This window comes from Paenibacillus taichungensis (assembly GCF_050994985.1).
Taxonomy (GTDB): Bacteria; Bacillota; Bacilli; order Paenibacillales; family Paenibacillaceae; genus Paenibacillus; species Paenibacillus taichungensis.
In genome coordinates this window covers 6,343,325-6,458,667 of sequence record NZ_CP194720.1, presented here as the reverse complement: position 1 = coordinate 6,458,667, position 115,343 = coordinate 6,343,325, and the positions used below count along the sequence as shown (strand labels likewise).

Below are 115,343 nucleotides of genomic sequence, written 5' to 3'. Positions count from 1 at the left end.
CGTGGGTACGGGAGTCAAAATATTTCAGCGGCAGACGTCCAACCTTGGCACTGATCTGCTCACGCATGTCGTACACAACTCGCTGAGCTACACCAGCCATCAGGTATTGCTGAATGTACATGAAAGCTGCACTGAACAGATAGAGTCCCCCAAGCAGATACAAAACCTTCATCAAGGCAGGAAAATCAATCCCGGCCCCCTGTACACCCTGAAGGATGGCAATAGCACCTTTACTGAGAATATCCGTCCCTTCTGCCATAACCTTAGGACTGATAATGCTGAACACGGTACTTAGAATTGCAGCAACTAGCACACCCAGCAAACGATAGCTGTGGGGTTGAAGATAACGCATCAAGCGCCGCAGTGTACCTTTAAAGTCTTTCGCTTTCTCCACGGGAGGCCGCATGCCCATTCCGCCTCCGGGATGACCCGGCCCGCCAGGGGGACGAGATGACTTGCGTTCTGTACGTTCACTCATGCGATCTCCTCCTCTGTCAGCTGGGAGGATACAATCTCGCGATATACTTCATTGTGCTCCAGCAGCTCTTTATGCGTTCCCGAACCGACAATCCGTCCCTCATCCATAACCAGAATGCGATCTGCATCCATAACCGTACTTACGCGCTGAGCCACAATAAGCACTGCTGCTTCAGTTGTTTCGGACTTCAGGGCAGCACGAAGTTTGGCATCGGTTTTGAAGTCAAGTGCCGAGAAGCTGTCGTCAAAAATATATACTTCAGGACGGCGAACCAGTGCGCGTGCAATGGACAAACGCTGCTTCTGTCCACCGGATACGTTGTTACCTCCCTGCGCAATGACGCTGTCGTAACCGTCTTTCATCTCCGTAATGAAGTTCTCTGCCTGAGCCGTTTGAGCGGCTCGAACAATTTCCTCCATGGTCGCGTCTTCCTTCCCGTGCCTGATATTCTCCGTAATCGTTCCGGTGAAAAGAACCGCTTTTTGCGGTACAAATCCGATTTTGGCACGCAAATCTTCCTGCCGTAGCTCACGTACATCTATTCCATTTACCCGTACACTACCATCCGTTACATCATAGAAACGTGGAATGAGACTGAGCAATGTGGATTTACCTGAGCCCGTACCCCCAATAATGGCTGTGGTTTCACCCGGGCGTGCCGTAAATGAAATACTTGACAACGCAGCATTTTCTGCACCCGGATAACGGAATGTCACGTTATCGAACTCAATCGTACCTTGCAGAGATTTCATATGACGAGGCTGATCTGGATTGCTAAGATCCGGATGCATATCCAATACCTCGTTGATCCGTTCTGCCGAAGCCGAAGCTCTTGGAATCATGACAAAGATAATGGAGACCATAATGAGGGAGAACATGATCTGCATCGCATACTGAATAAAGGCAATTAATGAACCAATATTCATATTTCCACTGTCAATACGCTGTCCACCGAAATACAAGATGGCAATCATTGAAAAGTTCATAACCAGCATCATGACGGGCATTAGTGTTGCCATGAGCACATTCACTTTAATGGAGACATCTCGCAGATCCGTATTGGCTCCATTGAAGCGAACACGCTCATGTTCCCCACGATTAAAGGAACGCACCACACGAATTCCTGTTAGTTGTTCACGCAGGACCAAGTTGAGTCGGTCGAGTTTTTTCTGAATTTGTTTAAACAAAGGCAGACCTTTGGCACCAATCAGGGCGATAGCCCCAGCCAGTACAGGCAAGACCACCAGGAAAATGGTCGATAATTTGGCATCCTGGGATACCGCCATGAAGATACCACCGATACACATCATCGGTGCCATAACCATCATGCGCAGCATCATCGTTAATACGTTCTGAACCTGCGTAATATCATTTGTGGTACGGGTAATCAGCGAGGCTGTACCCAATTTATCAAATTCCTGCAGCGAAAAGTTCTCCACATGGCGGAACACTCTGCTGCGCAGCTGTTTGGCAAATCCACCCGCTGTACGGGAGGAAAGATAACTGGCCGTTACAGAACAGGCCGTGCCTGCTACAGCAATTAACAGCATCCAGCCACCAATCTGCCAGATGTACGGAACATCTCCTTTTACTATGCCGCCATTAACGATGTCTGCCATCAGGGTTGGCAAATACAGTTCAGCTAGCGACTGTAACAACACCAGACCCAATATGAAGAAAATGGGGATTCGGTAAGGCTTAAGCATGCGAAACAATTTCATCATGGCTTATCATCTCCTTGTGTGGAAGCATCCATCTGTTGGGAAACCTTTGTATCAAAAAAGGTGTACACCTTGGTCAACAACTCCGCTAATTGAAGACTGTCTTCCTCACCCAGATGCTCAACGAGCTTATTGAATATCTCCATACGCTCCTGATGAGCCGCCCGAATAATTTCACGACCTGCTTCGGTAATGGTAATGCGGACTGCGCGACGATCCTCTGGGTCCATCGTTCGTTCGACCAGGCCTTCGTCTTCAAGCCCCCGAATGACAGGAGTAATCGTAGGCGATTTCACACGCAACAAAGCACTAATTTCTGATACTTTCAGTCCTGGATGATTCGATTGTAGCGTGTCATTGAAATTAGGAGGATTATCCTGCCAATTCAATCGTTCCCCCGGATGCATGCCGTGGAGCAAACAACCCAGAACCATAATTTCATTGTGATTACGCCCGTGTGGTTTATGTTGCCTCCATTTGCCTTTATTAAACTGCATAATGGAATACAAAAGCTTCTGGGCAACCGGATCTATGCCAGTCATTATTGTCCCCCCTTTAATTTCATTATCATTCCATAGAGGTCCAACATCATAGGACATCTATTAAATAGCATTCCAATTAAATAGCCAATCAATTAATTAGGTGTACTAAGTATATTCCTGCAAAAGTTGAATGTCAAACAGCAAATGCACAACAAAAAACCGTGACTTTAAAGCCACGGTTTTGAACGGATCAGGACTGCGAAGCAGATACCGTTTTGAGTGCGGAAGCAAAAGGGAAATACTCCTTCGCATTGTTGTAGGCAATGCCCTGTACGATCTGTCCAAGCAGCTCCATATCATGCGGTACCTCGCCCTGTTCGGCCCATTCACCGATGAGGTTGCAGACCAGACGGCGGAAATACTCATGTCTTGTGTACGAGAGGAAACTGCGGGAATCGGTCAGCATGCCGACAAAACGGCTGATTAGACCGACATTCGCCAGCGCCTTCATTTGAGCAAGCATACCGTCCTTCGTATCATTGAACCACCAGGCTGCGCCAAGCTGAATTTTGCCTGGAATGCCGCCGCCCTGGAAACTGCCGATAATCGCTGCAAGCACTTCATTATCCCGAGGGTTTAGGGAATACAGGATTGTTTTAGGTAACGCCTTCTCCTGATCAAGTGCATCTAGCAGGCCGATGACTGCTGAAGAAAGTGGCGTATCATTCACCGCATCATATCCGGTATCCGGGCCAAGCTGTGCGAACATCCGACTATTATTGTTGCGGGCAGCATTAATATGGAATTGCATCACCCAGCCCCGATCTGCGTACAGTTTACCGAGGAAAGTCAACGTTACCGTCTTGTACTTGTCCTCTTCCTCACGATTGACCTTCTGCCCAGAGAGAGCTTTGGCAAATATAGCCGCTGCTTCCTCCCGTGTAGCCGCACCAAAAGGTACATAATCAAGTGCATGGTCAGACACCCGGCCTCCTACGGAGTGGAAGAATTCTACCCGTGATTCCAGAGCGGAGAGGAATGAGTCATAATCGGAAATCTCCGTACCGGCTGCCTGCGACAACTTGCCTACCCATTCCGAGAAGGTTTCACGGTTCAATTCCAATCCTTTATCTGGACGGAATGAAGGCAATACTGCGGCATCGAATCCTTCAATCTCCTGAATCTTCAGGTGATATTCTAAGGAATCACATGGATCATCCGTCGTGCATACCACGGTAACATTGGATTTGGTAATAAGATCACGTGCACCGAATCCGTCACTGTTCAGCTTGGCATTTACTTTTTCCCAGATGGCCGGGGCGCTCGTCTCATTCAACACTTCATAGACACCGAAATAACGCTGTAATTCCAGATGGGACCACGCGTACAGCGGGTTACCAATCATCATCGGTACGGTTTTGGCATACGCCAGAAAACGATCGTAATCGGTTACGCCCTCTCCACCCGTAATGTATTGCTCCTCAATTCCGTTTGCGCGCATCAGCCGCCACTTGTAGTGATCACCGTATAACCAAGCCTCTGTAATATTGCCAAAGGTTTTATTCTCGTAGATTTCCTGTGGACTCAGGTGGCAGTGATAGTCAATAATCGGCATGTCCTTCGCATAGTCCTCATATAACTTGATCGCCGTTTCATTGTGCAGCAAAAATTGTTCATCCAGAAAAGACTTCATTCGCCTCGCACGCTCCCTTTAGGTGAGTTTACGTTCATATGGGTTTACTTCCCAATCTTTACGCTACACTGTTTGCCCGCAAAGTTCAATATAAAATGATAGCGTTATCACAAAAGGTTGATTTAGGCATATTTACTGGAACAAGGTATACTGGTTTTAATCTAATTGATGCTGATCTGAAGATGATAGAAGGAGATGAAATGGATGAAAATAACATTTCTCGGTACAGGAGACATGTTCAGCGTGGAGCAACACCACAACAGTATGCTGGCCGAATTCGGCGATACACATCTGGTGATTGATTTTCCGGAATCCAACGCAAAAGCATTAAAGGAATACGGCTATCCCATGACAGATATTCATAATGTGTTTATCACCCATCTGCATGAAGATCATATTAACGGAGTACAGATGCTCGGATATTATTCACAGATTGTGGGCGACCGCAAGCCACGTCTGTTTATCCACGAAGAACTGGTTGATCCGTTATGGAATATTTTATCCCCAGGCATGCGTTATACAACCGATGGGGAGCGTACGATGAGCGACTATTATGATATTGTACCTTTACCGGATGGAGGCACATTTGAGCTGGGGGGCGTAACATTTGAGACTTTTCGAACACAACACGTGCCGGGCATGGTCAGCAACGGCCTTCTTGCAAAGCCCTACTTCTACTATAGCGCAGACAGCACGCTCGATCAGGAACGGGTAGAGCAGGCCGCCACAGACGTACAGCTCATTTTCCACGAATGTCATATGCATGATCTGGTGATCAAATCACACACCTCGCTGAAGGATCTGCAACAACTGCCTGCCGAAGTGAGACAGAAGACCGTGCTCATGCATTATCATGATGAATACGCGGATGCGGATAAACGGACACATTTCAACCAAGAACATGATCTAAGAATGGTGGGCACGCTGGAATCGTTTAAACTGGATAATGCGTAAATAGAGAGTATTGGATAGGTACCGTAATTGTTCTGTATTCTAATGGAGGTAAGTGCTATGGAGTATCGATTTGAACAAGGTTACTTTTTGATATATTCTTCTGCAAGAAGCACAAGTAGTGGAGACATCATGGTTGTTAAATTATTGGACAGACCCTTTAAAGATAGATTTGAATTCCTTGTCAACAGCAAAAACTATGAATGTACTACACACACTGAATACTTAAACTTTGAGCCTACTTCTCATCATAAACCTGAAAAGCCTGGAGCATTTTCACTGGAACGAAGTGAGTTCAATCGAATGTGGGATACGATGAATCAGTATTTTGAAAGTACATGATTAATGTTTAGTTACCTGAACAGGCAGTACCTGCTCAACTTCCTAACTTGGAACTGGTGGGTGCTGCCTTTTTTTATTCTTCTTTCTACCATGACTTTATATATATATTCTTTTGCCCTCGGAGACGGCTCAGCCTGCATAAAAATAATCTTCTGTTCGCTGATCATTCGGCCCATAGGAGATTTTTTATATACATATCTGTATAACTATGGCTTATATTGTTGTCAATCTCTGCCTTTAGCCTATAACGAACATGAGAAGCCTTATCCGAGTTAATTCGAGGTTTCGATATTCTAACGAATCTCAGACACTCTAGTCTAATGGTGTTGCTCCAATTGGGACTATTTTAATCGTTTTCATGAATAATAAAGTTACTGAGATTCGTTAGAATTCCCGTAACGCTAATTTAGTGGAAATAAGGTGCGCTGAGTTCGTTAGGATGGAGCTTTAGTCGTACTTGAGAAAATGCAAACCACCTGAACATATGAGCCTGTTCAGGTGGTTTAACGATCTGTATACTGTTTTTCATATTTATCTGTACGTTTCTGCAGTTAACTGTCGATATTTCATTCTATTACTCAGCGTCTATACGATCCTCACCCTGATCCGGGAGAACCCACACGGAGACGCCCCCACCACATACATGGAAAGTGGCCCATCCGTCTTTCTCAATAGTAATGCTATCCTCGCAGCTGTGCGTCAGATCGGTCCAGACTTCACCAGCACGGTGTTCACCAACAAACATCCGTTTCTCACCATCATCACCATTCGAGATAACTACTGCACAACCGGAGCCTTCGATTTCGTCCACCCCGCGGCGTACCCACCCAATCGTGTTCGCGTGATCGAAGTAATCTTCCTGCTCTCCATAAGCTTTGTCGTAACGGGCTGACATCAGAATGTCGAGAATGTCCTTCTTACCCTCGACAGGTTCAGGACCACCAATGCCGTAATAATCACCGTAAAAGACAACCGGATAACCGTCACGACGCAGCAGCGTCAGCGCATAGGCGCTTGGCTTGAACCAATCGCCCACCCAGGATTCCAGCGCTTCATGCGGCTGGGAATCATGATTATCAACAAACGTTACGGCATGCGTTGGATGTGTCTGCACCAGAGTGTCATCAAAAATCTTGGAAAGATCGAAATCCCGCCCAGCCAGAGAGGCTTCATGAAGTTTGTAATGCAGGGACACATCGAACAGATCAATCTGATAGTCCACCGTATCCAGAAATTCACGGCATGCATCGAGATTGGAGTTCCAGAACTCGCCCACAATGTAGAAATCCTGCCCCCGTTTGCGGATCATCTCAGCAGCGAATTCCTTGATGAATTCGTGGTTGATATGCTTGATCGCATCCAGTCGAAAACCGCTGCATTGCAGCGTATCGATGAGCCATTTTCCCCATTGGAGCATTTCCTGCCGGACATCCGGGTGATTGTAATCGATATTGGCGAACATCAGGTAATCATAGTTGCCGAACTCATCGTCGACATTTTGATTCCAGTTCTTGTTCTCCCCTGCAATGCGGAACACACCGCTCCGTTCTTCCTTGGCATCAAAGTCTGTACCGTTGAAGTGTTCGGCGTTCCATTTGAAAGAGGAGTATTGATCTCCGCGACCCGGAAATGTGAATTTGGTCCAACCCTCAATCTCGAACGGTTTGGAGATTTCCTTCAATCGATCATTGGGATCGACCTCAATTACCTTGAAGACTTCCGTCTCATCCGCACCCGCTTTATGGTTCATCACCAAATCCACATAGACGGCAACACCATTCTTCTGGCACTCGGCAATCGCATCCACCAGTTCCTGCTTGGTACCGTATTTGGTGCGCACGCTGCCTTTCTGGTCAAATTCGCCCAGATCGTACAGGTCATATACGCCGTAACCGGTATCCTCAGGAGATACGGCTTTGGTCACCGGAGGCACCCACACGGAGTCAATGCCTTTGGCTTTCAGTTCTGGCGCCATTTCGGCCAATCGTTTCCAGTGGTTTCCGTCTGCGGCCAGGTGCCATTCAAAAAACTGCATCATCGTATGATTTCTCTTCATTCCCAACCGACCTCCTTGATTGCTTTCGAAGCGGACCACGGCACGCATCTGTATCGTCCTTGTTCGTTCGTATGCTATCCAAGTAATACCCTTTTCGGCCTATCCTTCAATCATGCACAGAAAAGAAAGCTGAAAAGTCTACGATCGATCTTTTAGCTATAAATCGTTATTGGGGTGAAATTCGTGTGTAGTCCTGCCATTCCTCGGGTAGCAATGATCGATACGGTTCCTCGGTGAAACGATCGTCAACCAGCACCAGTACGCCCTTGTCCTCTTCCGTACGTATCAGCCTTCCACCTGCCTGCAATACCTTGTTCATACCGGGGAAAACATAGGCATAATTGAATCCGTTGCGCCCTGTCCGACTATAATAATCGCGGAGTACGTTGTTCTCCAGACCAATCTGGGGAAGTCCGGCCCCGACCACCACAACTCCATTCAGACGATCACCCGGCAGATCCACACCTTCGGAAAATACACCGCCCATAACGGCAAATACCAATCGTGTTCGTTCAGGATGTGGCTGGAACGCGTTCAGGAACGCCTCCCGTTCCTCTTCACTCATGCCCTGCTCCTGCATCACGACTTCTGCCTCGCCAGGCTGTTCCATATACGTGCCATGTACTTCGCGCATATAAGGATAGGATGGGAAAAAGACGAGCAGGTTGCTATGCGGCCACTCGGCAACCAATTGGCGCAGCATATTGGCAATAGGCTGTCTGGATCTCTCACGATCCCGGTAGCGAATCGATAATGGCAGCAATCTCACATCCAGCTGCTCCCGCTGGAAAGGCGAAGCAATACGCAGGGTATAATCCTCTTCCTCCGCACCTAGCATATCCCGGTAATAACCAAGAGGTGACAATGTCGCAGAGAAATGAATGGTAGAGCGGAACCCTTTGGCAGTCTGGCGCAGCAGCACGGATGGATCCAGGCAAAACAGCTTCACTCGCACTTCACTTCGTACACATTCCGCATAAGTAATGAAGCGTTCATCGTAGAGCTTGGCAATACGCAGGAAATTCTGTGCGGTGAAATAGGCTGCCAGCAGCAATTCATCCGTCTCGGCATTTCCCGAACCGCCTTCAACAAGGCATTGCTCCGCAACCATGACAAAAGGCTCCAGCAGTTCAATCAGTTCCTCCGGCGCCTCCTGTTGCAGCAATTTGCCCTCATCTCCACCGTTTTTGCGGAGCGTAATCAGGTATTTGTCTATGGCGCCCGTTCGATCCGCAATAGCTTTGGCGGCGGTCACACTGCTGCCCAGCGTTTGGAATTCCCTTTTGACATCCAAAAAGACGGCCTTCTCCAGCTCTGCCGAAAACATCATCCGTCCCCGATCGACCAGATTATGTGCCTCATCGACCAATAATACCGTCTTGCGCTTCTGCTCCTCCAGCATGCGTTTGAGCGAGATACGCGGATCGAAAATATAGTTATAGTCGCAGATCACCGCATCGGCTGCATACGCAGCATCCAGTGAAAATTCAAACGGACATACCCGATGCTTACGTGCGTACTGTTCAATAACCGGGCGTGTCATTAACGTCTCATGTTCCAGCATATCCAGCACAGCTCCGTTAATACGGTCATAATATCCTTCACACATGCCACACTGTCCCGTATCACAGGCTTCCTCTTCCTTGAAACAGATCTTGTCCTTCGCGGTCAGACTGATCACATGCATCTTCAAGCCTTCCGCCTGCATCCGGGCAAAAGCCTCTTCTGCCGCCACTCGCGTCGTCGTTCTTGCGGTCAGATAGAACAATCGTTTGGCTTCTCCTTCACCAATGGCCTTGACCGTGGGAAACAGTACGGACATCGTTTTGCCAATACCTGTTGGCGCTTTCGCCATCAGACCCTGTCCCTCGCGAATTGTCTTGTATACGGCACCTGCCAGCTTGCGCTGTCCCTCCCTGTATTTGCGAAAAGGAAAAGGCAGCTCTCGCACGCTTATATCGCGCTTTTCTTCGTACGCCACAATCATCTCTGCATATGGTGCGTAACCAGCGACCAACTCTGCTGCAAACTGTTCTAGCTCCTGCCGTTCCAGCATCCGCCGAAACCGTCTTTCCTCATTATTCACGGTGTGCACGTATGTAAGCTGTACCTGCATACGGGGTTCATCATGCTGAACGGCGTACATATAGGCATACATCATGGCCTGCGCCCAGTGTACGGGGGCCCCATCGCCCAGATCGTTCAGATTGCCGGCAGTTGATTTGATCTCATCCACCGTCAGTTGACCATCCAGACGAATCAGTCCGTCACATCGTCCCTCTACCACGTAGGTCAAGTCTCCATGCTGCAGTTCCACTTCGAGAACCACTTCTTTCAAATCCTCTTCTGTGTAATCCTTCTGCACCCGCTGGTGTATCCGAGTTCCCTCCTGCATCGATGCATTGGTGCGGAACCCTGGACGTATGCTGCCACTGCGGTACACATATTCCACCAAAGGCCTGACTGATATTCGAATTGCGGTTGTCATGCGATCACCCGTTCTGTTTGTAGTGACTATACTTTATCACGAAAAGCAGTGCTCAAACCAGCCAATCAGCGGATTGGACTCGTCCCTTCCCATATGCTATGTTGAAGTGGAATGTACTTAAATGAGGAGGCATCTTCTATGTATATCTATTTGGTTCCTTCACCGATTCCGGATGCACTTGCTGCATATCCACATCTGACGTTGCGCAGTGAGGAACAAGTTCGTTTAGCTATTGAATCGACAGAACGTCTGATGAACATTGAGTCCGATGACAACGTAGCGGCGTATGAAGCCTTCGATGCCGCAGGCTCCTGGACAGGCGGCGGTTATGCCGTTCTCAACAATATACCCGTAACCGAAGATGGACGGAATGACTTTGAGGAACGTTTCAAGAACCGTGCACGCAAAGTGGAAGACGAACCCGGCTTTGTCGGCATTCGTGTGCTTCGTCCTTTAAAGGACGATACGTATGTCGTACTTACACTTTGGCAGTCCGAAGATCATTTCAAAAACTGGCAGCAGTCCCAAGCCTATAACCATGCTCACCGCAACCGCAGCACGAGTGAAGGGCTGACTGCACAGAAGCCCACCATGTTTCCAAGACCTTCATTCGTCACGACCTTCACTATAGAGTAAACGAACGGGAGCAAACCGGATGTTATGCTCCAGAACCTGTATGCAAGTCTACAGTTATACGGTGATTACATTTTGGGTAAGCATCATTTGTACTTAAAATGAAACCCCTTCCGCCTCTTCCTCAATGGAAGGGGCTTTTTGTATATGTGAGGTCATGAATGACCCCAAGCGCCTCTTTCCTTTTTCCAATAATTAAAAGAAATGAGTAACCAAGAAGTTCAGTGCTTTTGACACGACATACCATGAGATAGCATAATACTTGTTAAATGAAACTTCGGAAAGGAAGGAAGGCGGTAACTTGTCACGCAATTCACTCACCCGGTTTCTAAGCGGACCGTTTATAGTGTTCACCGTTATTATGATGATCAAAAGCTCTCTGGCCTGGATTGTGATCTTCGATGACATCCCCGTCTGGAAACCGCTGCTGACAGAGTTGCCGCTGATCTGGATCTGCTTCTGTCTGATTGAGTGGTTTGCAGCCAAACGCCGGATGTGGCTCTATCTCGGACTAAATCTGGTGCTATCGGGCATCTTCTTCGCAGCGATCATGTATTACAAATATTATGGGGTCATTGTTAATTATCACGCGCTCGCACAGGTTAATCAGGTAACCTCGGTCAAGAGCAGCATGTTCTCTTTGCTCGATCCGTATTATTTGTTTATTTTTGCGGATATTCTGGTTATCGCGGGGATTCTGATTCGTCGGCGGATTAAGCTCGGCGGGACTGAACGTCCAGGCAGAGTGCCGCTTGAACGAAGGGTCAGAAGACGGATTGCCTCAGTCATTCTGATTCTATCGATGATGCTGTGCATGCTCAACATATACCCCAATCGGGCGAGTATGAGCGAGATTACACAGGCGGAGCAGATGGGTATTCTTGGTTACGAAGCGTACACCATCCTGGCTGATCGGCCTGACAAACCCGTGCCCCTCGATCAAATCGATCAGAATCATATCGACGAGATTAAACAAACGACAGCACTGCCCGCTGTTGTGAAGGAGGGTGCAGCCAAAGGACGCAACGTCATTGTCCTCCAGCTCGAATCATTCCAGAACTTCCTGATCGGATTGCAGGTGGACGGACAAGAAGTTACCCCAAATTTGAATAAGTTGGCGGGACAAAGCCTGTATTTCCCGAACTTTTATCAGCAAGTCGGACAGGGAAATACGTCGGATGCCGAGTTTGTGGTAAATACATCGTTTTACACGCCGCCCAACGGGGCTGCAACTACCGTCTATGCCAATAAGGAATTGCCAAGTCTGCCCAGGCTAATGTCCGCGAACGGTTATCAGACAGCCACATTCCATACGAATGATGTGCACTTCTGGAATCGGGATCAGTTATACAAGGCGCTTGGATTCGACCAGTATTATGACATCAATTATTTCGGAACAGAGGATTCCATCGCCTTCTCGGCATCGGATGAAGTGCTGTACAGCAAGACACTGGATAAACTCGAGGCCATGCAGGCATCAGGGTCACCTTTCTATGCACAAATCATATCCATGTCTGCACACCATCCTTACCATTTGCCAGAAGATAAAAAAAGTCTGACGTTGCCGGAACGCTACGTTAATACGTTGCCTGGGGATTATCTTGTGTCCCAGCATTATGCCGATCAGGCGGTTGGACAATTTATTGAGGGACTTAAGGAACGTGGACTATGGGAAAATAGCCTGCTGGTCGTTTATGGTGACCATCTGGGTCTGCCTATCTACTCGCTGGATCGGACTGACGAGAAGCTGATGCAGGAAATCTACGGTCGGGAGTACACGTCTGCGGACATGATCAATATTCCACTTATCGTCACGGCTCCTGGCATCACGCCAGGAGCTCAGCTGGAACAGATCGGAGGACAGGTGGATATTCTGCCAACGATCGCCGGGTTGACCGGTTCCTCTCTCCAGAACCAACTGTATTTCGGGCAGGATTTGCTGCGTGAGGGAAATAATCTGCTGCCAGAGCGCTATTATCTGCCCTCCGGTTCCGTACTGAACGATGCTTCACTGTTCGTTCCTGAGACGGGGTACGGTGATGGTACTCATTACTCTCTTGCGGATGCCGGGAGACAGGATGTCGTTTCGGCAGAGCCTGATCAGGAGAAGGGGACGATTCCGGACAGTCTAGAGGATGAACCGGCCGTGCCCGCATCTGCCATACCAACCGAAGAGGGCTCGACCTCTTCCGAATTTATTACGAAAGAACAGTACGAACGGGCTTTGGATCTTCTCCACTTATCCAACAGTTATCTGAGTCAGTTACCGAATCGAAATGCAGTGAAATGATACAACATGCACAATGAAATTATCTTTCACTTTTAATTCATGATGAAAAAGACAAGAGCCCATGATAGGTCTGAAATGACCTGATTCATGGGCTCTTTCCATTCCTTTTAACCTCTATATCTAACACCTTTCTCCCCAACTTTCTAACAAAAAGACACCTATAACCACCCGAATCATCCATTGCCAACAAATTCCCCTCTTTAGCGAAGACACCTGGACGTTCCTGTCCCTTGAGCAGCGGTTTACAATGAAAGCGTATTATTCCTTGTTGAAGGAGGAGAATTATGAAATTCGATCTGAACTTTGTACCCTTCAGCCGCAGAGAGTCGTTCCTTGCCGTCTCTCTTCTGCCTGAAGGCAAGAATAGACAGCAGGGCCTCTACCTACGAACTGTGCGGGGTGGGGATGATAAATTTGGCGAGGCGTTCCGTATCGAACTGTTGGATCAGCAGAATCAGACGATTCCATTCACGACAGAAGCTTCTCCAGAAACTGTCCAGCTGAATTCACCAGAGCCCGCAATCTTTGCGGAAATCTGTATTTCGGATAGTCGCACGGTCCGATTCCGTTCGGAAGGGTGCGGGATCAGATTGACCTTTATCCCGTCAACTTATGATTATGCATATGAGGTGAATAAGAACAGCTGGGAAGTAAATAGCTTCACCCATGAATGCCGCTTCATGCTGACTGGAATTGTAGGTGACATGAAGCTGGAAGTGCCGTGGGATAAAATCAAGAGCTCACGCGTAATCGCAGAGTTCAATCCGGATACAGACACGAATACAGCTGAGTTTGCCGTTGAGGAGTTCCGCACAGTATGGGAGCCTCGCCCACAATGGGAGTCCTTTGATGATGACGTAGAAGCGGTTCGGACTGAATTCAGCCACTGGCTGGACAGCAGTCTTGCGATCCCTGATCGCTGGCAGGATGCGCGGGAGCTTGCGGCTTACATTACTTGGTCCTGCCTCGTTCCGGCGGAGGGTTGTCTGACGCGTCCAGCTATGTATATGTCAAAGAACTGGATGACAAATATATGGAGCTGGGACCACTGTTTCAATGCGATGGCGCTTGTTCGCCATGATCCAAAGCTGGCGTGGGACCAGTTCATGATCTTTTTTGATCGGCAAGATGAGAGTGGATTAATTCCTGACTTTGTGAACGATAAATATGAGCTGTGGAACTGCAACAAACCTCCTATTCACGGATGGACACTGGCTTGGATGATGCAACGTACGGATTATATTCGCGAGGCGCAGCTTCGTGAAGTGTACGGCCCATTGTCCAAGTGGACGAAATGGTGGTTCCGGTATCGTGATGATGATGGTGATGGGATTCCCCAATATAACCACGGTAATGATTCCGGCTGGGATAACAGCACCGCGTTTAATAATGGCATTCCTGTAGAAAGTCCGGATTTAGCTGCCTTTCTGATTATCCAGACAGAGCTTCTGGCTGAAATTGCTGGATTGCTTGGGCTTACCACGGAATCTTCTGAATGGAGAAAACTGGCGGATGATACGCTGGAGAAGATGATCAGCCACTTCTGGAAAGAGGATAGATTTATCTCCTTACGCTCAGGTACACATGAACCTTCAGCTGGAGACAGTCTGCTGTTATTCATTCCGATTCTACTGGGCAAACGCCTGCCTGAACCCATCAGAGATCTTCTTCTGGAAGGGCTCAGGGAGGAGAATCGCTTCCTGACGGAAAATGGTTGGGCAACCGAGAGCATAAGCAGCCCTTACTATATACCAGACGGGTACTGGCGTGGACCGATCTGGGCTCCATCAACCATGCTGCTCGTGGAGGGCGTAGCTGCTGCCGGTGACCTGGAGCTGGCTCGGGAAGTATCCCGCCGCTTCTGCAATATGCTTAGCCGGAGTGGTATGGCGGAGAACTTCGATGCGTTGACCGGTGAGGGCCTACGTGACAGGGCATTCACATGGACATCGAGTGTGTTTCTGGTTCTGGGGCACGAGTACACAATCTAAAACCAATATTGCACGTCCCTGGCTGCTGTTTTAAACAGCTTTCCGGGGAGGTGCTTTTCCCGTTTCCTCGAAAAATTTTATTTGCAATCCGTAATTTGAAAGCGTTACCATGAAATGATTGGATTCTTCTATAGGTTACCTGTCCGTGCTAGAATGCAGGTAGATGTAGTTATAGCGAGAGGGGAAACCGTTTATGAACATCCAATGGATCAGGCAGCTAAATAAACGCATTTTCTCTGGTTCCTACCGCAGTATACGGACCAAGCTGCTCTTCTGTTTTCTCATCGTGACTCTGATTCCGTTGCTCTCGCTTGGTGCGTTGTCCTATTACCAATCCGCCAAAATCATTAATTCCCAGTTTGGCAAATATGGTGAAAATGCTGTAGCGCAGTTGGAACAACAAACGAGCTCATCTTTAGGCCGAATGAAACAAATGAGTGAAACGATCTACTCGTATTTGCTTGATCCCGCCCATACCGATCTAAGGAACCAGGCACCTGTAAGCTATAGCGAAATCATTGAGAAGAATGACTTTGAAGCCCTACTGAAATCGCTGTGGACAGACCAAACCGCAGGAATCTATATCATTACGCCCTCAGGCTATTATTATGGAGAGAACAATTTGGACGTTGCCAAGCTGAGAAATATGCCAGAATGGAAGACAAAACCGGCTTCTTATAAAGGACTATACTGGCTAGGCTTTTATATGCAAAATCACGCAATGAGCAGTTCAGGCGATTCGAATCTTCCCGTTCTTGGGCTCGCTGTTCCGATTCATAATTCCAACGGAACGCAAAACGGCAGCACCATACTCATAGAGGAGAATGCGCAGGAACTGATCCATATGTTCAAGCTGTTTGAGACAGATACGAAGTCGCATCTGACCATTAAAGCTTCGGACGGAAGAATTATATATGAAAGCGCACCCAATTTCACGAAGAAGGATAGTGATATTACATGGATTCGGACGCTTGCCGTGAACCAGTGGACCATAGAAGCGAGATTACCTGCCAAAGCCTTCTACCTGTCCTCGGGCATTATTCGGTCGAATACCATTGTCGTGGCCGTTATTTCATGTCTGCTTGCCTTTGGATTCGCCTATCTGTTCTCGTCGAGGTTTACAGCTCGTATTCGCACGCTAAAGGATTCGATGCAGAAAGTCAGCTTCGGTAAGTTGGATACACGAATGCCGATCGAAGGCAGAGATGAGCTAGGTAGCCTTGATATGAGTTTTAACCGGATGGTAAGTGGCGTTCAATCGCTTGTACAAGAAGTGGAACAGAGCGAAAGACTCAAGAAGGAAGCAGAACTGAAGGCTTTCCATTATCAGATTAACCCCCACCTGCTGTTCAATACGTTGAACTCCATTCAGTGGAAGGCCCGTCTGGAAGGGGCTGATGATATCCGTCAGATGTTATATCACTTAACGATGGTGCTGGAAGGAAATCTGGATATATCGCAGGAACTGATCACGGTGGGCAGAGAACTACGCATGATTGAGCATTTCCTGAAAATTCAGGAGATCAGGTACGGAAATGTGTTCAGCTATGAGCTGAATTGCGAGGACTCACTGAAGCAGTATCTGATCCCGCGTATGACTCTACAGCCGCTGTTTGAAAATATATTTTTCCACGGCTTCACGGATGGAATAGGTGTAATCAAGCTCGATGTCACCGTGGAAAAAAATGAACTTCTGCTGACTCTCCGGGATAATGGAGCAGGTATGACAGAAGAAAAACGGGAGCGTTTGCTTGTTCCAGATCAGAAACGTCGTGGTCGCGGAGGATTAGGCGTCCAGAACGCAGACCAGAAATTCAAACTGCATTTCGGCTCGCAGTACGGACTTACAGTATTTTCGACTAAGGGTGAAGGTACAGCGATTGTCATTCATTGGCCCAAAGAGGAGGAGCGTCCGGATGGATACAGCAAAGAGAATTAAGGTGCTGATTGCAGATGATGAGAGCATTGTACGGAAAGGCCTACGTTCGACCGTAGCTTGGGAGAAATTTGGAATGGAAGTTATAGCTGACGCGCCCAATGGACAAAAAGCCTGGGAAGCCTTTCTGGAGCATCGGCCTGAAATTGTAATAACAGATATTGTAATGCCAGAGATGGATGGCATCGAGCTGTCTCGCAAGATAAAGGAGACGGCGGCGAAGACCAAAATAATTCTGCTCAGTTGTCACCGCGACTTTGAATACGCACAGCAGGGAATTCAACTTGGGGCATCCGGATATCTTTTAAAGACCGCTTTTGAGGACGAAGAACTTGAAGACATGTTAAAGAAGTTCCAGCAGGAACTATCTGTCTCCGCTCCCCCCTCTCTAAAAGATGAAGAACGTATGGAAACACTGCTCTTTGCATGGCTGAACGGACATAGCTGTAAATTTCCAGAGGAGCTGGAGAAGCTGCATGGCGGTCAATCTCATGTTAATGGTCAGCCGTTGTTGATATATCTGATTCGAACGGCAGAATGCGGAGCATCTTGGACCGAGCTGCTACAGGAAGCTGAGAAAAATGACCGCAGCATGCGCGAGGGTACGATCATTCCTTATGGAGAAGAATACTACTATTGGATCGTTCCTGATACGCTGCGAGGGTCTGCAGACAGCCTGCTGGTAGAGAGTAAGAGCAAATGCAGTCAGTTGAAGTGGACTCGTAAAGAATCCTTGGTCCACAGCGATGATCTGAAGCAGGCTTTCCAAAACCTTCATAAAGAAGCTGAGCTAGAGAAGCTGTATGGGATATCCGTAAATCATTGGCCAGATCCGATCTGGAAAGCCGTGAATCTACTGTATGCTAATCCCGCAGCTGACTGGTCAGCCAGCGAACTGGCGGAAGAGGTTGGACTGAGCCGCAGTCATTTCTCTATTCTCTTTAAGAAGGCTGTCGGTGATAGCTTCATTGCCTTCCAATATAAACGGAAACTGCGCCTTGCTTATGGTTTATTGCGGGATACACATCTAACTATGCAGGAAATTGCGGAGCGAACAGGACTAGGAGATAGCAAATATTTTAGCAAATGGTTCAAACGCTGTACGGGTCAGACACCGAGTCATTACCGTTCCCAACAAAAAGACGAAGGGTCCCGAACAGATTGACACCTGCTTCAATAATTCGAACAAAATCACAACAACATTCGAATAGATACACGTTTTGAACCGCTTTCATTCGCGTTACGATGAAAGCGGTTCAATTATTATAAACCTCACTGACAGGGAGCTGACAATATGAAAAAAAGAATTTCACACATTGTCCTTGCAACGACGCTGATGGTATCTATACTGTCTGCATGCAGCGGTAACGCTGGAACAGCCAATCCGGAGAACGGCGGTTCGGATCAGACGAAGACGCTTCGTTTTGCAACCTGGGATACGGGAGACGCGCTCAAAATTGAGCAGGATATCGCAAAGAAGTTTGAAGCAGAACATCCCGGTACAAAGGTGCAGGTTGAGGCCTATGCGGACGGATTTGACCAGAAGCTTGCCGCAGGCTTTGGAGCGGGCAACCCGCCAGACGTCATGTACATGTGGGACTTCCCTACTTACCATCAATCTCTTGAACCACTGGATAGCTTCGCAGAAAAAGATAAAGACCTGAAGATAGATGATTTTTACAAAGGATTGTTCAACTACGGAAAAATTGACGATAAGCTATACGGCATTCCGGCAGGCTTCACGACTCGTGTCGTCTATTATAACAAAAAGCTCTTTGATGCTGCGGGTGTCCCTTATCCTAAAGACGGATGGGAATGGAGCGATTTCCAGGATATCGCTAAAAAGCTGACGGATCCATCTAAGAAGCAGTACGGTTTCGGTGCACGTGCCGAGAATGATACGTATGACTTGCAGGGCTTTGTCTGGAGCAACGGTGGCTCCTTTATTTCCCCGGATGGTAAAACCATCGAAGGCTACATGAACAGTAAAGAAACCGCTGAAGCTATCCAAATGTTTGGTGATATGGTGAAGGACGGCACCGCCGTGCTCACAGGTGGTAAAGGCCAGCAAAGCGGTGATGATATCTTTAAAGGCGGTAAGATCGCCATGTGGGAAAGCGGAATCTGGCCGCTCGAATCATTCAAACAAGCGGGAGTTGATGTAGGCACGGTCGAAATTCCGGCTTTTCCAGGCAAACCGGTTAAAGGTGTACTTGCAGAATCTGCCTTGTCTATTGCCAAAGACTCCAAGAACAAAGATCTGGCATGGGAATTCGTTAAATTTTATGTTTCTAATGAATCGATCAAAATGCGTGTTGCTGACCTGCCAGTACGACAAAGTGTTGTAAACGAACTCAAGAAGGATCAAGACCCGCTCTACAAACCTTATTACACCATGCTTGAGCGTTCGGACAATACACCTGCATTTCTACTCAATCCGAAGTGGAATGAAGTGAACCGACAGCTGTCGGCTGCAGTGGAAGCAGTTATGCACGGCAGCAATGCCCAAGAAGCGCTGAATCAGGCGGTTAAGGACAGCGAACGATATTTGAAATAACACTTGTAGAAAGAAGGTTAGGAGATGGCTCAGACCTACCTGCAGAATACATCAGAACCGACAGCTACCCTTAAGGCCTTGAAAAAACGTAGATGGGGTGGGCTTGCACCCTACCTCTTTATCTTCCCTTGGATATTTGGATTTGTTTTCTTCACTTTAGGCCCCCTGCTGTTCTCATTGGTCATTTCATTTTTTGATTGGCCAATCGTCGGTAAGGTAACTTTTATCGGGCTAGACAACTATGTAGAGATGTTTTCGAATGATCCACTTTTTTGGAAATCTTTATTTGTCACACTGAAATTTGCAGCCCTCTTCGTTCCGCTCAATATTGTAGTTGCACTCGGACTTGCCATGCTGCTCAACCAAAGGGTTAAAGGAAGCGCCATTTTCCGTACGGCATTTTATCTCCCCTCTGTAATTTCAGGTGTTGCGCTTGCTATGATCTGGTCCTGGGTGTACAGCGGAGACTATGGAATTCTGAACTACTTCTTGTCTGTCCTGGGCATTCAGGGACCCGATTGGCTGAATGATACAAACTGGTCGCTTGTTGCAATGGTCGTTGCCAGCCTCTGGGGACAAGGATCGATGATGCTTATTTTCCTAGCTGGACTTAAAGGCATTCCTAAGGACTTGTACGAATCGGCATCAATCGACGGAGCAGGTAAAATCCGAAAGTTCTTGAGTGTAACCATTCCGATGATTACGCCAACAATTCTATTCAATCTCATCACATCAATTATTGCAGCATTTCAGCAGTTAACTCTCGCCCTGCTACTTACGGGAGGCGGGCCAATGAAATCAACCTATTTCTATGCGATGTACATGTATGAGAACGCTTTCAAATACTTTAAGATGGGTTACTCTGCCGCCAACGCCTGGTTTATGTTTCTGATCGTGCTTACCTTGACATTTCTGGTATTCAAATCTTCGGAAGCCTGGGTGTTCTATGAAGGTGAAATGAAAAAGCAGCCGCAGAAGAAACTTAAGGCCAGTACAAGGGGGCGGTCCTGATGAAAAAAATAGTTGCATACACGTTGCTGATTGGGTTCTCACTGCTGTTCATCGCCCCACTGTTCTGGGCGGTAACCACGGCACTGAAATCACCGCAGGAGCTCTATCTGTTTCCTCCCAAATGGATTCCGTCCGTCTGGAAATTCAGTAACTTCGCAGAAGCATGGAATATCCAGCCCTTTAATTTATTTTTGAAAAACACGCTGATCGTTACGGTTTTATCCACCCTGGGTCAGCTGATATCCTGTACGCTCGTCGCTTACGGCTTCGCCAGATTCCAGTTCAAGGGTCGTGATTTCCTGTTTCTTGTCGTTCTGGCTACCATGATGATCCCTTGGGAAGTAACGATGATTCCGCAGTATATGGAGTTTAACTATTTGGGTTGGATTAACACACTCAAACCGCTGATTATTCCATCGTGGTTCGGCTCTGCCTATTATATCTTTTTGTTGCGGCAGTTCATTATGACCCTCCCTCGGGAGCTGGATGAAGCAGCGACAATTGACGGCGCTAGTAAAATGACGATTCTACTGCGAATCATCGTACCGCTAATGGGACCTTCGCTGATCCTGGTCTCCGTATTCCAGTTCATGAGTTGTTGGAATGACTATCTGGGGCCTCTCATTTTCCTAAATGATCAGACGAAATATACGTTAACGCTAGGCCTATCTCAATTTAAGGGCATGTACGGTGTTGATATGCAATCCATCATGGCCATCACCTGCTTAATTTCGATTCCGCCACTTGCGATTTTCTTCTTCGCCCAGCGTTACATTGTCGGCGGAATTGCCACGACAGGTATTAAAGGATAGGACACACAGATAGAGGAAAGGAATGACGATCATGACTGTTATGAACATTGAGCGCGACTGGGATAACCTCAGCGTGCTGGAGAGAAACCGTGCGAAGAGTCGCTCCTATTTTATTCCTCATTCCAATAAAGAAAGTGCTCTGAGCTATGACAGAGGAAGCTCTCCATGGTTCAAATCGCTGAACGGTATTTGGAAGTTCCAATTTGCTGAGGGGCCAGATCTGGCCACCCCGGATTTTTATCAAAATGAATATGACACCTCAGGTTGGGATGATATTCGTGTCCCTGGCCACTGGCAGTTGCAAGGCTACGGAAATCCGCATTACACGGATCTCGAGTACCCAATCCCTGTTGATCCTCCTCATGTACCTAATGATAATCCAACGGGCAGCTATATAAGGGAATTTACGCTGCCAGACCATTGGGACGGAAGAGTTGTTTCACTTAAGTTCGACGGTGTAGATAGCGCCTTTCATGTATGGCTGAATGGTTCATTTGTCGGCTACAGCCAAGGCAGCCGCCTGACATCAGAGTTCGATCTGACCCCTTTCCTTCGGGCGGGAGTTAACCGATTGGCGGTCCGGGTATACCAGTGGTCTGACGGTAGTTATTTGGAGGACCAGGATATGTGGTGGATGAGTGGCATTTTCCGGGATGTCTATCTGGTTTCCGAGCCTTCAGCATCCCGTATTACAGATTATCGAATTGTAACGGAGCTAGATACAGAGTTTACCAATGCGGTACTGTCGGTCCGCTTAGATCTGGATGGAGAAGAAGTTCAGGGCAAGGTACAGTTGCAACTGCTGAATAACGTTGGCGAGCAGATCCTGTCTGCTGAGAAGAATCTAAACCATCCTGCAAGTGTCGAGTTCAATCTGCCTGTGGCGAAGCCTTTTTTATGGAATGCTGAAGTTCCTTATTTATATCATCTGATCATTTCAGTGGTTGATTCGAAGAATCAGGTTATAGAAACGATTGCCCAGCGAGTTGGGTTCCGCCGTGTGGAAGTCAAGGATGGACAGTTCTTGGTGAATGGAGTACCGATCCTTCTCAAAGGAGTAAACCGGCATGACCATCATCCAGATACGGGACGAACCGTCACGGTAACCACCATGTTCGAAGATATTCAAATGATGAAGCAGCACAATATCAATGCGGTGCGGACAGCACATTATCCGAACGACCCGCGGTTCTATGATCTGTGTGATGAGTATGGGTTATACGTTATGGAAGAGACGGACCTGGAGACGCACGGCTTTGAGCCGCTGGGTAATATTTCACGGCTTAGCGATGACCCCGCTTGGAAGGATGCTTATGTTGACCGCATCCGCCGTATGGTGGAGCGCGACAAGAATCACCCTTCCGTGATTTTCTGGTCACTTGGCAATGAATCGGGCTTCGGCTGCAATTTCCGTGCGATGTCTGAGTGGTGCAAAGCCAATGATTCCACACGTCTTATCCATTATGAAGAAGACCGTGAAGCGGAAGTATGTGATGTGGTGAGCACGATGTATTCTTCGGTGGAGAAAATGGAAGGATTCGGCCAGCTAACCGATCATCCGAAACCGCATATTCTATGCGAATTTGCCCATGCGATGGGTAATGGACCCGGAGGGTTACGGACGTATTTTGACACCTTTGATGCTTATCGGCGTCTTCAAGGCGGCTTTGTCTGGGAATGGATCGATCATGGGCTTAGCAGAAAATCAATCGATGGCAAGGCTGACTACGCTTACGGTGGAGATTACGGGGATGTACCGAATAACAGTAATTTTGTTATTGACGGACTGGTTCGCCCAGACCGCACCCCCTCTCCGGGACTCATTGAATATAAGAAAATCATCGAACCTGTACGGGTCGAAATGATAGACGCAGGAAAGATTCGCGTAACGAACCGGTATGACTTTGTGACATTAGATCATCTGCAGATTCACTACAGCGTCACGGCTGATGGAAGAACCATAAACAGTGGTGCACTCGTACTTCCTCAGATTGGTCCGGGTGATAGCGCAAACGTATTGATTCCACATTTGAATTTAACAGATCAACAGTCGATTCATCTTGAGCCGGGTACGGAGATGTGGCTGAATGTCGGATTTACGCTGGCAGCAGACTGCGCTTGGGCGGAACAGGGGCATGAGGTGGCTTGGGCGCAGTTTGCACTGCCGAATCATTCCACCTCAGCCGTATCTCCCTCATCCCTGCTGTCTGTAGAGCAGAATTTGTCAGTTTCCGAAGAAGGGCGAGAGCTAATCCTTACGAATGACAGTTTCCGTATTTCTTTTAATCGTCTACGTGCAGGGGTCACCTCACTTCACCTGAACGGAAAGGAACTCATTCAACATGGACCACGACTGAATTTCTGGCGTGCTCCCATTGATAACGATATGTATGTGCTCCCGGATTGGCGCAAGGCACACCTCGATCGACTGACCGAGCGGATAGACGACTTCCGCTGGGATCGATTGAATGAAACATCTGTGCGTATGACTTGGACTTCACGCATAGCACCTCCTGTCTACGATTGGGGCTTCCGCTGTGAAACGTCCTATACGGTTACTTCAAGCGGACTAATCATTATAGATGTGAAGGGAATGCCGGAAGGAACACCACCTGCTATGCTCCCGAAAATCGGTCTTCAGATGAAAGTTCCCGGTGATATAGATCGTGTGAAATGGTATGGCCGTGGGCCGGGAGAGAGCTATTCGGATAGCCGGGAGGCCGGACGCTTCGGCGTATATCAGAGCAGTGTAGATGGATTGTTCACGTCGTATATTTATCCCCAAGAGAATGGAAATCGGACAGATGTAAGATGGGTTTCGATTGCCGATGGAGCAGGAATCGGTCTGCTGGCGGCAGGAGCGCCAACGCTTGATTTCAGCGCTAGACGTTACACGGATGGTGATCTGGAGAAGGCGCAGCATATGAGCGATTTGGCACCTCGTGATTTCATTACTCTGAATCTGGATTACCGACAGAACGGACTGGGAAGTAACAGCTGCGGCCCAGCACAGTCGCCTGAAAATACAGTTAAACCGGAAGCGTTCCGGTTCCGCATCTTGCTTCAGGCGTATATGGCGGAGGATAGCTCTCCTGAAAGGCTGAGCCGCCGAATGAGTACAGAAGCGATGCAATATGAAATGGAGGAAGATAAAGATGCTTAATACACAGGACGTTTTGAATTTATCTGGCAAGGTAGCCGTCGTTACTGGTGGGGCATCTGGCATTGGGCTGGCCACCGCTGAGCTTCTGGCGAGCTTCGGGGCACATGCTGTCTTGATTGATATTAATGAGGCTGCGGGTAACGAGGCAGTCGCCAGTATCCGTGAACAGGGAGGTCAGGCCAGCTTTTACTGCTGCAACGTGACCTCTGCCGCAGATTGTGAACGCACAGCTTCAGAGATCAAATCGACTCTTGGAGGAATTCATGTCCTGTTCAATAACGCAGGGGTTATTCGCCGCAAAACGGTTACCGAGTTGGATGAAAGAGACTGGGATCTTGTACTAGATGTCTCACTCAAAGGTGTCTTTCTCCTTTCTAAATATGTAATTCCCATTATGGAGTCTAGCGGCGGAGGCAGCATCATTAACACAGGCTCAGGTTGGGGACTGAAAGGTGGAGACCGCGCAGCAGCTTATTGTGCAGCAAAAGCAGGCGTTGTTAATCTGACGCGCGCCATGGCTATCGACCATGGCGCGGCGAACATTCGAGTCAACTGTGTATCACCAGGGGATACGGATACACCTCTCCTGCGTGACGAAGCGAAGCAGCTGCAGCAGGATGAGTCAGCATTTCTGGTTGCCTCTGCAGGAGGCAGACCGCTGGAGCGTCTAGGTACACCGCGTGATATCGCGAATGCCGTATTGTTCCTAGCGAGTGACTTATCCTCATGGGTAACAGGCAGTGTTCTCGTTGTTGACGGAGGCGGAATCGCTTAGGACGATAATAATTACCTTTTTCCCAACATATGAACGGAGGCGTTAATTGTGGCTGACAACAAAACATATGCCCATCCCTATATCCCAAATACCGTTCCGGAGGTCCGGGACGCGATGCTGAAAGAGATTGGTTTAACGTCTATGGAGCAACTCCACGACGCAATCCCTGACAGCCTGAAGCTGAAGCGGGAGATGGACCTTCCGCCAGCCATGAACGAGTATGAACTGCGCCGACATATTGACGGACTACTAGCAAAGAACAAGCACAGTGGAGATTATCTTAATTTTCTGGGTGCAGGATGCTGGCAGCATTTCATCCCGGCTGTATGCGATGAGATCAATCAGCGTTCTGAATTCGTGACGGCCTATGCCGGTGAACCTTACGAAGACCATGGTCGATTCCAAGCCCTATTCGAATATCAGAGCCTGCTTGCCGAGCTCGTGGACATGGATGTCGTGAATGTTCCAACCTTTGACTGGGCTCAGGCAGCTTCCACCGCGATTCGGATGGCGGGGCGTATTACAGGGCGCAAAATCGTGCTGCTCCCGCGTTCCGTAGACCCGGATAAGGCGGCGATTATTCGTAATTACTGTACTCCAGTCATGGATATTCAGTATGTTGACATCGATCAGGTAACAGGACGAATGGATCTGAATGATCTGCGCAGCAAATTAAGTGACGATACGGCAGCAGTATACTTTGAAAATCCAGGTTATCTTGGAATCATTGAGGATCAGGGTGCCGAGATATCTGAACTGGCTCACAAGATAAATGCTGTTTCCATTGTAGGTGTTGATCCCATATCACTTGGAGTTCTGGAGCCTCCGGGCCATTACGGGGCCGATATCATTTGCGGAGATTTACAGCCGCTGGGTATGCATATGAACTTTGGCGGTGGGCAGGCTGGCTTCATTGCAACACGTGATGAGGAAAAATACGTCATGGAATACCCTTCCCGGTTATTTGGCATCGTGCCAACCGAAGTGGAAGGCGAATACGGCTTCGGAGACGTTGCCTATGAACGTACATCATTCGCTCTTCGGGAGAAAGGTAAGGAATCGGTAGGAACCCAGACCGCATTATGGGGCATTACAGCAGGAGTATATCTGGCCCTCCTCGGTCCTGCCGGAATGCAGGAGGTTGGTAGCACTATTATCCAGAAATCGCATTACGCTGCGAAACAGATATCACGAATTCCAGGTGTGTCACTCCGCTTCGAAAATGGCACCTTCTTCAAAGAGTTTGTTGTTGATTTTAATGATACGGGTCTAACCGTTGAGGAGATCAACCAGAGATTAATGGAGTCAGGAATTTTCGGTGGTAAGAATCTGTCATTATCCTACCCATCATGGGGTCAATGTGCACTGTACTGCGTCACGGAAACGCATACCCAGGCCGATTTGGACCGACTCGTCGATACTCTTCGTTCCATTGTCAGCACATCATAACGATCATATAGAGGAGGACTGAATGCCATGAAACGGATTCGCAGAGATCATAAGGTCCGTAATTTTCACCAAGCTAAATGGGATGAGCCCGTTATCTTTGAACTTCACCGGCCCGGAGAGCGGGGTGTCGTCCCACCGGGAACGGAAGCGGCTGTAGCTGCTGAAGTGGGCTCCGCAGAAGACAACATACCGGCATCCATGTGGCGCCGCACTGTTCCCGCTTTGCCTGAAATCGGGCAGGCAAAGGTACTGCGGCATTATCTGAGATTATCCCAGGAAACGTTGGGATCGGATATGAACGTGGAGATTGGTCAGGGAACCTGCACGATGAAATATATTCCACGGATCAACGAAATGCTTATCCGCAATCCACGTATGACCGAGCTTCATCCGCTGCAGGATGTGGATTCTGTTCAGGGGATGCTGGAGATATTCCACAATCTTGATTTGGCAATGCGAGAGATTTCCGGTATGGATGCGTTCTCCTTTCAGCCAAGTAGCGGAACCCAAGCACTTCTGGCTATGGCCTCCATCGTTCGCGCCTATCATGATTCGCGCGGTGAAGGTGAACAACGTGATGAGATCATTACAACGATCTTCTCTCATCCTTCACAAGCTGCTACAGCTGCCGTTAAGGGATATAAGATTATTACGTTGCATCCAGACGAGGATGGATTCCCGGACCTTGAGAAGCTGAAGAACGTTGTCTCCGAGCGGACTGCCGGATTTGTTGTGGCTAACCCAGAGGACACAGGCATCTACAATCATCGTATCCGCGAATTTACGGATGTGGTGCACGAAGCTGGTGGTGTCTGCTACTATGATCAGGCTAACGCCAATGGCCTGCTCGGGATTACACGAGCGAAGGAAGCGGGTTTTGATATGTGCTTTTTCAATCTTCACAAAACCTTTGCTGCGCCCCATATGTGCGGCGGTCCTGCTACGGGCGCTCTCGGTGTGACGGAAGAATTGAAGAATTTCATGCCTGGCCCTTTGGTGGATAAGGAAGATGACGGACGTTATATTTTGAGAGATCAAACGGAAGTCAGCATCGGTAAAGTACGGAGTTTTCACGGTGTAGCCCAAACTGTACTCCGCTCCTACGCCTGGATTATGAGCCTCGGACCGGACGGTCTGAAAGATGTCGCCCAGGTAGCGGTGCTGAATAACAACTATCTATATCATAAAATTGTTCAAATACGCGGAGCGAGTGCCCCGTATGTCCAAGGACGCCGTTTGGAACAGGTACGCTACAGCTGGAAACAGCTCACGGATGAGACCGGAGTGACGACGGAGGATATTACGCGCAGAATGTGTGATTTTGGCTTGCATTACTGGACCTCTCATCACCCATATATTGTTCCACAGCCGTTCACACTGGAGCCAACGGAATCCTATTCCAAGGAAGATCTCGACGAATATATCCATGCGCTGGAGCATATCTCGAATGAAGCCTATACTCAGCCAGATATCGTCAAATCAGCTCCGCATAACAGCACGGTGCATCGCAATGACGAATCCTCTTTGGACGACCCGAAACAATGGTGTATTACCTGGCGTGCATATTTAAAAAAAACACAGCCAGAGCTTCAGTAAATTAGCATGTATGTTGTAGCTACTCTTATTGTTCATATAGAGGAGTATTAATATTACTCGTTTTATAAATAGACAGAAAAAGTAAAGACCCTCAACACGTGTTGAGGGCCTTTTTAATATGATTCTATAGCTTTCAGTGGAGTTAAAATAACGATTTTATCCCGTCCCCTCTTCCCCATTTACACCGATTTCCTATTCACTGAGCATGGACTGTGTGAATCCGATCCACTCCCGGGTTGCAAAGGATAAATATCGATCCTTCCGCCAGATCATGCCGAGCTGCCATGGAATCACAGGTTCTATCACGGGTATAATGCGCACACGCATATGATCCACCTCACGGCAGATCGTTTCTGGCAGCAATGCCACGCCCAGATTGGCCGCTACCATCGCACTGAGCAGGTCCCACTGGGAGCTTTCATACACCACCCGAGGCTGGAACCCCGCATGCTGACAGGCGGCGATAATCCGGTCATGCAGCGCAAAATCTTCCCGAAACAGCACAAATGCATCATGCTCCAGCTCGCGCAGCGCGACAGACTCTTTGCTCGCAAGCGGGTGTGAAGGATGTACGATCAGGTTCAGTTTCTCTTCCACAAAAACAAAGTGGTCCACAAGTTCATCCACAGTAGGCAGAACGGCGACACCAATATCCAGTGCACCACTAATCACATCGGCCTCTACTTTTTTGGCACCGTCCTCGAAGAGCTGAATGGTTACCTGTGGGTAAGCTTTATGAAATTCACCGATAATCATCGGAAAAAAGCTTGAACCTATCATCGGTGGCAAACCAATCCGAAGGTGTCCTTTCTTCAAATTCATCAGGTCGTCCAGCTCGGACGATAAGCTGCGAAATGACTTTTCAATCTCCAGCGCCTGCCGAAAAAAGACATGCCCTGCATCCGTTAACGCTACCTTCTTGCCATAACGATCCAACAGCGTTACGCCCAATTCGTCTTCCAAGCTTTTGACGGTTTTGCTAATCGTCGGTTGTGTAATGAACAGCACTTCGGCCGCTTTGGTGAAGCTTTGCTGGCGAGCAACTTCCAGAAAATATTGCAAATGGCGGATATCCATCGTCTGATCCCCATCTCTCATAGATAAATGGAATGATAAACATTCTTAATATGCATTTTACTCATGAAAGAATGCGATGTAAAATTTGTGATAACAAGTGAATCATTTTCATAAACAACTCAAAATCATCACGTTCATTATACAAGGAGGGATTGAAGTGAAGAAATGGGGCCTTGGAATTTTGCAAGTTGCGCTCTTGATGGCCTTTTCACTGCTCATGGACCAGTTGGCCCGTGCTCTCCATCTACCTGTACCAGGTTCCATACTCGGTATGATCGTGCTGTTCATTTTGCTTCAGACCCGGGTCGTGAAGCTGCGCTGGATCGAAATTGGAGCTGCCTGGCTGCTCGGTGAGTTACTGCTATTTTTCATCCCGTCAGCCGTTGGCATTATGAACTACATGCCCATGCTGGAGCAAGACGGACTGCAAATTCTGTTTATTGTTCTGCTTAGCACGTTTCTGGTCATGGCCTGCACAGGCCTTGTTGCCACCCGAATCGCCAAACGAAAGGAGCGTCACACCGGATGATTGGATTCCTCTGTCTCTTGTTAACCGTCGGTATTTACTTGGTCGCCAAACGCATGTATCGCAACCTGCCCAAAGTTTATCTGTCTCCGCTGCTGATTACGCCGCTTCTTGTCGTTGGTGTGCTGCTCGCAACAGGCACGGATTACGCAGCTTACAGCAGTGGCGGTAAATGGCTAAGTCTGCTGCTTCAACCGGCAACGGTGGCCTTTGCCATACCGCTCTATACGTTTTTCCATGTACTCAAAAAACATATTTCCGAGATCGTCTTCAGCGTTATGACGGGTTCCGTCGTGGCGGTCCTCTCTTCTGCCCTGCTCGCCAAGTGGTTGCGCCTGGACTCCGGACTCATTCATAGTCTGATCCCGAGATCGATCACGACCCCTATTGCCATGAATGTATCGGCGACTATTGGAGGCATTCCGGCGGTTACGGCGGTTTTTGTCATCATGACCGGTCTGCTGGGGGCAATTATGGGACCATCCATTGTGAAAATGCTGCGTATTGATGGCGAGATTGCGCGTGGAACGCTGCTTGGAACCGGTGCCCACGGAACAGGCACATCCAAGGCTTTTGAGCTCAGTTCACTGACAGGAACCATCTCCAGTATCTCCATGGTACTGGCCGCATTGTTCACATTAGCGGTTGCACCCGTGCTATCTAAACTTATTTTCCCATAATAGATGGAATTAACCCTATTTCTTGAAATATTATTGTTGTATTAAAGCCCTTTCTTCCTTACAATAAGGACAGGTTTTAATTGTGAATATTGCGGGGGAGATGCGATGAAAAGAACCGGAATGAAGAGATCTCTGGACCGCCTTGGACGAATTGTCCTTCCCAAAGAAATGCGGGATACGATGGAAATCCATATCGGCGATCCGCTCGAGTTTTTCATTGAAGGGAAAGAGTTGATTTTGAGAAAGTATAAATCAACATTGTGTGTGTTTTGCGGTGATGTGGATACGGAAATGTATTTCAAAGAGCAATTCATCTGCCGGACTTGTGCAATTCAATTAAAACACCCGGATGACACTCCCGATTGGTTCGTTCCTCAGAACAAACAGGCTCCTGCACCCGTGGAGCGTCCTGCTACCGAATCCGCCACAGTCTCGTCTCCCGCTTGGGAAGAAGGGGCTACAGCTGCCAACCAAGAGTATCCGGACCTGCGGCCGAAGACGGCACGCATGCTGCAACAGATGAAGGAAATTGTTGAACAGAATCCCGGTTTGGCTCAACAGCAAATTGCGGAAAAGCTTGGCATTAGCCAAGGACGCGTCTCCCAACTTAAAAAACTACTATAATAGGAATTTATTCGATTATTTATAATCAGGAGACCTTCCGTTTCAAGAAGTCCCGTTGCAAGAGAACCCTTTGAACTCCGTGGGTTCTTCTTTTTTTTGAGATAAACCACAAAAAAGACGACTACCGCTTAATCACAGTGGTCATCTTTTTCAATATTCTTAACTCCAGCGTTTAGACCTGCACGAGATCCATATCCATTTCTTCTGCTTCCAATTTACGCATCCCCATAATAAGAACGATAATGTTGGCAACCAGCAACACCGCCGGGAAAGGAACAGCTGCGTATTGTCCGTAAATTAGATGACTCCCCACAGCCCCAATCAGAATGAACGTCAATACTCCTGAAGCCAGAATACGAGTACGAGGAATCAACAGACCTACCGCACTGAGCAGCTCTACTACCCCAATGAGATACATCGTCCATGTAGGATAGGAGAACCCTTCGAAAGTCTGCACCATCATCTCTGCTCCACTAACCTTGTTAAAGCCTGCCATTACAAACATACCTGCAAGCACAACCAACGCAATATATCCTAAAATTCTTATGCCTTTGTTCATATGTATAATCCTCCTGAAAATGAATGTCCATATTCATCTGTTGTATAAAAAGCAATCTATGTAAAAGTTACAACGTAACTCTATTTTTAAAATGGGCAGTTTGTACTGCAAAATTGGTATGTGCTGATATTATACATATTAATAATTATTAACTTACTTTTATGAAGCGAGTATATAATAATAACATTATTTATTCAAGTAATTTTTTGACGAATAGTGTATAATACATACAAAAGGTATGTTACAGTACATTTTGTAGTAACATGTTTGACTTCATTGTCCCTTACTTTGGTCAGAGCGGCAGAAAGCCACGCACTTTTATATATACGAATATACGAAGAAATCCATCAATACTTGAATCGAGGTGAACACGTTGAAGCTGAGAAAAGTAAAATCACCAAGTCCCTGTCTCATTACTCAGGCCATGGATATCATCGGTAAGAAATGGGTACTGCTCATCATGTACCAACTGTTATCCGGACCCAAACGATTCACAGAGCTGGAAGCAGAAATGGCGATTAGCGGTCGGTTATTGTCCGAACGTCTGAAGGAGATGGAAATGGAAGGTATCGTAACCCGGCATATGTATCCTGAAATTCCTCCCCGCGTTGAGTATGAATTGACGCCCAAAGGCAGAGCCATCGAACCCGTCATCAATCAGATTTACAACTGGTCCTCAGACTGGTTGAAACAGCAGCAGTCTACTAAGTAGCCAGATTCTGATTCATGTACAACATAAAGACGCCTGAATTGAACTGATCTTTGGATCAGTCCAGATTCAGGCGTCTTTTTCACGCGTTTATATTTCTGGTTACGTCATAAAAGGATTAATGCGAGAGGTGTTTGGATGGCTGAAGCTGTACCGGTAATCCCGAATCTGCCGAAACCAACGCCGCCGTTGTAATTTCCTGTGTACGGCAGGCATCCGCATAATCGGACAATATCCGTGAACGATCTCCCGTACGAAGGGCGTGAATGAACGCTTCATTTTCCCGCTCATAAGGGTTATGCCCTGCGGGAATCTCCAGACCTGCCATCGCATGAGGGGCAGCACTTGGCAGAAGAAGACGTTCAGGTGTCCAGTCCCATACTCCGGCATCCGTGTAGAACTGGAGCCCTGCTCCGCCCTCACCATCTGGCAGCAGGCAGGTGTTGGCAATGCTTGCAATCGCTCCACTCTCCAGCTTAAGCGTTACATTTGCCACATCAGCTACCGTGACATGCTCATGCTTTTCATGCATACTGCGTTGGGCCGCTACAGCGTATACCTCTGTCACTTCACCAGCACAATACCGCAGCAAATCCACGATATGGGTCGTCTGTTCCACAAACTGTCCCCCGGAGCCTTCCTGGCGACGCCACCAAGCGACTCCCGGCATTCCGCCCATCCAGCGTCCAAGCGCCATGCCGACGGTCTGCTCTTTCATCGCTTCTTTCAGTACCTGTGTAGCCTCCTGATAACGGAAATGATAACCTACCGATGTCAACAATCCGGATTTCTGTACCTGATCCAACACCTGACGAGGAATATCCATGCCTGTACTCAGCGGTTTTTCCACCAGGAACGGGATACCCCGTCGAATCAATTCAGCTTCAATCGATCCATGAGACATCGGAGGAATACAGATATAGACTGCGTCCAGCTTTTCACCATCCAGCATATGTTCAAGTTCACCGTAGCCAACAGCATCATAGACGGAAGCCATAGCCTCTGCCTTCTCCAACGTTGTTCCGCAGACAGCTGCTACACGAACACCTTCCATTCGTGCCAGAATATCTGCATGTACCTTGCTGAACCAACCTGTTCCAATGATTCCGATCTGTAAAGTCATAGATGTAAACCCCTCTCCTTGTTACACGCTTACATGTTCCATTCGACCCCCAGATGCGAAATCCTGCATTACATTTTGCCCGATGCTTCCAAGAGTAACTGATCCAGTTCATTCGCAAACCGTATCGCTTGTTCCTCCCGCCAATCCAGGTGTTCAGTCATATACTGAATAACCACTGCCTTATACTGGCGGACTTCATCAATGCGGAAAAACAGGTCTCCGGTGCGTCTCACAAAAAAGTCTGCCGGTGTCACAGCCATCTCCTCGTCAATGGCATAACGCAGCATTAGCAGCAGCTCCTGTGACATACCATGCAGGTCGGCCTTTGTCCGCGGATCAGGCATCCGCTCGTACAGTGCGTCCACATTGGAACCATACACTCTGGCTAATCGTTCCGCAGTAGATCTGTCGAGTCCAAGTGCTACTCCATCCTTAATCTTGCGTTCAGCATACGCACCAAATGCGGCGGAACCGCCAACATGGCCTCCAGAAATCGGCATCTTTTTCGTAATACATGGTCCAGCGGATCTCCCCGTCTCCTGCTCCAATTGGCGAGCAGTCAGATCAACAACCATCTCTGCCATCTTGCGGTACCCGGTTAATTTTCCCCCGGCAATCGTGATCAACCCCGAAGGGGCTACCCACACTTCATCCTTGCGCGAAATTTCGGAAGGCCCTTTACCCTCCTCATGGATCAGGGGGCGTACTCCAGCCCAACCGGACTCCACGTCCTCAGCTCGAATCCTAACGGCCGGGAACATGCCGTTGACGGCATCGATGACATAATCCCGGTCTGCCTCAGAGATTAACGGATGTGCGGGATCATCTTCGAAGACGGTATCCGTGGTTCCCACATAGGTTTTCCCATCCCGCGGGACAGCAAAGACCATTCGTCCATCCGGTGTATCAAAATATACAGCCTGCCTTAACGGGAAACGCGTACCGTCGAATACCAAATGAATACCTTTCGTCATCTGCAACGTTTTGCCTTGGCGGGACCCATCTATCTTGCGCAGCTCATCCACCCATGGACCGGAAGCATTAATCACCTTGGTTGCCCGCAAATCATAAGATTGACCGCTGATCTGGTCCACAGCCTGAATTCCGGTAATGACCCCATTCTCCTTCAGGAATGCTGCTGCCTTCACATAGTTCACTGCCTGTGCACCGCGCCGCACCGCTTCCTTCATCACTTCAATGGTAAGCCGGGCATCATCCGTTCGGTATTCCACATAACGTCCACCACCCAGCAGTCCTTCCTTGCGCAGCAAAGGCTCACTGTCTGAGACGGCACCGGCATTTAACATTTGGCGTCGTTCACTACGCTTCACTCCGGCAAGCCGGTCGTACACCATCAGACCAATGGATGTGCTGAAGCGGCCAAAGGTACCCGCCGTATAGATGGGGAGAAGCATCGGTTCGGGTGTCGTCACATGTGGCCCATTCTCGTACACCACCGCTCGCTCCCGTCCCACCTCAGCCACCATTTTCACTTCAAACTGCTTCAGATACCGTAGACCGCCATGCACCAGTTTGGTCGAACGACTGGATGTGCCTGCCGCAAAATCCTGCATTTCCACCAGTGCTGTCTTCAATCCGCGGGAAGCTGCATCCAGCGCAATCCCGGCTCCCGTGATTCCCCCACCAATAATCAATATGTCAAAATGTGCATTCGCCATCCGATCCAGATATTCGGTTCGTTTTTCCGCTGAGAACGATGTTGTCATCCCGATTCCTCCCATTGATTACCTCTGTTTTACCCACAAAAGCACAAAAAAAAGACCACGTCATTCGCTTCAGCAATTGCTGAGCGGTACGTGGTCTCTCCCGATCTCCAGACATCATTTTTTTAACTTGTGACTTAATCCTATCACACATTTAAGGCGGCGTGAAGGCCTGAAATGACACATTATTCAAAAAAATTTCAAAAAGTTGTTCTGCCTGCGGATGGAATTTCAAACTGATCCACTAATCATTTATTTTTCCTTATAGTGGGTATATGTTTTCTCTTCTCCAGGAAAATAAACCCTGTAAGTTATGCATCATTTTCCACCAATAAATATCATTTATTGTAGAACTTTATCGAAAAAGTACAAATGCCCATTTGAAATATAATCCACTCATTTGAACACCATCGCTGCCTTCACTGCACGTTGCCACCCTGCATACAGCTCTGTACGCTCTTCTTCAGCCATAACCGGCTGGAAGACACGTTCCGTATTCTCGTGATTCGCCAATTCATCCGCGCTATTCCAATAGCCTACTGCAAGTCCTGCCAGATAAGCCGCACCTAATGCTGTCGTTTCGTTCACATTGGGGCGCTCCACAGGGATATTCAGAATATCACTCTGGAATTGCATCAGAAAATCATTGGCCGCTGCTCCCCCATCTACGCGCAAGGCATTCACCGGAATACCTGAATCGGATTCCATTGCCTCCAGTACATCCTTGGTCTGATACGCCAGTGCTTCCAGGGTTGCACGGATAAAGTGTTCTTTGGTTGTTCCTCTTGTCAAACCAAACACCGCTCCCTTAACCTCACTGTCCCAGTAAGGGCTTCCCAGACCTACAAATGCAGGCACCATATAAACGCCGTCTGTAGAGGGTACACGCGCCGCATAGTCCTCACTGTCTTTTGAGGAACGAAGCATCCGTAAGCCGTCACGCAGCCACTGTACCGCCGAACCTGCGACAAAAATACTGCCTTCCAGCGCATACTCGATTTTTCCATTAATGCCCCATGCAATAGTTGTAATCAGGCCATGGTTGGATTGTACGGGTTGTTCACCGGTATTCATAAGCATGAAACAGCCGGTGCCGTACGTATTTTTCATGCTTCCCTTTGTATAACAGCCCTGACCGAATAATGCCGACTGCTGATCTCCTGCTGCTCCGGCAATTGGAATCCGATGACCAAAGAAATGGTAGTCAACCGTATGTGCGTACACCTCGGATGAACCGCGCACTTCTGGCAGCATCGCTTTGGGAATGTCCAGAATCTGCAGCAATTCATCATCCCATTGCAGATCATAGATGTTGTACATTAATGTGCGGGAAGCATTAGATACATCAGTGACATGAGTGCCACCGCTCAGCTTCCAGATCAGCCAACTGTCGATCGTACCAAACAGAAGCTCACCCTTCTCTGCACGCTCCCGGGCGCCAGGCACATGATCCAAAACCCATTTCACCTTGGTTCCCGAGAAGTAAGGGTCAATGAGTAAGCCCGTTTTTCGATGAAAAAGGTCACCCAATCCCTTCGCCTTCAACTCATCACAAATATCAGCCGTTTGTCTGGACTGCCAGACTACTGCATTATAGATGGGCCGGCCCGTTTCTTTGTCCCATACCACAACCGTTTCCCGCTGGTTCGTAATGCCGATGCCGGCAATCTGGACCGGCTTGATTCCACTTTCGGCCAGACATGAAGCCATCACTGCCAGAATGGAGCTCCAAATTTCATTGGCGTTCTGCTCCACCCAGCCCGGCTTGGGAAAGTACTGCGGAAATTCCTGCTGTGCAATATGCACAATCTCACCGCTCCGGTTAAACAGAATAGCCCGGGAGCTCGTCGTCCCCTGATCTAGGGCCAGTATATATTTTTCCATACAGACAACCTCCTGTTGTGGGATTACTGCTTATATTCTGTATGCGATTTCTTGTAGTGCCGAATCAGGTCCATGTTGGAAGTGGTTACTGCGGTAGCTCCGGCTTCCAGCGCCAGTTCAACCTCTTCCGTTGAGCGGATCAACCCACCTGCAATAATGGGTATACCTGTCCGTATGGATACTTCTGCAATAATATGCGGGATAACACCGGGCAGTACTTCAATATAGTCCGGTTGGGTCTTGGACAGCAAAAGATAACTTTTCTCCAGCGCATTTGTATCCAGCAGAAAAACACGCTGAATGGCTGTAATCCCTTTCTGTTTCGCCTTCTGAATTACACTGGCTCGCGTCGAAATCAGTCCCGCCGGACGAATATGCTGGCATAAATACTCTGCGGCATATTCATCGTTCTTCAGCCCCTGCACCAGATCGGCATGCAGTACTATTTTTTTGCCACGTCGCCGTGCTTCTTCCAGAAGACTATGAAGCTGCGCAATATGCGTATCCAGCATAACCCCATAGGTGTATGGGCCTTCAATCATTGCTTCAAACTGCTTCATGCTCTTGGCAGCCGGTAACACATACTGTCCCTCAAATGGCACCTTCGTTCCTCCCGCATAAATCAGATGCCTATATTGTATAGTTCGTATGGTATGAACGGCAAGCAAAGTCAGGACTGTCAGATTAATTCTTGGCGTTAGACGACGGGGCCATTCTATTTCCTAAACTCAAAAAAGCTGTTCATGTTTACCCCAGAAGGAGCATACACAAACAGCTTAAATTGTCCTGTCTATTGGACAGTATGGCAAACAGGCGTTATGCCAAAATCATATTGAACGATCGATCGGGATCGGGATCAACCTTTTAGGCTTGGGCGTGTGGAAGCAAGGTCTCTTCACCAGCCCATGCATCATTTTCTGCCAAGTGACCCGAACGGCTCACTTTGGTCTGCAAATATTTTTCGTTAAAGGACGAACGATCTCCCCACAGTGGCACACGTCCACCCACATTCAGTCCCGCTTCCTGCAAAGCAGCGAGCTTGCGTGGATTGTTGGTGATCAATGTTACGGGAGCTGTACGAAGTGCCCGCAATACGGCAATGGCATCATCATAATTACGAGCATCGTCTGTAAATCCAAGCTGCAGGTTAGCATCAACGGTATCCAGACCTTCCTCTTGCAACAGGTATGCCATCGCTTTGCTGAACAGACCGATGCCACGGCCCTCATGGTTTGCCAGATAGAAGAGTGCGCCTGCTCCATGGGCAGCAATCATCTTCATCGATTGCTCCAGTTGGAAGCCGCAGTCACAACGTTTGCTGCCAAAGATATCGCCCGTATGACAGATGCTGTGCATCCGAATCAACGCTTCCTGTGCTTCGGCAAACTCACCGTACACCAATACGCTGGATTGCTGACGTTCAGCCAGTTCGGCGGTAGCGAGAGATTCAATCAGCTCGCGGCTTTCCATAGCTTTCTCCGATTTCATCCAGCTGTACCACTGGAAGGTATGTGTCTCTCCATCAAGATTCACCGGAAGTTTAATCGGTCCAACGAGGTGAATGAATTCTTTTCCACTCGGAAAAGTCTGAATTTTGGGGGCAAGCAGCTGAATAATATGTGAATTAATCATTAGTAATTTCCTCCTGTTAAACCATCTTGGTTATGAATTGATTCGCATCCAGACGTAAAATGGATCACTGGATTGCATATCATACGTATCTATATTATTGTCATCATCATTAGTTACTTTATGTAAGCAAGTTTAAAATAAAAATTATATTGTGTCAAGTAACTTTTGTTTCTAAAGTAACTAATAAATTTATGATACGTAACCGACACAAATTTGTGTTTCATTTCAGGAATATTGGGTATGAGTTTATAAACTGCTCATACACTTATGTTGTAGTCCATCGCACTTCATGCCTCGAACTTAACGATGAGGGGGTTATCACATGATCCGCCGGAAAAGAACATGCTGGACAGCCATTCTGCTAGTCTGTGTCATGCTGGTGAGCGGATGCTCCATATGGCCGGGACAGAACGATTCATCGAGCAACAAAAAGGTAGCGCTTACATTGTGGTACTGGAACCGTTCCATCGATGATAAGCTGATTGCCAAGGCCAAGGAAAAGTTCCCCAATATTGAACTGACCGCCCAGAAAATCGGTGGTGATTTCAAGGCAAAACTCAAAACGACACTCGCTGCGCGCTCAGGTGAGCCCGACATTGTCGCATTGAACGATTGGATCATGGAGCTCTTTCCCAGCGAGGACCGTTTCTATAATCTGTATGATCTCGGCGCAGGTGACGTCGAAGACCAATATCTGGATTGGAAATGGAAGCAAGGCGTTACACCGGGTGGACAAATGATCGGCTTCCCTATGGATACGGGACCGACAGCCCTCTTCTACCGTGCAGATCTATTTAAAGAGGCTGGATTGCCTTCCGAGCCTGAAGAAGTGGCTCGTCAGATCAACAACTGGGATGCCTATTCTGCTGCAGGAGAAAAGATCAAGGAAAAGTTCGGAGGCAAGGTATTTCTAACCGACAATATTGGAACCGTTTACAATCAAGTGTTATCGCAAGGAACCGAACGGTATTTCCGTCCTGACGGCTCGTTTATCGGCATGGATTCTCCACTCGTCAAGCAGAGCTGGGATACCGCCGTATCCTTCAAGCAAAAAGGGCTGCTCGCTAATGCAGACGGCTGGACCCCTGGCTGGAACGCAGCGATGAATAATGGTGAGATCGCTTCCTTTGTGGGAGCCGTCTGGATGAAGCAGGTACTGCAGGAAGCCGCGCCGGATACCTCTGGCAAGTGGCGAGTCACTCGCGCTCCTGGTGGAGACGGCAATAACGGTGGATCATTCCTGTCCATTTTGAAGTCAAGCAAACATCCAAAAGAAGCGTTCGAAGTCATCCAGTGGTTGCAAAGCCCGGATAACCAGCTTGAACAATATAAGACGTTGAACCTGTTTCCTTCGGCACCTGGTGTGTTCGATACACCGGCGATGAAAGAAGAAGAACCCTTCTTCGGCGGACAGGCAACAGGGCCTGTATTTGCCGAATCGGCACAGCATGTGCCCGAGGCTTTCTTTGGTGAACGATACCCTTCGGTGCACAACATTATTACTCGGCGGCTGAATGATATTGCGAAGCAAAATGCCAACCCGGAGCAGGTCTGGCCTGATACGGTTCACCGTGTTGAGCGGGAGTTACAGCGTTAATTCAGACACTCTAATGAGATGGCAATCCGTAAAGGAGGAATTCATATGGCTGTAACCGAACCTCGCCTCACTCCGGATCCGGGGAAGGTAAGTCCGAATTTGGATCGGCAGAAATCACTCTTGTCCCGGATGTGGGAACATCGTGCACTCTATGTGGCGATCTCCCCGTTTTACATTCTGTTTGCCGTGTTTGGACTGTTTCCAATCGGTTTTTCCTTATATCTGGCCTTTCACAAATGGGATGGCATTGGTGTGATGACCTATAACGGACTAAACAACTTTAAATATATGCTGACCGATGCTGAATTCTGGCAAGCGGTGGGTAACACGTTCATGATCTGGATTTATTCCACCATCCCGATGTTGTTCTTTGCCCTAATCATTGCGTTTCTGCTGCATGCACCTTTTGTGAAGTTCCGTACGCTGTTTCGGGTAGGGTATTTCTTGCCGAACGTGACGTCCATCGTGGCCGTCGCCATTATCTTCGGTGCCCTATTTGCCAACAACTACGGGTTTCTCAACTATTTGCTCCAGTCCGTCGGGCTTCCAGTGGTGGAGTGGCTGAACGCGCCATGGGGCATCAAAGTGGCAATCTCCTCCATGGTGGTCTGGCGCTGGACAGGATACAACGCAGTCATCTATCTGGCCGGACTTCAGAGCATCCCGCAGACATTGTACGAGGCTGCCAAGATTGACGGGGCATCCGGGATACAGTCTTTTTTCCGAATTACGATTCCAATGCTGCGTCCCGTCATTCTGTTCACTGTGATCACATCAACAATCGGCGGCATGCAGCTATTCACCGAGCCACAAATTCTCGTGGGTAACGATGGCGGCGCAGGTGCAGCCGGGATGACCATTGTATTGTACCTTTACCGCGAATCTTTCATTAATAACTACTTCGGCTACGGTGCTGCGGTTGGTTGGGGCATGTTCCTCATTATCGCCCTGTTCTCGATTGTGAACTGGAAGCTCGTTCAAGGCAAGTCATCCTGATGTGACAAGGGGGGAGCGCTCATGACGTCCAAATCTCTCAAATCGCTGGTGTTGTATATCGGTCTTATCGGGGGCATGCTCATTTCCATGTTCCCGTTCTATTGGCTGATTGTAATGTCTACCCGGACGACGTCCGACATTTATAAGTTCCCACCTCAGCTCTGGTTCGGGGGCGAACTGTGGAACAATATCAGTCGGGTGCTTCAGCAGATTGATTTCTGGGGCGCATTCATGAATACGTTGTTTGTGTCGGGCTTGGTGACGGTACTGGTACTGTTTTTTGATTCACTGGCAGGGTTTGCGTTTGCGAAGTTTGAATTCCCGGGTAAAAAATGGCTCTTCGTCCTGCTGCTCGCCACCATGATGGTGCCTTCCCAGCTGTCGCTGGTCCCTTCCTTCGTGCTCATGGCGACGTTCGGATGGGTCGGTTCCTTCAAAGCCCTCATTATTCCGGGCATGGTGAACGCCTTCGGCATCTTCTGGATTCGCCAATATGCCACGGAGTCCATACCGAATGACCTGCTGGATGCCGGGCGCATCGATGGCTGTAATTTTTTCCGGCTCTATTGGAATGTAGCGTTGCCCATTCTGCGGCCTGCGTTTGCTTTCCTCGGTGCGTTCACATTTATTGGCGTATGGAATGATTATCTCTGGCCCCTGATCGTCCTGACAGATGCACGAAAGTATACACTGCAGATTGCGTTGTCTCAATTAAACGGACTGTACAATACGGATTACGCGATGGTTATTGCGGGTACATTGCTGGCTGTTATTCCGCTGATCGTAATGTTCCTGTTCATCAGCCGCCAGTTTATCTCTGATATTGCCGCAGGTGCTGTAAAGGATTAGGGATAGCGCATTTTGATCCATCCCTCAAGTCTGATATTCTTATCTATAGATAAATACCAGATGCCATATAAGTTGGATGAATAGCGCCACGTGGGCGGAGGGGACAGAAAAGGCCTGAAGAAATGAAATGTTCGCATTTATAACCAAATTTCTCCTTTTGAAGAGGGATCAAAGAAATTTGGGGATAACGGCGATCGGAAGGCTTTCTGTACCCGGAGTGTTAACGTGTAACTGCATTCATTCACTTATATATTCAAGAAAGAGGGATGACAAAATGGCTTCTTCACCCTATATGATCGGCGTAGATATCGGCACCACCTCCACCAAGGCTGTCCTGTTCGAAGAGAACGGAACCATTGTGGCTCAAGGCGGTGCCGATTACCCGCTGTATACCCCTACTCCTGCGATTGCAGAGCAGGATGCGGAAGATATTTTTAAAGCCGTAGTAGAATCGGTTAAACAAGCGACCTCCAAGGCCGGCATCAAACCGGATGAAATCTTGTTTGTATCGTTCAGTTCAGCCATGCACAGCATTCTGCCTGTTGATGAACACGGCAAACCACTGATGCGGGCAATGACTTGGGCAGACAATCGCAGTGCCGAGTGGACAGAAGCACTCAAAACCGAAATGAACGGTCACGAAATCTATTTGAGAACCGGTACACCGATTCATCCGATGTCACCTCTGACCAAAATCATGTGGCTAACCAGAGATCAACCGGAACTGTTCAAACAGACGCACAAATTTATTTCAATGAAAGAATACGTATTTTATAAATTGTTCTCCGAGTATGTAATTGACCACTCCATGGCCTCTGCTACGGGGATGATGAATCTCGAAAAGCTCGACTGGGACGAGGAAGCTCTCCATGTCGCAGGCATCACTCCGGATCACCTATCCCGCCTCGTGCCGACGACACATGTACTTAAGAAAGGCTTGAATCCTGAGTATGCCAAGGAAATGGGTATTGCGGATTCGACACCATTTGTCATCGGGGCAAGTGACGGCGTGCTCTCTAATCTTGGCGTTAACGCCATTGATCCAGGCGTCGTGGCGGTTACCATCGGGACCAGCGGAGCGATTCGTACCGTCGTGGACAAGCCGGTCACCGATCCGAAAGGGCGTTTCTTCTGTTATGCGCTCACTGAGGATGCGTGGGTGATTGGCGGTCCGGTCAACAATGGCGGGGTTATATTCCGTTGGATTCGGGATGAGTTTGCGGCATCCGAGGTAGAGACAGCGAAACGACTGGGAATTGATCCGTATGAAGTATTAACCCGCGTCGCCGAAAATGTACCTCCAGGCTCGGAAGGCCTGCTGTTCCATCCGTACATGACGGGTGAGCGGGCCCCACTCTGGAATCCGAATGCACGTGGTTCATTCTTCGGCCTGACGCTGCATCATAAGAAGGAGCATATGATTCGCGCTGCTCTTGAAGGTGTCTTGTTTAACCTGTACACCGTCATGCTGGCGATTGAAGAGAAAATCGGGCGTCCCAAAAAGATTCAGGCGACAGGCGGTTTCGCCCGCTCTGAGCTGTGGCGCCAGATGATGGCAGATATCTTTGACCAGGATGTCATCATTCCCGAGAGTATCGAGAGCTCCTGCCTTGGGGCAGCCGTGTTGGGGCTTTATGCTCTTGGCCGCATCGATTCCCTCAGCGCTGTCTCCGGCATGATTGGATCGACCCATCGGCATCAGCCAGACCCAGATAGCGTTCGCATCTATCGTGAACTGCTGCCGATCTTCATCCGCATCTCCCGCAAGTTTGAAGAAGAGTATGCCGATATCGCTGCTTTTCAGAATAAAACGATGCAGAAGTGACTTGCTACGGCAACGAATCGCTGCACGTTAAAGAGGGTCATCCCACTATGTCTATGACATATGGGTGGCCCTTCTTTAATGTACTTTTTTTGTTACAAATACCCCAAGTACCATAGTTGCATTGCCCACCACACCATCAGCAATGGTGACATGATATACAAGATAGATAATGAAGTATCTCATTAAAAAGAACTAGAAAAGAATGTATGCATCCATATGCTAACTATTGCAATCATCCATTATATTTGCTGAATGCATCCTTATCTGCCTGCACATTTTCCAAATATACAATCTTCCCCACCTCATTCACACGAGCGATATCGATGCCTGTTTTGGCATACACCGTTCCGTCCGCAGCTTGTCCGCATACCGCCCAGTTTGTTTGATAGCTACCGTCCGGCTGAAGCTTCCATTGGTCCCACATATGTTTCACATCGCTATTGTATTCATAGAAAGCTTTCATAAAACCATCGAATCCTGTTCTGCTGGTTCCATTAAGCACAATCTCTGCATCCGGTGTAAACAGGGACAATAGATCCTGCATCGCGCGTTCGTCAGTACGGGAAGCGTCAAATAGACGGAAATAGTTGTTTAACAAGGTAGTCATGGGTATTCCTCCTGAGGTATATAAGCCGATTTCGATTTAAGTTCGAAAAATTTCAAACTAACTGAGATGAAATGTAACATACTTTCTGCATCAATAACAACCCTCAGTTCGAAAAAATTCAAACATTGAAAGAGCTTGTCGAATATGCTACCGTCATAGATATGAAAACTCCAACGATACCTATGGCTTCGGAATTGAATCTGACCACGGTCTGCAACGCACTCGGTGATCCGGTACGGATGAAAATTGCACACTGTCTGGCCAGCTCTGGCGAGAAAAACTGTTCCGCCTTCGAAGTAGACCATATTTCCAAATCAACGTTGTCTCATCACATCAAAATCTTACGTGAAGCAGGCCTTATCCGGCCTCGCATTGAAGGTAAGCAGCACTTCTATTCTCTGCGGAAGGAAGACTTGAACTCCCGTTTTCCCGGTCTTGTTGGACTGATTCTGAATACAACCAAGGAATATGTACATTAAGGAAAACGAAGCTTAATCATGCGATCCATCATCTTATCGATTGTATAAAGGAGGTTTATTTCTTGGATAAAAAAGCAGCAAAAATCCTGCTAGGCACCTTTTGGGGAAGCGGCGGCTGGAAAACAATATCTGCTCCCTTCTCAGGGGATGACTTTGAATATGCCAAAAGCAGAGGTGTCATGTTCGATCCACTGACCATTACCCATGATGAGATCGTCGCGCGTTTGCATGAGATTCATCAGGACAACTCCATCAAGCGACGGGTAGTATCAGCATTTTTACACAGTTTATCTACCAAAAAAGGTTATCTGCGCAGCGCCCTTTCCAGCTGGGCTTTAACATCGCAGCTGCCTTTGCATACCTATGAGGAACGCCGAGCACTGCATGCCAACACCAGCTCCTGTGGGGATTGTAACTTCCTGCGCCTGCAATCGGACAAGACGTACACGGACGTCGATCTGAACGTATTGAACTTTGAACGGGTGAAATGGGGCGGGGTCCGCCACAACAACCTGTTATACTGCCTGATGGATCTGGATCTACTGCTGGCTAGCAAGGAAGCCATCTATGAAGTGACTGACGCAGACATCGCTATACTTGTGAGCATGCTTGAAGCAGCGCAAACCTGCGAGCCTCACGACAGCGCACGCGGGTTAGAGAAACGCTGGAAAGGCTTATTTCCTTCGAGCAAACAGGAACGCGACGCCATCCTCGAAATCTGGGGTGCATCCGGTCTGCTTGTGCCGCAGGATACGCCACGAAAAAGCAGAGGCAGTTACAGCGACTTCCACTTTGCTGCAACCTGGCAGGGCGATGACGGTTATAGCGCAGATGCGGCGATTTCTCTCTTTGGCTCCTATCTGCCCCAGAAACTCTAACCCCTTAACCAGCCCAGCTCTAGATCTGTTTAAGCCGGTTATATGAATAACAAACAAATACTTAGGTGGATATAGTAAAAAACACTACAGCTCGAAGGCTTGCAGTGTTTCACCAAAAATTTACCGTTAATTTTCCAATAGGCATCAAGACATATTTGAAGAACGACTTACTATGTGTGAAATCAAATCACACTTGTCGTTTTTTATATAATTGGCAATAATCCACTCTTTACTGCCCGTTTTATTCTAAACTTTTTAACGATTCAATCATGTTAATTCGGGATACCTTTCTCCGAAGCATCAAGTTAGAGAGCCCGGTAAGTAAAAATGCAATCGTGATTGATATCAGCATAACAAACATATTTATTTGATCCGGGATTTGTTGATGCGTACTCGACAGCGCCTCAATTATAATGGCATACATGTAGACGCTAATCGGTAGTGCTATAATGACCGCAAAGGTAGTCAGTATCATGTTCTCGGAAAAGATAAGTCGATTTATTTTATATTTTTGATAACCCAATACCTTAAGAGTAGCCAGCTCGCGATTTCTTTCATAAATGTTGATGGAGGATATGGTGTAAATGGCGCCGAACGAAAGAATAACCGCACTAATGATAAACATAATGAAGATAAAACTATTTTGCTTCATAATAAATTGTGCGGACTTTTTCAAATCATCTTTATCCGCGATTGTATCTACCTGTTTATCTTGTTCAAAAAACTGTCGAACGTTAGGAAGATCTGCGGCATTGTTGGCTTTCACTAGAATCGATGTTGGCTTATAGTCGATGTTAAAACTATTCAGATACGCTATCGAACTAAAGAAAGATGGATTGGAATACTGATTGGATATTTGTGCAACCTTCATATCGACTGTTTTATTTTCAAACGACGGATCGGTAAATCGAATTTGAATCGTATCCCCTACCTTAACTTTATATTGATTTGCATACGATTTGGGTATCAGCACGCCATTGTCCATAAGTGTCATCGGGTTGTCTTTCTCGTCAAAAAATTGGATAAGAGTGTTATCTTTCTCCGTAACGGTCAACGTGGCATTCTCATGTTCATCGCCCTTGGTAAACTCCACAGGAAAGGTCGATTGGACATAGCTGCTTTTAATCCCGGTGGGTAACTCCACCTTTTCTAGCTCTGCCCCTTTCATGTATTCGACCTTCAGATCATAGGTATTCACCTCTTCGATCTGGTCCGCGACCCTTTGTAAGGACGTTTGAGTACCAAATGCAGTGATCAACAGCACCGTGCTCACCACAACACCTACGGAGCTTGCTATCGCCTTTTGTTTGTTTAGAAAGATGTTTCTCAAAATAAGTTTATTGCTATAGGAAATACGTCCCCACATTTTCGGAAGCCGTTCAATAAGCAGTTTTTTCATCTTCTTCGGCGGTTTAGGCCTCATGGCCTGTGCTGCGTGTTCTCGCAGAATCCCTATGCCGCTCAAGTAACAAGCCAACATGCCGAATGCACTCGAGAATAGAACAGGCATAATGATTGAGAAGGGGGATAAGGAGAATGTTATATTCGGTAATGAGTAGGATCTGGCATTTGACGCCTCAATCATTGGAACAAATATGATTGCCGAAACGATACAACCAAGAATGGAGCCTATGATACCGACAAGTATCGGGAATCCCATGTAATGGAGCATGATGCTACTGTTCTTCACTCCTAAAGCCTTCATAATTCCTACCTGGTTCCTTTGCGAATCGATGATCCGAGACATGGTGAGGAAGAGAATGATTGCTTCGATGATAAAGAGAACCAGCGGAATAACCCTACTCATCAATTTATTGTTATAAACTGTTTGTTGAAGCTGCGAGTAATTGAATGTTCGCTCTTTACTTATTTGACTTACATAAGAAAGTTGTTGGGACTGCGCTTCAACGTTTTTGCCTAATCGTTCTATATCGTATCCTTCTTCCGCATCAATCAAAACCTCATTATAATAAAGGCTACCTGCGATTCGAGGAATTCCCGCTTCAGCGACATATGCGAATCCGGAAGTTTTATGGTCCTGAGTTTCGTTCTTTTTGGCATATTCCACATTTTCGCCCAAGCCGCTAATGGTGAATGGCATATTTGCGTTATTAACAATCAAATTTATTTGATCTCCAACACTGTACTGATGTTCTCTGGCGTAATGGGAATCCAGCAAGATTTCATCCATGCTGGATGGAATCTTACCTTCAACTATTGCAGATGTATTAATATTATTAACTGCGGGGATGGAGTGGATTTTTAAAGCCGCTTTAGTATCACCAAATGATTGCATCGCATCAAAGGTATACCGTCCCTCCACCTTTTTTATCCCTTCAATTTCACTCAACTTCGATATATCCTGCTTGGATACTTGGTCGTAGTAAACGTTTAAGTCACTTAAATTATCTGTTTGAAAGTAATTCTTTGAATAAGAACTAAGGTTATCACTTAACGTTACCAGCCCCGTGTAGAAAAAAGCGCCTATGGTGATAACCAATACAAAGGCCAGAAATTGACCGATTGCTTGCTTGATATCCCTTAACAATTTTTTCAGTAATTTCATCACCACTCAATCCCTTCAACGCTTTGTTTATGCTCATTGACCGTTACGCTTTCGATTTTCCCGCTTTTCACCCGAATGATTTTATCCGCCATCGGCACAATCGCAGAGTTATGCGTGACCAGCACAACACATTTTTTCGTTTCCGTATTCAAATCCTGAAGCAGCTTCAAAACCGACTTGCCAGTTACATAATCCAACGCACCAGTCGGCTCATCGCATAGCAATAGCAGAGGGTTCTTTGCAACGGCGCGTGCTATTGCAACTCGCTGCTGCTCTCCTCCGGAGAGCTGGGACGGGAAGTTTTTTATCCGATTCTTCAAGCCGACTTTATTTAATATCTCTTTGGCATCCAAATGGTCTTTGCATACTTCAGTGGCGAATTCAACGTTCTCTAAAGCATTCAAATTGGGGATTAAGTTATAGAATTGAAAGACAAAACCTACCTTCTCGGCGCGATATCCCGTAAGCTTCTTTTCGTTGAAGCTAGTAATATCCTTATCGCCAACAGTCACTTTACCCGAGGTGGCCGTATCCATGCCACCAAGTATATTGAGAATCGTGCTTTTACCTGCTCCGCTTGCACCAAGAACAACAACGAATTCACCCTCGTTAATGGAAAAGTCCACACCGTTCAGCGCTTTGATCGGCACTTCACCAATTTTGTATTCTTTCGTTACGCTTTTAAATTCGATCAATGTTTTCATAAATTTCTCTCTCCCCGTTATCTATTTGTCATACTTCTGGTGCTCCCTTTGGCAAGTATATTTTTATTTATGTAAGTATGTTAGTGTATGAGTATGTCACTCATGTAGCATACTATAATTCCATCGCAAACAATTGTCAATAACTGGACTCCGTGTAAAAAAAATCATCATTCACCCCTAAGAATGATTGTTTATTGACAAATTTTCGCATATAAGTTATGTTTTCCTGCTAGATGTGTAACAAACTACAATGCTGAGTGGTGAGGTAATGAGCGTCACTTTCGACGAAAAGCAGCCAATTTTTCAACAAGTAGCAGATATCATTGAGGACGATATTCTCAACGGAACTTACCGAGAGGACGAGCAGATTCTTTCCGTTGCTCAGTTTTCTCAGCTCTTTCAAATCAATCCAGCGACTGTTGTGAAGGGAATTGGCCTGCTCGTAAATGAAGAAATATTGTATAAAAAAAGAGGGCTTGGCATGTATGTCTCGTCTGATGCCAAACAAAAGATTAAGAATAAGCGAAGAAATCGTTTTTATAAGGAATTGCTGTCCAATCTCATTTGTGAAGCTGACAAACTTGAACTGGCAACCGAGGATATCATTGAGATGATTAAACAATTAAGGAAGGAATGAATTCATTGTGAGCATCTTGGTGAGTTGCGACAAATTAAATAAGAAATATGGTCGAACCTATGCATTACGGGATCTGGATATACAGCTCGAGGAAAACGTTATTTACGGCTTGCTCGGACGAAACGGCGCAGGCAAAACAACCTTGCTAAACATCATAGCAGGTGGACTCTTCGCGAACGACGGCACCATTGAGGTAAGAGGTAAAAAGCTGGGTAAAGGAGCACTTCCAGAAGATTGCTGTTTCGTACGGGAGAATAACAAGCTATTTGGAGGAGCTCGATTGATTGAGATTTTGCAGTTCGCTGCAAATTTCTATCCCAATTGGGACTGGACGTTTGCTCATAAGCTTCTTCAAACATTTGAGCTTGATCCCAACAAAAAAATCAAACAGCTCTCAAGAGGCACAGAATCACTCGTAGGAAACATCATCGGTCTGTCTAGCCGATCATCGTTGACATTATTTGACGAACCGGTGCTTGGACTTGATGTATTGATGCGGGAAAGGTTTTACAAGGAGCTTTTGGAGGATTACGCCAATCATCCCCGTACGATTTTACTTTCTACGCATTTGATTGATGAAATCGCCCCAATCGCAGAAAGAGTCTATATCATTGATGAGGGCTCCCTCCTGCTTCATGACGAGATGAATCAGATACGGATGGCAGCTAATTTGATTCGTGGAAATTCAGATGCCGTAGCTTTGTTCACAAAAGGAAAGCGAGTATTACATACAGAATCTTATGGCCACGGAAAGCTTGCCGCCATCTACGAAAAATTCAACGATGAGGACAGGTTGCAGGCCCGCAAACTAGACATAACTATTGAAAATTTGACGCTTCAGAAGTTTTTTTCGTATTTGATCGAAGGAGGTCGTTAAATTGGGTGCATTGACCGTTCATTTAAAGGCGACTTATTTGCAAATGAGGATATATATATGGATGGTCATTATTTTAATCCTCCTTGGCAGGTTGGCGGAATTTATAGTTGGCCTCTTTATAGACAGCAGTCAAAACACAGGAATCGCGGATGGCAACCTGCTGCTACTTATTTTGCTCATTTTCGCAATCGTACTTCCTCTTAGCTATTACAACCGCATCGTACATTTAGGGGCAAACCGGATACAATATTTTTTCGGGCTTCAGTTCGTTTATACCGTGTGGGCAGTGGCCATCGCTTTATTCAATTCTTTATGGTCTGTGCTTGAAGTGAATGTACTCCACAAAAACACCGTAAATCTTATTGAAGCGTTTCATTGGAATGAATTTGGCATTGTAGGTTCTTTCCTCTATCAAACCATTTTTTATTTGATGACGATGGCGCTCTTAAGCATGCTGATCTCTGGCTACCACCACCTTGTCGGTTGGCTGCTGTGGGTGCTATTCATCGTGGCAATTCCAACTGGAACAGCCATTCCTGCGCTACGCGCTCATGTTGTTTCTTTTTTTGAAGCATTGTTATTCAACGGCTCACTACTCAAGGGTGTTGGATTTAATCTTGTGCTTTTCATCGTTTTCGTGGCCGGTGGTTGGTTTTTCACAAAGGGGAGGACATACTAAACTATCTGGGTAGAAGCTTAGGTTACAATAATGACATCGACAGATTTCCTGTTTAGCTCGTATAATAGGGGGAAATTGGTAGATAGGAGTGAATCAAGCGAATTTATGGTATACATACTGGCTTTTATGCTGTCTTTTGCTGTCGTGGTTCTGCTTATTCCGCCGCTTGGTCGACTGGCACATCGGCTCGATTTTGTGGACAAGCCCCGAGAAGATGTAGAGCGTAAGCTGCACAGGCAGCCCATTCCACTGACGGCGAGTTACGCGATATTTACTGGATTCTTCCTGACATACATTGTTCTTACGAAAGAAATTTCTTGGGAAACGGCGGCCCTGGTCGCCGGTGGAATGCTTCTATTAACGATTGGTACAGTCGATGACTGGTACAAAACGAAAGGCAAAGACTTCCCTGCCCTGCCTAAAATGATCATTCAAGTCTCGGCGGCAGTACTCGTTTTTGCTTCCGGCATTGCGTTCACAGGATTTGTGAATCCCTTCAACTCCGAATACATTATGCTTCCGATCTGGCTGCAATTTATTCTGACGATCCTGTGGATCTTCGGTGTAACGACAGTCATTAACTTCACGGATGGCATGGACGGACTGGCAGGTGGTTTGTCCGCCATCTCAGCCATTACACTGTTTATCGTTGCAATAACCAAAGGCCAAACCGATTCTGCCCTAATGGCCATTACGCTGGTGGGTGTAACCCTTGGTTATCTGAAATATAACAAAGCTCCAGCCAAAGTGTTTATGGGAGATGCAGGGGCTACGTTTCTCGGCTTTATCCTGGCGGTAATCGCCCTGGACGGTGCATTCAAACAAGCGACCATGTTGTCCATCTTCATCCCGATTCTGGCACTCGGCGTACCGATCTTCGACAACATTTTTGTGGTCATCAAACGTTTCATTCAAGGCAAAGCCATCTATCAGGCAGATGCAAGTCAAGCTCACTATCGCTTGCTGCGTGCAGGTCTGAATCACAATCAGGTGGTTGGCGTCCTGTATCTTATCAGTACCTGCCTTTGCCTCTCGTCCATTATTTTGATGCTGGTGGAGATGTAATATTAGTAACAAACGTTTCAACAAAAGGTGTAAAAAAAGAGACGAGCCCACTGATCCTGTGGCTCGTCTCTTTGCTATGTCGCTGATGAATTGAACTAACATTTAAGAGGGTAACAGCTACAATGTCGCGCACAAGCCTCTGCAAACGCCCCATACCCTGCCTGCACCTGCACCTTATATTCGCTCTTATCTTGAGGCAACAGGTGGTAGCGGGACCGCAGGTTGCTGCCCATCTGCCCAACCCGGTCGATCAAGTTCAACGAGACGGCGATAACGCTCTTCCCGGGCTAGCAATTGTTCGTGAGAACCCTGCATGGTGATCTGTCCATTTTCCATAAAAATAAGTTCATCCATCCGTTCCACTCCCATCAGATGATGGGTGACCCAGATCATTGTTTTGCCCTGCATGCTGTCCATAATCGTCCGCATGAGGGCTCGTTCCGTCACAGGATCAAGTCCTACCGTTGGTTCATCGAAAATAACGACAGGTGTTTCGCGAAGAAGCACCCGGGCTAATGCAATCCGTTGTCTTTCTCCACCAGAGAAACGAAGTCCTGTCTCCAGCATCGGGGTATGATAACCCTGTGGCAAAGATTCAATGAGATCGGATAAACCTACTTGCGCAGCCACTCGCTGGATTTCTTCGTCTGTTGCATGCGGACGGCCGATTCGCAGATTGTTGGCTACCGTTGTATCAAATAGATGTGGACTTTGGTTCAGCACCGCAATGACATCCGTTATATTTTCGCCCACCGTTTGTACCGGAAGATCATTGATGAATACGTTCCCGACGGATGGGAGCAATGCTCCCTGAATGAGCTTCAGAAGGGTTGATTTCCCACCGCCACTGCGACCGAGAATAGCCAAACGTTTACCCTGAGGTAGATGAAGGGATACCTCCTGCACCGCACAAGGAGCATCTGGCGTATAACGATAACTCACCTGATCGATCTGAATGTCAGCTCGTAGCCTGGGCGGAATGCGTAAGCGGATGCGTCGATCCGAAGCTCTTTCCGTGCGATTCAGGGAATCCAGCTGCTCTCCAGCTACCAGGTTACTACCTGATACACCTAAAGTCATATCCGCTTTGGCTCCGGCTGCTGCATTCGCCCCTTCGGTTCCACACTGTTCTGGCTTATGCTCTTCACCTTCCAAGTGCTGCAAGCGTTCCAGCGATTCACGATACTGCGGGATATGCTCCACCGCATCTCCTACGGGCAGCAGTGCTTCCGTAAGTGGAAACAACACCAGCACAAATGCAGCAATCATAACCGCAGGCAGCTGTCCAGCAGAAGCCGCACTTCCCGCCCATAAGGTCACGGATACTACCATTAGTCCGATCACACATTGGGCAACCAGATCACGCCAGCGCGTCCATTGCCGCAAGCGGAGGCGAATCATATCTGCCTGGCCTTCAGTCTCTTCCTGCCGACGCACAAATTCTTCTGCTCGTCCACTTGCTATCCAATCTCCGAGGCCAAGCACACCATCGGTCAGACGAGTGTACAACTTGGCGTTTTCCCGCTTCAGCCGCACTCGCAACTTCCAAGTCACTCGGAGGGAAATGGCTGGCAGCACGGCAACCAGAAACAGCATATACAACCCCATCCACATTACAAAACCCAGATCAACGCTGCCAAAGGCCACAACAGCTCCACCGTACATCATGAGCGCCGTAACCGCCGGAAATACTGTACGCAGGTAAATATCCTGCAGTCGTTCTACATCCTCTGCAAGAGCAGCAAGTACGTCTCCCGTCTGCATACGAGAGCGCAGGAACAGTGCCTGCGGCTCCAAAATCCGATACAGCTTCACGCGCTGATCCGCGAGTATACGCAAAACCGCATCATGACCCGCCAGACGTTCGACATACCGGAATACGGCACGGAAAATCCCAAATGCACGAACACCCACGATAGGTACATATACCATCAAAATATTTTCAGGACGGAGCGCTGACTTGGAGATCAGAAACCCGGAGGTGAAGAGCAGCAGCACAGCACACAATGTAGCACATATCCCCAGCGCAATGACTGCAAAGAGTCTCCAGCGGTACTGTGCCACGTACGGAGTGATCCAGCTATTCTTTTTGCCCCCGCTCCGAGCTGTTTCTGTCAGCTCATAACCGGCTTTCATCTTACACCGCCTCCATCTGGGCCTGAATCATCTGGTAATATACGCCTTGTCGGGCCAATAATTCCTCATGTGTTCCTGTCTCTGCAACCGTGCCGCCATCCATCACGATAATGCGATCCATATGCGGCATCCAATGCAGTCGATGTGTTGCCAGAAACACCAGCTTACCCTCAAACAGCGGTAACATGGTCTGTTTCAGTTCATACTCGGTCTCCACATCCAGATGCGCAGTCGGCTCATCCAGCAGTAGGATCGGGCGCGCACTAAGCAGAGCTCTCGCCAAGGCCACCCGCTGTTCCTGCCCGCCGCTGAGCTGCCTTCCCCCAGCCCCAATCGGTTCCTGCAACCCATTCGCCAAGGAGGAGGCAAGCTTATGCAGACCTGCTGTGTGAATGGCGTCAGCCACCTCCGCATCCGAAGCTTCAGGCATATAGAACCGAACATTATCCGCCAAGCTGCCACTGAAAATAGTTGGATGTTGCGGAATCGCCGCCGTTTGTTTTCTCCAATCTTCCATCATCTCTGGAGATAGGGGCTGGCCGTTATATAAGATCTGACCTGAAGTAAGCTGCTGGAAACCTGCCAGCACATCAATGAGGGTTGATTTCCCTGCTCCGCTCGCTCCGATAATCCCTACTTTACCAAGACCAGAAACCTGAAACGTCACATCATTCAGCGAACATGGCCCGTCTTCCTGATGCCGTACCTGTACGTTAGTGAGCGCCAGTCTGCTTGTCGCCTCCCAAGAGGGTTTGGATGAGAAAGCAGCCACGCCACTTCGGGCATCCACCTCACGTAAAACCACCCGTATGGTGGATGGAGCCACACCGCTTAGGCCAGAAGAAAGCTCACAAGAAGAGGATTCTCCGTTCTTTTCTGACACACCATGCAGAACAGCACTTGTGTATGCTTCCTTTTGCTTACGTTCGGCCATTTTCCCTCGTTCAATCATCTGGCTGATCGCTTCCCCGGCCTCTTTGCCGTCCAGTGTAGCGTGGTAATCTGCGCCTACCATTCGTACAGGCAGGAAGTATTCCGGTGCGAGAATGAGTACGGTCAGCGCTGGTCCAAGCAGCATATGTCCTTCCGTCAGGCGCAGCCCCAATTCAACCGCTACCGAAGCCACCGACAGCATGGTGAAGAAATCAAGTGCGAAGGAGGACAGAAAAGCCATACGCAGCGTAGACATCGTAGCCTTGCGATAACGTTGACTGACCCGAATGATCGTTTCCCCATGCTTACCGCTTTGTCCCAGTGTTTTGAGTGTTTCCAGCCCACGGAGCGTATCTACAAAATGGTTGGCCAGCGCTTTGTACGACTTGAACTGTCCATCGATCTTGCGTTGTGCAGCCAACCCCACCAAAATCATAAACACAATCAGGATCGGCAGCGTCAGTGTCAAAATAACCCCGGACATCATATCCAGCTTGAAGACATAGAACAGAATAACGATTGGCGTGAACCCCATCCCCAGCATTCGGGGAATAAACAGTTCAAGATACGTCTTATACTGGGCTGTTCCTTCGCGTGCCAAGGTTACTAGGTGCCCTGTTCCTTCCGTTTTGGCAAAACGCGGCCCCAGCCGGAACCACTGCTGCACCATCTGTCTACGCAGATCGTTTCCTGTCTTCTCCGCGTACCGCGAAGCGATGAGCTGCAACCAGAATGACAGGGCATAGCGGGCGGCAAAAGCGGCCAGGAACAACAGCAGTACCGGGTACTGCTCCGTTACGGGTGAACCTTGAAACAATGCCGTAATCGCCTGTGCCAGCCATTTCGCCTGCATGATAATCGTCATCGCCTGTAACAGTACTAGCGCTGAGGCCAGCGCCAGTACTGGCCGGATGCCCGGCAGCTTCAGCAGCCCCCGTCCCATATCAGTACTCCAGGTGATGCTGATCGTTCAGACGTTTGCGGAAAATGTAATAACTCCAGATCTGATAGCCGAGTACAAACGGAAGCAGCGTACAAGCCACAATCGTCATCACTTTCAGCGAATATGCACCGGATGAAGCATTATAGACTGTCAGGTCAAACGCCGAACCCATTGAACTCACCATGACCCTTGGGAACAGACCGATAAATACAGAGGCAAACGCGATTGCAATCACGGCTCCCGTCATACCGAAGGCCCAGGCTTCACGTTTCTGACGCACAAAGTAAGCGGCCAGCCCCAATGAAGCAGCGCCGAGGACAACCATAATCCAGAGAGCCCAGCCGCGTACGGCAAACACATCGGTCATGAAGTATGTCATCACAGCGTAGATCGCGAGGATCGCGGCCAGCGGCAGCATCAGTTTTTTGGCCATATTCAGGGCACGTTCTCTAAGATCTCCGACGGTCCGCAAGGAAGCAAACAGCAGACCATGCACCAGACACAACAACGTTACGCTCAACCCACCTACCACCGTATACGGATTGACGATGTCCAGGAAGCTGGGACGAAGCTGCATCTGCGCATCAATAGGCAGGCCTTTCATCAAGGTAGCGAAAACAACGCCGAACAAGAATGGTAGTAACGCACTGGAGACTACAATGATGATGTCCCATGTTTTGCGCCAGCGTTCATGTCTCATTTTGCTGCGGAATTCAAAGGCAACTCCGCGTCCGATCAAGGCCAGCAGCACGACGACCAGCGGTAGATAAAACCCGCTAAACAGCGTGGCATACCAGTGCGGGAAGGCTGCAAACATTGCACCCCCTGCCGTAATCAGCCATACTTCATTGCCATCCCAGAACGGACCGATCGAGTTGATCAGGGTACGACGTTCACGATCCGTTTTTCCAATCATTGCAGTAGACATGCCCACACCAAAATCAAAACCTTCCAGAAAGAAAAAACCAACAAACAAGACGGCAATCAGCAAAAACCACAACTCACTTAGTGACAACAGAATAACCCCCATCCACGCCGAACGGATCGGCCGATTCATCATGCTCCTCCGGCTTTTCGACTGCATATGGCCCTGCCTTGATTTCACGAACGAACAGGTAGACCATCACAATGCCGAGAACCGTATACGCTGCTGTAAAAGCAATGGTGGAGAACAAAATCTGGCCTGCGCTTACGTTCGGAGATACCCCGGCTGCGGTTGTCATATAACCAAATACTGTCCACGGCTGCCTTCCCACCTCAGTCATAATCCAACCCGACGTATTGGCGATAAACGGAAGGGAAATGGCAAACACCATCAAGCGCATAAACCATTTTCCTGCCCCCTCCAACTTGCGGCGCATCGCCAGATAGGTACCGTATAAAGCAAGCAGAATCATCAAGCCACCCGCAGCAATCATGATGCGGAAGCTCCAGAACGTCGTCCGTACCGGAGGAATGTAGTCTCCTGGACCATACGTCTGCTCATACTCCGCCTGCAATTCCTTCATGCCTTTGACACTGCCAGAGAACTTGCTATAGGACAGATAACTGAGCAATCCAGGGATTTTGATTTCGCCGGAATTCTCCTGTTTGTTCGGGTCGATAAAGGCTACCACGGTCCATGGTGCAGGGTCTTCCGTCGTCGTCCATGTTCCTTCACTGGCTGCCATTTTCATTGGCTGCGTCTCCACTAGATATTGCGCCTGGAAGTGACCCGAGAAGGCAACCCCCAGTGAGGAAACCAGGCCAATAATGATGGCAATGTTGAACGATTTGCGGAATATTTCCACATCCTGCTTCTTCATTAACTTGTAGGCACTAATCCCGGTTACGACGAATGCACCTGTCATCAGGGCACCAAAAATCGTGTGCGGGAACTCTACCAGCAGTTGACCATTCGTAATCAGTGCAAAGAAGTCATTCATCTCGGCGCGGCCATTATTAATCTCAAAGCCAACCGGATGCTGCATGAATGAATTGGCTGCCAGAATCCAGAGCGCAGACAGGAATGTGCCGACAAATACCAGCCAGATACAAGCTAGGTGCACTTTTTTGGACAAACGATCCCATCCGAAAATCCAGAGTCCAATAAAGGTAGACTCCATAAAAAACGCCAATAAGGCTTCTACAGCCAGTGGCGCACCAAATACATCCCCGACAAAACGGGAGTACTCCGACCAGTTCATGCCGAACTGGAATTCTTGCAGAATGCCTGTGACTACACCAACGGCGAAGTTAATCAGGAACAGCTTGCCCCAGAATTTGGCCATCGTTTTGTAAACTTCCTTACCCTTCACTACGTACAACGTCTCCATAATGGCTACCAGCAGCACAAGACCGATGGACAGCGGTACAAAAAAGAAATGGAAAATCGTTGTGAGCGCATATTGGATACGCGATAACATGATCGGATCCATACCGTTACCCCTTCTTTCTGTTCATATCGCAGTTTTCGTATTTGACATTGAAGCCCCTTCTTCCGTTTCTGTCAGCCAAACACGTATTGATGAACGTATTGTGCCAGATAGACTATTTTATACATGTGACAATTATCACAAACCCTGCCATGACAGCAAAAAAAAGTGACGATGGTCACACAATAGAAAAAAATAAACCTAATCTTTGAGCTTGCCAGCTTCGTCTATTCACGGAAGATGCTCATGTTTGGGACGGAACGCCCATATGTTAGTGTCAGGCATAAAATACGCTGGGCAAAATGGGCATTACATATTGAATTATTGGATTCATTGATATCATTCAAAGCAGCGCCAATCTGATGTTTATCAGGTGGTGATGCTTCAATCCGTGAACGGACAAAATGTAAATCAAGTGAGGTGATTCATCGATGGAAGAGCTGTCTCCGATCCCGGACCCGGAGCCTCATCAAGGGGTAGATGCAGAAGAGCCAAGTACGGACCTGTCTGCCTTTCGTTATATTCTTTTCCCCCGGAAGGGAGGATGGTCTGCTTTTCCCTATCCAGACATCGCTGCTCTGATGGTTGCGGAAGGGCCTGTCTACTATGTCAGCAGTCTGGAGCGCTCCGAGGAAATGCCTGCGAATATCACCGTCATCACGCTTCCCGAAGCAGAACAATTGCTGCAGGAGCCCCGTACGGTTGCTGTGGTTGCTCATCCCTACTGGCTTACCGCCACAGCCTCGCTCCATCCGGAGCTCTGTATTGTACTTCTTCCCGAGCCGGTTGGTGAAGAAGCCGAGTCCCCCTTATGGGAGAGCTGTATTTCAAGACTGGTCGGTATCGCCGATCTGGTGGGCACCACTTCAGAAACACGCTACATGAAGCTGGTATTCCAGGGTGTACGCGCCATCTGGCTGAATGGAGAGGATACCTCTCCTGCTGGTGTCATGCAAAAGGATGACCTCGAGGTCCCTCTCCGGGACTATGAACTGCTATTCCTGCATGCGCTGCGACAGACCCTCTCGGGTGTTCAGGATACGGTCACCCAGCTGCAATGTAGTGTGCGGGCCGACTTCTATCGTCAGCTTCGGTCCAAAGCTGGAGCGCATGAGACGATTTCCTTTTTGCTGGCAGCCTATGAATATGTGCTAGAGGATTCCAGAGCGGCTGCTTCACTCAAGGAGGCCTTCTCCCACGCGGTATTAAACGGGCGCAATGATTGTGTAAGCTCCCACTATCGATTCCTCTCCGCCATTCATGCAAGGGCCGGGGAAATCGAGAATGCGTTGCAGGTGTATGGAATCAGCGCAGGCAACGAGCAGGAACGGCACCATTATGAACAACTCTGTCGCTGGCTGGAGGCCGGAGAGGAACAGCTTGTCCGGGCAGAACTGCTGCGTCTGAATGATGATTATGGAAACGCATTGCACATTTTGGATGAACTCGGAGGCGAAACGGCACGGCATTGGAAATTTCGTATCTATCAGGAGACTGGACGTGTGGAAGATGCATTAGATTTGGTGCATGCAGTGGATATTCAGGATAGCCCCAGCCGACAGGATTATCGGCAATTATCGGGTCTAGCTCTGGCTTTGCGCGGAGAACGTCACGGGGCGGTGAGACAATTTCTGGAGACGGCACTGGAGGATGAAGATGCACTTGCACGAATCGTCGAGATGGATTTGTTGGATCAAGCCGTCCAGCAATTGCTGGGGGAGGTGCCATGATGCTGGACCCAAAGAAGCGTAGACAACATGTGAATGGACCGATGGTGCATAAGGATATACGATCCGAAACAACTCATACTCCTACGGAAACGCTGGAATCGCTGCATGTTGAAACAGAGGGGCAAGGGGATCAGCAGCATGCTGCAAAACACCAGGATACAGACCTATTCAGAGAGCCGTTTTCCGTTCGTCGGGTTCGTAAAAGTCAGGGCAATAAACTGACCGCCATGCTTCAGGTACGTAACGAGCGAGGGCGATATCTGGAGGAAGTGCTGGACGATTTAAGTGAATTTGTGGATGAGATCGTCATTGTGGACGATGCCAGCACAGATGGAACACCCGATATATGCAGAGCCTATCCCAAGGTCGTTCGTCTGGAAGTGCTGGAAAAGCCGTTATTTGCGGAGGAATGGCGATTACGCAATGCACTATGGCAAGCAGCAGCAGGTACCTCGCCGGATTGGTTGCTCTCGGTTGATGCCGATGAGCTATACAGCACGGAAGCGAAGAAAGCGATACGCGCTCTGATTAACCAGGACCATGCGGACTGGATCGCTTTCCGCTTCTACGATATGTGGGGCGGACGAACTCACTATCGGGAAGATGAGCTTTGGGGACTTCACCGACGGCATACCGCTTCTCTGGTTCGATATATGCCGGGTTATCCTTACTTTTATCCTCAGCAAAATCATCATGTGCCTCGCCTCCCTTTACCCTGCACTGTACTGCCCGGAATCACAACAGAATTGAAAGTCCAGCATCTTGGCTGGGCAGGAAGTCTGGAGGATCGGGTTCGGAAATATTTGCGTTATAAACGAATTGATCCACACGGCGAGTGGGGCAGCCTGGAACACTATGAATCAATTCTTGATCCGGAGCCCCGACTGATTCTGTGGAAGGAGGAGCAGTGAGATGGGCGTGGTCAGCATATTGACACACAGCTTCACCGATGGATATAACCGGGAATTCAGCCGGGTGTTCGGGGGCGGTCTGGAGCGTTACGTTCTTGATTTGTGCAGTGTAATCCGCGGATTGGGACATATCCCCGAGGTTCATCAGTTGTCCTATTTTGAAGCTTTTCATACCCGCACGGAACAGATCGATGTATATGGGTATGCCTACGATATGAATGATGTACCCGAAGCTTTTGCCCGAATGGCTGCCGCAGCGCGAGGGCCTGTGATCTATGCAAGCTGCCTGTGGCAGCCCATTGCCTACAAGCCGGGCAGCCTCGGTATCTGCCATGGCATTAACTGGGATCGTCCCGCGCTGCCACTCGAAACCAAGCAGCAAGTTGCTGAGCATATTCAGCTGGCACTGGATGGACTTGTACGCATCGTGTCGGTCGATTCCCATTTTCAGACCTTTTGCCGTGCTGCTTGTACGTTTGCGGATGCCAGTCAGGTCGTGCTTATTCCCAATGCGGTGGATACCTCCTACTTCACACCTGCTCCGCCAAGGCGTACGTTTGAGCCTGAACAGGAAGAAGAATGGCTGGCGGCATGGAAGAAAGATCTTGCAGGCCATGAAGAGCATGCTGAAGCTGCCATCTCGGGGTTGAATGCTGCGTCATCCGTGGGGGAAAGAAACGTTGGAAACGGCATAGTGCGGGCGGACAGATCCGAGGTGACAGTAATCGCTGAAGAACTGGACTCGAGGGATATCCGACAGGGCCACACTGGTCGGCAGCCAAATGAGCTGATGGATGAACATTTGAAGGATCAGGGCGACGACACACCGGCTGCAACTAATGTGAACCCCTCACGTCCACTGCGCATTTTATATCCACGCCGCATCAGCATGGAACGGGGCATTATTCCGATGATGCTGGCAGCAGACCGACTGCTCGGTGCCTTTCCCGATCTGGAGGTCGAATTTGCGGGAGAGCTGGTTGAAGGCAGTACGGTGGGTCGATCCTTCCGATATTGGCATCGCACGCACCCCCATGCGGATCGAATTATACAGCGCACGTATGATTTTCGGGATATTCGCGAGGCCTACCATCAGGCAGATATCGCGGTGATCCCGACAGTCTTCTCGGAAGGAACATCCTACGCTTGTCTGGAGGCGATGAGCTGTGGGCTTCCGGTTGTTGCTTCCAATGTTGGCGGATTGAATGATCTGATTCAGGATGGCTTCAACGGACTGCTGGTACCTCCAGGGGAAGAAGCGCTGACCGCCGCGCTGGTGCGTCTAGTTCAGGATAAGGCCGAGCGGGAGCGGCTGGGTATCTATGCCCGCGAGACGACGTTATCCTACGACATCTCCCACTGGCGGCGCAGATGGAGTACGGTATTGGAATCTTTTCTGGCAGAAGCAGGATTAAAGGAGGGAATTCGGGGATGATGGATACGCCAAATGCAACGGATTTCACGGAATCAAGATACATTCGGGAGGGCGACCCCAAAACGGATACATTGGTTTTTCCACTGCATCCTGCGTGGTGGAGCCGTCCGTACGAGTACGAATGGGCACGCCAGTTTGCACGTCAAGAAGACGTCGTACTCGACGCCGCCTGTGGTATATCCCATCCATTCAAATTTTGGCTGGCAGAGCACTGCCGGGAAGTTCATGCCTGTGATTGGGATGAGCGTATTTTGTCCAGAGAAGCGATCCGGCTGGATATCGCTTCTGATTTTGGTGAGCAGGCCGCACGTAACCTGCCGGAATCGAGCCTAGACCGACTGCATCTTGCGCAGGCCAATCTGGCTCAGCTTCCGTATGAATCGGAGATGTTTGACAGCGTATTCTGCATCTCCGTGTTGGAGCATCTGGATACAGGCACGATGCTGCGCGCCTTTCGCGAATTCGCCAGGGTGCTGAAGCCGGACGGACGGTTGATAGCCACGTTTGATGTACCCGAGATGCGCCCTGATCTGCTGGAGACCATTATGGCTGTCACTGGACTGACGATCGAAGGTAAGCTGAGCGTGAAAGAACCGGAGGATGCCATCTGGTCTGACATGTATGGCCCGGCAATCCGTTGTTTTCGTGCTGTTATTCGTAAGGAGTAATTGGGATGGATAAATGGGATCATTGATGAGGGCATAGATTGAGATTAACTCCAAATCCTTAAACCTTTTGGATACCGAAGTCGTTAGAGATGAACCAGCAGCATACTGCACTGGTTAGCGTATGCTTCGGTGGATGCTGCGCCGGGTGATGTCAGGCGCAGCAGGGTGTGCAGGCCCGGCGGGATGGTGGTCGCCGGGCTGCCAGAGGCGGCGGGTTGCCGTGCAGTGACTTGGGCCCATTCGGCCCAATCACGCGCAGTGCGCTGCCGCCCAGCGAGCAAAGCGAGCGTGCCCGCCAGTACCATGGCGGGCACTTCGTGCGTGAAGGGCTGCTGCGCGCCATGCGGCGTGCCGAACAGCGCATGCAGCCCTTCACGCACGCTCGCGGGAGCGCGCAGCAGCCCGCAGCGGGCCGCAGGCGGAAGCGCCGCGAGCAGCGCCGGCGCCTGGCCGGGCGGCAGGGCCTGCAGCAGGCGCAGCCATGCGGCCCAGGCGCCTACGCGCGCGAGCGCCAGCGCCGCGGCGTGCACGGCCTGCGGCGCTGGCAGGGCGCAGCGAGCCGGGGCGCCGCCGCGCAGCAGCGCCTCCGCTGCGCGGGCTGCGTCTGGCGCGGCCTCCTGCTGGCGGGCCTTACGCCGCGCTGGCGACGACGCTGCGACGCCTCGCGCTAAGCCCGCCGCAGCCCGGGTGCGGTGCTCGCCGGGCTGCTTGTGGCCGAGCGCCCACAGCGCTAGCGCCGCCTCCGGCCCGTGCTGCGCATGCGTTGCCCAGGGCTGCAAAGCCGCCCGGGCAGCGGCGTCCTCGCCGAGCTGGGCCAGCGCCAGCCCAGCGGCGAGGGGCTGCGCCCGCAGCGCGGCGGCCAGCGATGCCGCGTGGCGCGACAGCCATTCCGGCCGATGCGCATCCAGCGCGGCCGGGATCAGCGCCTGCCAGGCCGCAGGCGGCAGGCTTATCCGCTGGGCTGCGCTTGCGATGGCGTTCGGCCGCCCGCTAGCTGCGGCCAGCAGCAGCAGCCGCTGCCATGCTGACAAGCTGCCGGGCTGTAAGGCGAGCGCAGCGGTATAGGCCTTAGCTGCCTCCTGCCAGCAGCCCAGCCGTTCATGGGCCATGCCCTCCAGAGTCAGGCTGCGATACGTTCCGGCACCAGAAACAGACGTATATCGACTGGCTGTGGATGCTGCCGCTTTGGCCTGCTTCAGCCAGTCGAGCGCCGCAGCATCCCGTCCCTGATCGAGCTCCAACACAGCACCAAGCTCCAGCAAGTCAGGGAAGTCAGCATACACTGGCCTCCATTCCTCAACGATAGCGAGTGCTCTCTCTGGGCGGCTACGTTCCCGCCAGGCATAAGCCGTTTTGAGTACCAGATCCGAATGATATCCGCATTCCGGCGTAAGCTTTGCCAGCAAAGGCTGTAACAACTTGAGCGCTTCATCGTATCTCGCTTGCTGAAACCACTCGGCAGCCATCGCATATAACAGTTCCGGTTGATCCGGTGACTCTTGAAGAGCGGAGCGAATTAGCCGCATATTGCGCTCGGGTTTATTTTTGCCAACAATAACGTGCTCCAGATAGCCATAATGAATAATCTCAAGCCCGGAATCGACCACACCCCACGGAGCGAAGGACAGAATCGAAGATGCCACTTCTTCATGAATCATGCCTTGAAAAGCAATCCGGGGATCATTCCGAAATAAACGACACACCACATCCGTCACACGCTCTTCTCCAGACATTCCGAGCAAACTCGTCACCTGTATCCAGTATCCCCATACGTCGTCCTGACTTGAGGTCAGCAGCCGCTTCATCTCGGCCAGATTGTGCTCGGTCTGCATCCAGACTTCATCCGCATCCAGTACCAGAATCCAAGGATGAGTGGCAGCAGCAAGGGACAGGTTGCGGGCAGCACTAAAATCTCCGGTCCATGCTGCACTGATAACAACCGCACCATAACGACGGGCAATGTGGATCGTCTCATCCGTTGATCCCGTATCCACAACGATGATCTCATCCACAACATCCTGAATAGCATCCAAGCATCGCTGAAGCGACCGGGCCTCATCCTTCACGATCATGCACAGGCTGATTCCTGTCTGCATGTTCATCCTCCCTCCTTCCTATTCGGGGTTCTGCTCTCTTTCATTCAATCTTCAAAACTCAAAACCATCCGGCCCCGGTAAATCCAACCTAATCTGTTGAACCACAGGCCAACAGCGATCTCGCTGTCCTTCTGTCCCTTGAGCATATGCCTCCAAATGATGATCGGCAGCACTGACAAGCCCTTTCACCAGCCAGCTCGTTCCGACACGTGAATCGGAGGCTCCGAAAAAGGGTTCTCCCGCTTCCTGCCGGGCTCCTTCCACCAATGGATACACTCCTTCTGCCAACTGCCCCTGACCAAGCTGGACCAGCGTATGCAGCACATCCCATTTCCCGGATTGCACACATCCTTCCATCATCAGTCCAAGTGCCTGCCAGCCATTATATGCTGTTCCAGCAGCCACGTTTGAGTCTTCATTTTGGGCAACGGCTTGTGAATTACTGATTCGTTCTGCCTGTTGATATCGCTCCGACTCCGTATCCGGTTGCGAATGACGGTACAGCCAAGAAGTCAGTTGATCTTTCCCCTCGATCGGTCTACCTTCAATCCAGTCTAGTCGCTCTATCCAATGGGTAGCTGATACAGAAAGCTCTCCTTTTTTTCGCCGTACCGTGTCCAGCTTAAGGCGTGCCTTGTTCCATTTCCCCTGTTGAATCTGAAGCAAAGCCTCAGCCATGGATAACCTCCCCCTCATCTCCGCTGAAAGGTCTGAAGATATGTCTGGCAACAACTGCACAGCTGTATCATAGCAACGACACTGCTCCAGAATGCCCAATACTTTCTGAATTGCCTCTTCTGAAGTCATTGCAAATCGCTCCCTAATCAGCTCCACCAAGTGTTGCTCTTGACCCGAAACCCGCATGATCCGAAAAATCCGGTACAACGGCGGCAGCAGGCTCGATTTGGCACGAACTGCTTCCACATAAGCATCCACTGCGCCTTCAAGGTCCGCCCGCCCCTCCAGCAGCCTCCCCAGGGTATACCAGGTCTGATAGGTTCCGATGCCTTCTTCTGTATGAAATATGGGGGGCGGCGGTCCCATACGAACTGCTTCACGCAGCGATAGCTCTGCCTTTACGGTTTCGCCCAACGCCTCCTCACATACTCCGCGATGATGCAGCAGGTCCGTGTATTCTGGGAAGAGTTCAAGAGCAGCATGGATGTGATCCAATGCTTCCTGCCAGCGACTCAAATGCTGGAAACAGCGAATCTCATATTTGAACAACAGATGTGCATAACTTGTCAGGGTGGGGTCAATTCCCGCTTTTGCTACCCCAAACGTCTTCAGCGCCTGTTCCGTTTCCCCCATCCGTAAATACTCAACACCCAGGTTATAGTGATGGAACGGCTGATCTGGCTCTTCCTCCACCGCCTGTTGAAGCAAACGCAAATTCCGGTTCACCTTATCTTTGCGCTCCACAATGGCCGTCTGATACCCGTAATGGTGGATGATCATGTCTGTCACGTGAAAAGCAGCCTGTGGATTTTTCCGACAAATTGCCACCGCGATCTGCTCATGAATCCGACCCTCGAACCGATGCTCCGGCTCGTTCCTAAAGAGGCGCAATACCGGATTTACCGTCACCCCTTGCTGACCCGAACCTGTATAGTTATGGATATTTAAAAACAATCCGTCACATCCGCTGGCTACCGTCCAGCTTCTGATCTGCTCCCGTGCAGTCTTATCCAGCGCCTCGTCCGCATCGAGAAAAAGAATCCATTCGCCCGAAGCCTTCTCCAGCCCAGCATTTCGTGCCGCGGCAAAATCATCGCTCCACTTAAACGGCACAACCACTGCCCCATATTCCCTGGCAATGGCTGCACTTCGGTCCGACGAACCGGTATCCACAACAATGATCTCGTCCACCGCCCCGCGGACACTTTCGAGACAATGAGGCAATAGTTCTTCTTCATCCTTCACGATCATGCATAATGAAATGTGTTTGGTCGGCAAGCTGGTTCCTCCTCTCCTTCGCATGGAACACCGTACGCCAAGGAATGCCTTCGGCGGTTCGTAGCTGCGTTTCCAGCACAGTCTGTTGTGCCATAAGTACTTTGTCAGCGGGAGAACGAGTTTGTTCGTGTCTGATAACCCCTAGCGCCTGCCGCATATAACAGACAGCAGCTCCAGCCCTCGCCTGCCGCTGTTCTGAGTCCTTCTCCAATGCCTGCTGGAAAAGAATCAATGCCTGATCATAATGCCCTTTAGCATACACGGCTTCCCCAAGGTAAAAGAGGCTTGCCGCATCCAAATCGCCTTGTGACATACATTGAATCAGCAGCTCTGCGGCTGCCATGGTGTATCCCTGGCGGTAAAGAACAGCGGCCAGCCAACGGCTATGAACACCATTTCCGTCGTGTTCAGGGTTAATTACAGCCATCTTCTCGTACAGGTTCCTGGCAAACGCCAGTTGTCCCATCTGTACTGCCCGAATCAATATGTTCTTACTCAGCTCCGTTGCAGCCTGAAGCGTCTGGTGAACTATTTCCCCATCTCTGTCATCCTCGGCATGCACCCGTTTTCCCGTATCCAGCAGGCCATTCAGCAACCTCCAGCCTTCCCTCTCCTGAGGTTCTGCTGCTGCCATAAATGATTCGGATACAGACAATTCATTTGCCCAAAAGGTCAATGCCAAGTCTAGTCGTTGCTCAGGTTGGAGGTTTACGCCCGCACGTTGCTCGTCACTCCACTGTTTCTGCACGAACTGCAACGCATCTGATACCCTGTTGTCACATAACATCCAATACAGGTACTCTTCATGTTTTATATGCGTATTTCGGGCATCACCATGTAGCAAGTCTAATGCTTGCCCATACGCTCCGCTGGAAGCAAGTGCATACACCACATATGCCTGACCATCATCGTATGTGACTCCGCTCAGATCTGGATCCTCTTTCTTTGAATGCTCTTTCCAGCGTGCGCATAGTGTCTCTGTTATGCTTTCATCCGTCTCTCCGGATTGCTGCAATACATCGGCTAACCCTGTCCATGCAGGAGCATACGTGATCTCACTCCCCAGAGCCAGGCTGTACAGATGAGCAGACTCCTGCAGAAAGCCTCTTTTCTGTGCAAGCCTTCCCATGGCTGTATAGGCCTTGTAGCTATCGCTACCTATATCCGTTACGTAATGTCTTTCCAATCGGGCTGGCTCTCTGTGAACATCATCAGAGGACTTGCCCTCACGTAATTCATCGCTTCCCGGTTTATCTGTTTGCTCGATTGCTTGCTGATGTATGCCTCGAATCTCTGCCTTGTTATTGTCCTTGAGATCAGCTCCATTGAAGCCCTCCCGGCAATCTGTTGCTCTTGCATAGGACTTGTAGGCCCTCTCCTCTAGACCCTGTTGCTCCAAAATCTCTCCATATATCAGATGCAGGTCGGCATAACCCGCATAACGCTGTCTTTCTACCGCCAATAATCCATGAGCCTCGTCATAACGCCCCATTGCCAGAAGAACCTTGGCATAGTCCCGAACCAGGGTGGAGCGATACGGAGCGTGCAGCGGTGTATGAAGAAAGGATTCAGTAAAGGCTCCTGCTGCCTGTTCGATATCCCCTAACTGGCAGTATGTCACCCCCACATTATAGAGGTGAAAAGGTTGCCCCGGACGATCAGCTAATTCCTGCTGCAAAAGCTTTAGATTACGCAAAGGTTTATGTCCTTGAGCAATCGTGGACGGCAAATAACCATCATGTACCAAACGCAGTGGAGCCAAGGGTTCATGCTCAGCGATCCCATCTTCCTCACGGGTAGAGGAGTCGCTTATTTCCAGAGCGCCTTCTTCTTGTTTTCCATCATCCTTTGCTCCTCCACGAACCAATTGCTCATGTATACGCCCCGCATACCGATATCCTTGGTTGGCGCGAAAAAGACGCACAGGTTGGAAGATCACACGCTCTCCCGCTCCCTCGCCAATTCGGTTCTCTATCGTAATCCGCAGTCTCGAAACGCTCTTATGGACCTTCGGTAGATAATCCAAAAGCTCTTCCAATCCCTGTATGACATACTCATCCGCGTCCAGACACAGAATCCATTCTGTGCTCGCGAGAGGCAAACTTATATTTCTGGCATGTGCAAAATCATCTTCCCAACGGGCGTGAAGCACCGTTGCTCCATAATGTCTGGCGATCTCCGGTGTACGATCTGTTGACCCGGTATCTGTAATGAAGCATTCGCTGCCCATCGGCTTGAAGCTGTCGAGACAGCGGGCCAGATGATGTTCTTCATTTTGCACAATCATATGAATTCCGAGTAACCTGTTCTGCATATGCAGCCACCTCCAATGCAAAAAAAGTACATGAAGCCCACCAAAGGGACTCCATGTACCTATATGACAACCAACCAGGTTATGTGCCTTGTCCATTGAAGAACACATCAATCGTGCTGGGTGCTCCCAGTAGACTGGAGCGGTAGGAAAGACGTGTATATTTGAGAAAACGCTGCGGCACCAGAACATCCACCGAGCCTGGCAAAATCCCGGTCACCGTGTCCACATCATCGTACCAGTTGGTACCGTTAGCACTGATTTCAACGCGGGCATCAACCCGGTTAAGCCCCGGACCCCTGTTATATACAAAGAAAGAATAAGTGCCGAACACACTCGTCGTGACCGCCGGAAGCGGTGTAAACGTGTTTGCCGTCGGCGTACTAAGAAGCTGTGATTCCTGAAAGCTCTTTTGCGAAATGGACGTCACGCTGCTGAGTGTACCCGCTGTAATGGTGGCTCCCAATACGCTGGTAATGGTACCATTTAACAAGTTCGTCAATGTTCCGGCTGTAATGGTGGCACCCAGTACACTGGTAATCGTACCGTTCAGCAAATTCGTTAACGTTCCGGCTGTCACGGTAGCTCCCAATACGCTGGTGATGGTACCATTTAACAAGTTCGTCAGTGTTCCTGCGGTAATCGTAGCTCCAAGGACACTGGTGATTGTACCCGCAGTGATTGTTGCTCCAAGCACACTGGTGATCGTTCCTGCGGTGATCGTCGCTCCGAGGACACTCGTGATTGTACCGTTTAGCAAGTTCGTCAGCGTTCCCGCCGTCACTGTGGCTCCAAGCACGCTGGTGATTGTTCCGGCTGTAATTGTCGCCCCAAGTACACTCGTGATTGTACCGTTCAGCAAGTTTGTCAGCGTCCCCGCTGTCACCGTGGCTCCAAGCACGCTGGTGATCGTTCCTGCTGTAATTGTCGCTCCGAGGACACTCGTGATTGTACCGTTTAGCAAGTTGGTTAGTGTTCCCGCTGTCACTGTGGCTCCAAGCACGCTGGTGATCGTTCCTGCTGTAATCGTCGCTCCGAGGACACTCGTGATTGTACCATTCAACAAGTTGGTCAACGTTCCTGCGGTGATTGTAGCTCCAAGCACGCTGGTGATGGTACCATTGAGCAGGTTTGTTAATGTCCCCGCAGTAACGGTTGCCCCGAGCACACTTGTGATCGTTCCGGCAGTAATGGTAGCTCCCAGAACACTGGTGATCGTACCATTCAGCAGGTTTGTTAATGTTCCGGCTGTGATGGTTGCGCCAAGCACGCTGTTAATGGTACCCGCCGTGATCGTTGCTCCGAGGACGCTGGTAATCGTTCCGTTCAGAATATTTGTGATGGTTCCGGCATTAATGGTAACGGTAGTGAGACCTGATATATTACTAATCGTACCATCCAAAATAATTCCGAGTACGTTCCCGCTTGTATCGGTGTGAACCGGCTGGGCAGCACCTGTACTATCATGACCAAAAATCAAAGTCCTGAGATTATCCGGATTCGTATTAAACGTTGTAAAGTTAGGCATATGCCTCGTCCTCCTCCCTGGTCAAATCGGTTGTATTCCACGTTCTTACGGCATACGCTGCGCCTGAAAATATACATCGAGCCGGGTTGGCTGATCCGGTTCAACCGATTGGATAACCAGCCGGGTATAACGCAGAAATCGCAGCGGCACCAGCGCTTTGGTTTGACCTCCGGCAATCACTTCCTGGCTGTCCACAGCATAGTCTCTGGCATTAGGGCTGATCTGGATCTGCACAAGAGCCGGATGTTCGCCCCGATTTACAATGCCATATGTGTACATGCTGAGCGATGAGGTGTCTTGAGCCGGAAGAGAATTCATACTACCGTTTGTCTCGGCTCCGACATACGTATGCTCTGTAAAACAGTGAGTAGCACCAGGGAGTGTCGTACGTGAGGAACTACCCTGCTTGAACCGGGGACGAGTAATCCGGGAACAAGGAGGTTTCAGCAATTTAGCGCGGCAGGAACGACGGGATTGGCGGCGGCTGACATATTTAGTTGTTTGGTTCGTTTTCTTCTTGCTACGCTTCGCTGTTCGACTCATATCGATTTCCCCTTAAAAAATGTGCTTCCGCATCGTATGCCTGCATGTAAAATACGGGCACGGCATGCGCCGTTATTTGAGGATTTACTATGCATATCCCAAACCCTTCCCTTGTTTCCCACATACACTGCAAGTACAACCTCTTCACGGCTCTCTTTCAAACTTTCATAGAAACAGTTCATTCCAAAAATTTCGCTTTGATTACTTATTCAAGCAGATTGGAGGTGGATTATATGACCAATTCCAATGTATTTAATCAATCCAACGGCCCCTTATATACTCAACTGACTAATACATTCTCTGCCCCCGGCATTGAGTCCACTCCAGAGGGCGGTGCGGCAGCCGCAGGCAGTTCATTTGCACTGACTACCAATAATGTCAGTGTAGGTGCTGGACTAAATCTGTTGCTGCAGGTCGTTAATGCAGCGGGCAGTGGGCGTACCTTGTACGTCTCTAGGATCAGCGGAGGTACAACCGCAGCTGCTACACTCATTGTCTATTCCGGCGGAACCATTACAGGTGGAACCACACCTGCGCCAGTCAATACATTGTTGGGCAATACCAATACGAGTGTGATGACAACAAGGCAAAATACCGGCACATTAACGGGAACATTAACAAGCTTGTTAAGCATTCCTCTTACAGCGGGCATGTATATGTTAAACCTGAACGGTTCTATCATCGTCCCTCCAGGGCAGACACTATCCATCAGTGCGGGAACGGGTTCCCAAACCGCCTCCATTAATCTTTCCTGGTGGGAATTCTGACATATCATTTAGAAAAGGAGTGTGCACAATGCCGAATGATCACGTGTTCAACCCGCTAAACCGTCCCGTTTATACGTCCATTACGAATACGTTTACTTCTCCCGGCATTGTGGCTCCACCTGAGAATAATGCAGGTAGTACTGGCAATCTGTACAATGCAGGCTCAACCAACTCCACAACACTAGGATTGCTGGGGGGCAGTGTTATTGCTACTGTCCAACTGACCAACCCAGTCGGGAGCGGTAAAAATGTATATATATCACGGCTTTCCGGTGGAATCACGGTCGCGCTCAACTTGCTTTCTTCCTTCAGTGGTACCATGACTCTGTCTGCAAATGGAACATTGACATCACCGAGCACACTCACACCGGTAAACAATAATTTATCAAGCAGTAATACGAGCATTGCAACGGTACGATTCTCCGCTGCCGCTCCCACGGGTACCACAACCTTATTGGCTATGCCCTTGCAGGTAGGGCCCTTTCTATCCAACGAGTTAGGACGTTACGTGGTTCCTCCCGGTCAGTCCATTAACCTGTCGGTGAGCGGATCCCTGTCTGTTGGTGGGCTGATGGCCTCCACTTCCTATTTCTCTTGGTGGGAAGCATGATGTACTGCCCTATTAAATAGAAATAGCCGCTTACGGATAAGTAACCGTAGCGGCTGTTCATCGTTCGATCTTCTTTTTACCGTAACAATGGCAATTATGGCTGTCTGACTGAATTCTGTCCAAGTTCTCCAGTCGACTCTACCGGAAGCGCTTGTTTCCCCACCCATAAGATTCGTTGCAGCAGCATGCCGGCCAAACCAATGGCCAGTGTCGCCATGCCGATATATTGAAATGTGGGACTGGGTCCTACACTTCGAATCAAGGCGCCGCCAGCAAGTGGAGCAACGACCAGCACGACACTGGAAAGTGAGTTTTGAATACCGAATACACGGCCTACATAGGCAGGCGGAGTTTCTTTTTGCAGCAAGTAATTCAACGTCACCATGAACAGACCATTGCCCACTCCGATGCATAAGCCCCAGATGATGATCCAGAACTCGGAAGTTTGAGAACTGACCCATCCAAGCGCAGCAATTCCCGCACCAATCAGCAAATATCCTCCACCCAGCCCCCAGCCATACCCAATTCGCGGAAGCCGATTCAACAGGAGAATGATCACAACCGCACCTGCCCCAGCGGATGATCCCAGCCAGCCAATCAGGGCTTCGTTGCCAGGCTTGATCTCCCGAAACAGCGTCGTAAACTGGTAATCGATCATGAGGATCGCCAATAATCCAAAGCAACCAAACAGCATCGTACTCAGAAGGATGCGGCTGCTCTGAATAAAACGCCAACCTTTCTGCCATTGGCTGAATAATGATTCCGTGGTCTCCCCCGTTTCCAAAGGACTCCCGTCCGATGAAGACGATTCTGGATTCTCTGTTAGACGCCGTAAAGGCCATAATACGGCTCCGGACAACAGACGTGTACAAGCATTGATTAAAATACAAACTTGCGGTGAAAATACGGCCACAATGACTGCACCCAGCAGCGGTCCCGCTACTTTGGAGCATTGGTTCACAAAACCGTTCAATGACGATGCCTGGAACAAATGCTCCTCTGCTACTACTTGGCGGGTGAGTGCCTGCTGCGCAGGAACATGGAATACTCCCATTAGCGCTCGTAAAGCAAGAAGCGGTAGCAGCCAAGCCGCACTTGGTGCGAACAGAATTGCAACCGTTAATACAACGGTGATCACATCACATATCATCATGATTTTCACCTTGTGCAAACGATCAGCGAGTGCACCTGCCACTGAGCCAAGTACGATACCCGGAACAGCCATACATACCGGAATAAGGGCAATGATCAGCGGATCAGCACCCCAACGATAAGCGACCATGATCTGGATGGCGAGCGCGTCAAACCAATCTCCAAAGGTCGCTAGCGAATACGCAATAAACATCCGCATGAAGCGGAAGTTGGTCCATAGGCTTTTGGAACCGCTATTGGACGAAATAGATGATGGATTGGGTTCATTTGAAACGACGGTCATACGTTATACTTCCTCCCCTGATTACAGCCTTGTTGCTGGCTTGTATGTTCCTGGCTGTAATCATAAGGGAGTTATATCAGAGGAAGATCAGAGGATGGAGCAAACGGGGATAAAAATGTGCGGATTTCATCCACAATTTGCTGTCCATAAACAGGTACGCCGTAACTTTTGGAGATATCCGCATGAATTTGAAGGTATTTAGTGCGAAGACGCCCCTCTATCCGGTGATGTGCCATGAACAACAATATCTGGTATGCCGAATTGAGATATAGCGGTGCATTCAATGTCATTTTCAATACGTCCAGACCATCGTCCATTCTCGGCTCTGCCTCTCGGATTCTCCCTTGTCTAAGCAGCCATAGGCCCTCCATTACTTGAAAACGTCCGATTTCCCGCAAGTATGGCGCATCTTTTAACCCGAAACGCAAAGAAGCCATTTGATCTTCTACCGCTTCGCCGCTGCCACCCCACAGTTCCACATACAACGCTGAGAGCTTAACCGGAAGTCTGAAATGGACCAGTTCATCTTGCTCCATCACATGATACGTTTCAATAAGTCGAGCTTTGGCCTGCTCATACTGGCCCACCTCTGCGTAGACTTCAACAATGTTCAGAATGCGAAGTTCACGAAGCTGTTCGGCAGACAAAGCGGATGAATTCAGAGCCTTTTCGTACAATAGCAGACTCTCCGATGGTTCAATCAGGGTATGTGTAAAAATGAGCAGCCAATACAAACGTTCCTCGAAGGGAATTTCCGTTGTTGTAATCAGCCATTCCAGATCTCCCTGAATAAAGTGGATATACAACTGATAAAATGGATCAATCTCAATGCCCAGCGCTTCTTGCTGATCCAGCAGCGTGAGCATCGACTTGCCCTGCCCATACAGATGATATTTGCGGAACAATCCATGAATCACTTCTCGCATCTCCTGATCTTGGGCGGAAGGGTTAGAGGGCAATATCGCCATATTCGATCGGATGTTAAGCCGGTAACCATAACCACGCACGGTCTCCAGTGCAATTTCTTCCCAACGTTTCAGTTTCTTGCGCAGTCGATACACATGGTCGTCCACGGTGCGTTCAACCGGATATTCCAAGGGCCATACCCGGTCCAGCAGTTGGCTGCGAGTAAAGGCTTTTTCCTTGTTCTCATACAAAAAATGCAGCAGCGCAAATTCCTTCGCCAGCAGGCGAATGGAATCGGTACGCCGGGTTACGCTGTATGTTCCTTCATCGAATTGTAACGACATGCTTGGCCCTCCTATGTATGCTTACTAATTGTGGTCCTTATTCTGTTCAACATACCACAAAAACCCTTTGCGAGAACGCAAAAGGTTTTGTAATGTGATGTACTGGCTCTCTTCAGTGATTGCAAGGTGCTCCTTGGATTTAACCTAGCACCACGCGATCATCGGCCATTTTTTTACCACTGATACGTTCAAACTCACCCAATAACTCAGGTACGGTCAGCGTGCGTTTACGTTCTTCACTAACGTCCAAAATAATTAGGCCTTTGTCCATCATTATTAGACGATTGCCCAAACGTATGGCCTGCTCCATATTATGTGTAACCATCAACGTTGTAAGTCTCATCTCACGTACAAGCGTCTCTGTCAGCTCTGTGATCAGCTCCGCACGAGAAGGATCAAGTGCAGCCGTATGCTCGTCCAGCAGCAAAATTTGCGGCTGGGTGAATGTGGCCATCAGCAGGCTGAGCGCCTGACGCTCACCGCCGGATAGAAGGCCCACTTTGGCATTGGGACGTTTGTCGAGCCCGATACCAAGCTTCTCCAACTGGGCGTTGAAAATCTCCCGTCTGGCACGGGTAACTCCAAAGCCCAGTCCCCGGCCCTTGCCGCGTTTGTACGCCATCGCCATATTCTCCTCAATGGACATATGCGGTGCTGTACCCGCCATCGGGTCCTGAAACACACGGCCAATCCAGCTGCTACGCTTATGCTCGGGCAGGCTCTTGATGGAACGGTCATTAATCAGCACATCGCCCATATCGGGCTTCATGACGCCTGAAATAATGTTCATCAACGTTGATTTCCCTGCGCCGTTACTGCCAATCACCGTCACAAAGTCTCCCGGATTCATGGTCAGATTTACACCAACTAGTGCGGTCTTCTCGTCCGTCGTTCCCGGATTAAACAGTTTGGTCACTTGTGTAATCTCAAGCATAATCACATGCCTCCCTTCGCCTGTTGACTCGACGAGCCCATAAGCTCTTCGGTTCGTTTGCGAGCCAGACTTTTCTGCTTCATGGAGCGCTGCATGGTTGGGAAAACAAGTGCGATAATAACGATCACCGCGGTGATTAGCTTCAGATCGGATGTGTCGAACCATTCGACCTGGAGTGCGATCGCGACCACAATCCGGTAAATAATTGAACCGACAACTGCCGCAAGAGTGGCCCAGAATACGGTTCTTGCACCCAGAATCGCTTCCCCGATAATAACGGAGGCCAGTCCAATAACGATCATTCCAATTCCCATCGTAATGTCTGCAAAACCAGATTGCTGTGCAATAAATGCTCCAGACAGCGCAACAAGTCCGTTGGACAGACTGACACCAACAATGGTGGTCACATCCGTATTCGCACCGAAGCTGCGAATCATGCGTTTGTTGTCACCTGTGGCGCGCAGTGCCAGTCCGATATCTGTTTTCATAAACAGATCCAGCATGATTTTGAATACCAGCACCACCACGATTATGATGATCATGACATGCTCACCCGAAAAAGGGTTGTCCATGCCCATAATGGATTTGTTTGGTGCGCCGAGAATACGCATATTAATCGAATACAAGGCAATCATCATCAGAATACCGGATAACAGCCCGTTAATTTTGCCTTTGGTATGCAGCAGACCTGTACAAGCGCCAGCCACCATTCCTCCAGCCATTGCTGCCAAGCAAGCGAGCCAAGGAGAGAAGTCGTTGGATATCATGACCGCCGCGATTGCGCCTCCAGTTGTAAAACTTCCGTCTACGGTGAGATCGGGGAAGTCCAGTATGCGGAATGTAATATATACACCCAATGCCATCAGTGCATACAACAATCCAAGCTCGATTGCCCCTTCAATTGAACCCCAAGTCAAATTCACATTGCTTCCTCCCTGTCTATCGAAAAGAATGAGGCGAACCCGCCTGCACGTCCGCCTCGCATCCGTACTGCCGGAGGATCTCCGGTCAGATTATTGAATAATGTTGTTATCCTGGTCCTTCACTTCTGCCTTCATCTCATCGGAAACAGTGATACCTTGAGCTTCAGCCGCTTTCAGGTTCAGAATCAGATCCAGCTTGTCCGGCACAGTGACTTTCAAGTCGCCTGGTTTCGATCCATTTTTCAGAATGTCCGCAGCCATTTCACCCACTTGGTATCCGTGATCATAGTATTTGAAGCCAACGGTTGCGAAAGCCCCTTTTTCCACGGTATCCCGGTCACTGGAGAAGAACGGAATTTTATTTTTATTCGCGGTCTGGATGATTGTATCCACTGCGCTAACTACCGAGTTATCCAGCGTGATATAGAAGGCATCCACTTTGCCAACCAGAGAATCGGTCGCCTGTTTTACTTCGGAAGTGTTCGTAACTGGTGCTTTGACCAGCTTGATATTATGTGTTGCGAGCGCTTTTTCCGCATTGTTCGCCATCACAACCGCATTCGGTTCGCCCTCGTTAATAACCAGACCAACCGTCTTTACATCCGGCAAATATTTGGCGATAAAATCAGCCAATTGTACAATCGCCTCCGGGTTCGTATCCGATGCACCTGTTACGTTACCACCTGGCTTGTCCATGTCACTCACCAGTTTGGCACCCAGCGGGTCTGTCACCGCTGCGAACAGCAGTGGCTTGTCCTTTACTTGTTGAGCCAGTGCCAGTGCGGATGGTGTTGCAATCCCTAGGACCAAATCATTTTTGGAATCCCCGGCAATTTTCTGGGCAATGGACAGGTTGTTCGTTGAATCGCCTTGCGCGTTATTGTAGTCAATCGTCAGATTCTTGTCTTCTTCAAGACCAGCATCCTTCAGCGCTGCAATAAATCCTTCACGTGTGGCATCCAACGATGGATGTTCGACAATTTGCGAGATCGCGATGCGATACGATTTTTCTGCCGTACCTTCACCTGTTGTGCTGCCCGATCCCTCGGTCGTTGTGCTACCGCCGCTGTTATTTCCGCAACCAGCCGCTACAACCATAGATGCAACCATCATCAGAGACATTAACCATTTCTTTTTCATGTGTGAGAACCCCTCTCCATCTTCTAAAATGTTGATGCCCTCATCGTTATCCAAGTGACACGATAGGGCGGGACAAAACGAACGCTTCAACGCATTGTTGCTTTGATCGACAAAAGCAGACAAATATAGACTTTTCTCATGCGACTGAAGTCCATGACTCGTGTTGGTATTTTATTGTTTCCCTAATATTAAGGTGCGACCTGTTTCCCGTCAATGGTTGAACCGCTTCCAATTTGCATTCATTGCAGATACGTGAGAGAAAACATTACATAAAACAAAAAAAGAGACTGTTCCGAGTGATCGAAACAATCTCTATACATTCTAATTCCCAGCCGCCTCGCGAATCTGGTATGTGCATTTTTTGCCGCCGTCTGCATAACATTCGGTGCGCTCCACATCAGCCTGCAGCAATGAACGGAACAGTTCCAGTTCACAGCGGCAAGCCTGTTTATAGACACTCGCTACCTGCACAATGGGGCAGTTCAGCTCGGTAAGCACATAGGTGCCATCCGATTCCTTGGAGGCATCGGCCATATATCCGTTTGCATTCTGAATGCGCGCGAGTTCCTCGACACGTCCGGCCAGATCCTGACCTTCCATCTGTGGCTGTCCGCTGCGAAGCAGCTTGTCCCGACGGCTCTCGAACAATGCATCCACGACACCGCTGCCCGCTGAATCCGACAGTTCCTCCAGCAGTTCCAGGGTCAGTGATGAATATGATTTTGGGAAAAAGCTATCCCCACGTACCGTCAGATGGTACACAGCGGAGGGACGTCCAGCTGTAGCTCTGGCTTCCCGAACCTCAATCCAACCATCCTGCTCCAGTGCCGTGAGGTGACGGCGAATCGCCATGCCGGTCAGACCAAGCTCAACTGTCATTTCCCTTGCGGTCATTGTGCCTTGCTGCTTGAGCATGAACAAAATCCGTTCACGCGTCGTTCGTTCCTCTTCGCGCTTCACGATCAGCACCTGCTCTCCCTGCTTATGCGGTTACCGGTGCTGCCTCCCGGCAGGCATCCGAGCAAAAGCGGTTATGCGTCTCTTCGCAATCCTCACAGCATACATGCTGCAGGTTGCAGGTTGGACAATTAATATAACGGTCATGTGTCGTTCCACAGTGATAACAGCTAGCAATCACAATATCTTCATCCGTCCGGTTAATCGGCACGGAAATACGCTCATCAAATACATAACATTTGCCATCAAACAGACGACCTTGTACCTCATCGTCCTTACCATAGGTAACAATTCCGCCATCAAGTTGTGCCACGTCCTGGAAACCTTCGTTAATCATGAACCCAGTCAGCTTCTCACAACGGATTCCGCCAGTACAGTAGGTAATGATCTTTTTGTCCTTCATATCACCCAGGTTCTCCCGAATCCATTCCGGGAACTCGCGGAACGACTCAACATCCGGACGAATCGCACCTCGGAAATGACCGATCTCGTACTCGTAGTCATTACGGCCGTCAATTACAATAACATCCTCCTGTTGAAGATGCTCGTAAAATTCTTTTGGGGACAAGCGTTTACCACTAATGACGTTCGGGTCCAAGTCTTCGTCCACGCGGAACGTAACCAGCTCGGCTTTGTGACGAACAAATATTTTTTTGAACGCATGCTCTTCGACATCATCAATCTTGAATACCATATCGCTGAACAGCGGGTTGGCATGCATATCCTTCATGTACTGCTCGGTTTGCTCTGGTGTACCGGATACGGTTCCGTTAATGCCTTCTGAGGCAATCAGAATACGTCCTTTTACACCCAGGTCCTTACAGTATTGCAGATGCTCTTGCGTAAACGTTTCAGGGTCTTCAATCTTCACGAACTTATAATATAAAAGCACGCGGTACGCGCTGTTACACATGTGTATCACCTGTTCCTATTCCATGTTGTTATTGGCCGGATCATCCGACAAGACTACAACGTTGCAACCTTGCTCATTAAAAAGAAAATAAACAGCCGCCCGAAACAATGTCTCGAACTGCTGCTTTGAACATTCGACTTTTATTCCTGCATTCTAGTTTATCGGAAGCGGAATAGCTTAGTCAATATAAATGTATAGAAAGGAATGTAAGTTATGGAATACATTTTTCGTTATTTATCTTAATTGAACGATTAAGAATACTGAATGGCATTCGCAATAAGCATAAATACAATACCCATAGCGATCCACATGACCATCAGCGGCCAGAAGAATCTAACCCATTTCTGATACGGAATGCCGGAAACTGCCAGACTGCCCATCAAAGCAGAAGACGTTGGCAAAATCATGTTGGTGAATCCGTCTCCGAACTGGAAGGCCAGCACGGCAGTCTGACGGGTAACCCCGAGCAGATCCGATAATGGAACCATAATCGGCATCGTAGTCACGGCCATACCTGTACCTGACGTGATAAACACGTTCATAATATTTTGGAAGAAATACATACCCAATACCTGCACGGAGGACGGCAATTCGCCAACCGCTGTAGACATTCCGTATACTACGGAGTCAATTACGTTACCCTGATCAAGGACAACCATAATTCCTCTTGCTAGACCGATGATAAAGGCACCATAGGCAATACCACTTGCGCCTTTGACGAATTCACTTGCAATTCGGCTAGGACCGAACCCGGACACGAGACCAGAGATCACGCCCATGCTCAGGAAGAGAGCCGCCAGTTCCTCCATCCACCATCCTTCTTTGGATACACCCCAGATTAACAGGGCAAAACCAGCTACAATCGTAATGATGGTCAGAATATGTGTGATGCGAATCGTCGGCAGTTTATTCAGATCCACTGCAGGTGTATCTGCTGCCTGCTCCTGTTCCAGCTCATGCACCAAACCACGAGTTGGATCAGACTTCACTCTGGACGCATACCGCATAATATAGATACTTGTTACGGAGATGAGACACACCAGGATAACCGCACGAAGCCACATACCTGAGAAAATCGGAACTTCTGCAATAGCTTGAGCTAGTCCCACATTGAACGGATTGAGCAGTCCCGCGGTAAAACCACACGAGGCCCCCAGCGAGATCATCGCCGTACCTGTTAGAGCGTCATACCCCAGCGCACGCGCAATGGCGATCCCGATCGGTACAAAGACCATAACCTCCGTGGACATGCCCATCGTAAACCCACCAACGGAGAACAAGGTGATGAATACCGGGATGACCCATAATCCTTTATTAGCGAAAGAACGGGCTACCCTTCCTGTAAGAGCTTCAATCGTTCCCGTGCTCGTAATGATCTGAAATGCTCCGCCGATGATGAAAATAAAGAATACAACGTCCGCGGAATCAACCAGTCCGCGAACAATGGACTTGGGAATATCCCACAATCCCGTTGGATTGGCCTCTACATGATGGTATGAACCTGGAACGAGCAAGGATTTGCCTGTTGCTTCATCCTTGACCCGATCAAATTCTCCTGCGGGAATAATATAGGTCAAGACAGTAGCTACCAGCACCAAAATGAACAAGATGACGAAGGTGTGAGGCATTTTGAACCATTTACGCCGTTGTTGTGGTTGTTTTGTTATGTTTTCCAATTCATCATCCCTCGTCCTTCTGTTGTTTCCATGCTTCAAATTCATCACGTACCTGCTTCAATGCTGCCTTGTCTGCGTACAAATCGAACGCTGTCAGTGCAAGTGCCTTCGCCGCACGGTTCAGTTCAATCATGCCTTCCTCTGCACCGGCAAGCCGGGCAAATTCAGGAGTGTGTGTTGTCGCATCTCCTAACCGAATATACGGATGGATTGCGGCTGTAATTTGGCTTACGTTACCGATATCCGAGGAACCCACACCGCCTGTTTGCGGTGGATCATGTACTTCAATGCCCATATCCTCCAGGTTCTGCTGGAACAGACCCGCCAGAGTCTTGTTGTTATTCCGCTCGGCATAGATCAGGCCTTCTGTAATATCTACCGTAGCCCCAACGCCTTCCGCAGCATGGCGCACGACGCGGTAAACTTTGTCCATGACGACTTTCAGTTCTTCAACCGTCTTCGCCCGAATGATATATACGGCTTCAGCCAGCTCAGGCACCACGTTGGGCGCATCTCCACCCTTGGTTATAATCCCGTTCACCCGAACGTCATCCTTCAAATAAGGACGCAGCGAGTTTATTCCCGCGTACGCGTTGACCAAGGCATCTAGCGCACTAATGCCCTTCTCAGGAGACGAGGCAGCATGTGCCTGCTTGCCGTGGAACGTAAAGGTTGCGTCCACACAAGCCAGCGCACCTCTCAGTACCATCGTTTTTTGCTGCGGGTGACACATCATGACGGCATCCATCTCATTGAATACGCCATCGTTCACCATGATGATTTTGCCACCGCCCTCTTCTTCAGCCGGTGTACCAAGTACGACAATTCGTCCCGGAAGATCAGGGCAAGCTTCCTTGAGCGCCAATGCTGCACCTACAGCAGAGGTTCCGATCAGATTGTGTCCGCAGGCATGTCCGATGCGGGGCAGCGCATCATATTCAGCGAGCAGTGCAATTGTGGGACCACCTGGCTGGCCTTCCCATACAGCACGGAACGAGGTGTCGAGGCCTGAAATGCCTTTTTCCACCTGAAATCCGGCTGCTTCCAGCGGTTCGGTTAACCATTGTTGTGCTTGGATTTCCTGAAAGCTAAGTTCAGGGTTAGCGTGAATACGCAGGGATAATTCCCGCAAGTCGGGGTCTAGCCGATCTACAGTTTCTTTGATTTTTTGCTTCATATGAGCTGGGTCAGAATACATATTATTTTGCCGCCTTTCTCCAAATACAGCGTTTCTATATTCAATTCAATCGAATAAATATACAATCAGATTGGATATATTGTATGTGTGACCAAGCTATAAGTAAATTCGAAAAAATTAAGGAATAGCCCATAAAAAATTTTATGGACTCGCTAGATAATAACATATGGATATCATTAGATGTCAGTATAATACTGGTTTATTTACATATTAACCAAGACAGCATCGGTATACATTTTAATCTCACGTACATCCTTCGAATCAGTTCCCCCCATAAAAATGACATTGCCAAATAGCAATAAAATTCCTGTTTCGACAAGGAGATATCGGATAATTATGCATAAAGCCTAGCACCTGCACCACCACGTCTGTATCTAGCTTCCATCCACAACATGCTGTGTTCCAGCCGTTTTCATTAAATCAACAAAGCGACCAACCGTTGCCTGTTGCAGCACACTTTCCTTATACACCAACCACGTGTTACGCCGCACTCCCTGTCCATTCTGTCGGATTAGTTCCTGCTGATGAAGACCATCCGAAGCAGATACGAAAATACCAGGAATAATGGCATAACCAAGCCCGTATCGCACCATTTCCTTGCATGTCTCATAGCTGTCCACACGCATCGCTACAGTTGGTGAACATTCATAGCGCTCATACCACCAGGCCGCTACTCCTTCTCGGAATGGGTTCACAGGAGATCCACCCGTTTTTGTCAGGGGCTCCTGAAATGCAATTTGCGGAAGCTCGGGAAGTTCATCCAGATTAATGGGTTCACGGGATACAATGCAGACCGGTTCATCGTGCAGCAGATGTTTCCCCTCATACCAGGGATGCTCCCCCCGTATGACACCCACCTGGATTTCGTCCCTCATCAACAGTTCCATAACCTCCACACTTAGTGCACAGGTCACAGCAAACTGAACCTCAGGGTACAGCTCCTTGAACTGCTTTAACAAGGGAGGAAGCTTGTACAACGAATAATGATTGGCAATCCCAAGGCGCAACGTTCCCTTAACCTCATTACGAATGTTAGACAGCTGCTCCTTGACCTGGTTAAGCTCATTGAGCATTTTACGGGCATAGATCGCGAGATGCTCTCCTTCGGGAGTAAATCTGGCGCCTTTTAACGTTTTATCGATAAGTGGCACGCCAAATTCCTTCTCCAATTGCTGCAAACGGTATGTCAAAGCCGGCTGGGTCATAAACATGCGCTCCGCAGCCTTGGTCAGACTGCTTTCTTCGGAAACGCTCAGCAGCAGACGGCAGTCCTTTTCATCCATGATCATGTTCCCCCTTTACTTCTCGTCTCTTCAGTATAACCCAGAAAACCAGCGTTAAAGGTACAGAAAAAGCCCAACTCGATATGAGTCAGGCCCGCCCTGCTGATTTGCTTCTTATTCGATGATGATTTACTGCGAAATCGTAATGACCGAGGTAACAAAGTGGTATGATTCATTTTCCTGCACTGCCTGCGACAGCAAAATTCGGTTGCCTTCCGGACTCCAGCTCAGCGGATCAGATGCGTTATCCATTTCGGCCGAGATCTGGAACTGCTCCGCCGATTCCGTATTGGAGACAAATAGCCCTTTTTCATCATCACTTTCCGAATTGATCGTGTAGGCGATTTTGGAATCGTCACCAGACCAGCTTGTGCCGAAGATCTGCGTGCCTCTGGCAAGCGTGGCTTTTTCATTCCCTTCCAGATCGGTTAGCACCAGCGCCCGTTTGGTATCGGCTGTTTTTTTCACAATCGCCAGTCTTGAGCCATCGTTGGACGGGATTACCCTCTCTACACTTTTCAACACCTGCTTCACTTCACCGGTCTTCGTATCGTAGCTATTCAACTGTCCGTCCGTGCCTGTGATGTAGTAAATTACATTCCCAGAAACGCTGACGCTGCTTACATTGAAGTTTCCCGTCTTGACCAGCGCTTTGGTCGTTCCATCCACACTAGCTGATATGATATCCCCATTCATGTTTGGAAAAACAACATGCTCCTTATCCAGCCATGCGCCTTCAAAGACAAATCCATCGTCCTTGCCCGCAGGTACCACTTCCCCGTTGTGCAGGTTCAGAATAAAGCCTTTGCCTGTCGATTCCTCTGGTTCCCTGTAGAAAATATACTGACTATCCGGGGACACGAGTGGTGAACCCAGACTCACTTCACTTTCCTTCACGGGTGTATCTGTGCCCTTCGTAAGATCATACATGTATAAGTTATGCGGGTAACGTTTCTCACCCTCAACCGTGATAGGCTTCATGGACTCGTTTTCTTTATCCGACAAAATCCAGTCATTGCTTAGCCACGCTACCCCGCGCATATTCGACAGTTTATCGATTTTCTCCAGCTTAAAGCTCTGGTATACCGACGTATTTGTATTTTCCTTCACCGTAATATCCGTGCCTGATTTCCCGTTCTGTGTATGATCCCCTGGTTTCGTTGTTCCCCCGCATGCTGTTGCTGATAATAGGACGATTGCCCCGAGCGTGCCCATAGCCGCCTGTTTCCAATTCATCATGGTCCCTCCTGAGTGCTTTCTATAGACCAAGCATACACATCGCATACTTCTAAAGTTATTCAGACTTGTTTCCAACTTGTAAACTTGAATGCGCTAACGGGAAAATAAGCTGGAACGTTGTCCCTTCTCCGTGTTTCGGATCGCCCGGCAACAATGAGATTGTGCCGCCCTGCTTCTCTACAAATTGCTTGACGAGTGATAGTCCCAACCCGGTTCCTCCGGTTTTTCTAGCCCTGTCTTTATTGACGGTGTAAAAGGGTTCAAAGATTTTCTCGCGCGCCTCGTCCGGAATGGGCGTACCCGAGTTGAAGATGCAAATCACCGCTTGTCGCTCCTGCATTCGCAGTTCATTGCTTACCCGGATGACACCTCCCGGCACATTATATTTGATCGCATTATCCAACAGATTGATGAAAATATGCATCAGGCTTTCCCGATCGCTGCGGATCACCGCAGGCAGTAACGCCAGCTCCATGTTCAATGCAAACTTCTCGGCTTTGCCCCGCATCCGGCCACAGGCATCCTCCAGTAGAGCACGAACTTCCACGTCTTCTGCCTGATTCTCAAAATCATATTTCTCCAGAGCAGACAAATGTAATACCTTCTCAACCATCTCGTACAGCCGCTCGGTTTCCTTGCCAATATTGCTCGTCGCATCATCCAGCAATTGTGGATCATCCTTATACATGTCCAACAGCTCTACATACGCCTTAATCGACGTAAGTGGCGTCTTGAACTCATGGCTGATGTTGCCGATATATTGTTTCTGCTGCTGCTCCAGGGCCTGAAGCTTCTCGATGGCAAGCTGAAGCTTCTGCTGTTCCGCATGCATGGCTTCAATATTTTGCTGAATCGATGTGCTCATATAATAAATGCCCTGTCCCAGCTCACCTAATTCATCCTTGCGTCTCACAGGTGATTCAGTAATATAATGCCCTTCACGGATGGAATCGGCAGACCTCTTCAAGCGGGTTATGGCAACGGCAAAACGATTGTAGAAGAGATATCCCAGAATGAAGCTTAGTCCAACAACCGCAATCCCTGCCCACATAAACAACTGAAGGATACGGGCATAAAATTCATGATAGCTCTGAACCGGATACTGCATGCGCACAGCACCCATCTGTCCATCCGGTCCGTCCAGTGGTGCTATGTAGAGCAGGGTATCCCCCTGTTCGTGATAAGCGATTTTATTTTGCAGCGCATAGTTCAGCGTAGCTGTGATATCTGCACTTTCCTCAGACATGATCGATGAACCAACCTGCTGTCCCTTCATATCATAGAGCGCGATTGGCAGACCTGTGGAGCTTGCAAGCTCTTGAGCCAGCCTGCGGCCATTTTGCTGTAAAAAAACCTCCTGCTCCAGACGAACGGACTCGGTATAGTAAGACTGCCGCACATTCAGATTCACGAGTCGGGTCTGCTGGGACAGAATGGTCTCGATCTGCGTCTGCTGGTTGCGCTCAATACCTCGCAATACCAGGGAGCTGAGCACAACGACGGTCAGGATAAGCAATGCGGCCAGAAAAACGCTGAACTTCAGCTTGATGCTTACTCTCATACCAAGCCGCCCGCTTCAGGGGCTGATGCCTTATAGCCAATGCCGTATACCGTCTGCAATTTTTGCTGGTCGGTATCGCCGATTTTTTTGCGCAGCCGCTGAATATGAATATCCACCGTGCGTGTACCCCCGGCATATTCCATGCCCCACACCCGGTCCAGCAGATCATCCCGCGTGTATACACGCTCAGGGTTGGACATCAGAATGGTAAGCAAATCGAACTCTTTTGGCGTCAAATCCAGCTTCTCCTCATTCACCGTCACGGTGCGGTGAGCGATATGGATACGTAGCGTTCCATTGACGATAGCCTGATTCTTGGAATCATCAGATGGTGGACTGCTTTTCTCCACGCGGCGCATCAGTGCCTTTACCCGTGCAAGCAGCTCGCGGATCTCAAACGGTTTGGTCATGTAATCATCCGCGCCCATTTCCAGGCCAACGATCTTATCCACGATATCATTTTTGACAGTGAGCAAAATAATGCCGATATCCTCCCGATCCTCCAGCCTGCGGCATACGCCGTATCCATCCAGTTTGGGCATCATCACGTCCAGAATCATGACCTGCGGATGGAATGAAGCTACCTTGACCAGCGCTTCTTCGCCGTCATTTGCTGTCTCTACTTCATATCCTTCGCGCCGCAGCGCGTAAGCAATGGCACTAACAATGCTTGACTCGTCATCCACGACCAGCACTTTTTTATTCATCGGAATCATCCTCTATATGTGTCATGAGTTATCTTATTCTTTGGATCTATGTTAACAAGGTATGGCCTGATTAGCTATGGAGGACTTTACGATTTGCGAGAAACGCCAGATATGACTGTATCCTCCCAGCTTGGACTTCGCTCCACTTTTTTTATACCCCAAACACAACAAAAAGAGCCAACCCGTGATTGGATCAGCCCTAATAAAAACAAAAAGAGCCCATCATCAGGAGGAATGCTCCATCCCATGATTGGCTCTTCTTTAATAAGACTAACGGCTCCAAGTGCGGCGCCTTTTTATTTCTATACCCCGCTCAAATCGAAATTATTTTCCAAACCATCATCATACTGCTGGCACAGGCTGAGCTCCAACTTCCTCCTCATGATCCAACAGATCATGTTTCTCCCAAGCCCGGCTCTTCCAGCGGAAATACATAATGACAGCGCGTGTCCACTCGTCTGCGGCAATCGCAAGCCATACACCGGGGAGCCCCATGTGAAGCTTGAACACCAGCAGATAGCCCAGCGGCAGACTCATGCAGACCATGGAGATCAGTCCCATATATACCGGGAACTTCGCATCACCTGCGGCACGAAGGGAACCAATAATCACAATGTTGCAGGTTCGCCCGGTCTCCAGCAGAAGACTGAGCAGGATGACCTGTGCACCCAGTTTTATAATTTCCGGATTATCCGTGAACACACTCATCAGCGGAACACGGAATAGAATAATAATTACATCGATCACAACTGTGGCCAGCAGAGCCCATTTTACACTGTCGAATACACGTTTGTATGCATCGTTCTTGCGTCTCGCACCGACCAGTCGGCCAACAATAATGGATGTCCCCATTCCGATAGCCATGCTGAATAGATAGATGTAGCTTGAAATGTTGCCCGCATATTGCCGGGTCGCCATCGCTTCAGCACCCAGATAGGTCACATACAGTGTGAAGACGAGCTGGCAGGACTGATATACAACGGATTCCAGCGCAGAGGGGATACCAATTCGCAGGATTTTGCTGATAAATTTCTTCGAAAGGTTGATGTAATATCTAAACTCTACCCTTACATCCATAACCCGATAGAGCAACCAGAAGAAAATAATCAAACAGATCAGACGGCTTCCGACCGTTGAGATCGCTGCCCCTTCTACACCAAGCTTCGGCATGCCGAAATGGCCAAAAATAAGAGCGTAGTTACCAACGACGTGAATCACGTTCATCAGAACAGAAACATACATCGTCTCTTTGGTGTAACCATGCGTACGAATCGTCGCGGCCAGCGCGTTAATCAGCGCCTGAAGGAAGATCCCGCCTCCGACAATACTTATATAAGAACGGGCAAAATCGTATATTTCACCTTGGATATGAAGCAGTGTAAGCAGATGTCCTCCGAACAAAAGGAAGCTTCCGCTCAGGATTAGTCCAACAATCAGATTAAGCGTAATCGCATTACCTGTGACCTGTGCCGCCTCACTCAACTTCTTCGAACCAATATATTGTGCCACAACAATAGCAGCACCATGTCCAATGACTTCCAATACAAGAATCGCAATGGAAATAATCTGGTTGGCTGCTCCGACTCCGGATACTGCATTATCGGACACCGAACTGAGCATGAACGTATCCACGCTCCCCATCAACATAAACAAGAAGAGTTCCAGGAAAATAGGCCATGTTAGCCGAATCAGATTCAGATCTTTGGCATCCGAACGCAAGGACTCTTTGGTTGAGGATATTGCTGTCATTTTCTCACCTTTCCCGTGTGGGCTTTAATTCTTAGGGTATGTTAGCACAGGTAGTTTGAAAATGCAGTAGTTTTGCGAAAAAACTTGAAAGTTTTTTGAAATTCCAATAATAGGTATTTTCAGTTCTTTCATTTAATTTGCATTATAGAGAAGAAATACATTCATATAGTCGTTCTAAATACATGTTCTCAGGAGATATACGAAGTCCGAGACGATGAACAAAAACCCTAACACATCCCTTTTGGATCGGGGTGTGTTAGGGTCTAAGGTTTAAGTTAGCCATTTAATCATATTGAATACATGGGTCTATCCTTTTACCGATCCTGCAGCGATGCCCTCCACAATTCGATTGCTCAAGACGAGGAAAGCGATCAGGATCGGCAGGATGCTGATCATCAGTGTCGCGCCAATCGCTCCCCAATCCGTTGTGTACTGTCCAATAAAATTCTGTACCCCAACAGTCAGCGTCTTGTACGCATCTGTGCTGATGAACGTATTCACGAAGATGAATTCATTCCAGTCATAAATCATGTTGATAATCGCTGTCGTGGCGATCACCGAGGATGTCATCGGCAGGACGATACGGAAGAAAATCCGATGGACAGAGCAGCCGTCCATCACCGCTGCTTCCTCCACTTCCCGCGGAAGGGCATAATAGAAACCAAGCAGGATCATAATGGTGATCGGCATATTAAACGCAATGTATGAAAGAATGACCGACAATGGATGATCTGTAAGATGGAGCTTCAGAAACAGGCTGAACAACGGAATCAGCGTAGAATGCACAGGGATCATCATACCCACCATGAACAGTCCGAGCACCAGAGAACGTCCTTTCCAGCGCATGCGGGTTATCGCGAAGGTGACCAGACTCGCGAACAGTACGGTGAACACAACGGACACCACTGTGATCCAGACACTATTGAAGAAATACAAGCTAATGTTGCCTTCCGTCCACACCTTCACATAATTCTCCCAACGCGGAGTCGCAGGAAGGGCGAACGGTGCCATATCGAATACTTCCTGATTGTTTTTTAGCGAGAACAGCAGCAGCCATATCAAGGGCAGAATCTGCAGCAGCGCCACCAGAATCAACAGGCTGTAGAGCAGGACATAACCGAGCTTTCTCAGCACAGTCGGTCCCGCGCCTGTTCCGGGATAGGCTGGCAACCGAACCGTGGTATCGGTCTTCACAGGGATGGACCTCCTTTCATTTCACTTCACTCAAGAATACTGAATGGTGTCCTTGGATGCCGTAGCTTTTCGAAGCAGCCAGGTTACGACCAGACAGATCACGAGCAGGAAGAAACCAACGGCACTCCCGTAACCAAAGTCGAATCCACGGAAAGCCTGATGATACATATAAGAAGCCATCACTTCACTGGAGCCATTCGGTCCACCGTCCGTCATCACATAAATGAGGTCAAAGTACTTCAACGAACCAACGACAGCCAGCACGATCGTCACTTTGATCACTTCCGTGATCAGGGGCAGCTTGATTCGGAATGCAATCTGCCAAGGGCTTGCACCATCAATCCGCGCTGCTTCAACCAACGATTCCGGGATATTCTTGAGTGCAGCATAGTAGATCAGAATATAGAATCCCGCATACTGCCACAAGATCGGTACGAACAGCGCATACAATACCAGGGATGGCTCCGCCAGCCAGGCTGGCGGATTGCCAATACCGACAGATTCCAGAAAGGTATTAAGCACACCATTGCTGGGATGGTAAATCTTCAACCATAACTGGGCAATCGCTACGGAGGACAGCAGCATCGGAATCAGATATATTTTTCTGAACAGGTTGGCACCCTTAATTTTGCCTGACAGCACCAGGGCAATCATAAGATAACCGATCAGACTCAGTGCAGAGAACAAGGCCATTAGAAAGGTATGATATGCACTCTGCCAGAACGTTGCGTCATGAAGCAATCTTGCATAATTTTCAAAACCGATAAAGGTCATTGCGCCGATCCCGTCCCACTGCATCAATCCGTAATATCCGGTCAGCACGATCGGGATATAGATCAGTACCAATAATAGCAGCAGTGCGGGAAGCACGTACAACGCAGCGACTAAACGGTTGGACATGACTTTATCCATCACAATATCCTCCCTATGAGCGTTGTACGTTAGTTGCCTTTATCAATCGCTTCCTGATGATTCTTCACAAATTCCTCAGGAGTGACTGCTTTTCCGAACAGTGCCTGGATCATGTCCAGATGGACTTGAGCTGCGGTCGGTTTCATCTGCACGTCGGCGAATAATGTCAGGCTGCTGGCCTGATTCAATTCATTCAGCAGGTCGGTATAAAGCTGCGGCAGTTGTACCTCGGCTGTGTCCACTTTCGTTGCCGGAATAACACCCGCTTCGGTTACAGAGCTTTCGCCCCATTTTTCCACAAAATATTGAACGAATTTCTGAGCTTCATCCTTCACCTTGGAGTTCTGTGCGACGAACAAGCCTACACCCGGGCCGCCGACCCAACTGTTAATATCGCTTTTGCCACCATCCATTGTCGGGAATTTGAAAAATCCGATTTTATCCTTGAACTCCTGCGGTACATCCGGATTGGTGGTATAGTTCGGCAGTTCCCAGGTGCCCATAAGGTACATGGCAGCTTTCTCATTCATGAATTCCGATTTGCCTTCATCATTGGACAAGCCGTTATAACCTTTGTTAAAGGCGTTCATATCCACCAGCTTCTGTACTTCGGCTGCCGCCTGGATCAGGGCTGGATCGTCAAACTTGCCTGTGCCATTGATGGCCTTCTCCAATGCATCTCCGCCCAATCGATTGGCCAGATACATATACCAGAGAGACCCGGTCCAGCGATCCTTGTTGCCGAGAGCGATGGGAACCACACCATTGTCTGTCAGCGTTTTCACAACATTCAGAAATTCATCATATGTGGCCGGGGGCTGCAGATTATATTTGGCGAAAATGTCTTTGTTGTAATAGATCGGAGATATGTTCAGTTCAATCGGGAGCGCATAGGTTTTGCCTTCCACAGCATACGCTTCGGTTGTTCCGGCAATGAATTTCCCTTCTAGTGAACCACTCAGGAGGTCATCCAGTGGAGCAAACAAATTGCCCTTTACATAAGGCTCAAGAAAACCCGCTGCCCACGTTACGCCTACATCCGGGAGTTCATTGGAAGCGGACAGAATTTTCAATTTGTTCTTATATTGCTCATTCTCCAGCACTTCCTGTTTGATGGTCACGTTGGGATGATCGGTCTGATACTGTTTGATGATCTCATTCACCAGCTTATTCTGCTGTGCAGAACTGCCTGCTGGCCAGAGATGCATAAACTTGAGGGTCACTTTTCCGTCAGAGCCACTTCCACTCGCTTCACCCTCTCCATCAGAACCTGAATTGCTGCATCCGGATAAAAACACGGCGAGGATAAGTGTCAGTGTCAGTAGCATTGCTATTGGCTTTTTTCTCATATTCCTAACCCCCTGTAATGGTTATTCGGTTGATGTAACCGCTTTAATAAAATTGTAGCATGGGTACATCTCCCCCATAAGACCAGGATGATTTGGAAAAACTCCACTATTTTATGGTTATTTAGTCTCTTTACGAATCCCAATGGAATGACGATATTTGCTTGGGCTAAGCCCTTCGAGACTTTTGAATACCTTAATAAAATATTTATCCGTCTGGTAGCCTACCTGTTCGGCGATCTCCGAGATGGGCAGGGCCGTCTGAACGAGCATCTCCTTCGCCCGTTGAATACGTGTACGGGTCAGATATTCGCTGAAATTAATTCCTATCTGCTCCTTGAACAAAACGCTAAAATAACTGGAGTTCAAGTGCAGCATATCAGCGATTTCCCGCAGGGTAACATGTTCCCTCAGATGGGAATCCACGTAAGAAACAGCTTCACTGATCTGGGGATTAAGTCTCTCGTCTCCCCGCTCTTTGGCATCCAGCAGCTTGGGGTCAACCAGCTTCTGCATCATTTGAATACGCCGCTGTTGGTCTCCAAGCTGCAAAGCCTTCTCTACCGTCTGAATCAGCTGTTCCTTCTCAATCGGTTTAAGCAAATAATCTACCACGCCAAGTTTGATGGCCTGCTGGGCATATTGGAAGTCGGCATGCCCTGACATAATCAACACAACTGGTTTGCTCGGAAACTGCTGCACGGCTTCAACGAGGGACAGGCCAGAGAATTCCGGCATGCGAACGTCAGTAATCAAAAGGTCCGCCGTCTGTTCACGGAGCCATGCTGCAGCTTCGACTCCACTTGCCGCAGTTCGAATTTCGTTACGACCAGCCGACCAGCCTTCCAGCGTCTTGCGAATCCCCTCTCGTGTACGCGGTTCATCATCAACGATTAGAATCGTTCTGCCATGAATCATATGCACCCTCCGTATCCTTCGGAATCTCAAAGCGAATGATAGTCCCTTCACCGACCTTACTCGTAATGGAAAGTCTGCACAATTCGCCAAGCTGACTGCCAAAATAAAGCTTCAACCTGCGATGCACGTTAATCAGCCCCACGCCTGTTCCCTTGTCGGAAACAGCAGGTCCACCATTCAATGCACGAACAACGGATTGAAGCCGGGAATCATCCATGCCAGGTCCATCATCCCGAACTTCGATGTGAACCAGCCCATCCTGCGTGGAAGCATCTACATGGATGCTTACCTTTCCCGGTTCAATTTTGCTCTCTATCCCGTGAAGAATAGCATTCTCCACCAAGGGCTGTATGAGCAATTTGGGAATCCTCACGGTGCGCATCGCTTCACTCAGTCTGATCTCCCATTGCAGCCGTTCTCCCAGCCTCATCTCCATAATTCGAAGATAACGCTCCGCGTGCTCCAGTTCATCGGCAATAGTAACCCATTCATCCTGATTGGGACTGGAGATGATGTAGCGAAATAGGCGGGACATCGCCACAACCATACGCGCCATTTCCTCGTCTCCTTTATCATCAAGTGACCAATAGAACGCCTCCAGCGTGTTAAACAGAAAATGAGGATTGATCTGCGACTGCAGAGCTTTCAGTTCTGTTCTTGACTGCATAATTTCCTTCTCATATATCTCCTGAGTCAACTCATTCAACCGATAAACCATCTGATTGTATACTTCATTAAGCCTGTGAATCTCCATCGTTGAGCTGAACATAATATTGGGCTTCATGGCTCCCGGCCGTGCACTGCGCATGGCCCTCATCAGTCGGGTGATGGGACGTGTAATCATGGTGGACAAGAGAAAGGACATAATGAGGAACAGCACGACGCCAAACAAACCGGAAATAAGCAGTGCCGTCCGAAGAATGGACACACCCTCCGTTGTCTCGCTCACAGGTGTAAGAACCGCGAGCGTCCAACCCGTCATTTCGGAATGCTGTCTAACGACGATATAAGGCTCATCCCGGGTCTCGACTACAGAGCTGTCACTGCTTAGGAGTGCCTTCACATCCAGACTAGCCTCCAGATTGGAAGTAACCACGCTTCCTGCCGCATCTACCAGAAGAATAGAATCCTCCACATCGTCCTCAGCATCCAAGTCATTCAGTTGAAAAAAGCTGCGCTGCATCCGCACCACGACATAACCTCCAGGTTCAAAAGCCCGGTCCATCAGGCTGACTCGCCGAATAGCCATAATGACCCCCGGATCTTCCGGGTCAGGACCGACCCAGACCAGCCTTCCCTTCTCCGCGTCTGCTTCCGCTATCCAGTTACGTCCGAGTCTTCCATCCAAAGATCGGTCATCCATGGGAAATATTCTGCTATAAGTTGTCGTATAAATTTCCAGACTCTGTACACCGCTCATAAAGGAAGGATAGCTGCTCACAACCTGCAAGAGCGCTTGGCGCTGATTAAACGTAGCCTGTTCCCCACCTTTCTCATTGCTCAGTAAACGCTGCACATAAGAATCATCTGCCACTTGAGCTGTCAACGAGTTAACTTGTGCGATTAAGGCGTCCAGTCTGCCGTTAGCCTGAACAGCAGTTTGATGAATATGCTTCTCCGCATTGGTCTTCAGCAAACCGGATACCCGGTCATAGGCAGCGATTCCCGCAATAAATAACACCACCAACATCACCAATACAAAACCAACAAAAATCTGATTGCGCAACGAGTTCCATCTGCCCCAATTCACTCGCAAACCCCATTCTCCTCCCCGCATGTAAAAGAAATCGCCACCCGTTTCTCATCTTGGGTGACGATTGAGTACAAGTATGCCGGAATCCATCATCGCCAATTATTGAAGCGTTTACATTTTGGCTCATTGATCTCCTTCACCGATCTTTGTTTAGCGATTAAACTAACGACTAAAAAATAGCACAGAATCCTATCTTTATCAATCATTTAAATACAGGGCAGCTCCACAAACCGGAAGCTCATGAAAACAAAAAAAAGGACGGACTCCATGAGCCCGCCCTTTTCTTCATTATTTCACCGAACCTTGCGTTACACCATTGATAATCCATTTCTGTGCAAACAGGTAAATGATGATCATCGGCAGCAACGCCAGCAGGTACGATGCAAACGCCAGGTTGAAGTCAGTATTGAATTGACCCTGGAACACATATTGTACCAGAGGAAGCGTGTATTGTGCCGGATCACTAATAATAATGAGTGGCAGCAGAAAGTCATTATAGGTAGACAGACAAGTTAGAATACCAACCGTGGCACTGATCGGCGCCATCAATGGGAAAATGATTTTCCAGAACGTGCCCCAGGTTGTTGCTCCATCTACGAAGGCTGCTTCCTCCAGCGCTACCGGAATGGACCGAATGTAACCTACATACACAAATACGTTAAAGGCGAGCCCATACACCGTATGCAGCAGGATAAGACCCAGAAGATTGGTCATTTCCAGTGATGCAGTCAGCTTAACAATCGGCAGCATGATGATTGGAAACGGAATGAACATCGCACTGACGAAGTAATAGTACAGCCCTTTGAAAAACTTCCGTTTCTCCATATTCCGGGCAATCGCGTAAGCAACCATAGAGTTACTGAGCAAGGTCAGAATGACTGTTGACGCAGTAACAATGGCACTGTTACGGAACGATTGGAAGAAGTTTGTCATGTCTATTGCACTTGCAAAGTTCTCCCAGTGGAGCGTTGTCGGAATAGCAAATACCGATTGAGCCATTTGCTCCGGATTCTTCAATGCGATTGTAACTGTCATATATAAAGGGAACAGAATGAACAAGGTACCCAGAACAATTAACAACATAACGGGCCAGTTGGTACGTAAACGGCTTCTCATTACAGATCCGTCTCCCTTCTTTGCAGGAACCGGATTTGCAGAATCGAAATCACCGCAATAACGATGAAATAGATAACCGAGTTCGCAGATTGATATGCATATTCGCCGCCTTCAAATCCACCCGTGTAGATCAGATGGGAGATGGACTGTGTTGCCCGTCCCGGCCCACCATTCGTCAAGGCCACGATCTGGTCAAAGACCATCAGTGAGTTTTTCATGGCCAGCACCATATTAATCGTGAAGAACGGGGCAATAAGCGGAAACGTAATGCTCCAGAATTCACGCCATTTGCCGGCGCCGTCCAGATTGGATGCTTCATACAATGTCGTAGGGATGGTTTGCAAGCCCGCCAAATACAGAATCGTATTCAACGCGACGGATTGCCATACCGCTACAATCACGATCCCAATCCATGCCAGGCTTTCGCTACCCAGAATGTTGGTGGATAGGGCGTTGATGCCCAGGTTTTGTCCCCATATCGGGAATACGTTGGAGAACAGGTAGTTAAATATGTAACCTACGATCAATACACTCAGGATATTCGGCAAGAAGTAGATGCCACGGAAAAAGTTACGGAACTTGATCTTGGCATTCAGCCCAAGTGCAATGAGCAGGCTTAGAATATTCGTGAGGATCGTTACAACGATCGCAAACTTGAAGGTAAACCAGTAGGCGTTGCCTACATTGTCATCTTGAAACAAATTGAAATAGTTTTTGAATCCAACAAAATCATAACCTTTACCGAATCCGTTGTAGTTCGTAAATGAATAATAGATCCCCTGGAGGGCCGGCAGCGTCATAAATACAAAGAACAGTATTACCGCCGGAACCGTCATCCAGTAATAAGGCGCGATGCGCTTGTTCATACTCCATCCTCCTTCGGACAAGGCGTTATCGCCGATTCGCTACCTTGTCCCATTCTTTGTCGAGTGTATCCAGATAGTTGTCGATGTTCTTGTTCTGCAAAAAGGACTGTACGATGGAATTCAGCTGCACCGCAGCCGGAATATAGTGATCGGCGAAGTCGATAACCTTGCCCTGCTCAATGTAAGGTGTCAGTTCCTGTACAGCAGGATCATCTTGTTTTACACCTTCCACCGCAGAGAACAGCGTCTGTTCCTCAATGTATTTGCCTATATTTTCAGGCTCCAGCAGAAACGCGATGAACTGCTCGGCCTGCTCCTTGTTGGGTGTATCTGCTGCAATGGTAAACAGGGAGTCGATTCCGTTCACCAGCTTAATCTGGCTCGGATCATTCCCTGTCGGGAATGGGAAGAAACCAATGTCCACATTCGGGTTGGCTTTGCGAATCTCGGAGATCGCCCAGGTACCCTGGATGTACATATATGCTTCGCCATTAGCAAAAGCACGGTTACCATCCGAATACGCTTTACCGAAGTTGTCACCGTGACCATAATTCATCAGCTCCAACTGCTTCTCCGCAACCTCACGGTATTTCTCCTTGAAGGTCACCTTGTTCTCGCGACGCTCCAAGTAGAAATCAATACCAACCAAGTTAGGTCCGAGTGCATTGAACGGCAGATTCGTCTGCCAGTCATCCTTGTATGTGAAGTAAAACGGAATTTTACCCGCATCCTTAATTTTTTTGGCTGTAGCAATCAGCTCGTCCCAAGTTTTGGGTACGTCCAGACCCATTTCCTTAAACAACGTTTTGTTGTACATGATGCCGTTTGCATTTGTTGCGTAAGGAACGCCTGTCACTTCATCCATGCCCGTGACATCCTTCAGCATCTTTATGTAGTTGGGATCGATCGTTTTTAACAGTGGACTGTCTGTCAGATCGGCGAAAATATCACTCTGTGCAAGAATGGAATAGGTATCGGTTGCCCCCATTGCCATGATGTCTGGCACATCGTTTTTCACCACACGTGTCTTCAGCACCGTCTCCGCGTCAGGTGGATTCACCTGAGTGACCTGAATATCGGAGTGTTCGGCATTGAATGTTTTGATTAATTCGTCAAAGGTTCCTTTGGCTTCGGGTTTGTTCTGAAAAAATTCAACCTGCACTTTGCCGTTGGCATTATTCCCACTGGTGCAAGAAGACAGAAGTACAGCCGTTATTCCACAAAGCAGTATTAACCCGAGTGCCTTGGTAAGCGATGTTCTCATGTTGTACCTCCCTCAGCTTATATACGTAAAGATTTACCCATTAAATTAGTGAAGTAACCACGTGGTTAATCCTTCCACCGTTTTATACTTAGAGCGTTGACTATAATGTGTCCTATTATTCCTAAAACGGTTTCGGTAAAATTGAATCAGGCCCACTGAGAGCGAGTCCGCTCATCGTTATAACAAAAAAGGACATCGGAATATATCCAATGTCCATCATGTATTCAGTTACGCTGCTTACAACAAAGCTGTTGTTAGCTCTCTATCAACGCTCTATTTTCGGCAAAGCATTACGTAAACGCTTGGCTCGGTAACTCTGAAATGCACGGATTAACATCCCGATGACGAGCATAACCACACCAACATTAATTGCTACATCCGCCAAATTGAGAATACCACGTCCCGACGGAAATACGAGAAAATCCGTTACGCGTGCGTAGATAAACCGATCGATTGCATTACCCAAAGCACCACCAACCATGAAACCGGCACCTGCCTGCATCCAGAAACCGCGAATCTCACCTTTTCTCCGATAATACATTATGCCCGCCACGAACAGAATGGCAACCACACCGAACAGACGCGCATTCCCTTGAAACAGGCTGCCTGCCATTCCACTGTTCTCATAATGCTGCAATTGCATTCCCGAGTCGCCAAGCCTCATTGTGTCGCCAACTTCCATATACATCCTCACCGCCATCTTGGTTCCCTGATCAACCAAGGTAACCAGCAGTGCTACAAAATAAAATAACATGTGCCACTCCTCCTGCCGGACGCTCAAAAGTTAAACTAAAGGGTCTCCGCTGTAACATTTCCTTCACTTTAACACACCCGAAGCGTTGTCACCAACTGGGTAGAGCACGCGCTTGGCATACACTCATAGGAATGGAATGGGCAAAAAAATCCGTGCCTGGATTAGGCACGGATGATAAATACTTTTATTGGAGTTGAAATCCACCATTTTATTGAATAGCGGAGAGCACATCCAGCAGCATGGATTTGAATTTCGGACGGTCAATGGCTTCGCAGACACGTACATTTGGCTCTTTGCCGAAACGTCCATTGATATCCACGACGCTATATCCGCGTGTTAACTCTCCTGCTGCCTCCACATCCACATAATACTGACCGGATTTGGTCATGAGCGACTCATCTGCGGCAACAGCCATCAGCAACGTATCCGGGTGAGTGGTGCCATTCAGTTTATGTACCGATTTGTTGAACTGCATAACCACTTTGTTGATGGCCGTGAAAAAATCCGCGCCTGATGTACCCAGTGCTGCAATTTCAGCGTGATCATCATCATCCATAACAGAATACTGCGTACACATCTCCCAGCCAACCATGGTGGTCGGAATGCCTGCGTGCAATACAATTTTGGCTGCTTCCGGATCTACATAGAAGTTATACTCCGCGGCTGGTGTGATATTACCCAATGCATTATTCGTTCCACCCATGATGTAGAGGTGAGCAATCTCCGGAATAATGGTTGGGTCCTTCTGGATTGCCATCGCAATATTAGTTAGAGGTGCAATGGCCAGAAGCGAGATTTCGCCCGGATGTGCGTGTACCTTTTCAATGATAAAATCAACTGCATGCCCTGCCTCTGGACGCTGGTCTGCCTTCGGGAAATGGGCTCCGCCCATGCCGTCATCGCCATGTACGTCTTCCACCGTGCGGTGCTGCGCCTTGCCATAGGCCATCAATGGGCGTTCGCATCCTTTGTACACAGGCACCTTGCCGCCATGTCCTGCAACCTGTACCGTGTACAGGGCATTTTCAACCTCTTGGTCAAACTGTACGTTCCCACCTGTAATCGTAATGCCCTCCACCTGGAAATGGTGCAGTGCAGTCAGGATCGCAATCGTATCGTCTCCTGCTGTATCTGTATCGATGATGACTTTTCTCATGATGCCGCGCTCCTTCTTCATTGAATTGATATTCATTCCAAATAAACACTAGGGTTTATTTTACATCAAAAACGTACCAATGACGATGGAAACGCCGATGATAATGGAACGCAGCAGCTGTGCTGCCGCCATATTGCCTCGTGCGATTTCGTCACATACCCGCATCTTGGGAATCAGGAAGTCAAATATAATATAGACCAGACACAAAATAATGATTCCAAGCGCCGACCAGAGCAGCATATCCAGCCATGAATGCGTGGAGAAGGACACCATGCCCACAATGATACACAGGCCCAGCAATTTGCTGCCCATATACATGCCTGCCGCCTCGTTACCTTTCGCGATTTCCTCGCTATCGTTATACCGGGTCAATTGGCTAAAAGCGAAATACCCACATACCAACACAACCAGCAGAATGCCTACACCTACCGCTACATTCAGCAGGTTTAATCCCAAATTGTCCATTCCTTCTCCTCCTCGTCATCCAACCGTTCATTGACCACAGCCGCACAATAATAGGCCATATCTCCGGTTACCTTCTCCCCGATCCGTGGCAATACACCGGCAAACCGTCCACCGATGACAAACACTCCTGTAAGCAAATAACCGCTGTATTCGCCATCCTCTGTCTGAATTACGGCCTGCTCCATCGGTACCAGCTGCTGATATATTTTAGGCTGATTATTATAATAGGCTGCGATCTCCTCATCTTCTTGCAGTTCGTCTGTTGTGTTGGAGTTCATAGGAGCGTGCAGCTTTTGAGTAGCAGCCGTTTGGCCCTCATGATGATCCGATCCCTCACCCAGCAGCGATGTGCCTCGACCCTCGCGGCCCCAATAGCTTTTGGCCACGTATGGCATTGCGCTCCATTCGAAAGGTCCAGCTTCGAAATAAGTAGGTAGCAGATACCGTGAAATGGAAGCTAACTCTGCATCGTTAAACAGCCGAAATCCACAATACTCCGGGGTTTGTTCATTACGTTCATAGAGTGACCAGATCGCCGCCATGAAGCCTTTGCTCTGCATCAGCACATGCTGTACAGGATTCATCAGACCCAGGCGTCCATCCTGAACCAATTCAAGCAGTGCTGCGCCGATGTCCACGCCGGTCGTTTCATCTCGATCATCGATTAGATATTCCAGGGGATAGAGCCGGTACAGCAGGTTAATCTCGCGTCCATGATGGTAGAGCGCCTCCCCAGGAATAATCTCCAACTCCTCCAGTGGAGCGTAGAACGTTTCATACCCCGCCTCCTGGCACAGCTTCATCAGATACTCCGTATTGGTCCGATCCTCCACATGCTCCCCAAATGAAGTAAAGGTCACCGGGCCCAGCAAACCCTGCTTGGCGTAAGCATCCAGCCAGCGGCGAAAGCATTCCCGGATACATTCATCCATTCCTTTGGATGGAGCATGAAGCGATGTTTTTTTAGCCATCCCCACCAAAATACCTTCCAATGCAGCTGCTTCAGGTATGCCGGTTGGGGTATCCGTATTATTTTCAATACATTTAGGCCCAGCTTCCCCAATAATCCAGTCCTGCCGAGTGATGCCGCCTGTCACCATCTCCATACGCGCCGCCTGAATCAGGTCGGGATGAATGCCCAACTGCTGCTCCAGAAAAGAGTCGGGCATGTATTGTTGGATAAAACGCATCACCTTGCAGTAGATTCCGTCTACAGCCTCAACTGCCGTACGCAATTCCTGCATCTCCGCTGGGGAAAAGACTGTCAACGCTGGCACACAATATTGCTTGCCATACATGCGATGGTAAGGAACCTGCTGCCCTGCTTTGCCCCTGAAAACTTCTTCATGACTGAATGGCAGTTGGTATATATGCCTCATCAGGTTCTAACCTCCCGAACTGCGGAAGAAGCTGCCAAAGCCGCTCGATTTTGAACTGGATTTACTGTAGGAGCTGCTATCCTTGTTGCTCCGATAGGACGATCCGCCACCGTAGTAATAGTGCCCACTACTGGAGTCATATTCACATCCAGTATCGTATTCCGGGTCACATTCGTCGCTACTGCTGCTACAACCAGATAATACAGCTGGAACCGCAAGCATTAGCGAGAAGGCAACAAGCTTGGCACGTGATCCAGGTTTGGGTTTGGAATCTTCGGCCATTACAGATCCACCTCCTTCATCAAAAACAACACTTTCTTGCGATCCACATCCAGCACGGAATACACAAATTCATATGTCGTACCGCCCCGGACCATGTAATGGTCCAGCAGTTGCTCGGCAAGCTCCATCGTGTACGAGGAGGATTCTGCCAAGTCCAATTCCTGAAATGCACTCCCATTCCACAGCATATATTCCGCACTGTACATGGAGGACATTTTACACATTGCCAGTGCAGCGTCCGCAATCGCTGTACCGTATTCGGCAGGTTTTTGGTTGTCATATTCGGTCACGTAGACCGCATGCTCCCGACGATCCTCACATTCATTGGATAGATGCGCCCAAAGCTTATTTTTCATCAGGGTCGCATCGACCAGCTTGCGCATGAACAGCTCATCGCGAGTAACCGATACCTGCTCCAGTACCCCTGTCTCCACCTGCCGGTCATCCGACCAGTTCCGATAAGTCATTGAATAATAAATAACGATAACCTGCCTTTCTGTGAGCTCTAAGAGGAGCCGTTTCCATACACACAAACGTATTAAACGCATGAGAAGGAAAAAAGTTACACTATTCCCGATGACATGTAAAAAAGCATTTTAAATAAATCCCGAGGGTAGTTTTCAATCAGCAAGATATGGATCGAAATGAATCTATTCGTCTAGATCTTGTACCCATGATCAATACACAGCATATCTAGCCACTTACTGCGGATATCATCGCATTATGAAGCTAACTTTGAAAATCAAAAAGGCCAGAGATCTTTCTCCGGCCTTCTTTCCTCCTTTATCTATTTCAAGATCTATTTCAAGATAAGCTCCGTAATCTGACCTGTCTCACAGCTCTGCCCACTGGGCCAACATATCATTGTATTCACCAGACAATCGCTCGCGTTCGTTCCACATTTGCTCCAGCTCGTTTGGATTGTTCTGCACAGATTCAAGCTGGCGATCCATTTCCTGGATTTGCCCTTCAAGGTGAGCCAGTCGCTGCTCCAATTGTTCAGCGGACAGCTTTTTAGAAGTGTACGTTGTATCAGGCGTTCTACCCGACTCCGTCTCCAGTTTCGGTTTTGAACTTCCACGTGATGGAGTGGCTACAACTGCTACATGCTGATTTGCCGCAGCTGCGCGGGCTTGCAGATCAAGCTTCTTCTCGCGATAGGCTTCATAGTCTCCAAGATAAGTGGTCATCCGCCCATTCTCCAGTTCCCACACGCGGGAAGCGAGTCGATTGACGAAGTAACGGTCATGCGAGATGGCAAGCACCGTTCCTTCGAAATCAACGAGCGACTCTTCGAGCGCTTCCCTTGAAGCGATATCCAGATGGTTGGTCGGTTCATCCAGCAAAAGCACATTCGGCTTCCGCTGAACCAGCAGAGCCAGCCTTAGCCGCGTCCATTCCCCACCAGATAACTGTCCTACCGAGCGAAATACATCTGCTCCATAGAATAGATATCGGGCCAAAATGCCGCGTGCTTCTCCTTCTTCCACGCCCGCTTCCTGACGGAAGTACTCCAGCACATTCAGCTTCGGATTGGAAGGCTCCTCCTGCTGGGCCAGATAGCCAACATCTACACGTGCCCCCCACTCCAGGTTGCCTGCACTGGGTTGTTCCTCGCCCAGCAACAGCTTGAACAACGTCGTTTTGCCTGAACCATTGCGTCCAATAAGGGCAATTTTGTCGCCATATTCGAGCAATCCTGATACACCGCGCAGAATCGGACGTTCTCCATAAGCCTTTTCGACCTGTTCCATAACGGCCACTCGTTTTCCCGTACGGTCTGTAGGGCGTACATCGAAGTCGGCGTTACGCCGCTCCAGTACCGGGCGCTTCACCTGTTCCATCCGTTCGATTGCTTTACGCATCGAAGCTGCACGCCGGAAGAACTTTTCATTACCCCCGACTCGGCCCCATTCTTCCAGTTGGCGGATCGTTTCTTTCATTTTTTTGATCACCTTCTGCTGCTCCTTGAACTCCTCGAATTGCTGCAGCAGTCGTTGTTCCTTCACTTTCATATATTCCGTATAGCCACCAGCTGACGTCTGCGCTTCTCCATCCTCCAGTTCTAACGTCCGGGATGCTACACGGTCCAAAAAGTAGCGATCATGTGAGATCAGGATAATCGTACCTGTGTACTCGCGCAAAAATCCTTCCAGCCATTCCACCCGCTCCAGATCAAGATGGTTGGTCGGCTCATCCAGCAATAACAGATCAGGCCTTACAATTAGCTGTGAAGCCAGCACAACCCGGGTCTGTTCACCACCAGACAACGAACCAAACCGCCATCCGTAATGCTCCTTCGCAATATCCAGACCGTCCGCCACCTGATCGATCCGGGCATCCATTTCATATCCACCCTCGCGCTCGAACTGGTCCTGCAATGCCGCGTACCGCTTCAACAGTCGCTCCAATTGGTTCGGATCGGATGCACATTCCGGATCGGACATCTGCTGCTCCATATCCTTCATTTGACTCCGGCACGCCATAAGCTCCCTGAATCCAAGACTCAGCACATCCAGCACTGTGTAATCGTCCATTCCTTCCGGTACCTGAGCGACGTAACCAATACGTGTATCCTTCTTGATCATCAATTGTCCTTCATCCGGCTGGCTCAGTCGTGCCAACAGACGCATCAATGTCGTTTTTCCGCTTCCGTTGCGGCCAATCAGGGCGACCTTGTCGCCTTCCATAATTTCAAATGTAATGCCGTCCAGCACCAGATGTGCTCCGTGGTATTGAGTCAGTTGTTGCGCACTAATAATCATCATAATAAGGTTCCTCCTATGGATTGGAAGATCCTGACCGCAACACAAAAAGAGCCGCAGGAGGTTAGCTCCGCGGCCCTTCAGAATTCAAGCAATATCGCTTATCGTCCGAATGGGGTCAAGGCAGGCATCTTCTCGCAAATGTTAACTTCCGTATATTCAAAATTGGACAGACTTCTCCCGTTGGTCAGAAAAGTATGAACAATGCCAGCCATAGCAATCGGCAGCTGGCTAATACGGTTGTTAAGCATCTCGTGATTCACCTGTCTTCACCTCCCTTGTCATAATTAATGTCAATATATCACAGACGAATGCATTCCTGCAACCGTCCGATCGTCCAATTCACTCTTACTGTACAGCAGCTAACCCCCCGATTAATTCCGTCTCCGACGCCGAAACACTACATCCGTAATCGCCACCGTAATTAGTGTCAACATTCCCGCTGCACCCAGCGATGCACCAAGCAAGGCATAACCGATACCGTTCCACCCGCCAATCTCAATGCTAATCATGATCACAACGGCTCCGCCGAGCAAGGCCACACATGGCAGTATATATTGAACCCCGGTCATTCGACGTCCCTGCAACCGATAGATGAGCCATTCAATCAGCAGCTGCACTGCCCACATGCCAAGCGTCCATAGGATGAGTACTTCCATAAGGTTCTCCTCCTTCTTGCTGAATGGTTAGAGCCTTCGTTACAGACCTCTCATTATTTCAACCAGTTGGCAAAGAACTCCCGGTATCCTTCTTTCATGATTGTGCGCGAAAAAGCACCAAAAGCATACTCACGGTTGTCTTCCGAAACACTACGCGGCGCGGCAGCAGCCATGTTCACCAGTTCAAACCAGTTATCCTCATTGCCTGCAAAGGCATGCGTGGAACGGATGTGTCCATAGCAGGCATGCTCCGGCTTCACAACCATTTTGCCCATCGCCATCGCTTCGGTCAGCGGCATCGCAAACGTATCAAATGCCGAACAGCTCCAATACACCTTGGACGAGTTCATTAGGGTAAATACCTCATCCTGTGTCAGCGCGAATTGCAATTTTACGTTGTCCGGAATGTTGTATTTCTTCATGCTTTCCTCATAGCGGCGACCGCCGAATACCATGTATACTTCCTTGTCGGGGTTCTGCCGGGCGTATTCCAGCACCAGATCCGGGCGACGATTCGCTTCATCCCGACCGATCCAGAGCACACGATTATGCACAACCTGACTCGGGTCGTAGTGGCGGTTTGCGAGCTCTTCGCTAAAGCCAATCGGGATAACGTTCACGTCATGTACACCGAAATTGCGGCCCAGTTCTGTTTTTAGGAACTCTGTCTGCACAATCGCTTTATCCACCATCGTATAAAATGGCTTCATCATCTCATACCCCGTCAGCGCCGGGTCGGGAAAGCTGTGCGGGAACAACACACTCTTCGGTAAAAACATCTTCAAAAACGTAAACCCGGATACCGTGTAGATGACATGCTCTATATTTTGGCTATATATCTGGTCCAGTACGATATCATAGTTCACCAAGTCACCTTTCTCATGCTCATAACCTGGCAACCAGTCATACCCGCTGACATGGCGCTCCGGCGAGATGAACACAATCTCCACGCCCAGCTCCAGCCCGATCTGCTTCAACCGATCCGCAAATACGCGCGGGCCCTGTGCCTCCGTGAATTGAATTTTACGCATTACGAGTCCTACTTTACGCATGTTCTGCACCCCTCATTTCTATTCCCTTCAACACTGCTTCATGCACTGTTTCAGTGTCATTGCCGTCTCGTGCCACTGGTTCCGCAGCTGTTCCTCCGGCCATACACAGTCTGCACTTCTCAGATCCCCATCAATCAGACGCAGCATCCAGAGCGAGAATACAATGGCATATGCACGGTACCACCTTTTAAAAGAAACCCGTTCAACCTGAACGCTATGGCGTTCCAGCCCGTCCAGATAAACATCGATAATCTGCTCCCGTAGCTCAGGCGTAACGGTTCTCGGGAACAGCGGATGCGATAGATCTACCAGATGATATACGTCCCAGAGAGCCGTATTCAGATGCGCATGCTCCCAATCGATAATCACCAGCCTGCCATTCACATCCGCCATGTTGCCGGGATGAAGATCTCCGTGACACAAGACACGAGGTAACTCCTCCTCTGCTGTATGGATTAGCGAGGAGATGTTGTGCCAATCCGATGGTGACAGCGAGATCTCCAGCTTGGACAACAAATCAGCGGTGGATTCCTTTTGCCAAAGCAGATCATCCAGTATGTCCCGAATTGGCGGTTTCTGACCCACCCGGGGCAGTTCACCCCAATCAGCAACAGATAAGGAGTGCCACTCCGCCATATGTACAGCAGCAGCCAGCATCGTCTCTTCCCGTAAATCATGCACCAGTTCGCCCAGATCCTCATAGATGATCCAGCTCTGTTCCGCGTTAATTTCGCAGTCTGATGCAGCAATTAACGCTGGATAGATAGGCGGCAGTACAGACAGCACATGCCTGGACATCCATTGTTCACGTCCATGTTGTGCAGGATTGGTCAGCGGTTTGAAAATATAACTTTCCCCGGTACGAACAGTGAAACGCTCCACATATTTACCATTCATGCCTTTGTAGAGCCTTTCTCTGCTTGTTACATATTGTTCATTTAACGTCCCTTCGGGAGTCACCCAGCGATGCGCCTGCACGTCTTCATTCACGCCATTCACCATCCATTTCGTTCCCCAGACCTGGAGCTGGCGCCGCTGATGTTTGCCTTTACAGCCCTACCTCTGTCCAAGCTCCTTTGCCCGTCTATCCGTTATTATTTCTATCCATCATACGTTGCCGTTCATAAGCCTGCAAGCTTTGAGCGAAAGCACTTTTCCTAGCGTTAAATAAGAGATTCTGAAATGGGAGTTGCAATTTAGTTAGTAATCACTTACTATACAATCATGAAGAACAAACCTCATGTAGACAGCAAAAAGAAAGACATCCTACAAGCGGCGATGCGCTTGTTTGCAACCAAAGGCGTTGACGGCATTTCCGTCAAAGAGATCGGTGACGCCGCCGGAGTAACGGATGCGGCGATTTACAAACATTTTAAAAACAAAGATGCCGTTGCCCTTGAGGCCTTCACCCAATATTGCGCAGACTATACCGCCCTGATTGACGGGTATGTTCGCCAGGAGGGCCCGGTGCTTGAACGCTTCCGACAACTGATTACCGAAGTTCTCCACCTGCATGATGAAGATCCCTACGGACTGCTGCTGATTTCACAAAATCATGAGATTTTCATTGAAGCTGGAAGCAGTGAGGATTACCGCCAACCGCTGGATGCGTTGATTGATCTAATCGATCAGGGGATTATGCGAGGTGAACTGCCCGCTCAGGATTCACGGCTCACGGCCGTTCTGGTCATTGGTGCCATTACGCGCCTGGCCGTATCCAGTATGCAAGGTGAACTGCCGGAGCTGCTTGTTCCATACACCGGAGAAACCGTTCACCGACTTGCGTTGATGTTGGGCAGGTAACAGCTGAGCTCGGATAACACCCGATGGATTGCATCTCTAATTCGTTCCGATCAGACAGGCAATAATCATTGGTAATTGGTATAAGTTTTCACCTATATACAAGATCGGCTTCATCCAGCTTCAGGATATTCCTGAATGTTCACCAGGTCATTCGTGACCTTTTCTTTTTGCACATGAGGTTAGTGTTCATTAACTAAAATAGTCAGGACGTGTCATCATTATGAAGAAAATATTAATTATCCAAGGCAACCCCGTCTCCCCAAGTTACAATGGCGCAATCGCCGAAGCTTATCGTAAAGGCGCTGTGCAGGCAGGTGCCGAGGTTCGCATGATTACCCTGAACGAACTGGAGTTCAACATGAATTTAGAGGGAGGCTATCGTAATAAACTGCCGCTCGAACCGGACTTACTGGAAGCCCAAGAGGCGATTAAATGGGCAGAGCATCTCGTATGGGTGTTTCCGATTTGGTGGGGAGGACCACCAGCTTTGTTCAAAGGATTCATCGACCGCATCTTCATGCCAGGCTATGCCTTCAAGTATCACAAAGGGAAACTTTTCCCGGATCAACTGCTCAAAGGTCGCACCGCACGCATGATCACCACCATGGATGGTCCGAACTGGTACTACAAATGGTTCCAGGGTGAACCTGCACACAAAATGATGAAGATCTCCACCTTTGCTCTGACAGGCATCAAACCTGTACGCATAACACCTGTAGATCTGGTGGGCAAACAGTCCGAGGAACAGAGAAAGAAATGGCTGGAGAAAATTGAGCAGCTTGGACGGAAATTGGGGTAAAAAAATTAACTCGTTCTTGAAGGGATCTTCATATAATGTTATCACTAAATTAAATAATATATTCACCTAACAATTTATAGTCGATACTATCTGCATTTAATAGAAAGAAATTAAACTTAACCAAAAAAGATACTGCGTGCATAAGCACAGCAGTATCTTTTTTGGTTAATAAACGCTGTTCAAGTAGATGGGATAACTCAACTAATACAGACTAGGCTTTCACGGCAATGCCTTCATAGAACCGACGAATGACCTTCTCGGCTGGTTTACCGTAAACTCCGTATCCATCATCGTTCAGGGCATCCTTCTCTTGATGCAGATGCGCGCTCCAGTCCCACAGACCAAATCCGCGTACCCACTCCCTCTTGCTTGCATGACGGAACATGGCTTCATAGAACTGCTCCTGCTCCTCCGCGCTGACCGCACCTTCTAACCCCCAGTCATTCGGCACCTGTGCCGATCCACTACGGCTAGGGCAGCCCGCTTCTGCGAAGAAAAAAGGTTTGCCGTAGGGTGCAATGACCTGTTCAATCCGATCCAGCTGCGCCTCCCAATCCCCAATCGGATAGTAACCGCTGGAGGAAATGACGTCTACGGCATCCCACCATTTCACTTGCCCTTCCTGATACTTGTCGGTGTTGTAGGATACTAGCCCGGAATACACTTCACGCACTCCCGCGATGACCTCGCGCCATTCCTCGCTCCGACGCTCAGACTGCACCATCTCACAGCCCACGATGAACATCTCGCATTTCTCTCGCTCTGCAATGGCTGCATAATGCTTCTGATACACGGTATAACTGCGGAACCAGTCTTTCCATTTCGGCTCACACGGCACATCGATATCAAAGAAGTTAATGTGTGCACGCCATGTGCCATCGGTGCAATTGACGGTTGGTTTCAGAATGACCCGCAGTCCGAGCGTACGGGCATAACGGATCATATCCACCAATTCATCGTCTTCCACCATATGTTCACCCTCATATTTGACTTCTACAGCCTGCGGATGATCCTGATGTGCCGCCAGTGCAAAAATAACATGCGAACTGCCAGTGCGTTCAGCCATCAGACGCAAGGATTCTTTCGCTTCCGGCTTGCGGAAGTCTCCCCTGCCACTCATCCAGCCAAATGTAAATCCCTTGATGTATTCCATATGCATTGTTCCGTAATGCCCCTTTTTCAATTAATGTAAAATGAATGACCGAATGTATACACGTCCAACTACGATTGCAGTACCATCTTCCGATCGCCGTTATCCCCAGATTTTTTGAATCTCTGATGAAAGGGGAAATCCGAGGATAAATGTGAACACTTCGTTTCTTCAGATCAGTTCTGCACTCTCCGTTATTGTGTAAATTCCAGATTTATCTAAAATTGTTTCACTTCAATTATAATATTCCTTCCTCACGGTCTCCGGCAATGACTTCATCAGTCTCGATGACATAGTTCACGATTTCTTCGACAGTGGTATAAGCGACTCCAACGTATGTGTCGGCTGCACCGTAATAAATGGCGATTCGTCCTGTCTCCGCATCATGCAATGTGGCACATGGGAATACGACATTGTCTACAAACCCTTGCTCCTCATACCATTTTTCCGGTGTCAGTACGAAGTTCGAGGAACGATATTTCACTTTCGATGGCTCATCCAGATCCAGAATGACCGCACCCATGCTATAAACAAAACCATTGCACGTACCCGTTACGCCGTGGTAGAACATCAGCCAGCCTTCGGACGTTTCAATCGGTGCCGGACCGCCGCCAATCTTGACCGATTGCCACCAGCCCTGACCGCCTTTGCTCATGACATGACGGTGCTTGCCCCAGTACACGAGATCCGGACTTTCGCTCAGAAAAATGTCCCCGAACGGCGTATGTCCGCTGTCGCTTGGTCTGGACAACATTACATAGTTATCATTGATTTTGCGTGGAAACAACACCCCATTGCGGTTGAACGGCAGCATCGGATTTTCAAGACGTACAAACGTTTTGAAATCTTCCGTCTTGGCCAACCCCAGCGCTGCACCGTAAAAATCGGTACACCAGATGATGTAATACGTATCTTCCACTTTCACCAGACGTGGGTCGTATGCATAGTTCGGCATGAAGGGATCGCCCTTTTCGTCCACAAAGGCGATACGTTCCTCTTCAATCGTCCATGATAATCCATCCTCACTCGACCCCATGTGCAGGTGTGGACGTCCATTAATGGTTTCTGCGCGGAATACTCCGATGAATTTCCCTTCATAAGGAATCACTGCACTGTTGAAAATACGGGCAACTCCCTTGACCGGGTTACGCGGCACAATCGGGTTCGCGGAGTGTCTCCATACCGGACCTTCCGTGCCCTCCGGTTTATCCTCCCAAGGCATATTCGGCAATGCATCTCCAACAATGTGTACGTTTTTCGTACCAACAACTGTCATCGTTTCATTTCTCCCTTCGGTTAGGCTATATGAAATGAATACTTAAAATTACACGAGTCCACTCCGTTTCTCCAGCTTTTTTCTGTCCTCTTCGTTCCTGTGTATTCTCATATGCATTTCATATAGCCTTTTGTTTTTTTATTTAACAGAGCCTTGTGCGAAGCCGTTGTAGATGTACTTCTGTAGCAGCAGGAAGATGATCATCGTTGGGATGATGGCGATCATGATGCCGGCGCTGATAACCTCCCACTGTGATCCGAACGGCCCCTTGAATTTGAAAAGAGCCGTGGATATGACCTGCAAGTCTGTCTTGGGCATGTACAGGAATGGTGTGTAAAAATCGTTGTAGATGTTGACACCCTTCACGATAATGACCGTTACAATCGCCGGTTTCAGGAGTGGCAGAATGATTCTCCAATAGATCGTGAAGTAGGAAGCGCCATCCAGCATGGCGGATTCATCCAATGCGTTTGAGATGGAACCCAGGAATTGCAGGAAGATATATACCGCGATGATATCGGTACCGAGGTACATCACAATGGCTGCCCAACGGGTATTGAACAGGTCGAGCGCATTGATGATCTGGAATGTAGCGACTTGCGTCGTCACACTTGGAATGAGGGTAGCGAGCAGAAATGCGGCTACCATGATCTTTTTACCTTTGAATTTGAAACGATCCAGCACATACGCGATCATGGAACCCGTCAAAGTGGCACCCACGATAGAGATGATCAGGATGATAATTGTATTTTTGAAACCGACCAGCATGTTGCCGTCCACAAAAGCCTTGGTATAGTTCGCAAAGTTCAGCCAATCGGCTGGTGGGGCAAGCGGACTGCTGGTCGCGTACTCTGCATTGGTTTTGAGCGATGCAAACAGCACCACAACAATGGGTACAAGCGCAATGAACGCTGCGAGAATGAGTGAAGCATATTTAAATATGCTCGCTAGGGTGTATTTGAATGATTGCACGTTCATTCCTCCCCTTTCATGGTGACACGCTGAACCAGCGTAACAAGAATGACAATAAACAGCAGCACAACAGCCATTGCCGATGCCAAGCCCAGCTTGCCGTACTTAAATGCCAAGTGAACGGTTTGAATCACAAATGTCTCACTGCCATTGGAACCGTCTGTCATAATGTATGGAATATCGAACGCACTGATTGCGCCGCTAATCGCCAAAATCAGGTTGAGCTGCAGGATACGCGTAATGCTCGGCAGGATGATATGGCGGAACTGCTGCCAGCGATTGGCCCCGTCAATATCTGACGCTTCATAGACATCTTTTTGGATGGAAGAGATCGCACCCAGGAAGATAATGAAGTTAAAGCCCATGTATCTCCATACCGATGCGCCTGCGAGCGACACGTTAATAATGTTCGGATTCCCAAGCCAGAGCTGAGTGTATTGTCCAAGCCCTACGGCCTGCATGAGTGTATCGAGGGTACCATCCGGCTTGAAGAAAAAGAGGAAGATAAATCCGATGGCTACGCCATTCAGCAGATAGGGGAAAAACAATATGCCTTTGAAAAAGTTTTTGCCGCGGATTTTGAAGCTCAGAATCGTTGCAAAGTAGAGGGCCAGACCCATTTGTACGAAGGTAGCCACAAAATAATACAAACTGACAATAAACACTTTAAAATACTCAGGGTCACTGAATATCCGTGTGTAGTTCTCAAACCCCACATAATCAAACCTTTTGCTGTATCCGTTCCAATCGGTGAAGCTGTATTTGAACATGTTAATGACAGGTAAATAAGCAAAA

At 48.7% G+C, this 115,343-nt stretch carries 98 protein-coding genes (2 of these 98 running past the window's edge); 36 read left to right on the top strand and 62 right to left on the bottom strand.

Translation table 11 applies throughout. From position 1 onward, the window contains the following. The 4 genes from ACR1R9_RS29150 to uxaC form a co-directional block, all read right to left on the bottom strand. On the bottom strand, positions 1 to 478 hold the 5' portion of the coding sequence (locus ACR1R9_RS29150) for an ABC transporter ATP-binding protein (protein WP_076287452.1). Its footprint begins 1,403 nt before the window's first position; the window shows 478 of its 1,881 coding nt (coding positions 1-478); the start codon lies at positions 476 to 478; its stop codon lies off the left edge, out of view. After that, positions 475 to 2,202 (bottom strand): ABC transporter ATP-binding protein, encoded by a 1,728-nt coding sequence (locus tag ACR1R9_RS29145; RefSeq protein WP_433922114.1) that lies wholly within the window; start codon positions 2,200 to 2,202, stop codon positions 475 to 477. Before ACR1R9_RS29145 ends, ACR1R9_RS29150 begins: the two co-directional genes overlap by 4 nt. Further along, positions 2,199 to 2,741 carry a MarR family winged helix-turn-helix transcriptional regulator gene (locus ACR1R9_RS29140; RefSeq protein ID WP_099857305.1) on the bottom strand — a complete coding sequence of 181 codons (543 nt, stop codon included), beginning with the start codon at positions 2,739 to 2,741 and terminating at the stop codon, positions 2,199 to 2,201. Before ACR1R9_RS29140 ends, ACR1R9_RS29145 begins: the two co-directional genes overlap by 4 nt. 190 nt (positions 2,742 to 2,931) lie before the next feature. Next, complete coding sequence (gene uxaC, locus ACR1R9_RS29135) at positions 2,932 to 4,374, bottom strand: glucuronate isomerase (protein WP_433922115.1); 1,443 nt, start codon at positions 4,372 to 4,374, stop codon at positions 2,932 to 2,934. Between the two features lie 204 nt (positions 4,375 to 4,578). Between uxaC and ACR1R9_RS29130 the strand changes: the two genes are divergently transcribed. Both ACR1R9_RS29130 and ACR1R9_RS29125 read left to right on the top strand, forming a co-directional pair. Next, positions 4,579 to 5,328, top strand: coding sequence for an MBL fold metallo-hydrolase (locus tag ACR1R9_RS29130; protein ID WP_433922116.1), 750 nt, complete (start codon positions 4,579 to 4,581; stop codon positions 5,326 to 5,328). Positions 5,329 to 5,385: 57 nt separating this feature from the next. Next, positions 5,386 to 5,667, top strand: coding sequence for a hypothetical protein (locus ACR1R9_RS29125; protein ID WP_076287447.1), 282 nt, complete (start codon positions 5,386 to 5,388; stop codon positions 5,665 to 5,667). Between the two features lie 574 nt (positions 5,668 to 6,241). On the opposite strand, the gene ACR1R9_RS29120 is transcribed toward ACR1R9_RS29125, so the two are convergent. Together ACR1R9_RS29120 and ACR1R9_RS29115 are read right to left on the bottom strand one after the other, a co-directional pair. Then, a complete protein-coding gene (locus ACR1R9_RS29120) occupies positions 6,242 to 7,723 on the bottom strand; it encodes an alpha-amylase (RefSeq protein WP_099857299.1) in 1,482 nt (493 codons plus the stop codon). 166 nt (positions 7,724 to 7,889) lie between these two features. Next, entirely contained in the window at positions 7,890 to 10,211 is a 2,322-nt protein-coding gene (locus ACR1R9_RS29115; protein ID WP_433922117.1) for a helicase C-terminal domain-containing protein, read from the bottom strand. Positions 10,212 to 10,349: 138 nt separating this feature from the next. Here ACR1R9_RS29115 and ACR1R9_RS29110 point away from each other — a divergent pair, with 138 nt between their 5' ends. The 12 genes from ACR1R9_RS29110 (at position 10,350) to gcvPB (ending at position 28,424) form a co-directional block, all read left to right on the top strand. Beyond that, positions 10,350 to 10,847: an antibiotic biosynthesis monooxygenase family protein gene (locus ACR1R9_RS29110; protein WP_090994860.1), complete on the top strand. Its 498-nt coding sequence runs from the start codon at positions 10,350 to 10,352 to the stop codon at positions 10,845 to 10,847. 358 nt (positions 10,848 to 11,205) lie between these two features. Next, positions 11,206 to 13,134, top strand: a complete 1,929-nt coding sequence (locus ACR1R9_RS29105) for an LTA synthase family protein (protein WP_433948969.1) — start codon at positions 11,206 to 11,208, stop codon at positions 13,132 to 13,134. A gap of 284 nt (positions 13,135 to 13,418) precedes the next feature. Beyond that, on the top strand, positions 13,419 to 15,125 hold the full coding sequence (locus ACR1R9_RS29100) for an amylo-alpha-1,6-glucosidase (protein ID WP_076287443.1): 1,707 nt from the start codon (positions 13,419 to 13,421) through the stop codon (positions 15,123 to 15,125). Between the two features lie 193 nt (positions 15,126 to 15,318). Then, positions 15,319 to 17,064 (top strand): sensor histidine kinase, encoded by a 1,746-nt coding sequence (locus tag ACR1R9_RS29095; RefSeq protein ID WP_433922119.1) that lies wholly within the window; start codon positions 15,319 to 15,321, stop codon positions 17,062 to 17,064. Then, positions 17,042 to 18,226, top strand: coding sequence for a response regulator transcription factor (locus tag ACR1R9_RS29090; RefSeq protein ID WP_433922120.1), 1,185 nt, complete (start codon positions 17,042 to 17,044; stop codon positions 18,224 to 18,226). The genes ACR1R9_RS29095 and ACR1R9_RS29090 overlap by 23 nt, the downstream gene beginning before the upstream one ends. 129 nt (positions 18,227 to 18,355) lie before the next feature. Then, entirely contained in the window at positions 18,356 to 19,618 is a 1,263-nt protein-coding gene (locus tag ACR1R9_RS29085; protein ID WP_072733725.1) for an ABC transporter substrate-binding protein, read from the top strand. 24 nt (positions 19,619 to 19,642) lie between these two features. Beyond that, positions 19,643 to 20,629 (top strand): carbohydrate ABC transporter permease, encoded by a 987-nt coding sequence (locus ACR1R9_RS29080; protein WP_175381508.1) that lies wholly within the window; start codon positions 19,643 to 19,645, stop codon positions 20,627 to 20,629. Next, on the top strand, positions 20,629 to 21,441 hold the full coding sequence (locus ACR1R9_RS29075; protein WP_076287438.1) for a carbohydrate ABC transporter permease: 813 nt from the start codon (positions 20,629 to 20,631) through the stop codon (positions 21,439 to 21,441). The genes ACR1R9_RS29080 and ACR1R9_RS29075 overlap by 1 nt, the downstream gene beginning before the upstream one ends. Positions 21,442 to 21,472: 31 nt before the next feature. Continuing rightward, positions 21,473 to 24,604 (top strand): glycoside hydrolase family 2 TIM barrel-domain containing protein, encoded by a 3,132-nt coding sequence (locus ACR1R9_RS29070; RefSeq protein ID WP_433922121.1) that lies wholly within the window; start codon positions 21,473 to 21,475, stop codon positions 24,602 to 24,604. Then, entirely contained in the window at positions 24,597 to 25,379 is a 783-nt protein-coding gene (locus tag ACR1R9_RS29065; RefSeq protein ID WP_099857285.1) for an SDR family NAD(P)-dependent oxidoreductase, read from the top strand. Before ACR1R9_RS29070 ends, ACR1R9_RS29065 begins: the two co-directional genes overlap by 8 nt. Before the next feature lie 48 nt (positions 25,380 to 25,427). Beyond that, positions 25,428 to 26,828: an aminomethyl-transferring glycine dehydrogenase subunit GcvPA gene (gene gcvPA, locus ACR1R9_RS29060; RefSeq protein ID WP_310854109.1), complete on the top strand. Its 1,401-nt coding sequence runs from the start codon at positions 25,428 to 25,430 to the stop codon at positions 26,826 to 26,828. Between the two features lie 27 nt (positions 26,829 to 26,855). Continuing rightward, positions 26,856 to 28,424 carry an aminomethyl-transferring glycine dehydrogenase subunit GcvPB gene (gene gcvPB, locus ACR1R9_RS29055; protein WP_310854110.1) on the top strand — a complete coding sequence of 523 codons (1,569 nt, stop codon included), beginning with the start codon at positions 26,856 to 26,858 and terminating at the stop codon, positions 28,422 to 28,424. Positions 28,425 to 28,616: 192 nt separating this feature from the next. Here the strand turns inward: gcvPB and cidR are convergent, their stop codons facing one another. Beyond that, entirely contained in the window at positions 28,617 to 29,501 is an 885-nt protein-coding gene (gene cidR, locus ACR1R9_RS29050) for a cidABC operon transcriptional activator CidR (protein WP_175381512.1), read from the bottom strand. 157 nt (positions 29,502 to 29,658) lie between these two features. On the opposite strand from cidR, the gene ACR1R9_RS29045 reads away from it, so the two are divergent. The 3 genes from ACR1R9_RS29045 (at position 29,659) to ACR1R9_RS29035 (ending at position 31,331) form a co-directional block, all read left to right on the top strand. After that, positions 29,659 to 30,030 (top strand): CidA/LrgA family protein, encoded by a 372-nt coding sequence (locus tag ACR1R9_RS29045; protein ID WP_063567332.1) that lies wholly within the window; start codon positions 29,659 to 29,661, stop codon positions 30,028 to 30,030. Beyond that, complete coding sequence (locus tag ACR1R9_RS29040) at positions 30,027 to 30,707, top strand: CidB/LrgB family autolysis modulator (protein ID WP_063567333.1); 681 nt, start codon at positions 30,027 to 30,029, stop codon at positions 30,705 to 30,707. The genes ACR1R9_RS29045 and ACR1R9_RS29040 overlap by 4 nt, the downstream gene beginning before the upstream one ends. A gap of 105 nt (positions 30,708 to 30,812) precedes the next feature. Next, positions 30,813 to 31,331 (top strand): AbrB/MazE/SpoVT family DNA-binding domain-containing protein, encoded by a 519-nt coding sequence (locus ACR1R9_RS29035; RefSeq protein ID WP_310854111.1) that lies wholly within the window; start codon positions 30,813 to 30,815, stop codon positions 31,329 to 31,331. A 172-nt stretch (positions 31,332 to 31,503) separates the two neighbouring features. Here the strand turns inward: ACR1R9_RS29035 and ACR1R9_RS29030 are convergent, their stop codons facing one another. Continuing rightward, on the bottom strand, positions 31,504 to 31,890 hold the full coding sequence (locus ACR1R9_RS29030) for a DoxX family protein (RefSeq protein ID WP_076287432.1): 387 nt from the start codon (positions 31,888 to 31,890) through the stop codon (positions 31,504 to 31,506). A 424-nt stretch (positions 31,891 to 32,314) separates the two neighbouring features. Here ACR1R9_RS29030 and ACR1R9_RS29025 point away from each other — a divergent pair, with 424 nt between their 5' ends. Then, positions 32,315 to 32,602: a winged helix-turn-helix transcriptional regulator gene (locus tag ACR1R9_RS29025; RefSeq protein ID WP_062321783.1), complete on the top strand. Its 288-nt coding sequence runs from the start codon at positions 32,315 to 32,317 to the stop codon at positions 32,600 to 32,602. A gap of 115 nt (positions 32,603 to 32,717) precedes the next feature. Here ACR1R9_RS29025 and ACR1R9_RS29020 read toward each other — a convergent pair whose 3' ends face one another. The 5 genes from ACR1R9_RS29020 to ACR1R9_RS29000 form a co-directional block, all read right to left on the bottom strand. After that, on the bottom strand, positions 32,718 to 33,722 hold the full coding sequence (locus tag ACR1R9_RS29020; RefSeq protein ID WP_433922122.1) for a Gfo/Idh/MocA family protein: 1,005 nt from the start codon (positions 33,720 to 33,722) through the stop codon (positions 32,718 to 32,720). Between the two features lie 68 nt (positions 33,723 to 33,790). After that, positions 33,791 to 35,449, bottom strand: a complete 1,659-nt coding sequence (locus tag ACR1R9_RS29015) for a glycerol-3-phosphate dehydrogenase/oxidase (protein ID WP_433922123.1) — start codon at positions 35,447 to 35,449, stop codon at positions 33,791 to 33,793. Between the two features lie 393 nt (positions 35,450 to 35,842). Beyond that, on the bottom strand, positions 35,843 to 37,330 hold the full coding sequence (gene glpK, locus ACR1R9_RS29010) for a glycerol kinase GlpK (protein WP_433922124.1): 1,488 nt from the start codon (positions 37,328 to 37,330) through the stop codon (positions 35,843 to 35,845). A gap of 23 nt (positions 37,331 to 37,353) precedes the next feature. Further along, positions 37,354 to 37,932: a glycerol-3-phosphate responsive antiterminator gene (locus tag ACR1R9_RS29005; protein ID WP_076287428.1), complete on the bottom strand. Its 579-nt coding sequence runs from the start codon at positions 37,930 to 37,932 to the stop codon at positions 37,354 to 37,356. 262 nt (positions 37,933 to 38,194) lie between these two features. Further along, positions 38,195 to 38,962: a GTP cyclohydrolase II gene (locus ACR1R9_RS29000; RefSeq protein WP_175381517.1), complete on the bottom strand. Its 768-nt coding sequence runs from the start codon at positions 38,960 to 38,962 to the stop codon at positions 38,195 to 38,197. 322 nt (positions 38,963 to 39,284) lie between these two features. On the opposite strand from ACR1R9_RS29000, the gene ACR1R9_RS28995 reads away from it, so the two are divergent. From ACR1R9_RS28995 to gntK, 4 genes are all read left to right on the top strand, one after another. Continuing rightward, entirely contained in the window at positions 39,285 to 40,559 is a 1,275-nt protein-coding gene (locus ACR1R9_RS28995; RefSeq protein WP_063567341.1) for an ABC transporter substrate-binding protein, read from the top strand. Positions 40,560 to 40,688: 129 nt separating this feature from the next. Further along, positions 40,689 to 41,555 carry a carbohydrate ABC transporter permease gene (locus ACR1R9_RS28990; RefSeq protein ID WP_076287712.1) on the top strand — a complete coding sequence of 289 codons (867 nt, stop codon included), beginning with the start codon at positions 40,689 to 40,691 and terminating at the stop codon, positions 41,553 to 41,555. Positions 41,556 to 41,576: 21 nt separating this feature from the next. Next, positions 41,577 to 42,404, top strand: a complete 828-nt coding sequence (locus tag ACR1R9_RS28985; RefSeq protein WP_072733733.1) for a carbohydrate ABC transporter permease — start codon at positions 41,577 to 41,579, stop codon at positions 42,402 to 42,404. Between the two features lie 274 nt (positions 42,405 to 42,678). Continuing rightward, positions 42,679 to 44,229 (top strand): gluconokinase, encoded by a 1,551-nt coding sequence (gntK, locus tag ACR1R9_RS28980; protein WP_326066798.1) that lies wholly within the window; start codon positions 42,679 to 42,681, stop codon positions 44,227 to 44,229. A gap of 232 nt (positions 44,230 to 44,461) precedes the next feature. Here the strand turns inward: gntK and ACR1R9_RS28975 are convergent, their stop codons facing one another. Beyond that, complete coding sequence (locus ACR1R9_RS28975) at positions 44,462 to 44,836, bottom strand: polyketide cyclase (RefSeq protein WP_099857269.1); 375 nt, start codon at positions 44,834 to 44,836, stop codon at positions 44,462 to 44,464. Between the two features lie 161 nt (positions 44,837 to 44,997). On the opposite strand from ACR1R9_RS28975, the gene ACR1R9_RS28970 reads away from it, so the two are divergent. Both ACR1R9_RS28970 and ACR1R9_RS28965 read left to right on the top strand, forming a co-directional pair. Beyond that, positions 44,998 to 45,315: an ArsR/SmtB family transcription factor gene (locus tag ACR1R9_RS28970; RefSeq protein WP_433922125.1), complete on the top strand. Its 318-nt coding sequence runs from the start codon at positions 44,998 to 45,000 to the stop codon at positions 45,313 to 45,315. 62 nt (positions 45,316 to 45,377) lie between these two features. Further along, positions 45,378 to 46,193, top strand: a complete 816-nt coding sequence (locus tag ACR1R9_RS28965) for a hypothetical protein (RefSeq protein WP_076287424.1) — start codon at positions 45,378 to 45,380, stop codon at positions 46,191 to 46,193. A gap of 241 nt (positions 46,194 to 46,434) precedes the next feature. Here the strand turns inward: ACR1R9_RS28965 and ACR1R9_RS28960 are convergent, their stop codons facing one another. Both ACR1R9_RS28960 and ACR1R9_RS28955 read right to left on the bottom strand, forming a co-directional pair. Further along, positions 46,435 to 48,759, bottom strand: a complete 2,325-nt coding sequence (locus ACR1R9_RS28960) for an ABC transporter permease (RefSeq protein ID WP_433922126.1) — start codon at positions 48,757 to 48,759, stop codon at positions 46,435 to 46,437. Beyond that, the gene (locus ACR1R9_RS28955; RefSeq protein WP_076287422.1) at positions 48,759 to 49,463 is read right to left on the bottom strand and encodes an ABC transporter ATP-binding protein; all 705 of its coding nucleotides are present in this window, start codon (positions 49,461 to 49,463) and stop codon (positions 48,759 to 48,761) included. The genes ACR1R9_RS28960 and ACR1R9_RS28955 overlap by 1 nt, the downstream gene beginning before the upstream one ends. Positions 49,464 to 49,731: 268 nt before the next feature. Here ACR1R9_RS28955 and ACR1R9_RS28950 point away from each other — a divergent pair, with 268 nt between their 5' ends. The 4 genes from ACR1R9_RS28950 to ACR1R9_RS28935 all read left to right on the top strand — a co-directional run bounded on the left by ACR1R9_RS28950 (position 49,732) and on the right by ACR1R9_RS28935 (position 52,721). Further along, complete coding sequence (locus tag ACR1R9_RS28950) at positions 49,732 to 50,100, top strand: GntR family transcriptional regulator (RefSeq protein ID WP_257031799.1); 369 nt, start codon at positions 49,732 to 49,734, stop codon at positions 50,098 to 50,100. 19 nt (positions 50,101 to 50,119) lie between these two features. After that, positions 50,120 to 50,977, top strand: a complete 858-nt coding sequence (locus ACR1R9_RS28945) for an ABC transporter ATP-binding protein (RefSeq protein WP_310854117.1) — start codon at positions 50,120 to 50,122, stop codon at positions 50,975 to 50,977. Between the two features lies 1 nt (position 50,978). Beyond that, entirely contained in the window at positions 50,979 to 51,656 is a 678-nt protein-coding gene (locus ACR1R9_RS28940) for a hypothetical protein (protein WP_433922127.1), read from the top strand. Between the two features lie 105 nt (positions 51,657 to 51,761). Continuing rightward, positions 51,762 to 52,721 (top strand): MraY family glycosyltransferase, encoded by a 960-nt coding sequence (locus ACR1R9_RS28935; RefSeq protein WP_076287418.1) that lies wholly within the window; start codon positions 51,762 to 51,764, stop codon positions 52,719 to 52,721. Between the two features lie 186 nt (positions 52,722 to 52,907). On the opposite strand, the gene cydC is transcribed toward ACR1R9_RS28935, so the two are convergent. The 4 genes from cydC to ACR1R9_RS28915 are packed head-to-tail and all read right to left on the bottom strand — an operon-like array spanning position 52,908 to position 59,150. Then, a complete protein-coding gene (gene cydC / locus ACR1R9_RS28930; protein WP_433922128.1) occupies positions 52,908 to 54,857 on the bottom strand; it encodes a thiol reductant ABC exporter subunit CydC in 1,950 nt (649 codons plus the stop codon). 1 nt (position 54,858) lies between these two features. Further along, positions 54,859 to 56,733: a thiol reductant ABC exporter subunit CydD gene (gene cydD / locus ACR1R9_RS28925; RefSeq protein ID WP_099857262.1), complete on the bottom strand. Its 1,875-nt coding sequence runs from the start codon at positions 56,731 to 56,733 to the stop codon at positions 54,859 to 54,861. A gap of 1 nt (position 56,734) precedes the next feature. Then, entirely contained in the window at positions 56,735 to 57,751 is a 1,017-nt protein-coding gene (cydB, locus tag ACR1R9_RS28920; protein ID WP_099857679.1) for a cytochrome d ubiquinol oxidase subunit II, read from the bottom strand. Next, the gene (locus ACR1R9_RS28915) at positions 57,735 to 59,150 is read right to left on the bottom strand and encodes a cytochrome ubiquinol oxidase subunit I (protein WP_099857260.1); all 1,416 of its coding nucleotides are present in this window, start codon (positions 59,148 to 59,150) and stop codon (positions 57,735 to 57,737) included. Before ACR1R9_RS28915 ends, cydB begins: the two co-directional genes overlap by 17 nt. Before the next feature lie 428 nt (positions 59,151 to 59,578). On the opposite strand from ACR1R9_RS28915, the gene ACR1R9_RS28910 reads away from it, so the two are divergent. The 4 genes from ACR1R9_RS28910 to ACR1R9_RS28895 are packed head-to-tail and all read left to right on the top strand — an operon-like array spanning position 59,579 to position 63,891. Further along, positions 59,579 to 60,877, top strand: coding sequence for a hypothetical protein (locus tag ACR1R9_RS28910; RefSeq protein ID WP_099857258.1), 1,299 nt, complete (start codon positions 59,579 to 59,581; stop codon positions 60,875 to 60,877). Beyond that, complete coding sequence (locus tag ACR1R9_RS28905) at positions 60,874 to 61,788, top strand: glycosyltransferase (RefSeq protein ID WP_433922130.1); 915 nt, start codon at positions 60,874 to 60,876, stop codon at positions 61,786 to 61,788. The genes ACR1R9_RS28910 and ACR1R9_RS28905 overlap by 4 nt, the downstream gene beginning before the upstream one ends. A gap of 1 nt (position 61,789) precedes the next feature. Then, positions 61,790 to 63,223, top strand: coding sequence for a glycosyltransferase family 4 protein (locus tag ACR1R9_RS28900; RefSeq protein WP_433922131.1), 1,434 nt, complete (start codon positions 61,790 to 61,792; stop codon positions 63,221 to 63,223). Beyond that, complete coding sequence (locus ACR1R9_RS28895) at positions 63,220 to 63,891, top strand: class I SAM-dependent methyltransferase (protein ID WP_433922132.1); 672 nt, start codon at positions 63,220 to 63,222, stop codon at positions 63,889 to 63,891. Before ACR1R9_RS28900 ends, ACR1R9_RS28895 begins: the two co-directional genes overlap by 4 nt. An 83-nt stretch (positions 63,892 to 63,974) precedes the next feature. Here ACR1R9_RS28895 and ACR1R9_RS28890 read toward each other — a convergent pair whose 3' ends face one another. From ACR1R9_RS28890 to ACR1R9_RS28870, 5 genes are all read right to left on the bottom strand, one after another. Then, a complete protein-coding gene (locus ACR1R9_RS28890; RefSeq protein WP_433948847.1) occupies positions 63,975 to 65,987 on the bottom strand; it encodes a glycosyltransferase in 2,013 nt (670 codons plus the stop codon). A gap of 51 nt (positions 65,988 to 66,038) precedes the next feature. Continuing rightward, positions 66,039 to 67,943, bottom strand: coding sequence for a tetratricopeptide repeat-containing glycosyltransferase family 2 protein (locus ACR1R9_RS28885; protein WP_433922134.1), 1,905 nt, complete (start codon positions 67,941 to 67,943; stop codon positions 66,039 to 66,041). Further along, positions 67,900 to 70,257: a glycosyltransferase gene (locus ACR1R9_RS28880; protein ID WP_433948848.1), complete on the bottom strand. Its 2,358-nt coding sequence runs from the start codon at positions 70,255 to 70,257 to the stop codon at positions 67,900 to 67,902. The genes ACR1R9_RS28885 and ACR1R9_RS28880 overlap by 44 nt, the downstream gene beginning before the upstream one ends. A 79-nt stretch (positions 70,258 to 70,336) precedes the next feature. Next, positions 70,337 to 71,782, bottom strand: a complete 1,446-nt coding sequence (locus ACR1R9_RS28875) for a DUF6385 domain-containing protein (protein WP_256716708.1) — start codon at positions 71,780 to 71,782, stop codon at positions 70,337 to 70,339. Between the two features lie 45 nt (positions 71,783 to 71,827). After that, positions 71,828 to 72,325, bottom strand: coding sequence for a DUF6385 domain-containing protein (locus ACR1R9_RS28870; protein ID WP_076287408.1), 498 nt, complete (start codon positions 72,323 to 72,325; stop codon positions 71,828 to 71,830). Between the two features lie 233 nt (positions 72,326 to 72,558). Between ACR1R9_RS28870 and ACR1R9_RS28865 the strand changes: the two genes are divergently transcribed. Together ACR1R9_RS28865 and ACR1R9_RS28860 are read left to right on the top strand one after the other, a co-directional pair. Further along, positions 72,559 to 73,092 (top strand): hypothetical protein, encoded by a 534-nt coding sequence (locus ACR1R9_RS28865; RefSeq protein ID WP_090952228.1) that lies wholly within the window; start codon positions 72,559 to 72,561, stop codon positions 73,090 to 73,092. 28 nt (positions 73,093 to 73,120) lie between these two features. Beyond that, positions 73,121 to 73,702, top strand: coding sequence for a hypothetical protein (locus tag ACR1R9_RS28860; RefSeq protein WP_076287406.1), 582 nt, complete (start codon positions 73,121 to 73,123; stop codon positions 73,700 to 73,702). A gap of 94 nt (positions 73,703 to 73,796) precedes the next feature. Here ACR1R9_RS28860 and ACR1R9_RS28855 read toward each other — a convergent pair whose 3' ends face one another. From ACR1R9_RS28855 to ACR1R9_RS28695, 33 genes are all read right to left on the bottom strand, one after another. Next, positions 73,797 to 75,137 (bottom strand): MFS transporter, encoded by a 1,341-nt coding sequence (locus ACR1R9_RS28855; RefSeq protein ID WP_433922137.1) that lies wholly within the window; start codon positions 75,135 to 75,137, stop codon positions 73,797 to 73,799. Positions 75,138 to 75,208: 71 nt separating this feature from the next. Next, on the bottom strand, positions 75,209 to 76,387 hold the full coding sequence (locus ACR1R9_RS28850; RefSeq protein WP_433922138.1) for a winged helix-turn-helix domain-containing protein: 1,179 nt from the start codon (positions 76,385 to 76,387) through the stop codon (positions 75,209 to 75,211). A gap of 139 nt (positions 76,388 to 76,526) precedes the next feature. Beyond that, positions 76,527 to 77,321: an ABC transporter ATP-binding protein gene (locus ACR1R9_RS28845; RefSeq protein WP_433922139.1), complete on the bottom strand. Its 795-nt coding sequence runs from the start codon at positions 77,319 to 77,321 to the stop codon at positions 76,527 to 76,529. A gap of 2 nt (positions 77,322 to 77,323) precedes the next feature. Next, positions 77,324 to 78,184 (bottom strand): ABC transporter permease, encoded by an 861-nt coding sequence (locus ACR1R9_RS28840; protein ID WP_064642035.1) that lies wholly within the window; start codon positions 78,182 to 78,184, stop codon positions 77,324 to 77,326. Positions 78,185 to 78,334: 150 nt separating this feature from the next. Beyond that, positions 78,335 to 79,384 (bottom strand): ABC transporter substrate-binding protein, encoded by a 1,050-nt coding sequence (locus ACR1R9_RS28835; RefSeq protein WP_433922140.1) that lies wholly within the window; start codon positions 79,382 to 79,384, stop codon positions 78,335 to 78,337. Positions 79,385 to 79,705: 321 nt separating this feature from the next. After that, positions 79,706 to 80,344: a helix-turn-helix transcriptional regulator gene (locus tag ACR1R9_RS28830; RefSeq protein WP_433922141.1), complete on the bottom strand. Its 639-nt coding sequence runs from the start codon at positions 80,342 to 80,344 to the stop codon at positions 79,706 to 79,708. 22 nt (positions 80,345 to 80,366) lie between these two features. Next, positions 80,367 to 81,254, bottom strand: a complete 888-nt coding sequence (locus ACR1R9_RS28825) for a rhodanese-related sulfurtransferase (RefSeq protein ID WP_076287400.1) — start codon at positions 81,252 to 81,254, stop codon at positions 80,367 to 80,369. Between the two features lie 251 nt (positions 81,255 to 81,505). Further along, positions 81,506 to 82,930 carry a YfcC family protein gene (locus ACR1R9_RS28820; protein ID WP_433922142.1) on the bottom strand — a complete coding sequence of 475 codons (1,425 nt, stop codon included), beginning with the start codon at positions 82,928 to 82,930 and terminating at the stop codon, positions 81,506 to 81,508. Positions 82,931 to 82,934: 4 nt separating this feature from the next. Then, complete coding sequence (locus ACR1R9_RS28815; RefSeq protein WP_433922143.1) at positions 82,935 to 84,107, bottom strand: M20 family metallopeptidase; 1,173 nt, start codon at positions 84,105 to 84,107, stop codon at positions 82,935 to 82,937. 395 nt (positions 84,108 to 84,502) lie between these two features. Next, on the bottom strand, positions 84,503 to 85,411 hold the full coding sequence (locus ACR1R9_RS28810; protein ID WP_076287398.1) for a LysR family transcriptional regulator: 909 nt from the start codon (positions 85,409 to 85,411) through the stop codon (positions 84,503 to 84,505). Between the two features lie 129 nt (positions 85,412 to 85,540). Next, the gene (locus ACR1R9_RS28805) at positions 85,541 to 86,650 is read right to left on the bottom strand and encodes a hypothetical protein (RefSeq protein ID WP_433922144.1); all 1,110 of its coding nucleotides are present in this window, start codon (positions 86,648 to 86,650) and stop codon (positions 85,541 to 85,543) included. Positions 86,651 to 86,705: 55 nt separating this feature from the next. Continuing rightward, positions 86,706 to 88,211, bottom strand: coding sequence for a sensor histidine kinase (locus tag ACR1R9_RS28800; protein ID WP_433922145.1), 1,506 nt, complete (start codon positions 88,209 to 88,211; stop codon positions 86,706 to 86,708). Then, positions 88,208 to 88,918 (bottom strand): response regulator transcription factor, encoded by a 711-nt coding sequence (locus ACR1R9_RS28795; protein ID WP_433922146.1) that lies wholly within the window; start codon positions 88,916 to 88,918, stop codon positions 88,208 to 88,210. The genes ACR1R9_RS28800 and ACR1R9_RS28795 overlap by 4 nt, the downstream gene beginning before the upstream one ends. Before the next feature lie 342 nt (positions 88,919 to 89,260). Continuing rightward, positions 89,261 to 90,667, bottom strand: a complete 1,407-nt coding sequence (locus ACR1R9_RS28790) for an MATE family efflux transporter (protein WP_433922147.1) — start codon at positions 90,665 to 90,667, stop codon at positions 89,261 to 89,263. A gap of 306 nt (positions 90,668 to 90,973) precedes the next feature. After that, positions 90,974 to 91,837 (bottom strand): carbohydrate ABC transporter permease, encoded by an 864-nt coding sequence (locus ACR1R9_RS28785; RefSeq protein ID WP_099858007.1) that lies wholly within the window; start codon positions 91,835 to 91,837, stop codon positions 90,974 to 90,976. A gap of 54 nt (positions 91,838 to 91,891) precedes the next feature. Next, on the bottom strand, positions 91,892 to 92,773 hold the full coding sequence (locus ACR1R9_RS28780; protein WP_433922148.1) for a carbohydrate ABC transporter permease: 882 nt from the start codon (positions 92,771 to 92,773) through the stop codon (positions 91,892 to 91,894). 29 nt (positions 92,774 to 92,802) lie between these two features. Continuing rightward, complete coding sequence (locus tag ACR1R9_RS28775) at positions 92,803 to 94,122, bottom strand: extracellular solute-binding protein (RefSeq protein ID WP_099857979.1); 1,320 nt, start codon at positions 94,120 to 94,122, stop codon at positions 92,803 to 92,805. A 117-nt stretch (positions 94,123 to 94,239) separates the two neighbouring features. Next, positions 94,240 to 95,037, bottom strand: coding sequence for a response regulator transcription factor (locus ACR1R9_RS28770; protein WP_099857978.1), 798 nt, complete (start codon positions 95,035 to 95,037; stop codon positions 94,240 to 94,242). Beyond that, the gene (locus tag ACR1R9_RS28765) at positions 95,006 to 96,787 is read right to left on the bottom strand and encodes a cache domain-containing sensor histidine kinase (RefSeq protein WP_310854295.1); all 1,782 of its coding nucleotides are present in this window, start codon (positions 96,785 to 96,787) and stop codon (positions 95,006 to 95,008) included. The genes ACR1R9_RS28770 and ACR1R9_RS28765 overlap by 32 nt, the downstream gene beginning before the upstream one ends. A gap of 291 nt (positions 96,788 to 97,078) precedes the next feature. Then, positions 97,079 to 97,906, bottom strand: a complete 828-nt coding sequence (locus ACR1R9_RS28760; protein WP_076287389.1) for a carbohydrate ABC transporter permease — start codon at positions 97,904 to 97,906, stop codon at positions 97,079 to 97,081. After that, positions 97,906 to 98,772, bottom strand: a complete 867-nt coding sequence (locus ACR1R9_RS28755) for a carbohydrate ABC transporter permease (protein ID WP_063567591.1) — start codon at positions 98,770 to 98,772, stop codon at positions 97,906 to 97,908. Before ACR1R9_RS28755 ends, ACR1R9_RS28760 begins: the two co-directional genes overlap by 1 nt. A gap of 25 nt (positions 98,773 to 98,797) precedes the next feature. Next, entirely contained in the window at positions 98,798 to 100,036 is a 1,239-nt protein-coding gene (locus ACR1R9_RS28750; protein ID WP_175381888.1) for an ABC transporter substrate-binding protein, read from the bottom strand. A 265-nt stretch (positions 100,037 to 100,301) separates the two neighbouring features. Continuing rightward, entirely contained in the window at positions 100,302 to 100,790 is a 489-nt protein-coding gene (gene lspA, locus ACR1R9_RS28745; RefSeq protein WP_076287387.1) for a signal peptidase II, read from the bottom strand. 208 nt (positions 100,791 to 100,998) lie between these two features. Continuing rightward, positions 100,999 to 101,946: a nucleoside hydrolase gene (locus ACR1R9_RS28740; RefSeq protein WP_063567588.1), complete on the bottom strand. Its 948-nt coding sequence runs from the start codon at positions 101,944 to 101,946 to the stop codon at positions 100,999 to 101,001. Between the two features lie 60 nt (positions 101,947 to 102,006). Beyond that, positions 102,007 to 102,411 carry a DUF350 domain-containing protein gene (locus ACR1R9_RS28735; RefSeq protein ID WP_433922149.1) on the bottom strand — a complete coding sequence of 135 codons (405 nt, stop codon included), beginning with the start codon at positions 102,409 to 102,411 and terminating at the stop codon, positions 102,007 to 102,009. Next, positions 102,393 to 103,790 (bottom strand): glutathionylspermidine synthase family protein, encoded by a 1,398-nt coding sequence (locus ACR1R9_RS28730; RefSeq protein WP_433922150.1) that lies wholly within the window; start codon positions 103,788 to 103,790, stop codon positions 102,393 to 102,395. Before ACR1R9_RS28730 ends, ACR1R9_RS28735 begins: the two co-directional genes overlap by 19 nt. Positions 103,791 to 103,796: 6 nt before the next feature. Further along, positions 103,797 to 104,072 (bottom strand): hypothetical protein, encoded by a 276-nt coding sequence (locus tag ACR1R9_RS28725; RefSeq protein WP_175381891.1) that lies wholly within the window; start codon positions 104,070 to 104,072, stop codon positions 103,797 to 103,799. After that, positions 104,072 to 104,539, bottom strand: coding sequence for a hypothetical protein (locus ACR1R9_RS28720; RefSeq protein ID WP_099857975.1), 468 nt, complete (start codon positions 104,537 to 104,539; stop codon positions 104,072 to 104,074). The genes ACR1R9_RS28725 and ACR1R9_RS28720 overlap by 1 nt, the downstream gene beginning before the upstream one ends. 366 nt (positions 104,540 to 104,905) lie before the next feature. Further along, on the bottom strand, positions 104,906 to 106,840 hold the full coding sequence (gene abc-f / locus ACR1R9_RS28715; RefSeq protein WP_076287383.1) for a ribosomal protection-like ABC-F family protein: 1,935 nt from the start codon (positions 106,838 to 106,840) through the stop codon (positions 104,906 to 104,908). A gap of 98 nt (positions 106,841 to 106,938) precedes the next feature. After that, a complete protein-coding gene (locus tag ACR1R9_RS28710) occupies positions 106,939 to 107,100 on the bottom strand; it encodes a hypothetical protein (protein ID WP_167483722.1) in 162 nt (53 codons plus the stop codon). A 111-nt stretch (positions 107,101 to 107,211) separates the two neighbouring features. Next, the gene (locus ACR1R9_RS28705; RefSeq protein WP_063567583.1) at positions 107,212 to 107,496 is read right to left on the bottom strand and encodes a hypothetical protein; all 285 of its coding nucleotides are present in this window, start codon (positions 107,494 to 107,496) and stop codon (positions 107,212 to 107,214) included. 53 nt (positions 107,497 to 107,549) lie between these two features. Beyond that, positions 107,550 to 108,548, bottom strand: a complete 999-nt coding sequence (locus tag ACR1R9_RS28700; RefSeq protein WP_063567582.1) for a glycosyltransferase — start codon at positions 108,546 to 108,548, stop codon at positions 107,550 to 107,552. Positions 108,549 to 108,575: 27 nt separating this feature from the next. Next, positions 108,576 to 109,550 carry a phosphotransferase family protein gene (locus tag ACR1R9_RS28695; protein ID WP_433948849.1) on the bottom strand — a complete coding sequence of 325 codons (975 nt, stop codon included), beginning with the start codon at positions 109,548 to 109,550 and terminating at the stop codon, positions 108,576 to 108,578. 222 nt (positions 109,551 to 109,772) lie between these two features. Here ACR1R9_RS28695 and ACR1R9_RS28690 point away from each other — a divergent pair, with 222 nt between their 5' ends. Beyond that, the gene (locus tag ACR1R9_RS28690) at positions 109,773 to 110,351 is read left to right on the top strand and encodes a TetR/AcrR family transcriptional regulator (RefSeq protein ID WP_326066763.1); all 579 of its coding nucleotides are present in this window, start codon (positions 109,773 to 109,775) and stop codon (positions 110,349 to 110,351) included. Positions 110,352 to 110,568: 217 nt separating this feature from the next. Continuing rightward, positions 110,569 to 111,150: an NAD(P)H-dependent oxidoreductase gene (locus ACR1R9_RS28685; protein ID WP_175382019.1), complete on the top strand. Its 582-nt coding sequence runs from the start codon at positions 110,569 to 110,571 to the stop codon at positions 111,148 to 111,150. Between the two features lie 211 nt (positions 111,151 to 111,361). On the opposite strand, the gene ACR1R9_RS28680 is transcribed toward ACR1R9_RS28685, so the two are convergent. The 4 genes from ACR1R9_RS28680 to ACR1R9_RS28665 all read right to left on the bottom strand — a co-directional run. Then, on the bottom strand, positions 111,362 to 112,303 hold the full coding sequence (locus tag ACR1R9_RS28680; protein ID WP_175381896.1) for a glycoside hydrolase family 113: 942 nt from the start codon (positions 112,301 to 112,303) through the stop codon (positions 111,362 to 111,364). A gap of 235 nt (positions 112,304 to 112,538) precedes the next feature. Then, positions 112,539 to 113,576 (bottom strand): glycoside hydrolase family 130 protein, encoded by a 1,038-nt coding sequence (locus tag ACR1R9_RS28675; protein ID WP_433922153.1) that lies wholly within the window; start codon positions 113,574 to 113,576, stop codon positions 112,539 to 112,541. A gap of 138 nt (positions 113,577 to 113,714) precedes the next feature. After that, on the bottom strand, positions 113,715 to 114,554 hold the full coding sequence (locus ACR1R9_RS28670; RefSeq protein WP_433922154.1) for a carbohydrate ABC transporter permease: 840 nt from the start codon (positions 114,552 to 114,554) through the stop codon (positions 113,715 to 113,717). After that, positions 114,551 to 115,343, bottom strand: the 3' portion of a protein-coding gene (locus ACR1R9_RS28665) for a carbohydrate ABC transporter permease (RefSeq protein ID WP_062323195.1). The gene runs 95 nt beyond the window's last position; the window shows 793 of its 888 coding nt (coding positions 96-888); the start codon falls outside the window, past its right edge; its stop codon occupies positions 114,551 to 114,553. Before ACR1R9_RS28665 ends, ACR1R9_RS28670 begins: the two co-directional genes overlap by 4 nt.

What these genes read in the sequence shown, in the direction of transcription:
- ACR1R9_RS29145 (WP_433922114.1), bottom strand. Translation starts at nt 2,202, where the DNA reads ATGATGAAATTGTTTCGCATGCTTAAGCCTTACCGAATCCCCATTTTC.
- ACR1R9_RS29140 (WP_099857305.1), bottom strand. Translation starts at nt 2,741, where the DNA reads ATGACTGGCATAGATCCGGTTGCCCAGAAGCTTTTGTATTCCATTATG.
- uxaC (WP_433922115.1), bottom strand. Translation starts at nt 4,374, where the DNA reads ATGAAGTCTTTTCTGGATGAACAATTTTTGCTGCACAATGAAACGGCG.
- ACR1R9_RS29130 (WP_433922116.1), top strand. Translation starts at nt 4,579, where the DNA reads ATGAAAATAACATTTCTCGGTACAGGAGACATGTTCAGCGTGGAGCAA.
- ACR1R9_RS29125 (WP_076287447.1), top strand. Translation starts at nt 5,386, where the DNA reads ATGGAGTATCGATTTGAACAAGGTTACTTTTTGATATATTCTTCTGCA.
- ACR1R9_RS29120 (WP_099857299.1), bottom strand. Translation starts at nt 7,723, where the DNA reads ATGAAGAGAAATCATACGATGATGCAGTTTTTTGAATGGCACCTGGCC.
- ACR1R9_RS29115 (WP_433922117.1), bottom strand. Translation starts at nt 10,211, where the DNA reads ATGACAACCGCAATTCGAATATCAGTCAGGCCTTTGGTGGAATATGTG.
- ACR1R9_RS29110 (WP_090994860.1), top strand. Translation starts at nt 10,350, where the DNA reads ATGTATATCTATTTGGTTCCTTCACCGATTCCGGATGCACTTGCTGCA.
- ACR1R9_RS29105 (WP_433948969.1), top strand. Translation starts at nt 11,206, where the DNA reads ATGATGATCAAAAGCTCTCTGGCCTGGATTGTGATCTTCGATGACATC.
- ACR1R9_RS29100 (WP_076287443.1), top strand. Translation starts at nt 13,419, where the DNA reads ATGAAATTCGATCTGAACTTTGTACCCTTCAGCCGCAGAGAGTCGTTC.
- ACR1R9_RS29095 (WP_433922119.1), top strand. Translation starts at nt 15,319, where the DNA reads ATGAACATCCAATGGATCAGGCAGCTAAATAAACGCATTTTCTCTGGT.
- ACR1R9_RS29090 (WP_433922120.1), top strand. Translation starts at nt 17,042, where the DNA reads ATGGATACAGCAAAGAGAATTAAGGTGCTGATTGCAGATGATGAGAGC.
- ACR1R9_RS29085 (WP_072733725.1), top strand. Translation starts at nt 18,356, where the DNA reads ATGAAAAAAAGAATTTCACACATTGTCCTTGCAACGACGCTGATGGTA.
- ACR1R9_RS29080 (WP_175381508.1), top strand. Translation starts at nt 19,643, where the DNA reads ATGGCTCAGACCTACCTGCAGAATACATCAGAACCGACAGCTACCCTT.
- ACR1R9_RS29075 (WP_076287438.1), top strand. Translation starts at nt 20,629, where the DNA reads ATGAAAAAAATAGTTGCATACACGTTGCTGATTGGGTTCTCACTGCTG.
- ACR1R9_RS29070 (WP_433922121.1), top strand. Translation starts at nt 21,473, where the DNA reads ATGACTGTTATGAACATTGAGCGCGACTGGGATAACCTCAGCGTGCTG.
- ACR1R9_RS29065 (WP_099857285.1), top strand. Translation starts at nt 24,597, where the DNA reads ATGCTTAATACACAGGACGTTTTGAATTTATCTGGCAAGGTAGCCGTC.
- gcvPB (WP_310854110.1), top strand. Translation starts at nt 26,856, where the DNA reads ATGAAACGGATTCGCAGAGATCATAAGGTCCGTAATTTTCACCAAGCT.
- cidR (WP_175381512.1), bottom strand. Translation starts at nt 29,501, where the DNA reads ATGGATATCCGCCATTTGCAATATTTTCTGGAAGTTGCTCGCCAGCAA.
- ACR1R9_RS29040 (WP_063567333.1), top strand. Translation starts at nt 30,027, where the DNA reads ATGATTGGATTCCTCTGTCTCTTGTTAACCGTCGGTATTTACTTGGTC.
- ACR1R9_RS29035 (WP_310854111.1), top strand. Translation starts at nt 30,813, where the DNA reads ATGAAAAGAACCGGAATGAAGAGATCTCTGGACCGCCTTGGACGAATT.
- ACR1R9_RS29030 (WP_076287432.1), bottom strand. Translation starts at nt 31,890, where the DNA reads ATGAACAAAGGCATAAGAATTTTAGGATATATTGCGTTGGTTGTGCTT.
- ACR1R9_RS29025 (WP_062321783.1), top strand. Translation starts at nt 32,315, where the DNA reads ATGGATATCATCGGTAAGAAATGGGTACTGCTCATCATGTACCAACTG.
- ACR1R9_RS29020 (WP_433922122.1), bottom strand. Translation starts at nt 33,722, where the DNA reads ATGACTTTACAGATCGGAATCATTGGAACAGGTTGGTTCAGCAAGGTA.
- ACR1R9_RS29015 (WP_433922123.1), bottom strand. Translation starts at nt 35,449, where the DNA reads ATGACAACATCGTTCTCAGCGGAAAAACGAACCGAATATCTGGATCGG.
- glpK (WP_433922124.1), bottom strand. Translation starts at nt 37,330, where the DNA reads ATGGAAAAATATATACTGGCCCTAGATCAGGGGACGACGAGCTCCCGG.
- ACR1R9_RS29000 (WP_175381517.1), bottom strand. Translation starts at nt 38,962, where the DNA reads ATGATTAATTCACATATTATTCAGCTGCTTGCCCCCAAAATTCAGACT.
- ACR1R9_RS28995 (WP_063567341.1), top strand. Translation starts at nt 39,285, where the DNA reads ATGATCCGCCGGAAAAGAACATGCTGGACAGCCATTCTGCTAGTCTGT.
- ACR1R9_RS28990 (WP_076287712.1), top strand. Translation starts at nt 40,689, where the DNA reads ATGTGGGAACATCGTGCACTCTATGTGGCGATCTCCCCGTTTTACATT.
- ACR1R9_RS28985 (WP_072733733.1), top strand. Translation starts at nt 41,577, where the DNA reads ATGACGTCCAAATCTCTCAAATCGCTGGTGTTGTATATCGGTCTTATC.
- gntK (WP_326066798.1), top strand. Translation starts at nt 42,679, where the DNA reads ATGGCTTCTTCACCCTATATGATCGGCGTAGATATCGGCACCACCTCC.
- ACR1R9_RS28975 (WP_099857269.1), bottom strand. Translation starts at nt 44,836, where the DNA reads ATGACTACCTTGTTAAACAACTATTTCCGTCTATTTGACGCTTCCCGT.
- ACR1R9_RS28970 (WP_433922125.1), top strand. Translation starts at nt 44,998, where the DNA reads ATGAAAACTCCAACGATACCTATGGCTTCGGAATTGAATCTGACCACG.
- ACR1R9_RS28960 (WP_433922126.1), bottom strand. Translation starts at nt 48,759, where the DNA reads ATGAAATTACTGAAAAAATTGTTAAGGGATATCAAGCAAGCAATCGGT.
- ACR1R9_RS28955 (WP_076287422.1), bottom strand. Translation starts at nt 49,463, where the DNA reads ATGAAAACATTGATCGAATTTAAAAGCGTAACGAAAGAATACAAAATT.
- ACR1R9_RS28950 (WP_257031799.1), top strand. Translation starts at nt 49,732, where the DNA reads ATGAGCGTCACTTTCGACGAAAAGCAGCCAATTTTTCAACAAGTAGCA.
- ACR1R9_RS28935 (WP_076287418.1), top strand. Translation starts at nt 51,762, where the DNA reads ATGGTATACATACTGGCTTTTATGCTGTCTTTTGCTGTCGTGGTTCTG.
- cydC (WP_433922128.1), bottom strand. Translation starts at nt 54,857, where the DNA reads ATGAAAGCCGGTTATGAGCTGACAGAAACAGCTCGGAGCGGGGGCAAA.
- cydD (WP_099857262.1), bottom strand. Translation starts at nt 56,733, where the DNA reads ATGGGACGGGGGCTGCTGAAGCTGCCGGGCATCCGGCCAGTACTGGCG.
- ACR1R9_RS28915 (WP_099857260.1), bottom strand. Translation starts at nt 59,150, where the DNA reads ATGGATCCGATCATGTTATCGCGTATCCAATATGCGCTCACAACGATT.
- ACR1R9_RS28910 (WP_099857258.1), top strand. Translation starts at nt 59,579, where the DNA reads ATGGAAGAGCTGTCTCCGATCCCGGACCCGGAGCCTCATCAAGGGGTA.
- ACR1R9_RS28905 (WP_433922130.1), top strand. Translation starts at nt 60,874, where the DNA reads ATGATGCTGGACCCAAAGAAGCGTAGACAACATGTGAATGGACCGATG.
- ACR1R9_RS28900 (WP_433922131.1), top strand. Translation starts at nt 61,790, where the DNA reads ATGGGCGTGGTCAGCATATTGACACACAGCTTCACCGATGGATATAAC.
- ACR1R9_RS28895 (WP_433922132.1), top strand. Translation starts at nt 63,220, where the DNA reads ATGATGGATACGCCAAATGCAACGGATTTCACGGAATCAAGATACATT.
- ACR1R9_RS28890 (WP_433948847.1), bottom strand. Translation starts at nt 65,987, where the DNA reads ATGCAGACAGGAATCAGCCTGTGCATGATCGTGAAGGATGAGGCCCGG.
- ACR1R9_RS28880 (WP_433948848.1), bottom strand. Translation starts at nt 70,257, where the DNA reads ATGCAGAACAGGTTACTCGGAATTCATATGATTGTGCAAAATGAAGAA.
- ACR1R9_RS28875 (WP_256716708.1), bottom strand. Translation starts at nt 71,782, where the DNA reads ATGCCTAACTTTACAACGTTTAATACGAATCCGGATAATCTCAGGACT.
- ACR1R9_RS28870 (WP_076287408.1), bottom strand. Translation starts at nt 72,325, where the DNA reads ATGAGTCGAACAGCGAAGCGTAGCAAGAAGAAAACGAACCAAACAACT.
- ACR1R9_RS28865 (WP_090952228.1), top strand. Translation starts at nt 72,559, where the DNA reads ATGACCAATTCCAATGTATTTAATCAATCCAACGGCCCCTTATATACT.
- ACR1R9_RS28860 (WP_076287406.1), top strand. Translation starts at nt 73,121, where the DNA reads ATGCCGAATGATCACGTGTTCAACCCGCTAAACCGTCCCGTTTATACG.
- ACR1R9_RS28855 (WP_433922137.1), bottom strand. Translation starts at nt 75,137, where the DNA reads ATGACCGTCGTTTCAAATGAACCCAATCCATCATCTATTTCGTCCAAT.
- ACR1R9_RS28850 (WP_433922138.1), bottom strand. Translation starts at nt 76,387, where the DNA reads ATGTCGTTACAATTCGATGAAGGAACATACAGCGTAACCCGGCGTACC.
- ACR1R9_RS28845 (WP_433922139.1), bottom strand. Translation starts at nt 77,321, where the DNA reads ATGCTTGAGATTACACAAGTGACCAAACTGTTTAATCCGGGAACGACG.
- ACR1R9_RS28840 (WP_064642035.1), bottom strand. Translation starts at nt 78,184, where the DNA reads ATGGCATTGGGTGTATATATTACATTCCGCATACTGGACTTCCCCGAT.
- ACR1R9_RS28835 (WP_433922140.1), bottom strand. Translation starts at nt 79,384, where the DNA reads ATGAAAAAGAAATGGTTAATGTCTCTGATGATGGTTGCATCTATGGTT.
- ACR1R9_RS28825 (WP_076287400.1), bottom strand. Translation starts at nt 81,254, where the DNA reads ATGTGTAACAGCGCGTACCGCGTGCTTTTATATTATAAGTTCGTGAAG.
- ACR1R9_RS28815 (WP_433922143.1), bottom strand. Translation starts at nt 84,107, where the DNA reads ATGAAGCAAAAAATCAAAGAAACTGTAGATCGGCTAGACCCCGACTTG.
- ACR1R9_RS28810 (WP_076287398.1), bottom strand. Translation starts at nt 85,411, where the DNA reads ATGGATGAAAAGGACTGCCGTCTGCTGCTGAGCGTTTCCGAAGAAAGC.
- ACR1R9_RS28805 (WP_433922144.1), bottom strand. Translation starts at nt 86,650, where the DNA reads ATGATGAATTGGAAACAGGCGGCTATGGGCACGCTCGGGGCAATCGTC.
- ACR1R9_RS28800 (WP_433922145.1), bottom strand. Translation starts at nt 88,211, where the DNA reads ATGAGAGTAAGCATCAAGCTGAAGTTCAGCGTTTTTCTGGCCGCATTG.
- ACR1R9_RS28795 (WP_433922146.1), bottom strand. Translation starts at nt 88,918, where the DNA reads ATGAATAAAAAAGTGCTGGTCGTGGATGACGAGTCAAGCATTGTTAGT.
- ACR1R9_RS28790 (WP_433922147.1), bottom strand. Translation starts at nt 90,667, where the DNA reads ATGACAGCAATATCCTCAACCAAAGAGTCCTTGCGTTCGGATGCCAAA.
- ACR1R9_RS28780 (WP_433922148.1), bottom strand. Translation starts at nt 92,773, where the DNA reads ATGGATAAAGTCATGTCCAACCGTTTAGTCGCTGCGTTGTACGTGCTT.
- ACR1R9_RS28775 (WP_099857979.1), bottom strand. Translation starts at nt 94,122, where the DNA reads ATGAGAAAAAAGCCAATAGCAATGCTACTGACACTGACACTTATCCTC.
- ACR1R9_RS28770 (WP_099857978.1), bottom strand. Translation starts at nt 95,037, where the DNA reads ATGATTCATGGCAGAACGATTCTAATCGTTGATGATGAACCGCGTACA.
- ACR1R9_RS28760 (WP_076287389.1), bottom strand. Translation starts at nt 97,906, where the DNA reads ATGAGAAGCCGTTTACGTACCAACTGGCCCGTTATGTTGTTAATTGTT.
- ACR1R9_RS28755 (WP_063567591.1), bottom strand. Translation starts at nt 98,772, where the DNA reads ATGAACAAGCGCATCGCGCCTTATTACTGGATGACGGTTCCGGCGGTA.
- ACR1R9_RS28750 (WP_175381888.1), bottom strand. Translation starts at nt 100,036, where the DNA reads ATGAGAACATCGCTTACCAAGGCACTCGGGTTAATACTGCTTTGTGGA.
- lspA (WP_076287387.1), bottom strand. Translation starts at nt 100,790, where the DNA reads ATGTTATTTTATTTTGTAGCACTGCTGGTTACCTTGGTTGATCAGGGA.
- ACR1R9_RS28740 (WP_063567588.1), bottom strand. Translation starts at nt 101,946, where the DNA reads ATGAGAAAAGTCATCATCGATACAGATACAGCAGGAGACGATACGATT.
- ACR1R9_RS28735 (WP_433922149.1), bottom strand. Translation starts at nt 102,411, where the DNA reads ATGGACAATTTGGGATTAAACCTGCTGAATGTAGCGGTAGGTGTAGGC.
- ACR1R9_RS28730 (WP_433922150.1), bottom strand. Translation starts at nt 103,790, where the DNA reads ATGAGGCATATATACCAACTGCCATTCAGTCATGAAGAAGTTTTCAGG.
- ACR1R9_RS28725 (WP_175381891.1), bottom strand. Translation starts at nt 104,072, where the DNA reads ATGGCCGAAGATTCCAAACCCAAACCTGGATCACGTGCCAAGCTTGTT.
- ACR1R9_RS28720 (WP_099857975.1), bottom strand. Translation starts at nt 104,539, where the DNA reads ATGACTTATCGGAACTGGTCGGATGACCGGCAGGTGGAGACAGGGGTA.
- abc-f (WP_076287383.1), bottom strand. Translation starts at nt 106,840, where the DNA reads ATGATGATTATTAGTGCGCAACAACTGACTCAATACCACGGAGCACAT.
- ACR1R9_RS28705 (WP_063567583.1), bottom strand. Translation starts at nt 107,496, where the DNA reads ATGGAAGTACTCATCCTATGGACGCTTGGCATGTGGGCAGTGCAGCTG.
- ACR1R9_RS28700 (WP_063567582.1), bottom strand. Translation starts at nt 108,548, where the DNA reads ATGCGTAAAGTAGGACTCGTAATGCGTAAAATTCAATTCACGGAGGCA.
- ACR1R9_RS28695 (WP_433948849.1), bottom strand. Translation starts at nt 109,550, where the DNA reads ATGGTGAATGGCGTGAATGAAGACGTGCAGGCGCATCGCTGGGTGACT.
- ACR1R9_RS28690 (WP_326066763.1), top strand. Translation starts at nt 109,773, where the DNA reads ATGAAGAACAAACCTCATGTAGACAGCAAAAAGAAAGACATCCTACAA.
- ACR1R9_RS28680 (WP_175381896.1), bottom strand. Translation starts at nt 112,303, where the DNA reads ATGGAATACATCAAGGGATTTACATTTGGCTGGATGAGTGGCAGGGGA.
- ACR1R9_RS28675 (WP_433922153.1), bottom strand. Translation starts at nt 113,576, where the DNA reads ATGACAGTTGTTGGTACGAAAAACGTACACATTGTTGGAGATGCATTG.
- ACR1R9_RS28670 (WP_433922154.1), bottom strand. Translation starts at nt 114,554, where the DNA reads ATGAACGTGCAATCATTCAAATACACCCTAGCGAGCATATTTAAATAT.